Below are 111,943 nucleotides of genomic sequence, written 5' to 3'. Positions count from 1 at the left end.
GTGGAGGCTCTGGCGGCATCCACTCAAAGAACTGGTCGCTGGCATTGCGCAGCGCATCGGGCGTTTTGGCCTCGCCGACGATGTGCACCGTGGCACCGCGCTCGCGCAGCTTGCGGCAGAGGCCGGCGAAGTCGGAGTCGCTGGTCACCAGGCAGAACACATCGGCACGCTGGTCGAACAGGGCTTCGATGGCGTCCATGGCCAGAGCGATGTCCGAGGTGTTTTTGCCGGCGGCGTATTGGTACTGCAGGCAGGGCGTGAAGGCCAGGCGCACCAGCGCTTCCTGCCATTTGTTGGCCAAGGTGCTGTGGTTGCCATAGCCGCGCCGCAGCACCACGCGGCCGAACTTGGCCACCACACGGAGGGCGAATTCCAGAATGTCTGGGGTGGTGTTGTCGCAGTCGACCAGCACGGCCACGCGCGTGTCGGCCCCGAGCAGCGCTTGCTGTTGGGGGTGTTGTTGGAGCATTGTCATGGGCTGTTCCGCCTCTCTTCCGTCCCTGTGTCGGCGGGGATGATAGACGCAGTGAAGCCCTGTGCAGAGCGGTGCAGCGCGCTGCTCTCTTGCCCGCGGCTCAGCCGATGTACTCCTGCCGCCGGAACCTCAGCGCCGACCAGTCTTCGTCGATGGCGACCTGGCGCACGGTGTCGAAGCCGGCGGCGCGCAGCAGGGTCCAGTCGCTGTCGCGGTGGAACTCGCCGCGCAGGCGTTTCGAGCTTTGCTTGGGGTAGGCGATCCAGATCAGGGCGTCGCCCTCGGCCAGGGGCAGGAGCGCGCGGCAGGCGGCGTCCAGCTCGGCCTGGGTGATGGCAAAGGCCAGGGCAAAGTGCAGCGGCGCGGGGCCATGAGCCTCGCGCTGCAGCAGCAGGGTCGGGTCTTGCGCCACCAGGGCGGCCAGCTCGGGTTCGAAGCTGGCCGGGGCGTTCAGCACGGTGAGCTGGCGCTGGGCGCCCAGATTGAGCTTCTTGAACAAGGGCGTCATCGGGGGGCTCCGGCGGCAGCAAAGGGTCAACGGGCGCCGATGCGATCGAGCTCGCGCTGGGCCATGCTGTACTCGTTGAACTCGACCACGCCGGTGGCCAGGCTCTTCTTCAGGTAGTTGCGGGCCTTGGGCAGGTCCTGGTCGAGCAGGGCTTTCTGCGCGGCGTAGAAGTACAGCTCGCAGTCGCGGCCGCGGTCGGCCTGGCCCTCGGGCTTGCCGTCGCGGGCCATGGCCAGGGCGCCGTCCAGGTCCAGGCTGCCCTGCAGCATCTGCAGCACCGGGTAGGGCCAGGCCGGCTTGTCGGCGCTGGGGCGCAGATCGCGGATGGCAGCCAGCCCGTCCTGGCCCAGCTTGCGGCTGGTCAGGTAGAGCCAGATGCTGCCGTAGCTGCGCTCGACCTCGCTGCCCGATTGCAGGATGTCCTGCAGCTCTTTCTGCGCCTCTTGCAGCTGGCCACCGAAGTAGCGGGCATAGACCCGGGTGTAGCGCGCGCCGGTGTCATTGGGCGCCAGGGCCAGGGCGCGATCGGCGTGACTGACGGCCTGCTCGTCCTTGCGCTGCATCAGCGCGTTGACGGCCATGGCCGCGTGCACCTCGGAGGACTCGTCGTGCAGCTGGGCGGCGTCGTAGAGTGAGGTCTGGGCGCGGTCGGACTGGCCCAGGTGGTCGAGCTGGATGGCGCGCTCGACGAGCGCGGCCGCGCGCAGCTTGGGCGGCAGGCGGTCGGCGGCGAGGATGCGGTCCATCATCAGCAGGCGGGCATGGGCGCTGCCCTGGTTTTCGGTCAGCACCTTGAGCGAGCCATTGCGCATGCGATCGGTCAGGGCCGTCATGTCGCGGCGCAGGCTGACCAGGTCTTCGCTGCTGAGCACGGGCACGGTGAGGGTGTTGGCCAGGCGCGGCGCCACCTTGTTGAGCTGGTCGCGGTAGTTGCTCCATTTGCCGGCCGCCACCTGCTCGGCCTGCAGGCGCAGCTCGCCCTCGATCTGCTGCATCTTGGGCTCGCCGCGGTAGCGCAGGCGCAGCTCGAAATGCTCGTTACGTTCCTCGAAGCGGCTGTCGCTGGGCTGGCTGTACAGCGGCTCGGCAAACTCGTAGCGCACGGTGTGCAGGTAGCGGCCGTTCATGGCCAGGCGCATGGGCTGGGTGCGCGGGGTCTGGTCGGGCAGGCGCAGCTGGGCGATCAGGGTGGGCAGGGCGATGGGGCCGGCCAGCCAGCGTTTTTCGGGGAAGGTCCAGAAATCGCCGCTGCGGTACTTGATCTCCACGCGCAGGGCGTTGCGGCCTTCGGGGTCGCTGATCTCGGGCTCGCCGTCCACCGTCAGGCCGGGGTAGAAGCGCAGGGTTTCGGCCGCCAGCAGGTTGCGGAAATCGGCGGCCGGCAGGGCGGCGCGGGCCTCGCGCATCCACTCGGCCATGTCGCCGTGGAATGTGCTGACGCTGCGCAGCGTGCCGGGCTGGTCCAGGCGCGGGAAGCTGAAGGTGTCCACGGTCTCCAGGCGCAGGGCCTCGCGCGCAGGCGGCAGGCGGCTCAGCTCGGCGCTGCTGGCCTTGGCCAGCAGGCCCACACCCAGGCCCACCGATTGGCGCTCGGCCGGCGCGCCGCGCTGCTGGCTGCGGGTGGCGTCGAGCCAGAGCGTTTGCTCGCCCAGCTGCACGGCAGCAATGGCATGGTCAAAGGCCAGGGGGCTGGGCAGGCGCTGGGCGGCATCGCTGCGCAGGCTGGCTGGCACCAGGGCGGGCGTGGCCTCGATGCCCAGCTTCTTGAGCAGGGTCACCAGCAGGGCGGCCTTGTCCTTGCAGTCGCCGAAGCGCTGGCGCAGCACCTGCTCGGTGGGGGCGGGCTGGTGCGAGTTGGCGCCAATCTCGGTGCCGAAGTAGCGGATCTCTTTCTGCACAAAGTCCAGGGCCAGGCGCAGGCGTTCTTCAGGCGTTGCGGCCAGGGCCTCGATCTCGCGGGCGCGGGCGTCCAGCGCCTCGGCCGGCAGCATGGCCTTGGCAAACAGCTGCTCGGCCCAGCCGGCCACCTCGGCCCAGTTGGCGAACTCGCTGAGCTGCACCTGGTCCTTGACCATGACGCCGACCGGCACGGTCTCCTCGTAATGGAACTGCGGCACCAGGCGGCGCTTGAACAAGGTCTCGCGCCAAGCGCCGTCGACGCGGCTGCTGACCTCGACGCTGGGCTCGGCGATGCGGTGCTGGATCTGGCGCTCGGCCGGGCTCAGCAGGCGCAGCTGCACCAGGCCCACCGGGCCGCCGCTGGAGCTGGTCCATTCCTGATCGACGAACTTGCCGCCAAACACGGGGTTGTCGCCGATCAGGGAGACGGCCCATTCGACGCGGTCGCCCATGCGCAGGTCTTCCAGCACGATGGAGGCGGTCATGCGGCCGTCGATGATCTGGCGCTCCAGCTGGGGCTCGCGGTGCAGTAGCTTGATGCGCTTGCGCTCCAGCCGATCCAGGCGTTTGCCATCGCGCCAGACCTCGAGGCGGTGGAACTGCAGCTTCTGGAAGCTGGGGTCAAAGTCCAGCTCGATCTGCGCGCCTTTTTGCAGGCCCGAGGCCTCGTTGATCTGCCGCAGCACATGCTGGTAACGCACCGTGCCGCTGGGCTCGATGCGGGTTTGCTTGTCGATCAGCAGCAGCTGCAGCGGCGCGCTGGGCAGGCCGGTGCTGGCCTCGGGCTGCAGCGGCAACACCCAGGCGGGGGCGGGCGCGATGCTGAAGCCTTCGGCCTCCTTGGTGGCGGCGGCCGTGGCCGCGGCCTTCTTGGCCTTGGCTGCGGGCGCCTGGGCCCAGGCGATGGAGCTGGCGCTCAGCAGGGCCAGGGCGCTCAGGCCCAGCTGGAGGCCGCGGCGGCGCGCGAACGACATGAGGGTGAAACGGGGTGTGTTGCTGTGACGCATGAATGATCGAGCCTCTCCCTGGCCTGTGTCTGGCGCCGGCGCTTGGTTGAATCTCTGCCGGCTCGCTGTACTGGATGGCGATTATGTCGGCCCCCGCCCGCTGGTGCCGCCCGCGCTGGCGCACGGGCTTAGGGGTTCTCCCGCTGTGACCTGCGGCCGGCCCGGCCGCGCCGCGCACAATGCGGGCCTTCGCCAGCTCCCTTGCTCCCGGCGCGCCGGGACCGCCTCTCCGCCATGCAACGTACCGCTCTTGCCCTCGCCGCTGCCTTGCTGCTGCTGCAATCCACCGCGCCGACTCAGGCCGCCGCCAAGCCTGCGGCCCAGCAAGCACAGGCCGCCAACAGCGCCGCCGGCACCCAGGTCTGGGACCTGAGCCAGCTCTACCCCAGCGATGCCGCCTGGGAGGCTGAGCGCCTGGCCTTGCTGGCCGAGCTGCCCAAGGTCAATGTCTTGCAGGGCACGCTGGGCCAGAGCGCGCAAAGCCTGCGCGCCGGCCTGGACCAGATCTCCGCCCTGCGCTTGCGCCTGAATCGCCTGCAGGCCTATGCCTTCCAGAAGGCCGACGAGAACACCCAGCACAGCGACAACCAGGCGCGCCGCCAGCTGGCCGATGCCGTGGGCAACCAGCTGGGCGAGGCCGCATCCTTTGTCAGCGCCGAGGTCGGCGCCATCGGCCGCGCCAAGGTCGAGGCTTTCCTGGCCGCCGAGCCCGGCCTGGCCAAGCATGGCCAGGGCCTGCGCACCATGCTGCGCCTGGCCGAACACACGCTCAGCCCCAAGGAAGAAGCCCTGCTGGCCGCCGCCGCCGAGCCGCTGCAGCAACCCGGCGCCATCTACGGCCTGCTGAGCAATGCCGACCTGCCCTGGCCCAAGATCACGATCCGCGGCAAGACCGTGGTGCTCGATCAGGAGCAGTACACCGCCTACCGCTCGGATGCCGACCCGAAAGTGCGCGCGCAGGTGTTCAAGGCCTTCTGGCCCGTCTACAAGGCCTACGAGCGCACGCTGGGCGCCGTCTACGCCGCCAATCTGCGCGGCACCGTCTTCATGGCCCGGGCGCGCAACTACCCCAGCAGCGTGGCCATGGCCCAGGGCAGCGACAACATCCCCGAGGCCGTCTACCGCAGCCTGGTGCAAGAGGCCAACGCCGGCCTGCCCACCCTGCACCGCTATCTGAAGCTGCGCAGCCGCGTGCTGGGCCTGAAAGCTCCGGGCTACCAGGACATGTATGTGCCCCTGGCCAAGCCCTCGGGCCAGTACCCGCAGGCCGAGGCTGAAGCCCTGACCCTGGCCGCCCTGCAGCCCATGGGTGCTGAGTACACCACCAAGCTGGCTGCCGCCTTCAAGCAGAACTGGATGCACTCGGTGCCGCAGCGCGGCAAGGTCTCGGGCGCCTACATGAACGGCGCGGCCTACGATGTGCACCCCTATCTGCTGATGAGCTACAACGGCGATTACCTGGCCATGTCCACCCTGGCCCACGAGTGGGGTCACGCCATGCACTCGGTCTATTCGAACGCCAACCAGCCTTTCGAGACGGCCGACTACTCGACCTTCATCGCCGAGATCCCCTCCACCGCCAACGAGCTGCTGCTGGCTGACTACATGGTCGCCAATGCCAAGACGCGCGATGAAAAGATCTTCGCCCTGAGCCAGCAGCTGGAGAACATCCGCAGCACCTTCTTCCGCCAGGCCATGTTTGCAGAGTTCGAGCTGGCCTCGCACGAAGCGGTGGAAAAGGGTGAGGCCGTCACCGGCGAGCGCCTGAGCCAGATCTATCTGGACCTGCTCAAGCGCTACCACGGCGACGCGCAGAACGTGGTCAAGATCGACCCGCTCTACGGCATCGAGTGGGCCTACATCCCGCACTTCTACCGCGACTTCTACGTCTACCAGTACGCCACCTGCATCAGCGCCGCGGCCTACTTCGCCGAGGGCATCGGCCAGGGCGACAGCGCCCTGCGTGAGCGCTTTTTCACGCTGCTGAAATCGGGCAGCTCGGCCGATGCCTACGCCTTGACCCGCGCCGCCGGCGTGGACCTGGCCACGCCCGCGCCCTACCGCGCCTTGCTGCGCCGCATGGATCGCGCCATCGACCAGCTGGAGCAACTGCTGGCGCAGAAGAAAAAGTAAGCCGCGCCAGACGGGGCGAGCGCGTTTCAGCGCGCGGGCAGCAAAGCCTTTTGCATGAAGAAGCGCGCACCGCCCTGCGGGTAGTCCGCCAGCTCGCCGAAGCAGCGGTAGCCCAGCTTCTCGTAGAAACCGCGGGCCTGGAACTCGAAGGTGTCCAGCCAGGCGCCGTGGCAGCCGCGCGCCTGCGCGGCAGGTAGAGATGGCGTGCCATCCGGTCGGGGAACATCGCGCGGCGCAAGACCTGACCCTCGAGCCCCTGCATCAGCTGGCGCGCCGCGTGCGTGTCATCTTTGGTGCAGGTCTGGGCCTGCACCCAGTCGAATTGCTCCTCGGCATGGCGAGGCCGTGAAGGTCAGAGAGAGGTCCTCGTTGATTCTTTCAAGGTCGCTCGCAGTCCCAGTTCAGGCGGCTGGCTGCTACTTCCACGGGGCGTAGCGCTCTTCCGGTCCATGGGCCAGGCGCGAGGGCAGGGCTTCGCGTTCACCGCTGTACAGGCCGCGGAACTTCATCAGCAGCGGTTGCCACTTCGCAGGGGCTATGCGCTCTGACTGCGGGTCTTGCAGAATGGCCTCGTCCACATGGGCGCGCAGCAGGCGCAGCTCGACCATGCAGCTGGCGATGGGCAGGCGCGGGTCCTGCGTGCCGAAGGGGCGGATGTCCACGACCTGGGCCTCCAGCTGCACCTGGCATTCGCGCACGCGTGGCGGCGCCACCTGCTCCGAGGGCTGGGCGCTCAAGCCGGCCTCGCCGAACTTGTCCGCCACATGGCGGTAGCCCAGCCATTGCTTGTGCGGGGGCAGCTGGGGCGTGCCGGTGCACAAGGCCAGGCGGTTGACGGCCTCGGCATTGGCGGCGCTCGCCAGGTTCAGCACGCATTCGCGCTGGCGCTGCAGGTTCAGCAAGGTCTGCGAGCTGGCATCCAGGCCCAGCATGCAGCTCCAGCCCAACCACCAGGCCGAGGACATGGGTGCCAAGTTGGCGCTGCCGTCTTCGTTCAGGCTGCTGATCAGGACGACGGGCGTGCCCCAGTAGTGGATGGCAGGTTCGATCGTGCGGTGCATGGCTTTGGGCTCCGGGTGCTCGGTGGAGCCACCAGTCTTGCCTCGGCCAGGCGAGCCGTCAGCCCGCTTCTTGCGATCCGCTCAAATCCAGCGTCATGAAGCACCAGCCCGGGTGCATGTGCTCGGGCACTTCTGCGCCCGGGTAGGGCCCGGAGTCGCGGAAGCCGTGGCGGCGGTAGAGCTGGTGGGCCGAGCTCATGAAGGGCGCGGAGTCCAGGCAGAGCCGCTGCAAGCCCAGGCTGCGGGCATCGCCGATCAGCTGCCTGACCAGGACGTCGCCCAGGCCTTGGCCACGGTGGGTCGGGCGCAGGTAGATGCGCTTGAGGTCGCCCAGCTCCGGCGTCAAGGCGCGCAAGCCGCCCATGCCAGCCAGCTCGTCACCGATGTAGGCCAGGTAAAAGCGCCCGCCCCGTGGCTGACAGATTTCATCGAGATGCAGATCGATGTAGTCGTCCAGGGGCATGCCCAGGGCTTGCTCGGTGGACAAGGCCAGATGCTGCTGCAGCTGGCCCATCACCCAGCTCATGTACTCGCTGTTCAGCTGCCGCAGGGCCTCGCGGTCGCGGGCGAGCTCGGAGGGGCGCAGCGTGATGCGGGCCGGGCTCATGGCGAAGGGCTCTCCTGCCAGGCGTAGAGCAGCAGCTCGCGGCTGCCATCGGCGCTGCGGATCCGGCGCTCGAACTGCAGGCCCAGCTTGCTCAGCAGCTTCTGCGAAGCCTGGTTGTCCTCGCGCGTGGTGGCCAGGATGCGGCGCAGGCCCAGGGGGCCGTGCGCATGCGCCATCGCCGCGCTCGCGGCCTCGAAGGCCAGGCCGCGGCCGGCGTGTTCGGGCAGAAAGGCAAAGCCGATGTCGGGCGCGTCCAGATACTCGCGCTGGGCCAAGCCGCACAGGCCCACGGTCTCGCCGGTCTCGTGCAAGACCACGGCCTCGAAGCCGAAACCATGCTGGGCATAGCTGGCCAGTGGGCCTTGCTCCAGATAGCGTTCGGCCTCGGCCAGGGTGTGTACGCCCCGGTCGCCGATGTAGCGCAACCAGCTGGGCTCGTTGAGCAGGCGCAGCATGAAGCCAGCGTCTGCCGGGGTGAAAGGGCGCAGGGTCAAGCGTGCAGTGCTCAGCATGTCGTCATGATGCCTGAGCCGCTTGATGATGGGCGAGCTTCAGGTAGTGCGCCAGCTGCTTGGCCTCGATGTCGGCGAGGCGCTGCAGCTTGAGGTGGCGGCGCAGCTTGCCGCTGCCTTCGAGCAGACCGTGCTCATCCGGCATGGCCGCGCCCTGCCCGAATTCGACCGAGACATGCGCCTTGTAGACGAACAGGCCGCAGAAATGCTGCGATCCAGACGCAAACAAGATGCCGCCGTACTTGATCTCCTCCGCCAAAGGCTTGAACTCACGCTTCATCAGGGCGCGCACGGCCAGCGCGATGCTGTGGCCGTCTTCGTTCAGCAGGCGGATGTCATCGAGCCAATGTTCGATTGATCGAGCGGCCATGTCGGAGCTCCGGTGGTCTGTGGAGTTTGAATGCTAGTCAATGGCTCTTGCCAACGGGGTGGCAGCAGCCTGATGCCGCGGCGGCATGGTCGTTCAGATCGTCCCGAAATGCGGGGTGGCCGTCGAACTGCGGGCCGCCAAAACCTTGGATCGGTCATGCCGACAGATCATGCTGCGCATTCTCGCTGCGGTGTCTCGGCCCGCCGCCGGACTCATGGTTCGCGGGTCGGCTCTGCGAGCCGACTCCCCTCGGTGCTCGCTCCGCGGCTCAGCGGCGCCAAACTCCCTCCGTTCGCTGCGCTCACTGTGGTCAAACAGTGGCGCCGAGTCAGAGCTTGAAGCGCGCGGGTACGCGCGCCTGAGCCGCTCCGCTGCGCCCTCGGCCGCGCACAAATCGCCCGTCGGCGGGCCGAGCCGCCTCCGAAGATGGCGTTCTCCACCGACGAGGGGCAGATCGATCGCGATGCAAGCGCCCTGCAGCCCGTGCCGCTGCCGGGCGATTTGTGCAGGGCCGAGCAGCACAGCGCCTCGGGGCGCGCACGTACACGTGCGCTTCAAGTTCTGACTTGGCGCTTCTGTCTGAACGAAGCGAACGCAGGGAGCGGAGTGAGTTATGCGCCAGCCCCGAGGTGCGAGCAGCGCAGGGAAGTCGGCCCGTCAGGGCCGACCCCGGAACCATGAGCCCGGTGGCGGCACGGGCTGCAGGGCCTAGTCCATGGCATGCTGTGCGGCATGTTGGCGTCGCTGGATGCCCATGAGTCCGGCCAATCCACCCAGCAGCAGCCACACCGAAGCGGGTTCAGGCACCACGGCCACCGTTGAGAAGGCGATGCCGTCCAGGGTCACCGGTACTTGCGGACTCAGGGCCATGTTCTGGAAGCGCAGCTCGGCGATCTGTCCGGCATAGGCCGAGAGGTCGGCGGCCCAGGCGTGGGCTGTAGCGCCAGCCACGCCCGTGAGCGCTTGCCCGTTCACGAACAGCTGCAGCGGGCTTGTGCCCAGCCATTGCAGCGAGCGTGTGTCCAGCGGAATCAGGGCGGTCTGGCTCAGGTAGGCCGGCACCCAGGCGGAGTTCGGGTCCAGGCTCGAGGCATGGCCGCTGGCAAAGGACAGGCTGTAGCGCCCCTGCAGCACGTTCGAGCCCGCCTCGCGATCGAGCAAGGCGTACCAGGGGCTGATCCCGACATGGGGCAGGTCCTGGTAGACATAGTCGGCGTCACCATTGCCGCCGCTTCCCCCGATTCCGCCGTGGCTCCAGTCCGGTGCAGCGGCAGCCCAGCTCAGCAGGCCGGGGGCCGGACCCGGGCCTGCGGCCGGGTTCGCGGCCTCAAAGTCGAGGTTGCTGAAGCTCTGGGCCCACAGCCCGGTGCTGCACAACAGCAGGGCAGTCAGGCTCAGACATTGACGCAGCTGACGCATGGCGATACCTCCCGGGGTGGCGCTGTGAAGCAAGCAGACGCGGCATCATGGCACCGAGCGCGGCGACGACACTACGGAAAGACACCCAGAAAAAAGCGCCCCGGAGGGCGCTGGTGATCGGTGAAAGCCCGGGTGGCGGGCCTTGCACGGCGCGAGCGGTTCAGGCTCAGATGCGGCGCGCCAGCTCTTCGGCCTTGCCGGTGTAGCTGCCTGGGGTCATGGCCAGCAGGCGGGTCTTTTCGGCGTCCGGCAGTTCCAGGCCGGTGATGAACTCGCGGATCGATTCGGCCGTGATGGCCTTGCCGCGGGTCAGCTCCTTCAGGCGCTCGTAGGGGTTGGGCAGGGCATAGCGGCGCATCACGGTCTGGATGGGCTCGGCCAGCACTTCCCAGGCGCTGTCCAGGTCTTGCGCTAGGGCGGCTTCGTTCAGCTCCAGCTTGTCCAGGCCCTTGAGCAGGGATTCATAGCCCAGCACGGCATAGCCGATGGCCACGCCCATATTGCGCAGCACAGTGGAGTCGGTCAGGTCACGCTGCCAACGGCTGATGGGCAGCTTCTGGCTCAGGTGGGTCAGCAAGGCATTGGCCAGGCCGAAATTGCCCTCGGCGTTTTCGAAGTCGATCGGGTTGACCTTGTGCGGCATGGTCGAGGAACCGATTTCGCCGGCCTTGGTGCGCTGCTTGAAGTAACCCAGCGAGACATAACCCCAGACATCGCGTGACCAGTCGATCAGGATGGTGTTCAGGCGTGTGGTCGCGTCGAACAGCTCGGCCATGTAGTCGTGCGGCTCGATCTGGATGGTGTAGGGGTTGAAGCTCAGGCCCAGCTGGCCTTCGATCACGCGCTGGCTGAACGCTTCCCAGTCGAACTCGGGCCAGGCGCTCAGGTGGGCGTTGTAGTTGCCGACGGCGCCGTTCATCTTGGCCAGCAGTTTCACCTCGGCGATGCGGCTGCGCGCCGTGCGCAGGCGGGCCACGACGTTGGCGATCTCCTTGCCCACGGTGGTGGGGCTGGCGGTCTGGCCGTGCGTGCGGCTGAGCATGGGCGTGGCGGCGGTGGCATGGGCCATCTCGCCCAGCTTGGCGATGATGCGGTCCACCGTGGGCAGCAGCACGTCCTGGCGCGCTGCCTTGAGCATCAGGCCGTGGCTGGTGTTGTTGATGTCTTCGCTGGTGCAGGCGAAGTGCACGAACTCGCCGGCCGCCTTCAGCTCGGCGCTGGCGTCGAAGCGGGCTTTGAGCCAGTACTCGACCGCCTTGACGTCGTGGTTGGTGGTCTTCTCGATGTCCTTGATCGCTTGCGCATCAGCTTCCGAGAAGCGGGCCACCAGGCCGCGCAGCAGGCCGCGAGCGGCCTCGCTCAAGGGCTTGAACTCGGCAAAGCCGGCGTCGGACAGGGCGATGAACCACTCGACTTCGACCTGCACGCGGCGGTGCATCAGGCCGTACTCGGACAGCAGCGGGCGCAGCGGCGCCACGCGTGCGGCGTAGCGGCCATCCAGGGGCGAGAGGGCGCTGATCGAGGAGAGCGAGGCGTTGGACTGGGTGGTCATGGCAGTGGGCGGCTGCGGGCCGCCAGGGCTGATGAGGGGGAGGTGCAGAGGGCGCTGAGCTTCCGGCCGGCCAGACTGCTGCAGCGAAACGCGCTCACCCGTCGTCAAACAAAGAAGGGCGCGCGCCGCCACCGGCTCAGGAAAAACCCGCAGATTTTAACCGGCGATGACAGGGCGATGAAAACCGCGTGCCTGCCTCCCGCGTGGTGTCAAATCTCTGCAGCGACTCGCGCTTTTGATCTCGTACTTTGACTACAAATATTGTTTTCATCGTGAATAAATACCGGGAAATCACCAGCTATCGAATGTAGTTTTACTTCACTAGCATCGCGCTGCCTGAACCAGCCACGCTCGTGGCCCGGTGGTGGGCGCACGGTGCGAGGGCGAGTGAGCGGCCAGATGGCGCGCCCGATGCTCTGCGCGCGGCTCTCCTCGAACGCAAGGAAGAACAGACATGGGTATGCACCTGGATTGGGGCCGCGCGGCCCGGTGGTTGGCTCATCAGGCCCGCGGCGTTTGCGTGGGCCTGGCCTGCGTGGTCTTGAGCGCCTGTGGCGGCGGTCAGGCCGAGGAGGCCGGGCCCTCGTCCATGAGCCAGGCCGCGGCCGCTGCAACGGCCGCGGCCCCCGAGGGGCTGGCCGGTGCCGGCCCGCGGGTCATCGATGCCAACACCACGGTGCTGATTCCGGTGCCCTCGGTGCCCGCCACACCCGCCGTGCAGCCCAGCAGCCGTGTCAAGGCCGCTGCCGCCCGCGTGGCCACGGAAGCCGGCACCTCGCTGCGCGTGCACTACCGCCGAGCCGATGGCGACACCAGCGGCTGGCAGCTGCACAGCTGGGGCGCGGCGCAAAGCCCGGCCTGGAACAGCGGCTGGAACGCCAGCGGCAGCGACGACTTCGGCGCCATCTACGACGTGCCCCTTGCCGCCGACAGCGGCACGGTCGGCTACCTGCTGCACAAGGGCGATTGGAAGGACTGGGGTGGTGCCGACCAGAGCTATGTGCTCAAGCCCGGCGCCAACGAGATCTGGCGGGTCGAGGGCGACAACGTCACTTACACCAGCAACCCGCTGGGCCTGCCTGTGCCGAATCTGCACACCGTGCGCGTGCACTACCAGCGCTTCGACGGTGGCTACAGCAGCTGGGGCCTGCATCTCTGGAACGGCAGCGGCCTGAATGTCGCCGCGCTGCCCGCCGGCCTGCCCATCGACCAATGGGGCGCGCCCGTGGCCTTCAACGCCATGCCGGGCCATGCGGCCGGCGCGGGCGAGATCGTCTTCGACATCCCCGTGCTCAACCCGCGTGACGATGCCAGCCGCAAGGCCCTGGAATTCATCATCCATGGCATGGCGCCGAACCAGAACGACAAGGACGGCCGCGACAACAACATCCGCGTCGATTACGCCGGCCTGAAGATCCAGAACCAGGTCGGCGAGATCTGGCTGGTGCAGCAGGACGCCACCGTCTACACCGCACCGCCCGATCTGCGCTCGGTCTCCAGCAGCGACGCCCGCGCCGTCTGGCTCAACCGCCGCCTGCTGCAATGGCCGCGTGTGTTCGCAGCCTCCGCGCCGGCCGGCACGGTGGTCAAGCTCTATCACTCGGCCACCGGCCAGATCGTGGTGGCCAAGGATGCACCGGTCAGCGGTGCCGATGGCGCCATCACCCTCGATGCCTTCAGCGGCAATGTGCCGGCGGCCGAGGCCCTGCGCTTCAAGTACGTGGCCGCAGGCGGTGTGTTCCAGGTGCGCGAGGCCGATCTGCCGCGCCTGCCGCAGCTGCACACCCAGCAGCTGGTGCTGGTGCAGGAAAACGCAGCCGGCCAGGTGCAGAACGCCAGCACCGCGCAGATCGCCGGCGCGCTTGACGACCTCTACAGCGCTGCCGCCGAGGTGAACGACTACGGCGCGACGGTCAAGAACGGCCGCACCCAGTTCAAGCTCTGGGCGCCCACGGCCCAGGCCGTGCAAGTGATCGTCACCGCCCCGAGCAGCAACCCCTTCCTGAGCCGCAGCCAGACGGTGGACCTGCAGCGTGACCCGGCCACCGGCGCCTGGAGCGCCAGCCTGGCCGGCGAGCTGAATGGCCGCAGCTACCGCTATGCCGTGACGGTGTTTGTGCGCGGCGTCGGTCTGGTGCGCAGCCTGGTCACCGACCCCTATTCCCTGGCCCTGACCCTGGGCAGCCAGCAAAGCGTGGTGGCCGATCTGCAAAGCGCCGCCTTCAAGCCCGCCGGCTGGGACGCCAGCCAGCCGCCCACCACGGTGCAGGCCACGCCGGACATGAGCATCTACGAGCTGCATGTGCGCGACTTCTCGGTCAACGACCCGACCGTGCCGGCCGACAAGCGCGGCAAGTACCTGGCTTTTGCCGAGGGCAACTCAAACGGCATGAAGCATTTGCGCGCTCTGGCCCAGAGCGGGCTCACGGATGTCCATCTGCTGCCGGTCTTCGACATCGCCAGCGTGCCGGAGAAAGGCTGCGTGACGCCCAATCCCAGCGGCAGCGCCAACGGCGAGAGCCAGCAGGCCCTGGTCAGCGCCACGGCCGGCATCGACTGCTTCAACTGGGGCTACGACCCCTACCACTTCACCGCGCCGGAAGGCAGTTACGCCAGCAGCGTGGCCGACCCGGCCGCGCGCATCGTCGAGTTCCGCCGCATGGTGCAGGCGCTCAACGCCGCCGGCCTGCGCGTGGGCATGGACATGGTCTACAACCACACCAGTGCCTCGGGCCTGAACAGCGCCTCGGTGCTGGACAAAGTGGTGCCCGGCTACTACCACCGCCTGAATGCCAGCGGCGGCATCGAGCGCTCCACCTGCTGCGAAAACACCGCGGCCGAGAACCGCATGATGGCCAAGCTGATGATCGACTCGGCCATCGTCTGGGTGCGTGACTATCACATCAGCTCGCTGCGCTTCGACATCATGGGCCACCATCCGCGCTCGGTGATGGTGGACCTCAAGGCCGCGGTCGAACGCGCCAGCGGCCGCCCGGTGCAGATCCTCGGCGAGGGCTGGAACTTCGGCGAGGTGGCCAATGGCGCCCGCTTTGTGCAGGCCGATATGCTGGGCCTGAACGGCACCGGCATCGGCAGCTTCAACCCCTTCATCCGCGACGCCGTGCGCGGCGGCAGCTCCTTCGACAGCGGCAACAACCAGTTGGCCAACCAGGGCTTCATCAACGGCCTGTTCTACGACGCCAATGCCTTCGGCGGCGGCAAGACCCGGGGCGACCTGATGTGGCATGGCGACCAGATCAAGGCCTCGCTGGCCGGCTCCATCCGCAGCTACGAGCTGCAGACCAGCTGGGATGCCAATCTGCGCCTGGAGCAGATCAATGTCGGTGGCCTGCCGGCCGGCTATGTGCTGGAGCCCGGCGAGGTGGTCAATTATGTGGAGAACCACGACAACGCCAGCCTGTTTGATAACAACGTCTTCAAGCTGCCCGCCGGCACCAGCCGCGAGGACCGCGCCCGCGTGCAGGCGCTGGGCATGGCCATCAATGCCTTCAGCCAGGGTGTGGCCTACTTCCATGCCGGCGTGGACACCTTGCGCAGCAAGTCCATGGACCGCAACAGCTATGACTCGGGCGACTGGTTCAACCGCCTGGACTGGAGCTATGCCGACAACAACTTCGGCGTCGGCCTGCCGCCGCAGCGCGACAACGGCGACAACTGGCCGCTGCTGCGCCCGCTGCTGGCCGACCCGCTGATCAAGCCTGCCGCGGCCGACATCGCCTGGACGCGCGATGTCTTCCGCGACCTGCTGGCCATCCGCAAGAGTAGCAGCCTCTTGCGCCTGCGCACGGCGGCGGACATCAAGGCCCGGCTCAAGTTCCACAACACCGGCTCCGCCCAGGAGGCCACGGTGCTGATCGGTCAGATCGACGGCCAGGGCTATGCCGGCGCCGGCTTCCAGGAGCTGGTCTACGCCATCAATGTGGACAAGCAGGCCAAGCAGCTGACGGTGCCTGGCTTGCTCGGCCATGCCCTACAGCTGCACCCGGTGCATCTGGCAGCGGGTGCGGCCGATGCGCGCGCCCGCCAGGCCAGCTTTGATGCGGCCAGCGGTGTGCTGAGCCTGCCGGCGCGCACGGCGGTGGTGTTCGTGCGGCCTTGAGGGCGCCCTCAGCGCGGCGCTGTTTCGTCAAGGCGCCGCGTTGAAGAAGGCGATGCGTTCGGCGTTCGCTGGATGGCTGGCGAAGGCCATGGGCAAGGGCGACTTGTCCCGGCCCTGCTGCTTTTGATAAGCATCGAGGCGCTCGAAAAAGCGCACCATCACTCGCGGTGAGATGCCGGCTGCTTGCAGCATCTGGCGGGCGTGCAGATCGGCCTCGCGTTCGAACTCGCGCGAGTAATCGGCCTGCGCCAGCCAGGCCGGTAGCCCGGCCAGCAAGGCCGAAAAATCACCGACCAGCAGCCCGCTTACGCCGGCCACCATGCCGGCTTGCAGCACCAGGCGCATGCCGTGGCGGTGGCGCACATGGCCCAGTTCATGGGCCAGCACGCCGGTGATGATGTCGGGCTCGCCCTCGGCCAGCTCGACCAGGGCATCGGTCAGCACGATATCGCCGCCGGGCAGGGCAAAGGCATTGGGCCCCAGGGCCTTGGGGCCGGCACGGAAATGCAGGCGGTAGGCCGGCAAGGCGGCGGCCTGCGGCTCCAGCCCGGCACGCAGGATCTCGTCGCGGCGCACGGCCGCGGCCAGGCGCCGTGTGATCTCCTCCCGCCGCGCCTCGCTCAACGTGCTGGGCTTGAGCCACATGCGGTCGACATGGTCCAGCGCCTCACTGGCGATCTGCTGTTCTATGGCGGTTGGGACCAGGGCCGCAGTTTGTTGCGCGACCCAGGGAATGCCCCAGACCCAGGCCGATGCGAGCAGGCCCGCACTCAGCAGCACGCTCACGCCGACCAGGCGCCAGCTGCGCATGCTGCGCACGGTCAGGCTGTCGCGCAGGCCGGAGGCCTGCGCCCAGGCATCCCAGCGTTGGCGGCCCTCGTCGGCCGGGTCCTCGCAAAGCATGCTGCCGTCGGGCAGCAGGGCCTGGCGCTCGCCATGGCGCAGGCGTTCGGGCCAGACCACCTCGCGTGCGGCATGGCAGGCCAGCACGGCCGCTAGGGGCGCATGCGAAGGGTCTGCCGCCGCTTGCAGACACAGCCAGCGTCCGTCCTCGCCAAGCCAGGCCCAGACAGGCTGGGCCTGGGCGCTGCGGCCATCAAACCATTGCGCGCGCAGACGCGGCTCCCCGCGCCAGGACGGGGGTGAGAGGGGCGGACTCACCATCCCATGTCAAAGCCGAAGAAGTCACCGGCGGCCTCGCCGCTGGTATCGTTGTGGGCTTCTTGCGCCTGCGCGCGCCACGCTTCGATATCCCCATGCACTTCCAGGGACACGGCCTCGAGGCGCAGCCGTGCTGTGCGGATGGCGGCGAAGGGGCGGTACAGGCTCAGCGTCAGGGCGGTGAGCAGCCAGTTGACCAGGGTCAGCCAGAGCAGGCTGCGAAAGCTCAGTCGGCTGTGGAACTCCAGACGCTCGCTGCGTGTGCCCGACCAGACGAGGTTCTGCATGCGGGCGGAGAAGTAGGGTCCGATCATCATGAAATAAAGCAGATAGGCCAACAGCGCGATGCCCAGGCCGATGGCTGGATTCACCGCTCCGCTGGGCTTCAGCAGCATCACCAGGCCGACGGCTATCCCGATGGCCATGGCCAGGGGCAGCAGGGACAGCAGCAGGCCCTTGAGCACCAGGCCGTAGAACCTTCCCGTGCCCACTTGGAACTGCCCGCGCTGATCGGCGTAGCCGTAGCCCTCATGCTGGTAGCGCTTGATGCGGGCCATGAAGTAGGGGCTGAGCAGGACCATGCCGAGTAAACCCACCATACCGACCATGGCACCTGGCCCTGTTTGGTCCATGGGGTCATTCCAGGCCTGCCAGGCGCTGCCGGTCATCAACATCATGGCGGGGATGTAGAGCGGCGCCACCGCCTTGTAGGCGCCGGCCAGGTCGCCCTGAAAGCTCAGGCGCAGGCCGCGCCAGCGCGTGTTGCCCAGTCGGAACTGCAGGCCCGATCGCCAGAGTGCCGGCCAGAGCGCGCACAGCAGCAGATAAGCCAGCACGCCAGCGACCGGCGAAAAATGCCCGGCCAGACCGTAGGCGCCGCCCAGCAGGAGCAGCAGTACAAAGCCGCGGAACATCGGCCAGGGCCGGCCATGAAAGCTCAGGGCCTGGCCGCCGACACGGGTGTTGGCGTAGAAGTAGCGCAGGCGCCGCACTTTGGCGAAGGGCAGGTAGAGCCCCAGGGTCACCAAGGTCAGCAGCAGGTTGACGATCCAGATGCGGAAGTACTCACTGCCACTGCCGGTGAACTGGATCTTCAGGGTCTGCGGCCGGGCCGCCGCGTCGGCGGCGGGCGTGGGTGCGTAGACGCAGGCGGCGTCGGGCAGTTCAAGCATGGCGGGTCCTCTCCCTCGGTGCGGCCTTTCGAGCGAAGGCGCTTGTTCCTGGTTTGCATCCTCGCGCGCGCGAAGCGCCGGCAGTGTGCCCGCGCGCCTGTGGGGCGGCAAGCCACCCCCTCTTCAGAGGGACAGGGTCTGCCCGAGGGCGCGCGCCAGCTTCAGCTGCGGCGCGCCAGCCATTCCGGCCGCAGCAGGCCGAAGACCTCGCTGTCGAGGTAGAGGCCGTTGATGAAGATCACGCCGCGTAGCCGGCCCTCGAACTGCAAGCCCGCTTTCTCGGCCACCCGGCGCGAAGCCAGATTGCCCGGCGCCAGCGCGGCGCAGACACGGTGGACCTCGAAGTTATGAAACACATGGTCGATCAGGGCGCGCGCGGCGGCCGTGCCCCAGCCTTGGCCACGGCGGGCGGGGTCGTCGATCTTCCAGCCCAGCTCGCGGGCGCTGGAGTAGCGGTGGGCCAGGAAATGCGAGGCAGAGCCGATCGGCTCGCCGCTCTCGGCCTCGCAGATGACCAGGCGCTCGGCCTCGTTGCTGGAGAAGCCGTCTTCGGCAAAGCGCTTCTTGAAGAACTGCGGACTGCGCAGCATGGAGCCTTCGAACTCCGTGCGATCCCGCAGATCACCCGCCTGGGCCGCCAACCGTGGCAGGTCATCTTCGGTGACCGGGCGCAGCAGCACCCGGCGGGCGGGTGGTTGGCTGGAAGACGTGCTGGGGTTCATGCAGGGCTTTCGCTTTCGTCGGGGGTGCTCAACCGTTCTTGGGGCTTCGTTCCAAGGACTTGCGGATCTTGGCCGCGTCGGCCAGGCGCTCGGCCGAGCCATCGGCGTCCAGCAAGACCAGGGTCACATCGCGGCCCGCCTTATCCTTCATGCGCAAGGCCAGGCAGCGACCGGCTTCTTCGGTGTAGCCGGTCTTGGACAAGCGGATGTCCCAGCCCTTGCGGCCGACCAGGCGGTTGGTGTTGCGGAATTCGACCGGCCGGCCGTTGATCAGCACCTTTTCCTTCAGGTCGCTGCTGAGCTTGCTGATCTGCCGGTAACGCGCGGCGGCGGCGGTGATCTTGGCCATCTCGCTCGCCGTGGAGCGGTTGCGGGCGGACAGGCCGGTTGGCTCGGCAATCTCGGTGCGCGTCAGTCCCAGCGCGCGGATCTTGGCCTGCACTGCCTGCTCAAAAGCCGGCAGTCCGCCCGGCAGGGTGCGGGCCAGGGCGGCGGCAGCGCGGTTGTCCGAAGACATCAGGGCCAGGTGCAGCGCTGCGCCGCGTGTCATCTGTGCCCCCACCGGCACGCGTGATGGGCTGTACTTGAGGGTGTCCACGTCCTCGCGCTGGATGCGGATGCGCGCCTTCAGGTCGGCCTTGGCGTCCAGCACCACCATGGCCGTCATCAGCTTGGTCAGCGAGGCGATGGGCACCTGGGTGTCGGCATCCTTGGCCATCAAGACCTTGCCGCTGCCGTTCTCCAGCACCATGGCATGGCGGGCGTTGACGGGCAGCTGAAAGGCCGGCGCGCTATCAGCAGTGGCCGCTGGGCGGGCCGGCTTGGCCGCAGCGGGTGTGAGGAACAGGCCTGGGGCCGCCAGGGCAGAGAACCCCCAAAGCGTGAAGAGGCGGCGGCGGGCGAGGGACGAAGAGGACATGCGACAACAAATCAGAAAGGGGCGCAGAAAAGCAGCGCGTCAGCCCGCCATTCTGCGCGCGATCGCCCGCGCCGTTGGGGTTCAGCGCTCGCTGCGGCCCAGCATGCGCAGCAGGGTGGCATCGCGGTCCAGCAGATGGTGCTTGATCGCGCCCACGACATGGAGTAAGAGCAGGGCGATCAGCAGATAGCCCAGGGCGCTGTGAACGCTTTGCGCCAGTTGGCTCAGGCCCTCGTGCAAGGGCAAGACCTGACCCGGTCGCTGCGGATCCTCGTTGTGGTGCATCAGGGTCAGGCCGAAGATGCCGAAGCCGTGGCCACTGGCGCCCGAGAAGGTCATGCCGCTGATGGGCATGGCCAGGGTGCAGAGCAGCAGCAGGCCATGGACCGCTTTCGCGAGGGTTTGCTGCAGGGCGGTGGCCGGGCTGGCAGCGGGCGGCCAGCCTTCCTTGAGCCGCCAGGCCGCGCGCGCCAGCGCCAGGGGCAGCACCAGCAGACCGATGGATTTGTGGATGGGATACAGCGCCCAGGCCTCGAACTCGGCCATGTAGAGGCCCACGGCGGTGAGGCCGATCATGGCCAGCGCCAGAATCCAGTGCAGGGCGCGGGTGGGTGCGCTCAGAGGCGCTGAGTTGTGTTCGAGGATCGTTTGTGGGTTCATGGCACTTGGGTCGCAGGGAGGGAAGGGGGAACGTCAGGAGCGCGGTGATCTTGGCGCCGGCTTCAACCATGTGGCCGACCGATCACGGCCAGGCAGCGGTAGCTCATGGTCAGGCGGCCTTGCTGCGCAAAGCGCGCGAACAGCTCGCCCAGGCGCTGGGTCAAGACCTGACCCTCCGCGCTGTCTCGGGCTGGGATGTAGGAGCGAGAGAACGCCAGGCTCAGCAAGCCCGCTGGATCCAGCTGGTGCTCGTGGTCCCAGTGTCGGCTGGCGGGCACGGGGCCTGCAAAGAAGGCGGCCAGACCGGCGCGCTCATGGAGATCGCCCTGGCGGTTCATATGCTGCTTTTGCGCCTGTCGGCGCGCGCCACCAAATTCGTCAAACAAGGCATCGAGCGCTTCTTGCGTGGGGTCTTCGCTGCGGCGGTCGTTCCAGATCAAGGCCACTTCGGCCTTGGGTTTGAGCAGGCGCAGGCATTCCCGCCGGGCGGCTCCGATCTCGAACCAGTGGAATGCCTGGGCGGCCGTGATCAGGTCGGCACATCCGCTGGGCAGGCCGGTGGCTTCGGCCGTGCCTGCGCTCGCCGCGAATCCGGCCTGTTGGCCCAGGCGCTGTACGGCCAGAGCCCGCATGTCCGCGCTGGGCTCCACCGCTGTCACGCGCAAGCCCTGTTGCAACAAGCCGGCCGTCAACTGCCCGCTGCCCGCGCCCAGATCCACCACATGGGCCTGTTGTGGACCCAGGCCCGCGCTCGCTGCCGGCAGCCGGTCGTGCAGGTGCAGCAGCAGCTCGGCAGGGTAGTTGGGGCGGGCGGCCAGATAGTCGCCCGCCTTGCTCGAGAACACCGCAGCCACGCCGCCGGCCTGGCTGCCGAAGCTCTCTTGCAAGGCTTGCTGGCGCTCGTGCGCGGCGGTCTCGCCGGGCATGGGGTGGGGTGCGGCTGCTGCGCTCATGTCGCGCTCCCTCTCTGGTGTTGCGGCTTTTCTGGTGGCGGCATTTTTACCGTTATTTCCGAGGCTCGGTTCGCAGGCCGCGCGGCGATGCTGTGGGCCTCATGGCCTGCCTTGCCTGCCCGAGTCCAGCCGGTTTGTACAGGCTTTGCTGCAACAGTCCCATGGCTAGAATGAATCCGAGAGGCTTGTACACGCTATGAAATTGATCGGTTCACTCACCAGTCCCTACGTTCGCAAAGTGCGCATCGTGATGGCCGAGAAAAAGCTCGACTATCAGTTCCTGCTCGAAGACGTTTGGGCCAGTGACGCCATTCTGAAGATGAATCCCCTGGGCAAGGTGCCCTGCCTGGTCATGGAAGGCCAGGACTCGATCACCGGCGCGGTGTTCGACTCGCGTGTGATCGTCGAGTACGTGGACACCCTGTCTCCCGTGGGCAAGCTGATTCCCGAGCGCGGCCGCGAGCGCACCGAGGTGCGCACCTGGGAGGCCCTGGCCGATGGCGTGCTCGATGCCTGCGTGGCCGCCCGGCTGGAAGAGCACTGGGCCGGCCGCACGCCCGAGCAGCGCAGCGCCGCCTGGGTTGAGCGCCAGATGGGCAAGGTCCACGCCGCCCTGGTGGCCATGAACCAGGGCCTGGGCGAGCGCGCCTGGTGCTCGGGCACGCATTTCTCGCTGGCCGACATCGCCGTGGGCTGCGCCCTGGGCTATCTGGATTTCCGCTTTCCCGCCCTCGACTGGCGCAGCGAGCACGCCCACCTAGCTCGCCACTTCGACAAGCTCAGCACCCGCCCGAGCTTTGTCGACACAGCGCCACCGGCCGCCTGACCGGCGCATTCGATTCAGGAACAACAAGGGCCTTGCAGATGCAAGGCCCTTTTTTCTTGCCCTGAGCGGGCATGGCTGTGGCTGGTGGTACTGGTTTGAAGCGGGCATGAAAAAGCCCCGCTTGAAGACAGTGCGGGGCTGGCTGCCTTGAGGCGCCGCATGCCCGAGGGCTGCGGCGCTGAGCGAGGCGAAGGACTTACTTGTTGCAGGTCTCCGACTGGGGCACGTTCTTGGAAACGGCCACCATATCGCGGATGTCGACCACGCCGTCGCCGGTGATGTCGGCGCGCGGGTCGAAGCCGGGCTGACCGACGCGCTTGCCCAGGGAGGCGCGCACGATGGACAGGTCGGCGCAGCTGATGCTGCCGTCACCGTTGGCATCGCCGTACAGCTTGATGCTGAAGTCGGCGTTGGAGACGTCAAAGAAGACGTTGTCCACGGCTTCCACCTTGATGCGGGCCTTCTCTGCGGCCAGCACCGGCAGGGTGACCGAGCGGCTGCCGTTGTTGGGCACGGCAGCGGCCAGCACATGCGGGTAGGTGTAGCCGCCGTCGGTGGACAGGCTGATCTTCACCTGGCTGGCGTTGACCGGTGCCACATCGGTGTTGGCCACGCTCCAGGTCACGGTGTAGGCCGTGCCGCTGTTCAGCTGTTGCGCCGTGTTGGGCCAGGTCACCAGGAAGGGGCCAGCATTGGGTGCCAGCACCAGCTGGGTGTTGGCGCTGCTGACACCACCGCGACCGTCACGTGCTGTCAGGCGGAAGTTCAGCGAGGCCGGGCTGGCGTTGGTGCCTGCGAAGCCGACGTACGCTGCCGTCGGCAGATACTCCGAGTAGCAGTCGATCTGTGCGCCCGTGGCGGTGCCGGAGACCGTCGGGCAGGCGCCGGTTTCGGCATTGGTGTTGTTGGCCAGGATCTGCGCCAGATCCGGGAACACCCGGGTCGGGTTGCTCGACACCAGGTTCTCGCCAGGCGAGTTGTACTTGACCGTGTCGGCTTCGGTGACCTCGGCGCGCAGGCCGAACTGGCGGAACAGCGGGCCATTGGTCTTGCCATTGGTCAGCAGTCCGGTGCCGGTGGCGGCGCCGCGGTCGTTTTGTTCCCACAGATAGGTCAGGGTGTCGCCTTCGGCATCGCTGGCGCTGCCGGTCAGGGCAAAGGGCGTGCGCACCGGGATGGTGTAGGCCGCCGGGGCGCTGACGACCGGCGCACTGTTGCCAGTGGCGCTTTGGTTGCCGCGGCGGTTGGTTTGACCGCCCGCTGCGATTTCACCTACGTAACCCGTCACACCGGCGGAGGCATTGACCAGCTCCACGGTGGGCAGGTTGGTGCCGGCCAGGGTGCCGCCGAAACTCAGTGTGAAGGCGTTGTCGGTCAGCGAGCTGACGGTGACGGTGCCGCCGCTGGGCCAGCCCGGCATGGATTCCAGCGCCGATTTGATGCCGGAGGTGGTGAAGTTGGTACCGCGGACGATGGCGGCCGAGGTGTTGCCGGCATAGCGCAGTTGGAATTGCAGGCCGTTGGCGTTGAAGCCGCGCAGCACGGCCATCTGGCTTTCGCTGATCACGGTTTCGGCGCTGGTCGTGTAGGCCATGATTTCATCGAAGCTGCGCTGCGACCAGTAGGCGTCGCTGTGCGGCTGCAGATTGTCGGTGCTGCAGATGCCTGCGTAGGCCATGATGGAGGAGCCGGAACCCGGCTCCACCGAGGTGCCTGGGTTGCGGTTGCCGCCGGTGCAGCTGCCGCTCACGCCGTTGAAGGTGTGGTTGCCGGCGAACTGGTGGCCCATTTCGTGAGCCACGTAGTCCACGGCGAACACGTCACCCACGGGTGTTGGCAGGCCCGTGCAGCCCTGTGCCTTGGCGCTGCCGCCAACCACGCCGAGGCTGGCGATGCCGCCACCGCCGGCGCCGACGCCGATGTGGCCGATGTCGAAGTTGCTGGCGCCCACAAGCAGACCGATGACCTGGCGCGTGCGCGTCAGGGTGGCCGAGGTGCAGCTGACGCTGGTCGAGGGGAAGCAGGCCGTGCCGCCGCAAGGACCGTTGGGGTCGGAGAACTGCGCGGCAGTGTTCAGGTTCAGTGCATCGTTGTTGGCGACCAGCACCAGACGGATCGCTGTCTCGTCTTCGTAGACCTGCGTGACGCGGTTGATCAGCGTGACCTTGGCGGCCGTCACATTGGCGGCGCCGTGGAAGTTGGCATAGCCGGGGTCAGACAACAGGGCCAGGCGGTAGGTGCGCAGCTGAGTGCCCGAGGCGGCCGTGGGGCTCTTCGACTCATCCACCACATGGTAGGCGGCGGTGGCGGTGGTGTGGCCGTCACTGGCGCTGACTTCGTAGGCACCGAGGTTGCGCGAAGGATCGGCTTGCACCGAGGTGCTCACCGTGCCTTCTTGATCGGCCACGACGGTCAGGGTCTGGCGGGCGCTGCTGTCGGTCTCGGGGTTGCGCACGGTGATGGTCACGGTGGCGCCAGGAACGAAGCCGAAGCCGCGCACTTCCACGGCATCGCCCGCATGGTAGAAGCCGCGGGTCAGGTCAATGTGCGCTTCATTCAGCAGGGGCTCGCGCAGGCTGTTGCTGGGCTTGGGCAGATCGCGGCTGTGATAGCTGGCGTAGACGCTGTCGTCCTGGTGGAAGTAGGGATCGATGTACCAGTTGCCCTTGGGCGTGCGCACCGAGGCGTGCAGGCCATGAGGTGTCATGTCCATGCGCACGGTGGCCTTGGGGTCATCGATGCCGCGGCCGGCGTAGGTCTTGATCTCGGGGTGCTTGTCGGCTAGGGCCTGCTCCATCACCGGCGATTCGACCAGGGTGAAGCGTTGGAAGCCGCCGTCGGGGTGCGGCAGGGAGATGGTCAGCGGGCTCAGCTGGCCGGCGGTGGTGCGCTCCAGCGGCGCGCCGGCCGCGAAGGCGGCCATGCCGTTGCGGTCCAGCGTGGTGGCGCGGAACTTGGTGGGCTGGACATAGGGCACAGCGCCCTTGGCCGAGACCTTGGCCTTGCTGACCTTGGCTTCTTGCCAGAAGGCGCCGGTGGGTTGGTTGGCGCTGGCGGTCAGGCCGCTGCTGCGAGCTGCCGGGGCGGCCAAAGCGGCGGGGGCGGCAATGGTGCCGGCCAAGGCCATGCTCAAGGCCAGGATGCTGCCGCGTTGGCGGCGGAGCTGGGAAGACGGAGGCAGTTTCATGTGGTGTCCTTTTTCGGGGCAAACTGGCTGGGGTTCGTGGGGGTGATGCGCGGGTGCGATCCACCTCGAAAACTCAGTAACGCAAGATTTCCGAGGACCGGCCATGCGACAGCCCGTGAACAAGTGCACGAAGATAGATGACAAGCTCTTGAGCTGTATAGAGGGTCAATCCTCATGAGTGTGCGTATGCGCCGGCCGGGTATGCCCTGGCGTTTGTGTCTGCTGGCCCTGTGTTGCGGCGTGGTGGCCGAAGGGGCGGCCGGGGCGGGAGAAGCCCCGCGCGATGGGGCCTCCCCCCCGATTCAGGTGATCACGCTGGAACGTGATTGCATGACTTGTGCGAATAGCAGCCGCTTGAGCCTGCATCGCAATGGCACAGCCAGGTTGACGCTGATCGGCAAGGCACGCTTGGGCGGCGTGGATCGACATTCGCGTGCCACATTGGCACGGGCGGACTTCGAGGCTCTGGTTGCCATGCTCGAGGAGCAGGGCTATTTCGCTCTGTCGGACAGCTACGACGATCCTGACACCCGCGATGGCGCCTGGGTGAACTGGCAGGTGGAGCGTGGTGTCGAAGTGAAACAGGTGTTCTGCCGCAGCGGTCTGGAGCCCGCCGCCTTGCTGCGCCTGGAGGCCGCCGTGCAGGCCCTGCAAGCGCGCCTGAACTTCAACCCTGAGCCTTGAACAAGGGGTGTGCGCACAGGGGCTGGGGAATCCCCCCGTATCGAAGCCCTCGCGCTGATGAAAGACTTCGGATCACGAAGAACGTCACGTTCCGTTCATCCCAATACAGTTCCGCCAGGGAGCGGTCGTGCTAGGCGAAGCCCCACCCAAGGGTACGAGCTGGTCGAACCTGCCAGAACAGTGGGCCCCAGGTCCGAGGAGAAATTGATGCTGATGAAGAAGATGAATTTGAAGAAAAGCGCCGCTGCAGCCCTGGTGCTGAGCGCCCTGGCCTCGCAGGCCTGGGCCGATCCCAGCGTGTCCATCGTCGCCACGCCGGACCCGGCCGTGCAGGGCTCGACCGTCGGCATCGACATCCTGGTCTCCGGCATCAGCGATCTTTACGGCTACCAGTTCAGCCTGAATTTCAATCCGGCCATCCTGCAAGTGCTGGGTGTGACGGAAGGCAGTTTCCTGAGCACGGCCGGTAGCACCTTTGGTAGCACTGGCACCATCGACAACACCGCGGGCCAGATCAGCTACATCGCCAACACCCTGCTCAGCGCCGTGCCCGGCGCCAACGGCAGCGGTGTGCTGGCGCACATCGATTTCAATGTGACGGCCGTGGGCAGCAGCGCGCTGAGCTTCTCGGACGCTCTGTTCCTGAACTCCAATCTGGGTGACATCACCGTGCAGCTGAACGGCCGCACCCTGGACACCGTGGCCGCCGTGCCGGAACCCTCGACCTATCTGATGCTGGCCGCTGGCCTCGTGGGCCTGGTGGCTTGGCGCCGCCGCCAGCCGGCCTGAGCTCCACTCCGCCGAGTCCGTAATGCGCCTTCGGGCGCATTTCTTTTTTGGGGCGCAGTACAGGCCCGGCGGCAGCGGGCCGAACGGGCCTTGGCCTAAACTTGCAGGCTTCTCCGCCACAAGCAGCAGGAAACCACCATGAACGCTCGCGACCCCTCCTTGCCCCTGCAGCCCGATCAGGCCAGCGCCCTGGGCGAGTTCGCCTCGCGCGTCTGGGATGAAGAGATCGTCCCGGCGCTGACCCAGTACATCGCCATCCCGGCCAAGAGCCCCATGTTCGATGCCGATTGGGCCGCCAACGGTCACATCGACAAGGTGCTGCGCGATGCCGCCAGCTGGGTGGAGAGCAAGAAAGTGGCCGGCCTCAAGCTGGAGGTGATCCGCCTGGAAGGCCGCACGCCGGTGATCTTCTTTGAAGTGCCCGGCACCAAGGCCGACTGCCAGGACACCATCGTCCTCTACGGCCACCTGGACAAGCAGCCCGAGTTCAATGGCTGGCGCAACGACCTCGGCCCCTGGACCCCCAAGTACGAAGACGGCAAGCTCTACGGCCGCGGCGGCGCCGATGACGGCTATGCCGTCTACGCCTCGCTGACCGCCATCATGGCGCTGGACAAGCAGGGCATCCCGCGCCCGCGCTGCGTCGGCATCATCGAGACCTGCGAAGAGTCGGGCTCCTACGACCTGCCGGCTTATATCGACGTGCTCAAGGAGCGCCTGGGCAATGTCTCCCTGGTCGTCTGCCTGGACTCCGGCGCCGGCGACTACAACCAGCTCTGGCTGACCACCTCGCTGCGCGGTATGGTCAGCGGCGTGCTCAAGGTCGAGGTGCTCAGCGAGGGCATCCACTCGGGCGATGCCTCGGGCGTGGTGCCGTCGTCCTTCCGCATCCTGCGTCAGGTCCTGGACCGCCTGGAGGATTCCAAGACCGGCCGCCTGCTGCCCGAGAGCTTCCACTGCGAGATCCCCGCGGCCCGCGTCGAACAGGCCCAGGCCACGGCCGCCATCCTCAAGGATGAGGTCTACAAGCGCATGCCCTGGGCCTGCGGGGCCGACGGCGGCCCGGTGCTGCCGATGACGGCCGAGCCGGTCGAGGTGCTGCTCAACCGCACCTGGCGCCCGACCCTGTCGGTGACCGGCGTGGACGGCTTCCCCGAGATGAAGAGCGCCGGCAATGTGCTGCGTCCCTTCACCGCCTTCAAGCTCTCGCTGCGCCTGCCGCCCCTGGTTGATGGCAATGAGGCGGCGCTGCGCCTCAAGGCCTTGCTGGAAGACAACGCGCCCTACAACGCCAAGGTCACCTTCGTGCCCGATGGCCGCGCCGGGGCCTACGGTGCCACCGGCTGGAACACGCCAGACCTCTCGCCCTGGCTCAGCCAGGCGCTCAACGAGGCCAGCGGGGCGCATTTCGGCGCGCCGGTCGGCTACATCGGCCAGGGCGGCACCATCCCGCTGATGAGCATGCTGCAAAAAGGCTTCCCGGCCGCGCAGATGGTGGTCTGTGGCGTGCTCGGCCCCAAGAGCAATGCCCATGGCCCGAACGAGTTCCTGCACGTGCCCTATGGCAAGCGCCTGACGGCCGCGGTGGCGCAGGTGATGGCGGCGCATCCGTGACTGGAGAGTGAATAGGTGAACAAGTGAAGAGGTGAATGGGGCACCATCGAGGCGTTCACCCGTTCACCCGTTCACCCGTTCACCCGTTCACCGCAAAGTAAAACCCGTATCCACCATCCCGCCCTGCAAGTCCTGCAGCAGATGGGTCAGCGGTGACAGCTGCACGTAGCGGGTGCTGACCTTGATGGCATAGGCAAACAGGCGCGGCAGGTCTTCGGCATAGCGCGGCTTGCCGTCGCGGTGCTTGAGGCGGCAGAACAGGCCGAGGATCTTGAGGTGGCGCTGCAGGCCGCACCACTCGACCTGGCGCCAGAACTCGCCGAAATCCTCGTTCACCGGCAGGCCGGCCTTGCGCGCCTGCTCCCAGTAGCGGATGGCCCAGTCCAGTTCCTGCTCTTCATCCCAGGAGATGAAGGCGTCGCGCAGCAGGGAGGCGAGGTCGTAGGCGATGGGGCCGCGCACCGCGTCCTGGAAGTCCAGGATGCCGGGGCTTTGTTCGCCACAGACCATCAGGTTGCGCACCATGTAGTCGCGGTGCATGGCCACTTGCGGCTGTTCCAGCATGTTTTGCACCAGCACCTGGCAGCTGTGCTCCCACCACTTCAGCTGGATTTCATTCCACTGCTGGCCGTACTCCTTTTGCACGCACCACTCGGCAAAGATCTGCAGCTCGCGGCGCACAAAGGCCTCGTCGTACACGGGCAGCAGGCGGGCGTCCATCTGCAGCTGCCACTGCACCAGGGCCTGGCTGGCGGCGCGCATCAGGGGCTGGATGCGGGCGCTGTCGCCCTCGGCCTGGGCCTGCAGCAGCACCGGCAGGTAGGTGCTGGTGCCCAGATCGCTGAGCAGCAAAAAGCCCTGGGCCTCGTCGGCCGCGATGACTTGGGGCGCATGCAGGCCATGGCCCGCCATCTCGGCGGCGATGCGCACAAAAGGCCGGACGTCGTTGGACTCGGGCGGCGCGTCCATGACGATGTAGCTGCGCCCCGCCGCGTCGTCCAGGCGCAGGTAGCGGCGCGAGCTGGCATCGGCATTGGCCTCGCGCAGGCTGGTGGGCTGCAGGCCGAGCTCGGTGGGCAGCTGCTTCAGCCAGCTCTGGAATGCGTCGCGGCGCTGCGGGTTGGGCCAGGCAATGGTGGTCATGGGGAGGGCGGCGCGCAGGGCGCGGGTCGGCGGTTGAAGGGCAGGGAGCGGCAGGGTGTCCGAACAGGCTTGGGCGGCGATACGGACCCGGGGCCTGCCGACCGAGGCCTGCCGCGGCAGGTGGCAGGCGGCGGCCTCATGGATAATGGATTTTACAAACCGCGAGCGCTGGCTCGGCGCCGGGCTTGCGAGCCGCCGTGCGCTGCCGGCTGCGCCGCGCCCCGATTCAGATTTCCTGCCATCACCTAACGACGCCTGCCGACGCTGTGCCGCGCCCCCTGTCCCTGAACCCTTCGACCCTGGCGGTCGCCCGTTGCTGGCCGCGTTGGGCCTGGCTTTGCCTGCCTGCGAGCCTGTGCTTGGGGGCCGGCGCGCAAGCGCAGGCCATCGAGCCGCCCCTGGCAGCCTCTGCTCCCAAAGCGTCGGCTGCGGGCGTCAAGCTGCGCCCGACCATGGTGCTGGGCAAGCGAGGCGCAGAGGGCGCTGAAGACGCCAGCCACAAGCCGGCCCTGGTGATGAGCGCACGCAGTGTCAGCACCCGCATCGACCAGGAGTCGGTGGCCGAGGGCGAGGCCGAGCTGCGCTACGGCGAGCTGCTGCTGCGGGCCGAGCGCCTCAGCTATGCCCAGGTGGATGATCTGGCGCGGGCCACGGGCGGAGTGGAGGTCAGCCGGGCGGGCAGTGTGTTCCGCGGCCCCGAGCTCAGCCTGTATGTGAACCGTTTCGAGGGTGAGTTTCTCAACCCCAGCTATTTCTTCTCGCAAACCGGTGGCAGCGGCCAGGCCGAGCGCCTGCGCTTCATCGACGCCAAGCACATGGTGGCCGAGGGCGGCAGCTACAGCAGCTGCCCGGTCGAAGAGGGGCAGCCGCAGCGCGCCTGGGAGATCAGCGCGCGCAGCCTGAGCATGGATTTCGAGGCCAATGAGGGCATCGCCACCGGCGCGGTGCTGCGTTTCTACGGCGTGCCCATCCTGCCGGCGCCCACCTTGAGCTTCCCGCTGGCCGGTCAGCGCAAATCGGGCTGGTTGCCGCCCAAGATCAGCTGGGACAAGCGCAGCGGCATCGAGATCGGCGTGCCTTACTACTGGAATATCGCGCCGCAGCGAGATGCCACGCTGATGCCTTTTGTGATGACGCGGCGTGGCGCCGGCCTGGACAGCGAATTCCGCTATCTCGAACCTCAGCATGCCGGCGAGCTGAACCTGGCCCTGCTGCCTTCCGACCGCCTGGCCAAGCGCTCGCGCTGGGCCTTTCATGTGCTGCAGGACGGCGAGCTGGGCATGAACTGGCGCTACCGTGTGCGCGCCGAACATGTCTCCGACGACGATTACTGGAAAGACCTGCCCGAGCGCATCAAGAGCCAGACCCAGCGCCTGCTGCAGGCCGATGTGCAGGTGGACCGCCGCCGCGAGTGGTCCTGGGGCGAGGCCCATGCCTACGCCCGTGTCCAGCATTGGCAGACCCTGCAGGGCCTGGATCCGCTGACCCGATTTGATTCGCCTTACCAGCGTTCGCCGCAGATCGGCTTGCGCCTCAACACGGCGGCCGATGACTCCGTGCTCGACGGCTTCCGCCCCTGGGGGCGCAAGGCCCGGATCGAAGGCGCGGTGGAGTTTGAGTACAACCGCTTTGATTTGCCATCCTCGGCTCCCGCCAGCCAGGTGCGAGCCGGTGGCCAACGTGTCCATCTGCTGGCTCATGCCAGCGCGCCCATGGGCGGCGCGGCTTGGTGGTTGATCCCGCGTGTGGAGCTCAATGCGGCGCAGTACCTGCTCGACCAGCCCGGCACGAACGGCCTGCGCTCGACCGGCCGCTCGGTGCCCACCTTCAGCCTCGACCATGGCTGGATCTTTGAGCGCGAGACCCGTTTGTTCGGCCGTGCATTGACGCAGACCCTGGAGCCGCGCCTGCTCTACGTCAACACGCCGTACCGGGCACAGGACCATTTGCCGCGCTTCGACTCGGCCGCCAAGGATTTCAACTTCGATTCCATCTACACGGCCAATCAGTTCTCGGGCATCGACCGCGTATCGGACGCCCACCAGCTGACGGCCGGAGCGACCAGCCGCTGGGTCAACTCTAACGAGGGCGATGAAGTTTTGCGCCTGGGCCTGGTGCAGCGTTTCCAGTTCCGCGACCAGCGCATCACGCCGGACAACGTGCCGATCAAGCAGCGTTTCTCCGACCTGCTTTTGCTGGGTGCGGCCCACCTGAACCCGAAGTGGTGGCTGGATGGCGCCCTGCAGTTCAACTCCGACACCGGCCGCTCCGAGCGGGCCGTGCTGCGCGCCCGCTACTCGCCCGGCACCTTCCAGACCGTCAGCGTGGCCTACCGCTTGGCACGTCAGCAGAGTGAGCAGGTTGAGCTGGCCTGGCAATGGCCGCTGTTCGGCAAGGCCTCACGCGGCGCTGGCGGCAGCAGCTGCTCGGGAGCCTGGTACAGCGCCGGCCGCATCCAGTACAGCCTGCGCGACCGCCGTTTGACCGACTCGGTGCTGGGCTTTGAGTACGACGCCGGCTGCTGGGTCTTGCGCGTCGGCGCAGAGCGCCTGTCCACCGGACGCGCCGAAACGAACACGCGCTTGATGCTGCAGATGGAGCTGGTGGGCTTGTCCCAACTGGGCTCCAATGCGCTCAAGGTCTTGAGGGACAATATTCCCGGTTACCGACGACTGAGCTCTGAGCGCTCGGCAAGCACTGAAGCCACCTATGACTGAACTGTCGATTCGATCCATTTCTCTTGCGCTTGCTCTGCTGTCGGCGAGTCTGCCCGGCGTGGCGCAGAACCGCGCAGCCGATCTCAAGCCCGGCGACTACATCGCCGTGGTGGTGAACCAGGACGTGGTGGCGGCCAGCGAGGTCATCCAGCGCAAGGCCCGCTTGCGCGAGGAAGCACGCCAGCGTGGCGACCGCATGCCCGATATGGATGCCCTGCACAAGCAGGCGCTGGAGGCCATGATCGAAGACCGGGTGCTGGTCACTTTCGCGCGCGAAACCGGCGCCAGGGTTGATGAGGCGGAGCTGGACCGTGTGGTGGGCAATGTCGCGGCTCAGAACAAGCTGACCATGCCTCAGCTGTTGGAGCGACTCAAAGCTGACGGCCTGGATTTCCGCACTTTCCGCGAGAACCTGCGCGACCAGCTGATGACCGAGCGAGCCCGCGAGCGCGAGGTGCCGGCCCGCATCCGAATCACCGATGGGGACATCGATGCCTACCTTGACAAGCGGCGCGAGCAGCTGACCACCTCGGGCCAGCTCAATCTGGCCCAGATCCTGGTGTCCGTGCCCGAAGGCGCCCCTGAAGCCGTGGTGGCTGAGCGGCGGGCTCGTGCCGAGGCCGCCGCTGCCCGCGTGAAGGCCGGCGAGGACTTTGCCAAGGTGGCCAAGGAAATCTCTGAGGATGGCAACAAGCAACTCGGTGGTGAGATTGGCTTGCGTCCGGCCGACCGTCTGCCCGATGTTTTTGTACAGCAGGTCAAGGGTTTGAAGACCGGAGAGGTGTCCGACTCCCTGCTGCGCAGCGGCGCAGGCTTCCATTTGCTCAAGGTGGTGGAGCGCCAGGGTGCCGAGTCGCTCAACTCCATCGTGCAAACCCGGGTTCGCCATGTGCTGCTGCGCCCCTCGGCGCAGCTGACGCCCGAAGTGGCGGCCCGCCGTCTGGCTGAGTTCAAGCGCGCCATCGAATCCGGCCGCACCAGCTTTGAGCAGGTGGCCAAGGACAATTCGGAAGATGGCAGCGCTGCCGACGGTGGCGACCTGGGCTGGATGGCGCCGGGCGTGCTCGTGCCGGAGTTCGAGCAGGCCATGAATGCCCTGCCGTTGGGCGGCCTGTCTGAGCCGGTGCAGTCGCGTTTCGGCCTGCACCTGATCCAGGTGCAAGAGCGCCGCACCGTGCAGATCGAGCCCAAGCAGCTGCGCGAGCAGGCCAAGGCGGCCCTGCGTGAAAGCAAGTACGAAGAGGCCTACCAGGAGTGGATCAAGGAGCTGCGCGCCCGCGCCTACGTCGAAGTGCGCGAGTGGCTGGACTGATCGCCGGTCGCCCCTCCCTGACGACCGATTGATTGAACGATCACCGACGAAGGCGCTTCGAGAACTTCATGGCCCAACACATCGCCCGCAAGCGCTTTGGTCAGCATTTCCTGACTGACGTCCACATCATCGAGTCCATCTGCGACGCCATCGACCCACAGGCCGGGGAGGCCCTGGTCGAGATCGGCCCGGGCCTGGGCGCCATGACCCTGCCTTTGCTGGAGCGCATCCCGTCCTTCAGTGTGATCGAGCTGGACCGCGACCTGGCCGCCCGCCTGCGGCAGCGCCCCGGTCTGGATGTGATCGAGTCCGATGTGCTGAAGGTAGATTTCGCGGCCCTGGCGGCAGCCAAGGGCCAAAAGCTGCGCGTGGTCGGCAATCTGCCCTACAACATTTCCACGCCCATCCTGTTCCACCTGCTCGGCGCGGTCGACCATGTGGTCGACCACCACTTCATGCTGCAAAAAGAAGTGGTGGACCGCATGGCCGCCTCGCCCGGCTGCAAGGACTACGGCCGCCTGACGGTGATGCTGCAGTGGCGCTACGCCGTCGAGGCGGTGTTCGATGTGCCGCCCGAGGCCTTCGACCCGCCGCCGCGCGTGATGTCGGCCATCGTGCGCATGCAGCCCTACGCCCAGCCGCCTGCCATCGACACCGCTTTGATGGGCGAGATGGTGGCCGCTGCCTTCTCGCAGCGCCGCAAGCTGCTGCGCCACAGCCTGGGCGTCTGGCTGACGTCACGCGGCTTCAGCGGCCATTTCGACCTGCAGCGTCGGGCCGAAGAGGTGCCGGTGGCGGAGTATGTGGATCTGGCTCGCCAGCTGTCCAAGCCCGCCTGAGCTTTGGCCCACGGCGAGACGCCGACCATAAAAAAAAAGGAGCCCAGGGGCTCCTTTTTTGTGACCGGACGCTGCGTGAGCAAGTCCGGTCTTGCGTACTTTGATGTCGCTCAGGCGGCGCTCAGCCACATGGCGGTGTCGAAGGCGCTGCTCATCATCGGCATGTTCATTCCGAAGTTGGCATTGGCTGCCGCCTTGGAATTCTTCGCGGCCGGCTTGGCTGCAACGCTGGAGGCCTCTTCAGCAGCCCGCTCCCATGACCCGTTTTCTTGGGAGCGGGCTACTGAAAAGAATAGAAGCACCTGAACTGGACTTTTCGGTCGCCCCAGTAATCGGCGGCTTCTCGGAAGACATCGAGCAACTGCTCGCGCGCTTCGCGGTCGAATTTGGAGTTGTCGGGCAGCTGTTCCAGCACCACGACAAAGCCAGGCTGGGCGCCCGACTTGTGAACCAGATCGGTCATGCAGTCATGCAGCGCGTCCAGGTTCTTGCCGAAGTGGGCGGGGAACAGGAAGGCCTGGGCGATGGCTTCCAGCACATCCTGCTTGGACTGTGCCTCGCTCAGATTGGCGTACAGAAAATGCTGGCCAGCATCCTGTGCGGCGTGCATCAAGTCCTCTACGCGGTAGGCCCGTATGGCCTGCACGATATTGGGACGGACGGTCTGCAAAAGCATGGTCGCGATCCTCCTATATAGTCACAGAACTTTTTATCGCCGCCGGCTCGCTGCAGGGTTTCAAGGCTGGACGCGCTTGAAACTGCTGTAGTGGTCGTCGGTGTAGTAGCAAACATCAGGACGCGTTGGGGGCAAACCGCCACAGACCAGACGTCGGGCGCCGCGATTGCGGGCACCGGGCGTGCGGACGGTGTACTCGTGGTAGTAGCCCCGGGCCTGGCGCGGCAAGATGCGCTCGCGGTTGCCGAACACGGTGCCGTCTTTTTCGTAGGGGAAGGGGCCCCCGGCGAGTATCAGACGGTGCGTGGTTTGGGCTTCGCGGGGCAAGGCCGTCAAGGCCACCGATTCCAGTGACGGATTCGGCGAGGCGACCGGTTCTTTGGCCTGCACTTGAGAGCTGATCGACGCAGCAGCGAGCAAAATCGCTGCGAGGCCAGAGTTGCGCCAAGTGGGCCGCCGAGGCAGCCAAGAGAGCAAAGACACGGGTTTACCCTGTTCCTGAAAGCATGATGGTACCGAAACCGCCCGAAAACCTCAAGCGGGCAGCTCGGGGATGGCCGGGTTCAGAGCGTTTGTGAGTGTGTACACACAGCTGCGGAGCCCCGCAAATTTCCATCAGTTTGACGTGTCAAAAACCCCTGGTGAGTTCTCACAAACTTTTGTAAAAAGTCGCGTGACAGGGCGCTGAGCGGCGCGCGTTTCAGGGCTTTCCCCTGCCCGAGTTGGGCTGTGCGCGCCAATTTGGTGCGTGCTTGGTGTCGATTTCCGGCGCGTGCGCAGGTGCGCTCCGGCCCGGCGTCGCGCCGCAGTGCCTCGGAGGGTTCGCGCTGGGCCGGGCGTTGGCAGCCGCGGCCTGGCTTGGGTCTGCTCGGGTCGGCGCTCAGCGCGCCGCGTTGGCATCGGCCACGGTGAGCGCGGTCATGTTGACGATGCGGCGCACGGTGGCCGAAGGCGTCAGCACATGAACCGGCTTGGCCGCGCCCAGCAGCACCGGGCCGATGGCGATGCCGCCGCCGGCCGCAGTCTTCAGCAGGTTGTAAGCGATATTGGCTGCATCAATATTGGGCAGCACCAGAAGATTCGCTTCGCCGCTGAGCGTGCTGCGCGGCATGGTAGCGGCGCGGCTGACCGGGTCCAGGGCGGCGTCGCCATGCATCTCGCCGTCCACTTCCAGCCAGGGGGCTTGCTCGTGCAGCAGGGCCAGGGTCTGGCGCATCTTCAGCGCGCTGGGGTGGTCGCTGGTGCCGAAGTTGGAGTGTGAAAGCAAAGCCACCTTGGGCTGAATGCCGAATCGCACCATTTCCTCGGCGGCCATCACGGTGATTTCGGCCAGTTGCTCGGCCGTGGGGTCGTAGTTGACGTGGGTGTCGACCAGAAACACCTGGCGACCCGGCAGCATCAGACCGTTCATGCAGGCATAGACGGGCACGTCCTGCGGGGTGCGCGGGCAGCCGCCTACATGCTTGCCGATCACCTGATCGATGTAGTGCAGATGGTTGGCCGTCGTGCCCCAAGTGCCGCAGAGCATGCCGTCGACTTCACCCTTGTGCAGCAGCATGGCGCCGATCAAAGTCAGGCGGCGACGCATCTCGATCTTGGCCACTTGCACCGTCACGCCCTTGCGCTCGGTCATCTGGTGGTAGGTCTGCCAGAAGTCGCGGTAGCGGTGATCGTTCTCGACATTGACGACGTCGTAGTCGCGCCCCTCTTGCAGGCGCAGGCCGAAGCGCTCGCAGCGCTCGGCGATCACGGCCGGGCGACCGATCAGGGTGGGGCGGGCCAGGCCCTCGTCCACCACCACTTGCACCGCGCGCAGGATGCGCTCCTCTTCACCCTCGGCATAGGCCACGCGCTTGTTCAGCGCCCGCTTGGCCACATTGAAGATGGGCTTCATGGTGGTGCCGGAGGCGTAGACAAAGCTCTGCAGCTTCTCGCGGTAGGCGTCCATATCGGCGATGGGTCGCGAGGCCACACCCGAGGTCTGCGCCGCCAGGGCCACGGCCGGCGCGATCTTCATCATCAGGCGCGGGTCGAAGGGCTTGGGGATCAGGTATTCGGGGCCGAAGCTCAGATTGGCGCCGGCGTAGGCGGCCGCCACCACCTCGCTCTGCTCGGCCTGGGCCAGCTCGGCAATCGCGCGCACGGCAGCGATTTCCATCTCGTCATTGATGGTGGTCGCGCCGCAGTCCAGGGCGCCGCGGAAGATGTAGGGGAAGCACAGGACGTTGTTGACCTGGTTCGGGTAATCGGTGCGGCCGGTGGCCATGATGGCGTCGTCGCGCACCGCCTTCACTTCCTCGGGCAGGATCTCGGGCGTCGGGTTGGCCAGGGCGAAGATCATGGGCCGTGCGGCCATCTTGGCGACCATGGCGGGCTTGAGCACGCCGCCGGCCGACAGGCCCAGGAAGACATCGGCGCCTTCGATGGCGTCGCTGAGCGTTCGCTTGTCGGTCTTTTGGGCGAAGCCGGCCTTGTCCGGGTCCATCAGCTCCACGCGGCCCTCGTACACCAGGCCGGCCAGGTCGGTCACCCAGATGTTTTCCTTGGGCAGGCCCAGCTTGACCAGCAGGCCCAGGCAGGCCAGGGCCGCGGCACCGGCGCCCGAGGTCACCAGCTTGACCTGCTTGATGTCCTTGCCCAGCACCTGGAGGCCGTTCAGGAAGGCCGCGCCTACCACGATGGCCGTGCCGTGCTGGTCGTCGTGGAAGACGGGGATCTTCATGCGCTCGCGCAGCTTGCGCTCGACGTAGAAGCAGTCCGGCGCCTTGATGTCTTCGAGGTTGATGCCGCCGAAGGTGGGTTCCAGTGCAGCAATGATGTCGACGAGCTTGTCGAGGTCGTTCTCCTGGATTTCCAGATCGAAGACGTCGATGCCGGCGAACTTCTTGAACAGCACACCCTTGCCTTCCATCACCGGCTTGGAGGCCAGCGGGCCGATATTGCCCAGGCCCAGCACCGCGGTGCCGTTGGTGACCACGGCCACCAGATTGCCGCGCGAGGTGTAGCGGAAGGCATTGGCTGGGTCGGCCACGATCTCTTCGCAGGCAAAGGCCACGCCGGGCGAGTAGGCCAGGGCCAGGTCACGCTGATTGACCAACTGCTTGGTCGCGGCGATCGCCACTTTGCCCGGGGTCGGGAACTCGTGGTACTCCAGCGCCGCTTGACGCAGCTGTGCGGATTTCTGTTCGGTGGTGGGCATGGTGCTGGCTTTCTTGGGCATTCGCGAGGAATCCGCCCCTGCTGCTGCCGCGAGCCGCAGGCAAAACGGTCGGCGATTGTAGGAGTCTCGTCCGGGAGAAGTGTGCGGGCATTTGCGGGCCCCGGGATACGCGAAACTGCGCATCTCGACGGGCGGTGCAACCGGGATACTCCCGCAAGCCCATGCTTGTACGCATTTCTCGATGCCCGGACCACTTGTGCGGGCTTGGCCGATCCAGGAGCGGCAGCGCTTGAACGACACCCCCCACCTCCATCCTCCGCTCGCTGCTGCCGGCCGGCCGACCGCCGAAGCGTCCGCGGCGCGCGATGTGGCGGCTCGGCCCTGGAGCTGGCGCCGCGCGGTGCTCTGGGGGGCGCTGATCACCTTGGTGGTGGTGGCGCAAGGCCTCTTGGTCGCGCTGACCCTGAGCTACGAGGACGCGCGCGCGCAAGAGCATGTGGACCAGGTGGCGGCCGAGGTGGCGGCCCGGGTCAAGCAACTGGCCGGTCAGGATTTGCAAGGCCTGCAAGCCCTGCTCTGGCAGGAGCAGCAACCCCAGACCAGCGCGCCGCGCCGCCTCAACGACGCGGCCGAGCTGCTGCGCCGCACCCGCACCCTGCTGCGCATCGAGTTCCGTGACGCCAAGCTGCAGGTGCTGGACGCGGCCGAATCGCCCTACGTCTCGCCCCTGTTCCGCCAGCTGGCGCGCGGTCAGATGCAGCTGGAAACCGAGCTGGCCTGCGCCGCCGCTCAGCGCCAGGGCACCCAGCTCTACTCACGCAGCTATTTCGTCCCCTTGCCCGACGGCGAGGGCCTGGAGGTGGTGGATCTGTGCTTGCCGCTGATGCGCGCCGGCGTCTTGCAGTCGCATCTGGTGGCCACGCTGAGCCTGCGCCATCTGCTGGAAGAAGCCGTCACGCAAGACCTGGCACGCGGGCATGAGCTCAGCTTTGTCGAGGGTGACGGCACCCGGCTGGCGCGCACCGGCCTGGCGCGCGGTGCCGGCATCTATCTGGCCGAGCGCCTGGTCGATCTGCCGGGCCTGACCCTGCAGCTCAAGGTGGACGCCACCACCGGCCGGCCCAAGCTCATTCCCAACCTGGCCACCGCCTTGGTGCTGGGCCTGTCGCTGAGCCTGTTCGCCCTGCTGCTGCTGCTGGCGCGCGATGGCCGGCGGCGCGCGGTGGCCGAGTCGGCGCTGGCGGAATCGCTGGCCTTTCGTCATGCCATGGAGAACTCGCTGATCACCGGCCTGCGCGCCCGCACCATGGCCGGCAGCATCAGCTATGTGAACCCGGCGTTTTGCGCCATGGTGGGCTTCAAGGCCGAGGAGCTGCTGGGACGCGGTGCGCGGCCCGACCTGCCGGACGACACGCCGCCTTACTGGCCGCCCGAGTTTGTCGACGAGTACCGCCGCCGCCATGCCGACCGCAGCGCCCGCTGGAAGGCCGACAACAGCCCCGGCGGCCAGGACCCGCGCCAGGGCTTCGAAACCGTCTTCATGCGTCGCAATGGCGAGCGCTTCCCGGTGTTGATCTTCGAGGCGCCTCTGCTTGACGCTCAGGGCCAGCAGACCGGCTGGATGAGCGCCGTGCTCGATGTCTCCGACCAGCGCCGCATGGAAGAGCGCTCGCGCCAGCAGCAGGAGCGATTGCAGGCCACGGCCCGCCTGGCTACCGTGGGCGAAATGGCGTCCCTGCTCAGCCACGAGCTGAACCAACCCCTGGCCGCCATCGCCAGCTATGCCACGGCTTCGGTCAATTTGCTGGCCCAGGAGTCGGCCGACCCGCAGGCCCCGGATCTGGTGCGCCAGGCCGTCTTGCGCATTGCCGAGCAGGCCGAGCGTGCCGGCCGCGTGATCAAGAGCGTGCATGACTTTGTGCGCCGCCGCGAGCAGGCGCGCGAGGACATCGGCGTCGACCTGCTGTTCGAGGCCGTGCTCCCCCTGGTGCGCCTGCAGGCGCGCAAGAGCGGCACCCGCATCGAGCTGGACCTGCCCCAGCCCAGCCCGCGCGTGCGCTGCGACCGCACCATGGTCGAGCAGGTGCTGCTCAACCTCAGCCGCAATGCCATCCAGGCCATGGAAGACCGCACCGCGCCGGCCCTGCGGGTGCTGACCTTGCGCGCGGCCGTGGTGGACGCATCCTGGGTCAGCATTTCGGTGCTGGACCGCGGCCCGGGCATTCCGCCCGAAGTGGGCCGCCAGCTCTACACCCCGTTTTTCACCACCCGCGCTGAGGGCATGGGCCTGGGCCTGAGCCTCTGCCGCACCGTGGTGGAGCAACATGGCGGGGCCATGGACTATTTCAATCGCGAAGCCCCCGGGGGCACCGAGTTCCGTTTCAGCCTGCCCAATGCTGGCCATGCAAGCAAGGCGGCCCCAGCGCGCACGCCAGGAGAATCGACGCCATGAGCATGACAGCCCATCACAACAGCGGCCGCAAGCTGCCTGTGGTTTATCTGGTCGACGATGAAGAGGTGGTGCGCGACGCCCTGGGCTGGTTGCTGCGCTCGCGCCGCCTGCTGTCCGAGGGTTTCGGCAGCGCCGAGGCCTTCGAGGCCATGCTCGATGCCCGGCCCGACCAGGCGCGTGACTGGCCCGATGCGCCGTCCTGCCTGCTGCTCGATGTGCGCATGCCCGGCATGAGCGGCCTGGCCCTGTTCGAGCGTCTGCTGCAGCGCGGTCTGTGCGGCGGCCTGGATCAGGGCGTGGTGCAGCCGCCGCTGCTGCCGGTGATCTTCCTGACCGGCCACGGCGATGTGCCCACGGCCGTGGCTGCGGTCAAACGCGGTGCTTTTGATTTCGTGGAGAAGCCGTTTTCGGACAACGGCCTGGTCGACCGCATCGAGCAAGCCCTGGCCTTGAGCGGCCAGGCGATCGAGGCGCGTCAGCAGCGCGGCCAGATGGCCCAGCGCGTGGCCGAGCTGACCGAGCGCGAGCGCGAGGTGATGCAGCTGGTCATCCAGGCCCTGCCCAACAAGCTGATCGCCGACCAGCTGCACATCAGCGTGCGCACGGTCGAGGTGCACCGGGCGCGGGTGTTCGAGAAGATGAACGTCAAGTCAGCGGTGGAGCTGACCAATCTGCTGCGCGAACTCTGAGCCGCGCGATGCGCCTCAAGGCCGGGTGCTGCTGGGGCTCAGGCTGAGGCGATCCAGGCGCGGGCTGGTCTGGGTCAGGCCCGGCTGGCGCGCGCCGCCGATGGCGTAGAGCTGGCCGTTCAGGCTCAGCACGCCCAGGCCGTGGCGCGGCTCGGGCATCTCTCCCATCACCTGCCAGCGGCCCTCCTTGAGCGCGCGGCATTGCACCTGCCCCAGCATGCCGCCGCCGTTCTCGGCGGTCTCGCCGCCCACGCTGCAGATCAGCGGCTGGTCTGCACCGCCGAGCAGGCCCACGCCATGGGCGGCCTGGGCAAAGGCCAGCGGCGCCTCGGCCTGCCAGCGGCCGCTGGCCGCGTCGAGGCGGTGAACGCTGCGCAGATTGGCGCCGTTGTACTGGCGGCCGCCGATCAGCCAGGCCTGTTCGCCCGTCACCAGGGCGGCCGCACTGCTCTTGAGCTCGGGCCCGTCGGCCAGGGCGCGCCAGCGGTCCGCCTTGGCGTCGTAGACCCAATGCCAGGCCACATCGCCATGGTCACCCCACTGCGCATTGGCCTCGCCGCGCGGGCTGCGCCCGCTGACCAGATGGATCTGGCCTTGCTGCACAAAAGCGGTGGATTCGGTCAAGGCCTGCGGCAGGGCGCCCAGGCGCTGCCAGCGCGCGCTGCCATCGTCCAGGCGCAGCACCTCGCGGCTGGCGCACCAGTCGCTGCCCGCGCAGCGCACAAAGCCGCCGATCAGGTAGAGGCTCTGGCCCAGACTCAGCAGCTGCGCATGGTGGCGGCCCTCGGGCAGGCGGGGCCCCAGGCTCCAGCGGCCGCTGGCCGGGTCGTAGATCTGCAGCGCATCGCTGAGATGGCCTTGTGCGGCCGGCAGCTCGCTGCTCAAGCCGCCCGCCACAACCAGGCGCCCGCCATGCACCGCCGGGTAAATCTCCTGCACGCCGATGGGCATGGGCGCCAGGGTCTCCCAGCGCAAGCTGGGCGCCGCGGTGCCAGAGGCCTGGGCCAGGCCGCTGAGGATCAGCGTCAGCGCAGATCCGATGACACGCAAGCCGTGAGCACGCTGTGGTTTCATGGTGGGTCCCTCTCCTCGATGCACTGTCGTCCGTGGGAATGGGGCACTAGCTTTCCATGAACTGCAGCCCCGGGCGGGGCGCAGCATAGCGCAGCGTGGGGGCTGTGCGATCAGGAAAACAGCGCTTCGGCGCAGGCGCGTGCGCGCTGCGGAACGCTGCCCGCCAGGGCCACGGCCGGGCGCGGTCGGTTCGGCTGCAGCAGGCCTTCGAGCACCGCCTGCACCTGGGCCGGCGTGACCGCTTGCAGCTGGGCCATGGCCTCCGTGGCATCGCGCAGTTGGCCGAAGTGGAACAGCTCCTGGGCGGCGCCCTCCATGCGCCGCGCCGGCTGCTCCAGCGCGCGCAGGGCACGCATCTGCAGCTGCTTGCGGGCGCGCGCCAGGGCCACCGGGTCCAGCGGGCCATCGGCCTGGCGCTGCAGCAGTTGCTGCACGGCCTGCAAGAACTCTTCGGCCTGGGCCGGCGCGGTGGCGCCCTCGATCAGGAACTGGCCGTAGAGCGGCAGGATGTCGGCCGAGCAGGCCACGTGGTAGGCCAGGCCGCGGCGCTCGCGGATCTCATCCAGCAGGGGCGAGCTCATGCCCTCGCCCAGCAGTGAGGCGGCCAGCACATGGGGCAGGTGCTCGGCGCCGTCCAGGCGATCGCCCAGGCTGGGCGCGTCGAAGCCCAGCAAGACCTGGCACTGGCCGCTGCCAGCCAGGCGCCGGGCCTTGAGCCCGCCCTGCCAGGGGGGCGCCGTCAGGGCATTGGGCTGGCCGGTGGGCATGGCGCCGAAGGCGCGTTCCACCCGCCGGGTGAAGGCCTCGCCGTCCACCGGCCCGGCCACCGCCACCACCACATTGCAGGCGGTGTACTGGGCCTGGGCGTAGGCCAGCAAGTCCTCGCGGCTGAAGCGCAGGATGTTGGCGCGGCTGCCGATGATGGGGCGGCCGGCGGCATGGCGGGCGCCGTAGCAGGCGCGGTCCAGCAGCTGGAAGGCGACGCTGGTCGGGTCGTCCTCGAACTCGCTGAACTCCTGTTCGATCACGCGCCGCTCACGTTCCAGCTCCTCGGCCGGGAAGCTGCTGTTGAGCACGATGTCGGCCAGCCAGTCGACAAAGGCCGGCAGATCGCCCGGCAGGCCTTCGATGTGAAAGGCCGTGTGGTCCTTGTCGGTGTGGGCATTGACCTCGGCGCCCAGGGCCTCGGCATCGAGGTTGATGCGCTGGCAGTCGCGCGTGGCCGTGCCCTTGAAGGCCATGTGCTCGACCACATGGCTGATGCCGTTCAGGCGCGCGCTCTCGTGCAGGCTGCCGGTGCGGATGAACACGCTCAGGCTGACCGTTTGGCGCCAGGGCATGGGGATGGTGACCGTGCGCAGGCCGTTGGCCAGGGTGGCGAGGCGCGGTGCCTGCGCAGCGTGCAGGGCAAGGGGCGAGGAGGGCGAGACAGACATCCGTTGGCAAAAGGGGCAGGCAAAAACAAGCGGGACCCGTGGCGGGCAAGTCCGCAGTGTCGCCGACTTGCCCGGTTTCCGCTGGCCCCGGTCGCTTGGATTCAAGCCGCAGGCCGAAGTACGAGGATCTCGGCCAGGCTGGGCAGGGGCACCCGCTCGCACAGGCGCAGACCGGCCTGTTCGAACAGGGCCTGCCATTCACGCAGGCTGCGCTCGCGGCCCTCGGTGCAGACGGCCATCTGCAGGTCCATGCCGGCAATCGCCAGGCCCGGATGCTGCTCCGGCCGCACCACCTCCATCACCAGCACCGTGGCGCCGGCCGGGGCGGCGGCCTGGGCCACGCCGCGCAGCAGCTGCAGCGCGTCGGCGTCCGGCAGGCCGTGCAGCAGCGCACTCAGCCAGTAGACCTCGGCCGCGCTGCGGGCCGCGGGCGGCGGCTCCTGGCGCAGGTCGGCCGCGAGGAAGCGCAGGCGCTCGCGGGCGCGCAGGCGCTGCGGCTCGGTCTCTCCCGCGGCCAGCAGCTGCGCGGCGCGCACCGTGGCCGGGCGGTCCACCACGGTGGCATGCAGGCGCGGGTGCTGCATCAGCAGGGTCAGTGCCTTGTCGCCGACGCTGCCGCCAAGGTCGATCAGGTGCTCGAAGCGCTGCCAGTCCAGGGCGTGCACCCAGGGCGCGCCGGTCAGGCCCTCGACCTGGGCCATGGCACGGGCGAAGGCGTGCTCCAGCGCGGGCTGTCGCTCCATGTGCTCGAACAAGGGGCGGCCGTGGCTCAGGGCGTAGGCGCAACGCCCTTGCCGCAGGGCCGGGCCCAGGCTGTCGAACCAGGCGGCGCGCATCTCGGGCCGCTGGTGCAGCAAGACCAGCTCGCGCACGCTGTCGGGCCGGCCGGCACGCAGCGGCGCCGAGCCCTTGTTGTTGCGCCACTGGCCGGGGCGCGGTTCCTCGAACACGCCCAGGGCGGCCAGCACACGCAGCAGACGCTGCAGCAGCTCGGGCGCTGCCTGGCAGCGCGCGGCCAGGGCTTCGATGGGCAGGGTGGCCTCACCCAGCTGCTCGGCCACATCGAGCTCGGCCGCCAGGCCCAGGGCGCGCGATTGCCAGTAGGCCGAGCCAATCTGCACCAGGCGAAAAGGCGCGGGTGTCAGGCCGGCAGTCCAGGCTTGCAGGCCTTGCACAGCCCGCATGAGGCGGGCGAACAAGCGCGCGGCGCGCGCCGGGCCGGGGCGGGCCAGGCGGGACGCTTGCGCAGAGGTTGTGGCGGCGCTCATGGGCCGGCCTCCGTCGCGGCGGCCACACGGCCGGTGGACAGGCCGGCGCTGAGCAGGCGGCCATTGAAGGCGGCCAGGGCGTCCAGAAAGCTGGCGTCCATGGGGCGCTCCATCTGCTCCTCAAACAACTCGCGCAGCAGCAGCGGTGTCATGGCCAGGCTGACAAAGGCCATGCGCACCAGATCGGGGTCCAGGTCGGCCAGGGCCAGGCCTTGCTGCTTGAGGCCTTGCACGCGCTGGGCGCCGCGTTGCCGGCCGCGCTCCAGCAGCTGTTGCACAAAGCGCCGGCCCGGGCCCTGGCGCAAGGCCAGCACGCGCAGGATCAGGCGCGGAAACTCGGGCGCACGCAGCATGGTGTCGTAATAGAGCTTGAGGTAGGCGCCAAAGCCTTCGGGCGTGGCCAACAGGTCCTGATCCAGCACCTCCAGCAGCGGGTTCAGGGTGGCGCGGATCATCTCTTCGTACAGCCCCTCCTTGCTGCCGAAGTAGTAGCGGATCATGGAGACATTGGCCTGCGCCAGCTCGGCGATGCGGCGGGTGCTGACCTGGTGGTAGTCCTCGGTCAGAAAGCAGGTCTTGGCGGCGCGCAGCAGGCGCTCGCGCACGGGGCTGACCTCGGCTTCGGGCTTCTGGGCCTCAGGCGCGGCGGGGTGGGAAGAGGGGGGGTGTTTCATGCCTGCATTCTTGGTGCGGCCCGGGCTGCCGGGGCGCGCGTCTGTCAATCAGTTTCGCGGCTTTGATTGCCTGCGCGGGCCTGGCCCTTAGCCTGCGGCGCCAGGCTGGGTGAAGCAAAGGCCTGCTCGATGAAGCGCTCCAGCTCATCGGCTTGCAGCAGCTCAATGGAGAAATGACCGAAGCGACGCGGCAGCCAGAGGATGCGGGCACCGCTGGGGTTGTGCAGCTGTTCGCGGGCCAGCGGCCGGCCCAGTTCGTCCTCGGGTTGCACGCCGCGGGCCAGCAAGATGTCGTAGGCCGCCTCGATATCAGGCGTGCTGTAGCAGTGGCGGTAGATCGTGCCTTCGCCCTGGCGATCCAGCAGCTCGCGCAAGGGCCCGGCCTCCGGTTGCACCAGCATGAATCGCTCACCGCCCTCGCCCATGCGCACGATGGCGTAGCGCACCCGCAGGCCGTCGCGCGACCAGAGCTGGGTGTGCGAGACCTGAGCCGCGAAGAGATGGGCGTAGTAGGCGCAGGCGTGCTCCAGGTCGTGGACCAGGATGTCGATGTGGCTGAACTTCAGAGGCGGCATGGGCACAGCTTTTTTTTCTCTCTCATGCGGGAATGGTTCGGTGGCTGCTCCGCAGTGTCGCCACGGGGACTGCGGGGACGCAAGTGCGGACAGGCAGGGGGTGCGAAGGCGCAGCCGCCACAGCGCGCGGGTGTGTCATGCTGCATGCTCGATGGCGGGGCGTGGGCCGCCCGCAAGCATCGGATGCGCGGCCCCTGCTTACAATTTTCCCCACCATGCTGTTCACTTTCCGCGGCGCGTCCTGTGCGCGCCTGCTGCCCCCCTCGTTGGGCCAGGCGCTGTTCTTGCTGCTCTTGACGACCTTGACGACGCTGCTGCTTGCGCACGGGAGTGCCGGGGCCTGGGCGGGCAATTCGCCGCTGGAGGTGCAGTTCCGCAGCGTGGCCGTGCCGCAAAACACCGTGCCCAGCCTGGCCCAGGACCGTGCCGGCTTCATCTGGGTGGCCACCACCCAGGGCTTGACCCGCTACGACGGCTATCGCCTGCGCCCCATCGAACGCACTGGCGACACCAAGGCCCAGCGAAACCTCGGCTGGGTCCGTGCGCTCAGCCCCAGCCGCGATGGCCGCATGTGGATCGGCACCGAGTTTCTGGGCCTGATGGCCTTCGACCCTGCCCAAGACCGTGTCGAAGCCATGTCGCCGCCGGCGCCGGCCACCGGCCCGGCGCTGACCATCCGTTCACCGATACGGGCTTTGGCCGAAGACGCGCAGGGCCAGGTCTGGGTCGGCACCCTGGGTCAGGGTCTGCTGCGCTACCGCCCAGCCACGCGCCAGTTCGAAGCGCAGGATCTGCGGTGGCAGGGCGAGCCCGAGGCGCGCGTGCTGGCCCTGCGCGTGGCGCAGGACGGCGTGGTCTGGGTCGGCCACTGGCGAGGTCTGGCCCGACAGCAGCCGGGTGGCGGGTGGGAATCGGTGCCCCTGCCCGAGCTGCCCGCCGGCGCGCCGGTGCTGGCGCTGGCCGAAGACCGCGCCGGCCGGCTCTGGCTGGGCACGCAGGACGGTCGGCTCGGTGTGGTCGAGCAAGGCCGGCTGCGCTGGGTGCAGCGCCTGGGCAGCCCGGTGCAGGCCCTGGCCGTGGCCAGTGACGGCCGGCTCTGGGTGGGCAGCAAGACCGGCCTGCTCTGGGTGAACCCTGCCAGCGGTGAGATCGAAGCCCATCTGCGCCACGACCCGCGGCGCCTGAGCGGCCTGGCGGGCAATGACGTCAGTGCCTTGCTCCGCGATGCCAGCGGAGCGATGTGGGTCAGCGGCTACGGCCTGGGCCTGCAACGCCACCAGCACCACCCGGCCCTGGCCGTGCGCGGCCCCGATTCGCAGGCCAGCGGTTCGCTGACTGAACCCGATGTGCGCGCCCTGCTGCGTTTGCGCAATGGCGAGGTGCTGGCCCCCACCCAGCGCGGCCCAGTGGTGCGACTGGATGGCCGACCGGGCCGGGAGCTGGCCTCGCTGGGCGTCTGGCCGCGCGAGCGCGGCAGCGTGGTCGAATCCCTGGCCGAAGCGCCCGATGGCAGCCTCTGGATGGCCTCGGCGGGCCGGCTCGAGCACCGCTCCGCCCAGGGGCGGCTGCTGCGCGATTGGCCGCTCGATGGCGGCCGTGCCCAGCGCCTGCTGCTGCGCGCCAGCGGCGAGGTCTGGCTGGGCATGCAGGAGGGCTTGTACCGCCTGCCCGATGCCACGGCGCCGGCCCTGCAGCGCGTGGCCTTGGTGGGCGGCCAGGCCTTGCACGGGGGCGTCCATGCCTTGATCGAGGCACCGCCTGCAGCGGGCACTGACGCAGCGCAGCCGCATCTGTGGGTGGGCGGCCAGCAGGGCCTGTTCCGCGAGCCGGCCGGCGGCCCGCCGGGTCAGCTGGAGCCGGTGCCGCAGTCGCCCGGTGAATCCTTGGCCAGCCCCATCGTCATGGGCCTGCTGCAGGCCCGCGATGGCTCGCTGTGGCTGGACACGCCGGTGGCCGGCCTGCACCGCCTGTGCGGCTGGGATGCCGAGGGCCGGGCCCGCTTCGATCGCATTGGCGAACGCCTGGGCACCGAGGGCGTGTACGGCGGCAATCTGCACGAAGACTCGCGTGGCCGCATCTGGAGCCAGCTGGCCGTCTACGACCCCAAGACCGACCGCATCGACCACTTCGGTCTGGGCGAGGGTGCAGCCTTTGGCAGCTTCTGGTTCTTCGCCAGCACCGAGCTGCCGGGCGGCGCCCTGCTGTTCGGCGGCAGCCGTGGCCTGCTGCAGGTGCGGCCCGAGCTGTTCGAGCCTGCCACCGGCGCGCCGCCCCTGGTGATCAGTGCCTTGCGCGTCAATGGCCAGGCCTACTCGCCGCCGCCGGCCGATCCGGCGCGGCCCGGCGATGCATCAGCCAACCCGCTGGCCTTCAAAGATCCCCAGCGCGGCCTGCTCCAAGGCTTGCAGCTGCCCGCCGGCACGCGCACCTTCAGCGTCGAATTCGCCGGCCTGGACTATGCCGACCCCGGCCGTCTGCGCTACCAGTACCGCCTGCAGGGCCTGGACAGTGACTGGACCAGCGTCGACCCGGGCGCCCGCAGCCCCAGTTTCGGCCCCCTGCAGCCGGGGCGTTATGCCTTGCAAATGCGGGTCAGCGCCCATCCCACGCTCTGGGGCCCCACCCAGCTGGAGCTGCCCATCGAGCTGCTGCCGGCCTGGTGGCAGACCGTCTGGGCGCGCCTGGGCTTCGGGGCGGCGGTCTTGCTGGCGGTGTGGGGGTTTGTGCGCTGGCGCACCCGGCTGCTGCGCCAGCGTGAGGCCGAGCTGCAAGCCCTGGTGGACGAGCGCACGGCCAAGTTGCGCGAGGCCAGCCTCACCGATGCGCTGACGGGTTTGCGCAACCGCCGCTATCTGGAGCTGCGCCTGCAGGACGATTTGCGCCTGTGCCTGCGCCGCTTCGAGGCCGGCGACGCCAGCCTGCTGCCCGGCCCCGACAGCGACTTGGTGCTGATGCTGCTGGACCTCGATCATTTCAAGCGCATCAACGATGTGCATGGTCACGCCGCTGGCGACGCTGTGCTGGTGACCTTGGCCGCGCGCCTGCGCCGCGTCTTCCGCACCACCGACTCTCTGGTGCGCTGGGGGGGCGAAGAGGTGCTGGTGCTGGTGCGCGAAACCAGCCGCGAGGATGCGGCTGATCTGGCTGCGCGTGCGTGTGCCGCCGTTCGCGAGCAGCCCTTCGACATCGGCTTTGGCCAGACGGTGGCGGTCACCGTGTCCATCGGCTTTGCCGCCTTCCCGCTCGACCCGCAGCGCCCGCGCGCCTGGGACTGGCCGGCCACGCTGGGCCTGGCCGACTCGGCGCTGTACGCAGCCAAGGCGCAGGGCCGCGATGGCTATCTGGGCGCCGTCGAGGCGCAGGACCTGACGCCGGCCGAGGTGCCGCGCGACCTGAGCCTGTGGCGCGATGAACCGCGCTTGCGCCTGCGTGCAAGCGGCATGGCGCAACGTCCGCCCAGCCTGTAGGCAGACTGGCGTCCGCCCTTCCCGTCTTTGCCGTTGGAGGCGGCCGGCGCACCCTGCCGGGCGCAATTTCGTGATCCTGGGTGTATTGCGCAGCGAACATGATGTACGGTAAAGTTTACTTTGTGTCGGCTTTAACGGGCATTTCAGCCATGATCAAGATCCTGGTAGTTCTCTTGGGTTTTCTGGGTGTGGGCGCGGCCTTGGCGGCGGGTTGGAACCCGGTGCCCCTGCGCGACGGCTGGGTGGGCGGCTTGATCCTGTTGCTCTCGGCCTTGTGGGCCCGCTGGCGCTGGCAGCGCGATGCCGTGCAGGGGCGCGACCCTTCGGCGGCCGAGCGGCGCGCCTGGCTGTACATGGCGGGCAGCGCCCTGATTTGCGGTTTTGTCGCGGTGGTGCTGATGACGCCGGGTTCCGAAGTTCATCGCACCACCGGCGGGACGGGCGGCTATGACAGCTGGGTCATGTTCGCCTGCGGCGCCATCGCCTGGGCCTTGCTGCACGAGGGGCAGTCTCAGGCGCTGGACGAACGCGACCGCGCCATCGATGCCCTGGCCAACCGGGTCGGCTATTCCACCTTGATCGGGCTGCTGGCCGTTTTTCTGCTGGCCCTGGGCTTCGCGCCCAAGCCCTGGATGGAGCGCTTCACCCACTGGCTGATCGCCAACACCTTGCTCAATCTCATCATGTTTGCCGGCCTGGCCCAGTACGCGGCCCAGCTCTTGGCCTACTGGCGCGATGCGCGCGAGCTGCAAGGCGATGTGCAGTCGGGCGGGGCTTGAGCCATGGCCGTCGGTCAACCGTCCACCCAGCCCATCGTCAACCAGATCCGCCGCCTGCGTTTCGAGCATGGCGAGATGACGCAGGAAGCCCTGGCCAAGGCCGTGGGCATCACCCGCCAGACCGTGATTGCCCTGGAGGGCCTGCGTTATGCGCCCTCGCTGGAGCTGGCCATGAAGATCGCCGAGGTCTTCGGCAAGCGGGTGGATGAGGTGTTCTTCCGCCAAGCCGGGGATTGATCGCCCGGGCCCTGGCCAAGTTGTTCATCGGCGTACGGCCGCTGCGCGGCGTCGTGCGCTGCCGTCGGCTGTGCGCCGCAAGGCGCTCGAATCATGGAGATCGAATCATGGAGATGACGAGGATGTTGCTCAAGCCCTGGCGTGTGATGCTGCCGATGCTGCTGCTGGCACAGGGGCTCGGCGCTGTGTGGGCCGGAGCGGCCGAAGCGGCCTCGCCGCAGCCCGGCGCTGCACGAGCGCCCTGGCCCGCTCATCACGGCCAAGTGCAGAGCCAGCTCTACCTTGGCGAGGCCGAGTCCTCGCGAAAGCGCCCCTTGCTCGTGGCCCTGGGTGGCGCCGAGGGCGGCAATGCCTGGGCCGGCCCGCGCGCCGAGGCCATGCGCCAGCGATTCCTGGCCGACGGCTATGCCGTGCTGGCACTCGCCTATTTCGGTCTGCCAGGCATCCCGGCCCAGCTCGATCGCATCGATCTGCAAGGCGTGCGTGAAGCCATCTTCAAAGCCGCACACAGCAGCCCGCAGATCGAGCCGCGCTGCATCGCTGTGATCGGTGGCTCCAAGGGCGCGGAACTGGCCCTGCTGCTGGCCAGTCGCAGCCCCGAGATCAAGGCCGTGGCCGCCGTGGTGCCGGGCAGTGCCGTGTTTGTCGGCCACACCGAGACCTTTGACACCAGTTCCTTCAGCGATCGAGGCGAGGAGCTGCCTTTTGTGCCGCTGAGCGAGGCTGCGGTACCGGCCCTGATCGCCGGCGACAAGCGCAAGGTCTTCGATCTGATGATGCAGGACAGCGCCGCCATGGCCCGCGCGCGCATCCCGGTCGAGCGCATCAACGGCCCGGTCTTTTTCCTTTCCGCCACACAGGACGAACTCTGGGATTCCAAAGCCATGTCCGAGCAGATGATGGCCACCCTGCAGCGCAGCGGCTTTGCTCATGCGCATGCGCACACTGCTATCGAGGGCGGCCACAGCGCACCGATGCGGAAGTTGAACCTGGCGCGGGACTTTCTGAACACGCATTTTTTGCCGCAGGTGGCGGGGGGGTGTGCGCGCTGAGCGATCGCAGCCTGCTCTTGCTTCAGGGGGCCGTCCCTTGGGGCACGGGCTCCAGCATGCTGCGGCCGTTCTTGTCTCGCCAACGCTTGGACAGGGCGGCTCGATCCTGGCCGGCATGCTGCAACTGGGCCAAGGCCAGCTGCCAGGACTTGCGCCGTGCTTCATCCAGGGCCGTGGCGCGCAAGGAGGGAAGCACTCGCTGGCAAAGGGTTGCGGGGCCTTCGTTGAGGGCCATCAGATCATTCAGGGCGCGGTCGATACGTTCGTTGTCCAGGACTGTGACGGCTTCGGCTTCGCGGGCCCGGTCCTCCCAGCGCGCGCGTTGGGCCTGAGCGGGTGACAGCACGGCGCCGGCCAGGGCCAGGGCCATGCGCCGCTCCAGCCGATCGCCCTCGGCCCAGAGGGCGTCCGCGATCGCTTCGCAGGCCCGCGCATCAGCCGGCCTCGCAACAACAACAGCTGGTGGGTGGCGCTCGCGGCAGCGCTGGAGCAGCGGCCTGTAAGTGGGAAACGACCAGGTTCCGGCCAACTGGCCCAAGAGCATGGTTTCTGCCTCATGCATCAAATCAGGGGTTTCGGTTTGAAGGAGTTGAGACAGCATCTCGCCGGTTTCGCGCGCATAGCTGCGGCTGAACTTGGATTGACTGGCCATGCGTTCCATCAGATAGTCGCCCTGGCTGGGGCGCAGCTGGGGATCGCCGAAGAGCTGCAACCAGGCGTTCAGGTTCTCGGGCTCCAGGCGAGACCATTGCGTGCCCTCGACATTGCGGCACTGGCCGGCATCGCATGGTTTCTGCAAGGCCAGGGCGGTGAGCATGGGGTCGCTCGAAGCCAGTGCCATGGCTTGCAGCCGAGCCCGGCCGGCACGGTTGAGCTTGAGGTCGTCGGTCTGGCTGGCGGCGATGAACTCGGCCATTGCTGAGGCGCGTGGCTCGCCGCGGTGGCGTAAGGTTTGTTGCCAGCTTTGGATCACCTGGGCTTGGGCCTCTTTCATCAGCTGTTCGCGGATTTGCTGGTTTGCCGATCTGGCTCCGGGGCTGTGTTCGTCAGGCTCCTGCTGTGCGTCGCGCCAGGATTCCCCGGCGCCGAAGCCACACCAGTCCTCGCGCAAACGGCGGGCATAGGCCGTCCCTGCCGCACTGGAGGGCAGGGTGCCGTCTGCCTCGGGCGCGCCGCCTTCGGCTCGCGCGGTGGCGCTGGGGCGCTCCGCCGGCATCGGCAGCGTGGCGGGGGCCTCGTGTCTGGGTTCGACGACCTTCGGGCTGGTGTCGGAGTCCGCGCTGGGGTCGCCGAGGCCGCGGCGGATCAGCAAGAGCAGCAGGATCAGCAGCCCGGCCATCGCCAACCCGCGCAGCAGTGTTCGCATCGTGTGTCTTCTCCCTGGTGCCTGGCTCATGGCTGCGTCCTGGCCGCGCCATTCTTTCTTCTCGCGCTGGAGTCTAGGGCAGGGCCCGGTGCTGGGACTGAGACAATCCGCCCATGGGCGAATTCGATCTGATCCAGCGCTATTTCAAGAGCCAGAGCCACCCCTCGGCCGATGCGGTGCCGGTGGGCATTGGGGATGACTGCGCGGTCATCAACCCGACGCCGGGCATGCAGTGGCTGGTGTCCAGCGACATGCTGGTCGAGGGGCGGCATTTCCTGTCCACCGTGGCGCCGGAGCGCCTGGGGCACAAGGCGCTGGCGGTCAATCTCAGCGATCTGGCGGCCTGTGGCGCCACGCCGCGGGCCTTCACGCTGGCGCTGAGCCTGCCGCGGGTGGACGAAACGTTTCTGAGCGGTTTTGCCCGGGGCCTGTTCGCGCTGGCGCAGGCGCATGGCATTGCCCTGGTGGGCGGCGACACCACGGCCGGGCCGCTGAACCTCTGCATCACCGTGATGGGCGAGGTGCCGCGTGGCCAGGCCCTGCTGCGCCGTGGGGCGCGGGTGGGCGATGACATCTACGTCTCCGGTCAGACTTTGGGCGATGCGCGGCTGGCGCTGGAGGTGTTTCGCGGCCAGGCGAGTCTGGCTTCGGGCGCCGAGTTCGAGCAGGTGCGGCGCGCCATGGAATGCCCGCAGCCACGGGTGCAGCTGGGCCTGGCGCTACGCGGCCTGGCGCACAGCGCCATCGATGTGTCCGATGGTTTGCTGGGCGATCTCGGCCACATCCTCAAGGCCTCGGGCGTGGGCGCCCGGCTGGACGTGGACGCCCTGCCGCGCAGCGCCGTGCTGGCGGGGCAAGACCTGGCCCTGCAGCGCGAATGCGGTCTGGCGGGTGGCGATGATTACGAGCTGGTGTTCACTGCGCCCAGCGATGCGGCCGGGCGTGCGGCGGTGGCGGCTGCCGCGGCGGCCAGCGGCACGCCGGTGCAGCGCATCGGCGCCATCGAGGCCGAGCCGGGCCTGCGTTTGCACGATGCCGCTGGCCAGGCCTTGTCCGCGGCAGCCTTCAGCAGCTTTGACCATTTCAAGACCCCATGAGCGACCCTTCCGCCTCCCTCACCGCGCCCCTGGTGCCGCGCCGGGCCACGGCCCGTTTCATGTTCCCCAACCCGGCGCATTGGATCGCCCTGGGCTTCGGCAGCGGCCTCTCGCCCAAGGCGCCGGGCACGGTGGGCACGCTCTGGGCCTGGCTGGCCTTTCTGGCGCTGAACCCCTGGATGAGCGACCGCAGCTGGGCCTGGCTGCTGGCTGGAGGCACCCTGGTGGGCTGGTGGGCTTGCACCATGACGGCTCGCCATCTGGCAACACCTGACCCCGGCGCCATCGTCTGGGATGAGGTGCTGGCCTTCTGGCTGGTGCTGTGGCTGGTGATGCCGGCGGGTTTCTGGGGCCAGGCGGTGGCCTTCGGCCTGTTCCGCTACTTCGATGCCGCCAAGCCGGGGCCGGTTCGCTGGGCCGACCAGCTCTTCAAGGGCGAGCGTGGCAAAGCTGTCAGCTGGGCCCAGGGTTTCGGCATCTTGTTTGACGATTTCGTCGCCGCCGGATGTACGCTTGTCGTGATCGCGCTGTGGCGCGCATTCATGGCTTGATCCCATGCAGCAGAGCTGCTTGCTGCGAGTCGAAACTGTCGGAGGTGCCCCATGCTGTTTCCTGAAGAGCAAGAGCTGATCGACCGCATTGCCGTGGCTCTGATCCAGCGCCGCGAGCGCCTGGGCACGGCGGAGTCCTGCACCGGCGGCCTGATTGCCGCGGCTTGCACCAGCCTGTCGGGTTCCAGCCAGTGGTTCGAGCGCGGCGTGGTCAGCTACAGCAATGAATCCAAGACCGAGCTGCTGGGCGTGCCGGCGGCGCTGATCGGCCTGCATGGCTCGGTCAGCGGCGAGGTGGCCCTGCACATGGCGCGCGGCCTGCTGGCCCATGCGCCGATCGACTGGGCCCTGGCCGTCACCGGCATTGCCGGCCCCACCGGCGGCAGCGCCGACAAGCCCGTGGGCACGGTCTGGCTGGCCCTGGTCCACGGCTGCCAGGTCACCAAGGTCTGGCAGGAGCATTTCAGCGGCGACCGCCATGCCGTGCGCATCGCCACCTTGCGCGCCGGCTTGATGGCCTTGTGCGAGGCGCTGGAGGACAAGGATCAATGACCGTCTTGCTGAGCGGGCGCTGGTCGGCCGCCGAGGGTGAGCGCTGGGCGCAATTGCTGCGCGAGGCCATGCCCGAGGAGCAGTGGCTGCTCCATCCGCCGCGCAATGCCGCCGAGGCGGCGGCGGTGGAGGTGGCCGTGGTGGCCAACCCGGAGCCGGGCGCCCTGAGCGGGCTGCCGAATCTGCGCCTGATCCAATCGCTGTGGGCGGGCGTCGATCGCCTGCTGCAGGACCCCAGCCTGCCGCCTGGCGTGCCGCTGGCGCGCATGGTGGACCCGGCCATGAACGAGGCCATGGTGCACACGGCGCTGTGGGCGGTGCTGTCGCTGCACCGGCGTTTTTTCGAGCTGCAGGAGCAGCAGCGTCAGGCGCTCTGGCAGGCGCCGCCGCAGCTGCGCGCGGCCGAATGCACGGTGCTGATCCTGGGCCTGGGCGAGCTGGGCGGGCGCACGGCCCAGACCCTGGCCGGCCTGGGCTACGCCGTGCATGGCTGGAGCCGCCGCCCGCGTGAGCTGGCGGGGGTGCAGATCTGGCAGGGAGAGGCGAGCCTGGCCCAGGCCCTGGCTGCGGCCGATATCGTCATCAACCTGCTGCCGCTGACGCCGCAGACGCGTGGCTTCTTCTCGGCCGAGCGCTTGGCGCAGATGCGCCCGGGTGCCTGCCTGGTGAATCTGGCGCGCGGCGCCCATGTCGATGAAGCCGCGCTGGGTGCGGCGCTGGACCGCAGGCATCTGCGCCATGCCGTGCTGGATGTCTTTCAGCAAGAGCCCTTGCCGCCCGATCACCCCTTCTGGCCTCACCCCCAGGTGACCGTGCTGCCGCACTGCGCGGCGCAGACCGACCCACGCACCGCCGTACCGCAGGTGCGGGCCAATCTGGCCGCTCTGCGTGCCGGCCAACCCCTGGCCCACCTGGTGGATCGCGGCCAGGGCTACTGACACTTCATCCCTCCCTCACTCTCGATCGAACGCAGCGTCACACCATGGAATTCTTTGCCACTGACGCTGCGGTTGCCTCCCTGGAACAGGCCCTGGCCCAGGGCGCCGTGCTGGACACCTTGCAGGAGCGCCTGCTGCTGGCCTGGGCCTTGCGCCAGCGCGACACCCTGCGGGCGCTGGAGCTGGCGCAGGATGTCGAGGGCCTGCTCAGCGCCAGCGAGTGGCGCGAGCCCCAGCGCATGGCGGTGCGCGGCCGCCTGAGCCTGCTGCGCGCCGAGGCCCATCTGCTGTTCGCCGAGATGGACGAAGCCCAGCTGCACATGAACCAGGCCGGTCAGGTCTTCGCCGGCCTGGCCGATGCGGCGGGCCTGGCCGATCTGCACTGGCTGCGCCATTACTTTGCGGCCGATCGCGGCGATGCCGGGGGCCTGAAGGAAGAACTGCGGCGCGCCATCGCCTGCGCAGGCCAGGCTCGCGACCCGCACCGCATCGCCTTGCTGGAGGCGAATCTGGCCCGGGCCGAGGTGTTCGGCGATCCCATGCAGGCCGAGCGCGACTGGGGCGGGCGCCTGCCCCTCAGCAGTGCCGACATGCCCAGCATGGAAGGCGCCGCGCTGGAGGATTTCCGTGGCCTGCTGGCGGCCATGAGCGGCCATTACCTGCCCTCCATCCAGGCCCACTCCAAAGCCTTCGAGCTGGGCTTGCGCACCGGACAGATCCGCCGCGCCATCACCCTGGCCACCAATCTTGGACACACCTACACCAAGATGAGTGATTTCCAGACGGCCATGGAATGGCTGCGCCGCGGCCTGGACCTGGCGCGCGCCTCGCGCTGGCCGAACCTGATCGCCCTCTGCCTGGCCCACACCGGCGAGGCCTTGCGCCGCCTGGGCCAGCTGGGCGATGCACGCGAGCTGCTGCAAGAGTGCCTGCAGCTGCAGGCCCTGCCGCCGGAGTCGCGCACGCGTGCCCTGGCCCTGTCCTACCTGGGCCGCACCGAGCTCGATTCCAAGCAGGGCGCCGCGGCGCTGGCTGCGTTTTCCCAGCTCCGGCCTTTGGCCGAGGCCTCGGGTTCGGGCGATCTGCTCACCGATGCCAGCATCGGCCTGGCCCGGGCGGCTTTGTTGCAAGGCGATCTGCTCAGCGCGCGCCAGCAGGCCGAGCAAGGCCTGGCCATGGCTGAGCAGCAGCATGAGCCCGACAAAGAGGTGGACCTGCTCTGGGCTCTGGCCGAGGTGCATCAGGCCGAGGATCAGGTCGTGCAACGCTCGCCGCAGGACAGCAGGGCCCTGAGCTGGTACCAACGTGCCCTGCAACGCGCCGATGGCCTGGAGGCCTACACGCCTCAGGTGCGCCTGCTCGATGCCGCGGCCAAGGCAGCCGCCGCCCAAGGCAGCTTTGAGCAGGCCTACCACTGGGCGCAACGGGCCAATGAGCTGCGCCAGCGCAGCTTCAGCGAGGAAACCTCGCGCCGCTCGAGCGCCCTGCAGGTGCACCACCAGATAGAGCGTGCCCGCGCCGAGAGCGAGCATCTGCGCCGCCTGGCCGAATCCGAGGCGGCGCGCTTCCAGCTGCTGCGCGACTCGCACGAGGTGCTTCAGCATCTGGGCTTGATCGGCCAGGAGATCACCAACGAGCTGGAGACCGACCGCGTCTTCAATGTGATGGAGCGCCACATCCATGCGCTGCTGGATGCGCCCTGCATGTCGGTCTATCTGCTCGACGAGAGTGGCAGCCAGCTCTACTGCGCATTTGGCATGGAAGATGGTGAGCCCTTCATCGACCCGCCGATCCCGATGAGCTCGGAGCGCTCGCTGGCCGTGCGTTGCCTGAAGGAGCGCCGCGAGTACCTGCTCAACCGCCCCTCCGACGAAGGCTTGGGTGAGCAGGTGCCGGGCACCAGCGAGCTGCAAAGCCTGTTGTTCGCGCCGCTGGCGGTGGGCGACCGGGTGATCGGGGTGATGACCATCCAGTCGCCGCGCGCCGAGGCTTACGGGGAACGCCAGCAGGTGATCTTCCGCACTCTGTGCTCCTACATTGCCATCGCGCTCGACAATGCCGGCGCCTATCTGCGCGTCAGCGAGTTGCAGCGCCAGCTGATGGCGCAGGAAAAACTGGCCGCACTGGGCGCCATGGTGGCGGGCGTGGCCCATGAGCTGAACACTCCCATCGGCAACAGCCTCTTGATCGCCAGCACCTTGCTCGGCGCCACCGACGAGTTTGCCCAGCAGGTGGAGCAGAAAGTGCTCAAGCGCTCGGACTGGGAGCGCTATGCCGACCGCACGCGCGATGGCCTGGAGGTCATCAACCGCAGCATGCAGACGGCGGCCACCCTGGTCAGCAGCTTCAAGCAGGTGGCGGTGGACCGCAGCTCGGAGCAGCGCCGTGAGTTCGCCCTGCGCGAGCTGTGCGAGCAATGCCTGCAGACCCTGTCTCTGCAGCTGCGCCGAGCCAATGTGGAGTGGCAGCTGCATATCGATGCTCAGCTGCAGCTCGACAGCTACCCAGGCGCACTTGGTCAGGCCTTGATCATCCTGTTCAACAACGCCATGGCTCATGCCTTCGAGGGGCGCGAGGCGGGCCGCATCGACATCGGCGCGCAGGCGCTGGATGCCGAGCGCGTGCAGCTCTGGGTGCAGGACGATGGGGTCGGCATGGCAGCCGAGGTCTGCGAGCGCATCTTCGAGCCCTTCTTCACCACCAAGTTCGGCCGCGGCGGCAGCGGCCTGGGCCTGAGCATTGCGCACAACATCGTCACCGGCCTGCTCGGTGGCCGCATCAGCGTGCACAGCACGCCGGGGCAGGGCAGCCGCTTTGTGATGGAGTTGCAGCGCGTGGCGCCCTGAGCGCCGGGCCGGCGCTCAGTCGAGCTGGCTGAGCATGGTGTCGGCGCCGATGCTGCCGATTTCGGGGGCACGCCAGGCCCTGAGCCAATCCAGGAACTGCTCTTGAGGCATGGGCTTGGCGATGAAATAACCCTGACCCTCATCGCAGCCCAGTGCAGCCAGCAGGCGCCAGGCCTTGGCGCTTTCGACGCCTTCGGCCACCACGCTCAGGCCCAGGTTGTGGGCCAGCTCGATGGTCGAGCGCACGATCTTGGCATCGCCCAGATCGCTCTCCATGGCCATGACGAAGCTCTTGTCGATCTTGAGTTCATGGACGGGCAGGCGCTTCAGATAAGCCAGCGAGGAGTAGCCGGTGCCGAAGTCGTCGATGGACATCTTGAAACCGCGCTCCTGCAGTTGCTGCAAAGTGTGCAGGGCGCGTTGCGGGTCATCCATGATGGCGCTCTCGGTGATCTCCAGACACAGCGCATCGCTGCGCGCGCCGTGAGCATCGAGCATGGCCTGGATCTTGGCCGGCAGGTCCTGGTCCAGCAGGTCGCGGGTGGACAGGTTGACGCTGATGCGCAGGGCCAGGTCTTGCGCGCGCGCCTGCGCCCAGGCGGCGGCCGAGGCTTCGATCACCCAGGCCGTCAGGGCGCGGATGAAACCGGTCTGTTCGGCAAAGGGAATGAACTGCATGGGCGGCACCAGGCCGCGCTCGGGATGCTGCCAGCGCACCAGGGCTTCGGCACTGATGATGCGGCCGCTTTGCAGGTCGACCTTGGGCTGCAGGTAGAGGCGCAGCTCGCCGGCCTCCACGGCGTGGCGCAGCTCGCTCAGCAGGGACAGCGATTCCTGGCTGCCGGCGTCCAGGCTGGCGCTGTAGAACACGCTGCCGTTCTGCCGCTTCTTGGCCTCGAACATGGCCAGGGTGGCGCGGCTGAGCAGCTGCTTGGCCTCGCGGCCGTGGGCGGGCGCCAGGGCCAGACCGATGCCGGCGCTCAGATCCACGGTCTGGTCCTTGATGCGAAGCGGGCGTTCGAAATCGCGATGGATGGCATCGGCCAGGGCCAGGGCTGCGCTTTCATCGGCCAGGCTCAGCAGCAGGGCAAACTCGTCGCCGTTGAGCCGGGCCAGGGCGTCTTCGCTGGCCGGCAAGAGCGCTTGCAGGCGCTGTGCCACTTTCTGCAGCAGCAGGTCGCCGAAATCATGGCCTTGCACATCGTTGACATGCTTGAAGCGGTCCAGGCCCAGGGTCAGCACCGCGCAGGGTGCCTCGGGATGTTCGGCCAACCAGCGTTCGAGCACCTGCACAAAACCGGCGCGGTTGGGCAGGCGTGTCAGCTGGTCCTGAAAGGCCAGCTCGTTGAGGCTGGCGTCGCGCTGCTGGATGCCCTGGCGCATGGCTTCGAAGGCGCGGGCCAGATCGCCCACCTCGTCGGCGCTGCCATCCTGGGCCACCGGCGTGGCGTAGTCGCCGGCCCCCAGGCGCTCGGCCGAATCGGCGAGGGTCTTGATCGGCCGGCTGATGCGGCGCGCCGTCAGTACGCTGCCCAGGGCAAAGGCCAGGATGCCCAGCACGGTCAGCGTGCCCAGGGTCTGGCGCAGGGTGCGGTAGGACTCGAACGCCTGGTCGAAGGAGCGCAGCAGCAGGACTGCCAGCTGCTGATCACCCGAGCGCAGCAGGGGCACGTAGAGGCCGCGCATTTCTTCCTCGCCCAGTTGCAGGCTGAAGGTGGGCTCGGCGGCCTGTACCTGGCCCGCCACCTGGCCGGTGGTGGCTGCATCGAGCACGCTGCCCAGCGGTGCCCAGGCCTGGCCCTCGGCCGGGCGCAGCAGAAAGACGCTGCGCAGGCCCGAGAGGGTTTGCAGTTCGCGCAAGGGCTCGGCCTGCAGGTCCACGGCCATCATCAACCAGCCGCCCAGGCCGGCGGCCTTCACCGGCACAAACACCAGCTGATACGCCCGCCCGCCCACCAGGGCCAGGCTGGCGCGGCCGCTGGGCTCGTTGCCGGCGTCCTCGGCCTCCTTGGCCTGGATCAGGGCAGGCAGCAGGGCGACAAAGGCCTCGGCCTGCGGCCGGGTGGCGGTGACCAGGCGGAAATCGGCCGAGACGTAGGCAATCACACTGGCGTCGACCAGCTGGCTGTTTTTGGAATCGAGTGCGCTGAACAAGGTGTCGGCAAACTCCGTCTCCGGCATGCCGGCGGCTTCGGCCAGCACGCTGCGGATGCCGTGGTTGTTCTCCAGCTGGCGCAGCACGGCCACGCGCTGCTGTGCATCCTGAGCCAGCAGATGGCCGAGCATGCGCTGGCCGGTTTTCAGTTCCGCCTCCACTGCCACCTCGGTGCTGCGGCGGATGTTGGCGTAGGTGATCATCCAGCTGGTCAGCTGCACCAGCACCAGCAGGGCCAGGAAGAGGGCGACGATGCGGCCTTCAAGCCGACGCAGATGGAGGAAAGCAGGCAGCTTCATGGCGCTTCAGCGCAGCGGCAGTTGCAGGGGCGCTGGTTCCTGGCCGGGAACCAGGCGCAGCGGAAAGCTGCTCAGCAGCGGGCTGCCCAACCTCGGGTGCCAGACCTTGAGCACATGCTCGCCGGGCGGCAACTCCAGGCGCAGCTGGCCCTGGGCATTGCTCTTGCCGAAGAAGGGCGTGTCGACGATGACGATATGGGCGCTCATTTCATCGTGGATATTGCAGCCCAGGGTGGCGACGCCGGGCTTGTCGAACAGCACCGGATCGGTCGGGGTGCCGGTGTAGAGCTTGAGGTCGAACTTCTTGGCCGCCGAGAAGGAGTAGACATGGTGGCGCACGGTGTCGAAGTTCGGGAAGCTGACGGCCGTGCCCGTCTGCACCACCAGCACGAAAGGCTGGAACTGGCGCTGGCGCTGCTCCATCTGGGCCACGCTGCCCGCGCCGGCACGGCCGGTCTGGCCTTTCACTTCCACGGCCATGGCCACATCGCCCAATGGCTGGCCGCTGGCGTTCTGCACGCTGAGCGTCCAGCCGGCGGCTTGGGCCACGCCTGCGGTGCTCAAGCCAAGCAAACAGCCGATGAGCTGCAGTATGGAGGGCCGCAAGCCCGGCCAAGCCATCTGTGCCGCCGGGGCCGCAGGCGGGCGCGAGGGTGAGGGGCGGCGCCTGAGCCATGAATTCATCGTGGTGCCTGGTCTTGGGGGAGGGGCTGAGTCAGCGGCTCAACGCATCGGCGCAGGGCCAAGCCGCGCCGGATGCGCCGCTCAGCGACTGTATCGGCATTGCCCTGCGCGACTTGATGCCCCGGCGCGAATGACCGGGCGCTCTCAGCCCCGCAATGCCAGGCGAGGCGCGCGCGTGGCCGTGGTCTCCACCAGCATCAGGGCCAAGCGGCGCAGGCCGGCCCAGGGCTCCAGCGGCCAGTCGGGGTGGCGCAGGCCTTTGACCAGGCCGTCGCAGATCTGCGCGGCGGCCACCAGCCGGCTCAGGTCGCCGCTGTGCAGGCTGGGCACGATGCGCTCGAACAAGCGTTCCTTGGGCCCCCAGACGCGCGCTTCGCGCATGGCCATGGGCAGGGGCTTGCCGGCATCGACGGCGTCGCGCACGCGCTTGAGCGCGCGGATGTCCTCGGCCAGGCTCCAGTGCACCAGCACGGCAGCCTCGCCCTCGGCCTCCAGGCCTTCCAGCATGCGCAGCACGCGGGCGACTTGGCCGCCGAGCACCGCTTCGCTGAGCTTGAACACGTCGTAGCGGGCGACATTGAGCACGGCCGCCTCGATCTGCTCAAAGCTCAGCAGACCCGGCGGGTGCAGCAGGGCGAGCTTTTGCAATTCCTGGTGGGCGGCGAGCAGATTGCCCTCGACCCGGTCGGCAAAAAAGGCCAGGGTGCGCTGGCCGGCCTCGCCATCTTCGACGCGCTGGCCTTGCTGGACCAGACGCTGGGCGATCCACTGCGGCAGGGCGCGGCGTTCGATCGGGTCCACGCGCACGCAGACGCCGGCGCCGTCCAGGGCCTGGAACCAGGCGCTGTTCATCTGCGTCTTGTCCAGCTTGGGCAGGGTGACCAGGGTCACCACGTCCTCGGGCAGCTGGGCGCAGTAACGCTGCAGCGCCTCGGAGCCGTCCTTGCCGGGCTTGCCGCCGGGGATGCGGATCTCGATCAGCTGGCGCTCGGCAAACAAGCTCATGGCCTGCGCTGCACCCAGCACCGGGCCCCAGTCGAAATAGGCGCCGGCAACGGTGAAGACCTTGCGCTCGCCGTAGCCCTGGGCGCGCGCCGCCGCGCGGATGGCATCGGCCGCTTCCTGGGCGAGCAGGGGCTCGTCACCGTAGACGGTGTAGATGGGCCGCAGCGCCTTGGCGAGCTGGGGCTTGAGGGCGTCGGGGCGCAGTTGCATGCGTGCTGGCGCTTGATTCAGGCGGGCAGGCGCACGGCCGAGAGGCGGCGCATGATCTGCGCCACCGCGTCGGATTGCATGGCCCGGTAAAGCTGGGCTTCTTCCTGCTCCTTGGCCAGGGCCGCGCTTTCGGTGTAGTTCATTTCGCGCGTCATGCGCAGCTCGGTGCGCGGCAGCAGCAGCTCGCCGGAAGGCACGCGCAGCAGGTAGTCGAAATTGACCCGCAGCTGCCACTCACGCACCTGGCCGGCGCTGGTGGACACCACCACCGATTTCTCGCGCGCATCGCGCAGCACCTCCAGCACCACCTCGGCGCGGTTGGCGTCTTCCACCATCAGCAGCGCGGTGCGCGAGAGCTGCCGCTTCAGGTCGGCCGCCAGCGGCGAGCCCGGCTTGAAGCCGCTCAGCGCCAGGCTGCGGAACAGGAACTCCGGCTCGCGGCGCAGCTCGAAGCCGCAGCCCACCAGCGGGGCGGTGGCGGCGGCCAGGAGCAGGTGGCGGCGCTGCAGCAGGGGGCTCATCGTCAGACGACCAGATTGACCAGGCGGCCGGGCACGATGATGACCTTCTTGGGCGCCTTGCCTTCGCTGAACTTGGCGAAGTCTTCGCTGGCCAGGGCCACGGCTTCGATGGCGGCCTTGTCGGCGGTGGCCGGCACCTTGATGGCGCCACGCAGCTTGCCGTTGACCTGCAGCATCAGCTCGATCTCGTCCTGCACCAGGGCGGCTTCGTCCACGCTCGGCCAGGGCGCGTCGAGCAGGTCACCCAGCTCGGCGGCATAGCCCAGGTCTTGCCAGAGGGCGTGGGTCAGGTGCGGGCAGGCGGGGTAGAGCACGCGCAGCAGCACCGAGAAGCCTTCGCGCACGGCCGCATCCTGGCCCTGGGACTTGAAGCCTTCCAGCGCGTTCAGCAACTTCATGGCGCCCGAGACCACGGTGTTGTACTGCATGCGCTCGTAGTCGTAGCTGATCTGCTTGAGCACCAGATGCACTTCGCGGCGCAGGGCCTTGCCATCGCCGTTCAGGGCGGCGTAGTCGCGACCGCCGGCCTGGATGGCGGCCTCGTTCTTGGCGCCAAAGCCCCAGACGCGCTTGAGGAAGCGGTGGGCGCCTTCGACGCCGGCGTCGTTCCACTCCAGGGTCTGCTCCGGCGGCGACGCGAACATCACGAACAGACGGGCCGTGTCGGCGCCGTACTGGTTGATCAGCTCCTGCGGGTCGACGCCGTTGTTCTTCGACTTCGACATGGTCGTCATCTCGTACTCGAGCGCCGAGCCGTCGGCTTTCAGCGTGCCGCCGATGACCTGGCCATGCTCGTTGGTCTGGACGTTGACCTCGTGCTCCCAGAAGTAGTTCTTGCCGGCATCGGCCGGCTTCTGGAAGAACGCGCCCTTGAGCACCATGCCCTGGGTCAGCAGCTTGGTGAAGGGCTCGTCGATCTTGACCAGACCCAGGTCGCGCATGACCTTGGTCCAGAAGCGGGCGTAGAGCAGGTGCAGGATGGCGTGCTCGATGCCGCCGATGTACTGGTCCATGGCGGCGCCGGGGCGCATCCAGTACTCAGTGCCGGCGCCGACCATGGCGTCCTGGTTTTGCGCGTCGCAGTAACGCATGAAATACCAGGACGAATCCACGAAGGTGTCCATGGTGTCGGTCTCACGGCGGGCGGGCTTGCCGCAGACCGGGCAGGGCACGTTCAGGAAGGCGCTGTGCTTGTTCAGCGGATTGCCGCTGCCGTCCGGGATGCACTCCTCTGGCAGCACGACCGGCAGGTCCTTCTCGGGCACCGGCACGGCGCCATGCTCCTCGCAGTGGATGATGGGGATGGGCGTGCCCCAGTAGCGCTGGCGGCTCACGCCCCAGTCGCGCAGGCGCCAGGTGGTCTTCTTCTCGCCCAGGCCCTTGGCGCCAAGCAGCTCGGCCACCTTGTCGACCGCGGCCTTGTGGCTCAGGCCGTCGAGCACGCCGGAGTTGACGCAGACGCCTTGCGACTTGTCGCCGAACCAGTCGGCCCAGGTGCTGGTCGAGAAGGCTTGGCCTTCGACGGCCACCACCTGCTTGATCGCTATGCCGTACTTGTTGGCAAAGGCGAAATCGCGCTCGTCATGCGCCGGCACGCCCATGACGGCGCCGTCGCCATAGCTCATCAGCACATAGTTGCCGACCCAGACCGGCACCTGCGCGCCGGTCAGCGGGTGGGTGACCACGAGGCCGGTGGGCATGCCCTTCTTCTCTTGCGTGGCGAGTTCGGCCTCGGTCGTGCCGCCCTGCTTGCATTCCTCGATGAAGGCGGCCAGCTCGGCATGGCCGGCGGCGGCGTGCGCTGCCAGCGGGTGCTCCGGCGCGACGGCGCAGAAGGTCACGCCCATGATGGTGTCGGCACGGGTGGTGAAGACGTAGAGCTTGCCGTCCTGGATCAGGGCACCGTCGGCACCCTTGATTTCATGGGGGAAGGCGAAGCGCAGGCCCTGGCTCTTTCCGATCCAGTTCTCCTGCATCAGGCGCACACGCTCGGGCCAGCCGGACAGGTAGTTCTTGTCCTCGGGGTTGGCCACCGCGGCCAGCAGCTCTTCGGCGTAGTCGGTGATCTTGAGGTAGTAGCCGGGGATCTCGCGCTTCTCGACCAGGGCGCCGGAGCGCCAGCCGCGGCCGTCGATCACCTGCTCGTTGGCCAGCACGGTCTGGTCCACCGGGTCCCAGTTGACGACCTGGGTGCGGCGCTCGGCGATGCCTTTTTCGAGCATCTTCAGGAACAGCCACTGGTTCCACTTGTAGTACTCGGGCTGGCAGGTGGCGATTTCTCGAGACCAGTCGATGGCCAGGCCCATGGCCTGCATCTGGGTCTTCATGTAGGCGATGTTGGAGTAGGTCCACTGCGCCGGCGGCACCTTGCCCTTCATCGCGGCGTTCTCGGCCGGCAGGCCGAAGGCGTCCCAGCCCATGGGCATGAGCACGTTGTAGCCCTTCATGCGCAGCTGGCGCGTGAGCATGTCGTTGATCGTGTAGTTGCGCACATGGCCCATGTGCAGCTTGCCGCTGGGGTAGGGCAGCATGGAGCAGGCGTAGAACTTGGGCTTGCTCTGATCCTCGACCACGCGGTAAGCGTCACGGGCTTGCCAGTGGGAGCGTGCGGCCTGTTCGACCTCGGAAGGGGTGTACTTTTCGTTCATGGTGGGCTCGGTGCGAAGTGCGCCGATTGTAAAAGTCGTGGGCCGGGCTGCCGCTCAGGGCTGCTTCGGTAGGGGCGTGGGCGCGGTGTCAGCGTCGGTGACGAAGGCCATGCGGTGCAGGCCGGCGGCCTGGCACCAGCCGATCAGCTGGGCCACCGCGCCGTAGGGCGCAGCCTGATCGGCACGCAGCTGCACCTCCAGCTCGGGCCGGCCGGCGCCCAGGGTCTTGAGGCGTTGTTGCAAGGTGGCGGCGTCGAGCTTTTCTTCGCCCAGGTAGAGCGCGCCATCGGGTGCGACGGCCAGGGCGATGAACTGCGGCGTGTCGCCCGGTGTGGCGGCCTCACTCTTGGGCAGGTCCAGGCGCAGGGAGTTGCTCATCAGCGGTGCGGCGATCATGAAGATCACCAGCAGTACCAGCATGACGTCGATCAGCGGCGTCATGTTGATCTCGCCCATGGGCTTGGGGCTGTCGCGGCGTTCCAGGCGACCGAAGCTCATCTCAGGCTCCGGCGGCGCGCGGCCGGCGCTGCTCGCTCACGGTTGCGCCGGCGCATCGCTGAACATCTCGCGCAGGTCGTGCGCAAAGCCTTCCAGCTCGGCCTCGCAAGCGCCGAGCAGCTTGCCGAAGACGTTGTAGGCCAGCACAGCCGGGATCGCCACGGCCAGGCCGGCGGCGGTCATGATCAGCGCTTCGCCCACAGGGCCGGAGACGCGGTCCATGCTCAGATTGCCGCTGGCCGAGATGCTGACCAGAGCGTGGTAAATGCCCCAGACCGTGCCGAACAGGCCGACGAAGGGCGCAGTGCTGCCGATCGAAGCGAGCAGCACCTGGCCGAACTGCAGGCGCTGCAGAACGCCGTGCAGTGCGTCGCGCAGGCGGCGGGTCAGGCGGGAATGGGCATGGCCTGCGGCATCCAGGGTGCCGCTGCGGGTGTCGCTGGTGGCCGCGTCCAGCAGGGGCAGGAGCAGGCCTTCGGCATCAAAGTTCTGCAGGGCAGTGCGGCCCGAGTCGAGATCGTTCGCATCCCAAAAAGCCGGCACGGCGCGTGCCAGGCTGCGGCGCGCACGTTGCAGGGTCCAGCTTTTCCAAAGGATCAGCACCCAGGCGCTGACCGACATCAGCAGCATGAGCAGGGCCACGCCGCGCGTGACCGCATCGCCTTGGTCCCAGAAACCTTGGAAGCCGCCCATCATCCCTTGAACCCCAGGACATCATTCATGTCGTAGAGGCCCGGGCCCTGGCTGGCCAGGAAGCGCGCGGCGCGCAGGCTGCCCTGGGCGAAGGTGGCGCGGCTGCTGGCCTTGTGGCTGATCTCGATGCGCTCGCCGATGCCGGCAAACAGCACGGTGTGGTCGCCGATGATGTCGCCGCCACGCACGGTGGCAAAGCCGATGGTCGAGGGATCACGCTCGCCGGTGACGCCTTCGCGGCCGTAGACGGCGCAGGCCTTGAGGTCGCGGCCCAGGGCATGGGCCACGGCCTCGCCCAGAGCCAAGGCGGTGCCGCTGGGGGCATCGACCTTGTGGCGATGGTGGGCCTCGATGATCTCGATGTCATAGCCTTCGCTGAGCGCGCGCGCCGCGCGGTCCAGCAGGCCCAGCACCACATTGACGCCGACGCTCATATTGGGCGCCATCATCACGCCGGTGCGTGCGGCCAGGGCGCCGATCTGCGCCTTCTGCTGGGCATCGAAACCGGTGGTGCCGATCACCAGCTTGACGCCCAGCTCGGCGCAGAGGGCCAGATGGGCCAGGGTGCCCTCGGGGCGGGTGAAATCGATCATCACATCGCTGGCTTGCAGCGCAGCGCGCACATCGTCGCTGATGGCCACGCCGCAGATCTTGCCGAGGAAAGCGCCGGCATCCTGGCCCAGCGAGGGCGTGCCCGGCCGGTCAAGCGCCGCGCTGAGCTGGCAATCGGGTGCCTGCAGCACGGCTTCGATCAGCATGCGGCCCATGCGACCGGAACTGCCAGCGATGGCGATGCGCAGGGGTGGGGTCACGCTCGTCGTCATCTTCAGGACTTCTTTTCCAGCGGCGGGTAGGCGCGCACCGGGCCGACGGGCTCGGCGGCCGGCACGGCGGGCTTGGCGGGAATGGGCAGGGCTTTGCGCTCGGCTTCGCTCAGTTCCAGCTTGGGCGGCTCGCGACGCTCGGCCTTGGAGCTGATGGAGGCAACGAACTCGTTCTCGCCGGGCAAATCTTCCGGCGCCTCAATCGACTTCAGGACATCACCGTTGAACCAGACCACCACCTTGCGTTGCTGGTACAGCGTACCCTGGCGTTTGATGGTGAAGACATAGTCCCAGCGCTCGGCGTGGAAGGGGTCGGTCAGCAAGGGTGAACCCAGCAGATCGCGCACCTGGGCGCGCGGCATGCCCGGTTTGACGCGAGCCACCAGCTCCTTGGTCAACACATTGCCCTGCACGACTTCCAGCTTGTACGGTGTGATGCGTTCCAGCATGGTCTGGCCGCTCGACGAGCTGAGCATGTCCAGGCTCGGCATGCTGGAGCAGGCACTGAGGGCGCTGGCGCCGGCGACGACCAGCGCCAGAACTGCGGATCGGGCTGGAATTGCAAGTGTTTTGGGGCTGCGCATGGCGTGATTCTGTGGGGGCTTGGGCCGGTCGGCGCCCGTAGCTGGCTATGATCGGGCCATTCTAGCGGCAGGCCCATGGTGGGCCGCGCCGGCCCCAGCAGTGTCATGAACCGCACCGACGAGATCAAGAACAGTGGCCTGAAAGCCACCCTGCCGCGCATCAAGATTCTGGAGATTTTCCAGAAGACGGCGCAGCGCCACATGACGGCTGAAGACGTCTACAAAGCCTTGTTGGTGGAAGACGCCGACATCGGTCTGGCCACCGTGTACCGCGTGCTCACCCAGTTCGAGCAGGCAGGATTGCTTTCGCGCAATCATTTCGAATCCGGCAAGTCGGTGTTCGAACTGAACGAAGGCCATCACCACGACCATCTGGTCTGCCTGACCTGCGGCCGCGTGGAGGAGTTTTTCGATCCCGAGATCGAGGAGCGCCAGCACGCCATCGCCCGCGAGCGCGGTTTCAAGCTGCAAGACCATTCCCTGGCCCTGTACGCGGCCTGCGTGAAGACCGACTGCCCGCACCGCGGCAGCTGATCGCCAGGGCGATTCGCCCGGCGGCCGACGCGCTCAATCGTCGTTGTGCTGCCCTTGTTCGATCGCCCGCTGGTGGCGCTCGACAAACTCCCGGTAGGTGTCGATGCCGCGCAGCTGCAGCACGGTGTTGCGCACGGCCGCCTCGACCAGCACGGCCAGATTGCGGCCGGCATCCACGGCGATGATGGCCTTGCGCACCGGCATGCCCAGCACGTCTTCGTAAAGCGGCTCGTAGGGCAGGCGCTCGAAGTCGCGCTCCATGGTTTCCTTGCGCACCAGGTGCACGATGAGCTTGAGCCGCATCTTGCGGCGCACGGCCGTCTCGCCAAAGATCGCCTTGATGTCGAGCAGGCCGATGCCGCGCACTTCCAGCAGATTGAGCAGCAGCTCGGGGCAGCGGCCTTCGATGGCGGTTTGCGAGATGCGGAACAGATCGACCGCATCGTCGGCCACCAGGCCGTGGCCGCGGGAAATCAGCTCCAGGCCCAGCTCGCTCTTGCCCAGGCCGGACTCGCCGGTCAGCAGCACGCCCAGGCCCAGGATGTCCATGAAGACGCCGTGGCGGGTGGTGCGGTTGGCAAACAGCTGCGCCAGATAGGCCCGCACCACGTCGATGACATGGCCGGCCGACTCGCGGGTGACGAAGAGCGGGATCTCGGCGCGGTCGCACATGGCGACCAGACGGTCCGGCGGAGCCTGGTCGTCGGCGACGATGATGACCGGCGGCTCCAGCGTGACGATGCGTGAGATGCGGCGGTCCAGCACCTCGCCCGATGCCTGGCTCAGATACGCCACCTCGCGGCGGCCCACCAATTGCACCCGGTAGGGGTGGATGTAATTGAGGTAGCCGACCAGATCGGCCGACGATTGCGCGTCACGGACCGCGGTTTCGTCGAAGCGGCGCTCCGGATGCGCGTGGCCGGCAATCCACTCCCAGCGCAGGCGTTCACGATGTTCTTCGAAAAGCCGGTCGGCGCTGATGGAGGTGGGTTTCACTGATCGTTCGGCGGCGCGTTGCTGGGCGGGTGGGGGAGGGTGCCGTCGCCGTTCAGGCGACCGACTTCAGCGGTTCCCAGGCCGAAATCAGGCGGTGCAGATTGGCGGCCTCGGGGTCGGTCTTGAGCTGCTCGCGCAGGTCGCGGTCCGACAGCATTTCGGCGATCTCGGACAGGATTTCCAGATGCCGCTGCGTGGCTGCTTCGGGCACCAGCAGGAAGATCAAGAGGCTGACCGGTTCGTCATCGGGCGCGTCAAAACCGATCGGCTGCTGCACACGCAGCACGGCGGCCAGCGGGTTTTTCAGGCCCTTGATGCGGCCGTGCGGGATGGCCACGCCGTGACCGAGGCCGGTGGAGCCGAGGCGCTCACGCGCGAAAAGATTGTCCGCCACCACCGCGCGCGAGATGGCGTGATGGTTCTCAAACAGCAGGCCAGCCTGCTCGAAAACGCGTTTCTTGCTGGAGGCATCCACATTCACCAACACATTGTCGGCGGGAAGGATGGCGGCGAGACGGTTCATGGTGTCGAAGCGTCGCATACGGCTGGGTGGGCCTTGGGCGGGACGCTTGGTCGGTGTCGAATCGGCGAATTATAGAAAGCTCACCGGTTTCCCGGCCCCCCTGTATTCAGTGGCGGCGCACAAATACGTGAACTGCTGCGGTGCAGCAACGACTGTGCGAGGGGTGATTCAGGCCGACGAAATCGGCCACTTGATCTTTGGGCTCGGGCAATGAAAAGGCGACCCGAAGGTCGCCTTGCGTTGCGCTCACGGATGGAGCGTCTGGAGGATGCCTTGCCTGGAAGCTTTCAACAGACGGGCGATCTCCGAACAGTTCGGCTCAGGGCGCTGGCGTTTCCATCAGGCGCTTGGCCGAGGTGTGGTGATGGTCCTGCAGGCGGTCCTTGTGGCGCACCACCTGGCGGTCCAGTTTGTCCATCAGCTGATCAATGGCGGCGTAGAGGTCTTCGCTGGATTGCTCGACGAAGATGTCGCGTCCCTTGACGTGCAATGTCACTTCGGCCTTTTGCCGACGTTCCTTTTCCTTCTGCTTTTCCACGGTGAGCAAGACATTGATGTCAACGACTTGATCGAAATGGCGGGTCACTCGATCTAGCTTGGTGAGTACGTACTCACGCAGAGACGGTGTTACTTCCAAATGGTGGCCACTGATTGTCAGATTCATAAAACGGCCTTTCACGAAAAGAAAGTCGAGAGTTCGGAAATCAGGAAAAGAACGAAAAAAACGGATCGCTGGGTCTCTGTCTGGGGCTCTTCTGTAGTGAATCGGCGAATTCAGTTTGCACCTGAAGCGCCACTGTGACAAGTGCTTGACAGCCAGAACAAGGGCCTTAGTCCGTTTGACTTTGCGGCTTGGCAAAGAGCGTGATGGATTGGGCAAAAAGCGCCCCGCGGCGAGGTGATAATCATGGAATCCCAGCTACGGAGTCTTTCTTGGACAGCGATCACCCTCGGTGACCGTCCACTCCCTCGCCAAACGCGCCAGCGCCGCCAGCTTTCAATCTCGAGGCCGCGCCCGCGTCGCTTGTCCGGAGTGAGACGGGTCCCCACACACCCACACCCGGACGGCGCTCGGCCCGTCCTGCTCGATAAAAGAACAAGAGACGGCGCTCGCGCGCTGGAGGTTTTTGCATGCTGAATGTGTTCACGCTGGACAACGGCCGCCTGAAGGGCGGACTGTTCCAGGAAGAAATCGAAACCGCTGAAGACCTGGCCCTGTCGCGGCCGGTGTGGGTGGATCTGGAGAACCCCACGGCGGTGGAAAAGGGCTGGATTCGTGACCGCTTCGGCCTGGTGATCCCGGAAGACATCGTCGACGAAGACCTGGAAGAGTCGGCCCGTTTCTACGAAGAAGACAACGGCGAACTGCACATCCGCTCCGACTTCTTGATCGATGACGACGAGGCCCCGCGCAATGTGCGCGTCGCCTTCATCCTCTACAACAATGTGCTGTTCTCGGTGCACAACGAGGACTTGCCGGTGTTCCGCCTGCTGCGCCTGCGCGCGCGCCGCATCCCGGCCTTGATCGAAGACGCCAAGGATGTGCTGCTCAAGCTCTACGACGCCGATGCCGAGTACTCGGCCGATGTGCTTGAGGGCATTTACGACAATCTGGAGAAGGTCAGCGCCCGCGTCTTGAAGAAGGACGTGAACGACACCGAGGCCGGCGAAGTGCTGGCCGCGATCGCGCGCGAGGAAGACTTGAACGGCCGCATCCGCCGTAACGTCATGGACACACGGCGCGCACTCAGCTTCATGATGCGCAGCCGCATGCTCAGTGCCGAGCAGTTCGAGGAGTCACGCCAGATTCTGCGCGACATTGACTCGCTCGATTCGCACACGGCCTTCTTGTTCGACAAGGTCAACTTCCTGATGGATGCCACGGTTGGTTTCATCAACATCAACCAGAACAAGATCATCAAGATCTTCTCGGTGGCCAGCGTCGCCCTGCTGCCGCCGACCCTGATCGCCAGCGTCTACGGCATGAATTTCAAGGCCATGCCCGAGCTCGACTGGCAGTACGGCTATCCCTTCGCCTTGGGTCTGATGCTGGCTTCGGTGGCCGCGCCCTTCATCTACTTCCGCCGCAAGGGCTGGTTGAAGTAGGCAAAAAGGCCGGCGCAGCTCAATGCGCGCGCAAACGCCGCTTGAGCGCGCGCATCAAGGCCCCGAGCAGCGGCAGTTTTTCGTACAGCTCTTCGGCCGCGTCCCAGTAGTCACGGTGGTAGGCCACGCGGCCGTCGGGCGCGAAGCGCAAATGGCTGCTGCCGTGGATGCGCAGCGGTTCTGTCTGACCCTGGCGCTGGACGATGAAGTCCCAGGCGAGAAAGCACTGGTTCCCCTCGCACAGCGCCTCCAGCACCTCAAAGCGGGACTGGTTCAGGGTTTCGAACATGTGCGCGAAGATGCGCCGCACCCCAGCCAGGCTCTGGACTTCGTTGAACGGGTCTTTGAAGTAAGCGTCTTCGCAGTAAAGCTGGTCGAGTCGCGCCAGGTCGGCGGGTTGCAGCTGTTCGAAGAATTTGATCACCGCCTGCACGCGCGGGTCGGGGTTGCTTGTGCTCATAGTCCGGTGGCGCGCCGCACGGCGCGAAAGTAGAGGCTGTGGCCGAGGTGGCTGAGCAGCTTGAGCCAGAGCGTGAAGCGCTTGGGGAAATGGATCTCGAACTCGCCTTTGGACCAGCCCTTGAGGATCTCGCTGGCGGCCTGTTCGGCGCTGATCAGGGCCGGCATCGCAAAGTCGTTCTGCGCCGTCAACGGTGTGGCCACAAAGCCGGGGTTGATCACCGAGACGCCAATGTGCTCGGGCGACAGGTCCAGGTACAGCGCCTCGGCCAGGTGGCTGAGTGCCGCCTTGGACGGCCCGTAGGCCAGCGATTTGGGCAGGCCGCGGTAGCCAGCCACGCTGGACACCAGGCTCAGATGGCCGGGCTTGCCCTGCCGGGATTGCTCCAGCAATTGCGGCAGCAAGGCCTGCAGCAGCTTGAGCGCACCGATGTAGTTGATGTCCAGATGGCGCAGGGCGTCGCTGAGCGAGAACTGCTGCGCGCGCATGGGCTGGTAGTAGCCGGCGCAGTACATGCACAGGTCGATCTGGCCGTGGTGGCGCACGATCTGCTGCACCGCGGATTGCAAGGACTGCTCGTTCATCACATCCAGCGGCAGGGGTTGCGCGCCCGGATGCTGGGCGGCGAAGTCATTGAGCAGATCAGCCTGCCGCGCCGAGACGATGACCCGCGCACCGGCCGCATGCAGCTTGGCCGCCACCGCCCGGCCAATGCCGCTGGAGGCGCCGACCAGCCAGACCGTGCGGCCATGCCAGCTCTGGATCTTGGGGTTCAGGGACATGGACGCGTTCTGCTCAGAGTTTCTGGAAGGACAGGGTCACTTCCCCGAGCGTAAGGCCGAATTTGCTCATCCTGGCCTTGTTCAGCAAGGTGTGCTCGTCCACCAGGTACATCCAGTCGTCGAATTGCACCTCGTAGACGCTGCCATCGACCGGCAGCTTGAGCGTGTAGGCCCAGCGCAGGGCATTGCCGGCGGCCTGGCCCTGGGCCTCGCCCAGCACATCGGCCGCGGTGCCGCTGTAGCGGCCCTGGCCCAGATCTTTCAGGGTCCAGACGCGGCGTTCGCGCTTGCCGTCGCTGTACTCGAAGTCTTCTTCCAGCACCCCGGTGTCGCCGGTCCATGTGCCTTGCAGCTTGACGATGAAGCGGCGCTGCACCTTGCCGGCCCGGTCGGTGAAGATGCCGTGGGCGATCAGGGGCCCGTTGAAATAGCGGCGCAGATCCAGCGTGGGCGTTTCGCGGGCGTAGTCCTCCGGCTGGGGTGCCGAGGCGCAGCCGGCCAGCAGGCTCAGGGCGCCCGCAGCGGCGCCCGCCAGCAGCAGGCGGCGGTGGGATCGGGTCTTGGGGGTCGTGGTCATGGCAGGTCCTCCCCTTGCGGGCGTATCCAATGGCGGTAGAGAAGGGCTGCAGCCGCCAGCTTGAGCAGGCAGGGCAGCAGGCAGTAAGACAGGGTCAGGGCGTTCAGCGCCTGGGCGTCGCGGGCGCCCGGTGTGTAGCCCAGCAGCTGCAGCAGGGGCAGGGCCAGACCGGCGGCCAGCGCGAGATTGAGCTTGTTGGCAGCGTTCCACCAGCCGAAGAAGCTGCCCTCGGCGCGGGCATGCAGACCGGCGCGCTGGATCACGCCGGCCAGCATGGCGCCCGGAATAGCCAGGTCCGCTCCCAGCGCGGCCCCACTGGCCAGGCAGACCGCCACAAAGCCGATCTGGTCGCCTGCGCCCAGTACCGCCGCCCAGGCGAACGCCGCCACGGCCAGCACCATGCCCAGGCCCCAGCTGCGGGCCTGACCCCAGCGCGCCACCCCGCGCAGCCACAGCGGCAAGGAGGCCGCGGCGGCCAGGAAATAACTGGCCAAATACAGGCCTTCGGCCTGCGGCGTTTGCAGCCGGTCGCGCACAAAGAACAGCAGCAAGGTGGCCGGGATCGCCGCCGCAATGCCGTTCAGCAGGAACACCGCCAGCAGGCGGCGAAAGCCGCGGTAGGCCCACACCTGAATCGCCCGCGCGCGCACCGCCGGCCCGTTGGCCAGGGCGCGCGGTGCCCAGCGCAGGAGGAGCAGGCTCAGGCCCAGGGCGGCCGCCAGTACGGCGGCCGTGCCGGCCAGGCCGATCCAGCCGGGCAGCAGGCTGGCTGCGATCACGCCAGCCAGGGACAGCCCTTCACGCCAGGCCACCACCCGGGTTTGCTGGGCCGGGCTGCCGCCCAGGCGTGCCCCCCAGGTCTGGTGCATCACGCTGAGCAGGCTGTAGCCCCCATAGCAGACGAGCAAAAAGGCGCCGCACCAGAGCAGCAAGCCCTGGGGCTCGCGCAGCGGCGGGAAGAACAGGGCGTAGAAGCCCACGCCCAGGGCTGCCGCGGCCCCGGCCATCAGCGGCAGGACGCGGCGTGGGTGTTCGTTCAGCCAGCGGTCGCAAAGTCGGCCGATCCAGGGGTCGACCAAGGCATCGAGCAGGCGTGCCGCCAGCAGCAGAGCGCCCAGCCAGGCCAGCGGCATGCCGTAGTTCTGGGCGTAGTGAGCCGGCAGGCTGACGTACAGCGGCAGCGCGACAAAGGCGAGCGGGAAGCCCAGGCCGCCATAGCGCAGGCCGGCCGCGCGGCCGCGGCCCAGGCCGGCGCTTGGGGTTTCAGCCTTGGCTGCTTGGGCCACGGTGTTTGCCACGGGCCTGGCTGCTGTCGGCCGGGCGTTTCAAGAGTTGCTCGCGCATGCCGGGCTCCGAGCTTTGCGTCGCCAGCCAGATGCCGCTGAACAGGCGGGCGAACTCGGGGTCGGCGATTTGCCGGCGCGGCTGGCTGTTGACGAAGAACTGCACGCCGCGCCCCGGCTCGAACAGGCCGCTGATGCGGTCGCCGGCCTTGACGTCGGGGAAAGCAGCCTCCATCTCGGCCAGCCAGCGCTGGGCTTTTTCCTCGCTGATCTCGGCCTGGCGCCGCATCTCCACCAGCGAGCGCTTGGCGATCTCGCGGCCGCTCAGGCTGCGCGCGTACTCCAACTCGAGCGCCAGGGTCTGGCGCGACCAGTTGTCCGCGTTCACGTGCTCCGACACCCAAAGCCGGATGTCGTAGATGCGCAGGCCGAAGAAACGCATCTGCGCTTCCGACTGCAGGCGCAGCGCCTCCGGCACTTCGGCTGGACGCTTGCGCTGCGCGTGGGCCGGCAGGACCAGCAGGCCGGGCATCGCAAGAAGCAGGGGGCGGCGCCGCATGGTCTCAGCCCTCTCGCAGAAGGGTGAACTGCATCACATCGGTGTTGTCGGCGGCGAAGGCCGCTTCGCAGTAAGCCAGGTAGAACTCCCAGAGCCGCATGAAGCGGGTGTCAAAGCCGAGCTCGCGCACTGGGCCCTCCTGGTGGAGGAAGGCCTCGCGCCACTGGTGCAGGGTGCGGGCGTAATCCTGGCCGAAGGCCAGCTCGTTGACCACGCGCAGCCCGGCCTTGGCCGCGTGCGCGCGGAACTGGCTGGGGCTGGGTAGCATGCCGCCCGGGAAGATGTACTGCTGGATGAAATCGCTGGAGCGCGCATAACGCTCAAACAGATCGTCGCGGATGGTGATGGTCTGGATGCAGGCGCGGCCGCCGGGCTTGAGCTTGGCGGCCACGGTCTGGAAGTAGCCATCCCAGTATTCGCGGCCCACGGCCTCGAACATCTCGATGGACACCACCGCATCGAAGGCCGGATCGGCAATGTCGCGGTAGTCCTGGAAACGCAGGTCGGCCTGCGCGGCCAGGCCGGCCCCGGCCAGTCGCTCCTGTGCCCAGGCCAGCTGCTCGCTGGACAGGGTGACGCCGGTCAGGTGGGCGCCGAAGTCGCGCGTGGCTGTTTCCGCCACGGCGCCCCAGCCGCAGCCGATCTCCAGCACGCGGCTGCCCGGGCCGATCTGGCATTCCTCCAGCGCGCGGCGCATCTTGGCGGTCTGGGCCTCGGTGAGGCTGCGCTGCGAGTCGCCCGCGAACCAGGCACTGCTGTAGTTCATGCTCGGGTCGAGCCAGAGCCGGTAGAACGCATTGCCCAGGTCGTAGTGCGCGTGGATGTTCTTGCGGCTGCCGGCGCGGCTGTTGCGGTTGAGCAGGTGCTTGACCCGGTGCAGCAGGGCGCCCCACCAGGAGCCGAAGATCACCGCATCGAGCGCCTCGCGGTTGCGCACGAAGAGCTCGAGCAGGGCGCGCAGATCGGGCGTGCTCCAGTGGCCGGCCACAAAGCTCTCGGCAAAGCCGATATCGCCCGAGCGCAGGGCTGCGGCGCAAACCGCCCAGTCGCGGATGCGCAGGGCCGCGCGTGGGCCTTCGCTGCCGCCGAAATGGGCACTGCTGCCGTCGGGCAGCTGCACATCGAGGCTGCCGTGGCGCAGATGCCCGAGCAGGCGGAACACGGTGCGCGCGGCGGCCGGGGCGTCGCTGGGCAGGGTGGTTCTTTGCGTGAGCGTCGTGCTTGTGTTCATTGCAGGCTTGCAACCCTCAGCGGGTCACCAGAGTTTCAGGGGCGGCAGGTTTGCCGAAGAAAGGCACCCGCTTGAGTGCCAGGCGCAGGGCCTGCCAGTGGATGCGCCAGATCAGCATCAGGCTCATCGCCGGCATGGCGAAAAAGGCCGCGCGGGCGCTGGCCTCGGTCAGGGGCTGGAGCTGGCCGCTGACGCTGGTTTGCAGCAGCGGGCCGGCTTCATCCTCGTGGTCGATGCGGGCCACGGTGCGTGCGCCGCCGCGGCTGCTGTGCATGAAGCGAAAGCGGTAGCCGCCCGCCACGCGGCAGAACGGCGAGACATGGAAGACCTTGCGCGCTTGCAGCTCGCGGCCGTAGGCCAGGCCCTCGCCTTGCAGCAGGTAGCAGTGGCGCTCGCCGAAGGTGTTGTTGACCTCGACGACGATGGCCGCCAGGCTGCCATCGCGGCGCTGGCAATACCAAAAGCTCACCGGCTTGAAGGCATAGCCGAGCACGCGCGGGAAGCAGTGCAGCCAGATCTCGCCGTCGGCATCCTCCACCGCTTCACGGGCCAGCAGCGCCTCCAGCCAGGCCAGGGCGTCGGGGCCGCCATCGCCGTGGTCGGCATCGTGGAAGCTCAGCCAGCCGAAGCCGTTGCGGTGCAGGGCGCTGCAAGGCTCCTGGCGCAGCCGTCGCATCGGCAGCATCAGGAAATAGCTGCGGTAGGCAAAGGCATGGTCGCTGGGGCGCAGGCGGCGGTGGCGTACGCCGCCGCGGCCGATCAGCGCCTGCTGCGGCCAGGCCTGGGTGCCAGCGGCCGTTTCGCTCATGCCGCTTGCTCCGCCCAGCGCTGTGTCAGCGCCCGGGCCACGCCCAGGCCGGAGAGCAGGCCGTCCTCGTGGAAGCCATAGCGCGTCCAGGCGCCGCAGAACCAGACCTGCCCCTCGCCCTGCATCTGCGCCACGCGGCTCTGCGCGGCCACGGCGGCGCGGTCGAACACCGGGTGGGCGTAGTCGAATTCACCGAGCACCTGGCTGGCCTTGGGCTCGCGCACCGGGTTGAGCGACACGACGACCGGCTGTTGCCAAGGCAGGGGCTGCAGGCGGTTGAGCAAGTAGTGCAGGCACACCGCGCTTTGCTCGGCGCCGGGGCGGCTGCCGCCGTGCTCGTAATTCCAGGCGGCCCACGCACGCTGGCGCTGCGGCAGCAGCCCGGCATCGGTGTGCAGCACGGCGCGGTTGCGGTGGTAGGCGATAGCGCCCAGCACCTGGCGTTCGAGTGCGCTGGCCTGATCCAGCAGGCGCAGCGATTGGTCGCTGTGGCTGGCCATCACTACCGCGTCAAAGCGCTCGCTGCCCGCCTTGGAGTGCACCAGCACGCTGCCGTCGGCCTGGCGGCTGACGGCTTGCACGGGGCTGTTCAGGCGCGCATCGGCAATGCGCGGCAGCAGCTTGTCAACGTAATGGCGTGCGCCGCCGCGCACGGTGAACCACTGCGGCCGGTTCGTCACCTGCAGCAGGCCATGGTTGTGGCAGAAGCGGATCAAGGTGCTGATGGGGAAGCTCAGCATCTGCGCGGTCGGGCAGGACCAGATGCAGGCGACCATGGGCAGCAGGTACCAGTCGCGGAAGGCGGCGCTGAAGCGCTGCTCGTCGAGGAACTCGCCGATGGGCTGGGCCAGAGCACGCTCCTGGCCGCTGCGGGCCAGCTCGGTGCAGACGCGGTTGAAGCGCGTCAGATCGCTGAGCATGCGCCAGAAGTCGGGCCGCAGCAGATTGCGGCGCTGGGCGAACACGGTGTTGAGATTGCTGCCGCTCCACTCCAGCTGGCTGCCCGGCGCCTGCACCGAGAAAGACATATCGCTGGGCGCCACCTCCACGCCCAACTGCTCGAAGAGCTGGATCAGCAGCGGGTAGGTGCGTTCGTTGAAGACCAGAAAGCCGGTGTCCACACCGTGGCTCGTGCCCTGCAGCTCGACATCGACGGTGTGGGTGTGGCCGCCGAAATAGTCATTGGCCTCGAACAGGGTGACGCGGGCTTGCGAACTCAGCGCCCAGGCGGCCGACAGGCCGGCGACGCCGGAGCCGACCACGGCCACGCGGCGCGCGTTCGGGGGCAGGGCGTCGGGGAACTGTGGCGCGCCGAGTTGGCGCAACCACGGCAGCAAGTCAGTGGCGTGACTGTCGGCGGCGCCCGTAGCTTGGCGCAAAAGAGAAGGGCTTCCAGCGTGGCTGGAAGCCCTGGGAATAAAAGAAGTCGCAAGACGCCTCGGAGCCAACGAGGGAGGGAGGGAGGAGGAGGAAAACGGCTCCGAGATTTCAGCCCCTACACAGGGGAGATCTTGCGACTGGAATCGGTTGCATCCTACCGAAGTATTCGTTTGCGCGAAAGCCGCAGCGCTGGTTTGCAAAGCTTTACACAAGCCTGCGTCATCCTGGGGCAGGCGACTCAGGAGACCTGTAGTTTGGGTAAAAAAACCGATAGCGCTGTCGCCCAAAAGAGGGACATGCGATGGCTTGAAGGCGACAGAGTGGGGCATGGCGGTGCGGCAAAGAAACAAACGGTCAGACGGACGTCAGGGTTTGGCGAGCAGGCGCTCGAGTTCCTGGGTGAAGGTCTGACCCAGCGGGTCGGTCATGGAGCCGAAGCTCTTGATCTCGCTGCCGTCGCGCGAGACCAGGTATTTGTGGAAGTTCCACTTCGGTGTCTGGCCGGTGCGCTTGCCCAGATCGGCGTACAGCGGGTTCAGCCCGCTCTGGCCGGCCTTGACCACCGATTTGGCAAACATGGGGAACTTCACATTGAAGGTGTTCTCGCAGAACTCGGCGATTTCCTTGTTGCTGCCCGGCTCCTGGCCGCCGAAGTCATTCGAGGGGAAGCCCAGCACCACCAGGCCGCGCGGGGCGTAGCGGCTGGACAGGGTTTCCAGTGATTTGTACTGCGAGGTGAAGCCGCAAAAGCTGGCCGTGTTGACCACCAGCACCACCTTGCCGGCGTACTGACACAGGGCCTGCGGCTTCTCGTCCTGCAGGCGTGGGAATTCGCGTTGCAGCAGCTCGGGACAGCTGGCGCTGGCTGAAGCGGCCGGCGCCGCCGCTGGCGCTGCGCGGACGGGGGACACCCAGGCCGCCAGCGCCAGGGCGGTGGCCAGTGCGCCGCAGCTCAGCGCAGCAGCGCGGTAAGCCGGAGCAGGGCGGGCGATGGCGCGGTGCGAGCGGGAGATGTTGTCCATAGTTTGTCCTAGTCAAAACTTCGTTCTTTATCTATATTAGGGCATCTCAAGAAATTTGTCCTATGTTTGTCCAATACAAAAATCTACGCATGCGGATGAACCAGGAGCGCTTGCATGGCTGAGGTCCTGGGCCTTCCGGACCGCCCGCCCTCGGCGGCGACCGAGGCGGCGAGCGCTGGTGACGCCGCCGCTGGCTTGCCGGGCATTGCCGCGGTGGAACGTGACACCGGCATTGCCAAGGACACTTTGCGCATCTGGGAGCGGCGCTACGGTTTCCCGGCGCCTTTGCGCGATGCGCTGGGCGAACGCGTGTACCCGCCGGAGCAGGTGCAGCGCTTGCGCTTGCTCAAGCGCTTGCTGGACGCGGGCCATCGCCCCGGCCGGGTGGTGGGGGCCAGCGACGAAGCCTTGCAAGAGCTGCTGCAGCTGAGCAAGGACACCCGTTCGGATGGTGGCGCTGCCGCCGCCCTGGGCGTCGATCTGGACGAGTTCTTGCAGATGTTGCGTCGCCATGAGGTGCTGGACCTGCGCCGCCAGCTGGCTCAGACCCTGCTGCGCCTGGGCTTGGGCGCGTTTGTGCGCGAGGTCGCGGCGCCGTTGACTGTGCGTGTGGGCGAGGCCTGGATGCGTGGCGAGCTGGAGGTGTTCGAAGAGCACTGCTACAGCGAGGCCCTGCAGCAGGTGTTGCGCCAGGCGATTCAAGCCATCCCGCCCTTTGCCCTGGGCGAGCGGCCGCGGGTCTTGCTCAGCACCCTGCCGGGCGAGCCCCATGGCCTGGGCTTGCTGATGGTCGAGGCGCTGCTGGCGCTGGAAGGCTGCCAATGCCTGTCGCTGGGGGTGCAGACGCCGGCGGCCGAGCTGGTCAAGGCTGCGGCGGCGCATCAGTCCGATGTGCTGGCCCTGAGCTTCAGCGGCCTGCTCAACACCAGCCAGGTGCAGCGCCAGCTGCGCGATCTGCGCGCGGAGTTGCCCGTGGGCGTGGCGCTGTGGGCCGGCGGCCGTGCGGCGGCCCTGCAGCGGCGTTCCAGCCTGCCGGGCCTGCTGCACCTGACCGAGCTGGATCAGGTGGCGTCTGTCGTTTCCGAGTGGCGCGGCGGACAGACAGCGTCCTGATTTCCTGCGACAAGACCGTGAAGACCGGGGGTCTGTGCGGGGCATCCCTGCCGAGTGGATCATGGCTTGTCATACTCAGGCTTCACATCGAACGACACCCCGAGACCCTGTGCTGGCTGGCGACTGGATGGGCCCGCCCGCGCACCCACAAAGAAACCGACGAGGATTGACGATGCTGTACCCCGAACTTTTCAAGCAGCTGGAGGCGGTGCGCTGGAATATGGACAAGGACATCCCCTGGGATGCCTTCGACGCCACCCTGCTCAGCGAGGACCAGGCCCGCACCATCAAGATGAATGCCATCACCGAGTGGGCGGCGCTGCCGGCCACCGAGATGTTCCTGCGTGACAACAAGGACGACAGCGATTTCTCGGCCTTCATGAGCGTCTGGTTCTTCGAGGAACAGAAACACTCGCTGGTGCTGATGGAGTACCTGCGCCGTTTCCGCCCGGACATGGTGCCCACCGAAGATGAGCTGCACGAGGTGCGCTTCGAGTTCGACCCGGCGCCGCCGCTGGAAACCCTGATGCTGCATTTCTGCGGCGAAATCCGGCTCAACCACTGGTACCGCCGCGCGGCCGAGTGGCACACCGAGCCGGTGATCCGCGCCATCTACGAAACCCTGGCGCGCGACGAAGCCCGCCACGGCGGTGCCTACCTGCGCTACATGAAGCGGGCCATGCTCAAGTTTGGCGACGAGGCGCGTGCTGCTTTTGCGAAAGTGGGCGTGCTGATGGCCAGCGCGCGCCGCACGGCCCAGGCCTTGCACCCGACCAACCTCCATGTGAACGTGCAGCTATTCCCGCGCGACACCATCCAGAGCCGCCTGCCCGACCCCGAGTGGCTGGAGCACTGGCTGGACAAGCAGATCCAGTTTGACTCGGTCTGGGAGAACAAGGTCGTGGATCGCATCCTGCACAACATGAGCCTGCTGATGGAGCGCAGCTTCGCCAGCGTGCAGGAGCTGAACCGCTATCGCAAGGAGATGGCGGCGGCGGTGTTGAGCGGCGGGCTCAAGGACGAGGGCGCGCTGGGCGCCTCCGCGGCCGCCTGAGCCATCGCTTCGCCCATGAAAAAGCCCGCCAATCGGCGGGCTTTGTGCTTGGCGGGCGAAGCCCTCGTGTGAGCTTCGGAGCGCTTCAGTGAGAGTTGCGGCGATGCAGGATCAGCAGGCCGAAGCAAATCGCCGCCACCACCAGACCGCCGACAAAATGAGGCGAGGCGGTCTGCGCCAGCGCCGCGGCGGCGTCCTGGCCCGCCCAGTTCAGCACATCGGCAACGCCTCGAATTTCGATCTTGGCGGCCTCTTCCTCTCCGATCAGGTGCATGGCATCGAAGAAGGCCGAGCCTGCGCCCTGGACCTGCTCGCCCAGCAGCGTCCAGACGATAGGGTTGTGATAAACCTTTTGCAGGGTCACGCCTGTGGCCACCACGGCCGTGACGACCGCCGGCACCCCCCAGCGCTTGAGCCAGGCGGCGGCGACCATGAAGCTCATGAAGATCGGCGCCATCCAGAGCGTGAACAGCACGGTGCCCAGCACCATGCGGGCCAGCACGGCCAGCGCCGGCAGCACCAGCTGGTACCAGGACACCTGGGTCCAGACGACAAAGCCGCCGAGCTTGAGCGTGATTGCCAAGGCCATCACCACGCCGACACACAAGCCCACGCCCAGAGCCAGCACCAGCACAAAGATGGTGTGCATGAACAGGGTGGCGATCAGGCTTTCGCTGTGGCTGGCCGGCAGGGACAGCCAGAACTCGATCGAGCGGTCTTGATGGTCGCGCCGGGCCAGGCCGGGCAGTGAGAAGCCTGTCATCAGCAGCGTGATGCCCCAGACCGCCAGCATGGTCGTCGCCATGATGGCGCCGACGCCTTCCGTCGGTGGCAGATCGCGGGCCTCGCCGATCTGTACGCCACCGAAGGGCAGGGCCAGCAAGGCGATCACGGGCAGGGCCAGCATGGCGATCAGCCAGCCCTTGTGATGCTGCATCCATTCGCGTTGCAGCAGGGTCTTGAAGCGGGTTTGGAAGTGTTGGGTGGACATGGTGTGGGTTCTCCTGGGCTTGGCGGGCATGCAGCGTTCAGTCTTGACGGCCGCGCAGCTCGGGCTTGCGCGTCAGGGCCATGAACAGATCGACCAGGCTGGGTCGGAAGCGTTGGCCCAGGGCCTGCAGATGCTCGGGCGGCTCGCCATCAAACAGCGCGGCCGGGCGGCCTTGCTGGCGGTAGCGCAGCAGCGGGTGGGCCGAGGCCACCGCGTCCGCGGCCGAGGCGTCGTGGGACAGGGCGACAAAGCGCGAGTCCATGGCCTCCAGGCTGATGTTGAGCACCAGCTTGCCCTCGTCCAGCATCATCACGTCGCTGAGCAGGGTCTCGATCTCCTCGACCTGGTGGGTCGAGATGATCACGCTGCGTTCGCCGTCGCACCATTCGTCGATCAGCATCTCGTAAAAGCTCTTGCGCGACATCACGTCCAGGCCGAGCGTCGGTTCGTCCAGGATCATCAGCTTCGTGTCGATGGCGGCAATCAAGGCCAGGTGCAGCTGGGTCACCATGCCTTTCGAGAGGCTCTTGACCTTGTCCTGCGTGCCCACGCTGGTGCGCTTGAGCAGGGCGCGGGCTCGCTCGGCAGAGAACTTGGGCTGCAGGCCACCCATCAGCGTGATCAGCTCGTGCACGCGCGCCCAGCGCGGCAGCACCGCCACATCGGGGATGTAGGACAGCGATTCCAGCAGCTCACCACGCTGATTGCGCGGGTCCAGGCCTAGCACCTTCAGCTCACCCGTGCCGCCGATCAGGCCCACCATGGCCTTCATCAGCGAGGTCTTGCCGGCGCCGTTGTGGCCCAGCAGGCCCACCACCCGGCCCTTGGGGATGTTGAAGCTGATGTTGTCGACCGCGGTCTTGCGGCCGTAGCGGAGGCTGAAGTCGCGGGCTTCGATCAAGTGGCTCATGGTGGCGGAGGGTGCAAGTGTGGATGGTGCGGGGTGGGCGATTGTGGCGGCAGCGGTGCTCATGTGGCCTCCCAGTTCAGGTCTTGGGCGGTGAGGCCCAGGCGGCGCAGCTTGTCGCGCAGCTGCGGCCACTCGGTGTGCAGGAATTGCTCGCGCTTGGCTTTCAGCAAGCGCTCGCGGGCGCCGCTGCGCACATACATGCCCACGCCACGGCGGCTCTCGATCAGCTCGTTGTCCACCAGGGCCTGCAAGGCCCGGGTCACCGTCAGCGGGTTGATCAGGTACTGGCTCGCCAGATGGCGCACCGAAGGCAGGGCCTCGCCCTCAGGCGGCGAGCCATCCAGCAACTGCACGGCCAGGCGATCGGCCAGCTGCTGATAGATGGGGGCAGAGTCGTTCCAGGTTTGCATAACGGTCGAGGCCGAAGCCGGTGTGTTACTGATGTAGCACACCATAACAAGGCAAGCCGGGCCGCCCAAGGCGGGCGCGACAGACTGCAGAAAAGGGGGGATGAAGCGGAGGGCCGGCCGGTGCCCGCCCGCAAGCCCCGACTCTTGACCCGCCCTGATCTGTGTCGGTTTGCGCTGAACTTGGAACTGTTTGCGCTTAACTTGGAACTCGATGTCGAAAGAGCTTTCAGCCCCGAGTACTTCAGGCCCTGCTGACCAGACGGTGCTCTCTATCGCCTCGTCAGCTCATTTTTTTGGGCTTGGTAATCACGGACTTGCTTTGCGCCAAGGACGTGTCCTTCCGTCCACAAGGCTGCCCGAAAGATTGCTCGATTCGCGAAGCTGCGAGCTTTAACTGGCTCGTGCCACGAGCCAGGGCTCTGTGAAGATCGACTCCATCAGAATCGATCAATGACTGGCAGATTGCGGGTCAGTCTGGCGAAAGCTGAAACCTGCTCTGATGCCGTCACATTAACTGTTCGAGTGCGTCCACGAATGCCGTCGCAGCCTTGGAATGGCGAGTTGAGCGGTTGATGACGGCTGCAAATCTCTCGACTACCCCCAGCGTCATTGCGGATGGTGCGGCACTCTCGAGTTTTTGCAAAGTTTCAAGGAAAATTTGCAAATTTCCTCCGTCGCGCTTCATGAATCCGTTTTCAAGGCGCGAGAGCTGACCAACGTTCACGGAGCTGATTGCTGCTATGTCCGTGAGCGTCTTACCCAGGGCTTTTCGGCGTTTTCGAAGCTCTGCGCCAAGCGCCTTCGAATCCGCGAGGGGGTTGTGTTTTTGCATGATTTTGCATAGAATTATGCTAATAAATTTGCAAAAAGGCAAGCATGGCTGTCTACGTTGATGATGAGCTGATTCCCTGGCGCGGGAAGCTCTGGTGCCATCTCGTCGCGGACACGTTGCCGGAGCTCCATGCCTTCGCCCGGCGTCTGGGCTTGCGGGAGGCGTGGTTCCAGTCGAAGTCCGTGTATCCCCACTATGACGTGACTGTCAGCATGCGTGATCGTGCCCTGACCATGGGTGCGAGCATGGGTGACCGACAGACCATCATCAGTTGTGCAAAGTTGCTCAAGCGCGAGCTGAAATCTGAAGAGCTGGCTGTGCCACAGTCCTGACCAAATCAAGTAGGGAGGGACAACAACATGAAGAAGTCGGCAATCTCAAGCAACGGCGCGCCGCTGGTAACGCTGGAGGAATATCAGCAGCGAGCTGACGAGGCGAACCAGTTCAAGGGCAAGGATGAAGCGCTTTACCAACTCAGATTTGGTCTCATTGGTGAGGTGGGCGGACTTCTGGCTGCCGTCAAGAAGTCGTACCGCGACTACGGGATCGCGAAGCAGCAAGTCGTTCAGGAAGAGTTGGGTGACTGCCTTTGGTACCTGACAGAAGTCGCTGTTGGGTACGGCCACAGCCTTCCCGAGATCGGCGCAGCTGGCCTCTGTGAGTTGAAGCGCCGGTTTGAGGTTTCCAGTCCCCCACCGGCGGGCCAGTTCACGTTCCTACCCTTCGATGGCATCCACGCGATGTGCAGCGAGCAACTTCAGGCGATGGATCGCGTCCAGGTGCTCTCCGATCTGGGTCACCATGTTGGGCAGTTGATGGGCGTTCCCAGTTCGCCGGATCTTGTGAGTCCTACGCCGCCGGCCTTGCTGGCCGAGTTGTTGGCAGACCTTGTGACCGTCGCATGGCTGTTCGATCTCAAGTTCGTCGATGTGGTCTCCGAGAACTTGAAGAAGTTCGAATCGCGCTGGCCTCGCCAGGGCGCCAAATACCTTCCGCACTTCGACGAAACATCACCTGCTCACGAGCGATTTGAGCGCCAGTTCGAAGTGGCCTTCATCGAGCGCCTCTACAACAAGGGGCAAGCCAACGAGCGCCCCTACGTCATCCAGCAGATTCGGAACGTAAATGTTGGCGATCGGCTGACCGACAACCGATCAGTGCCCGATGGCTACAGGTTCCATGACGTCTTCCACCTGGCCTATGTGGCGCATCTGGGGTGGTCGCCAGTGATTCGAGCCTTGCTGAAAATCAAACGCAAGTCTGACCCGGAGAAGGACGAGAACGAAGATGGGGCACGGGCTGCGATCATTGAAGAAGGCATAGCGACGTGGATCTTCAACCATGCGGACCGCAATGCCTTTTACGTGAACACTGACGTTGGCAAGCTCGAATATGGTCTGCTGAAGCAAGTGAAGGACATGGTCGAAGGCTACGAGGTTGCTGACTGTCCGCTATGGCAATGGGAGCTTGCCATCCTAGATGGCTTCAAAGTCTTCCGCGACCTTAGTGCGGCTGGCAGCGGAATTGTCACTGTCGACATGGACGCACACAAGATCGCCTTCAGTCCTCTCGTTCTGCCACCTGAGCCCGCGCCGCCTCCAAAGCCGCGCCGGTCGCGAGAAGTTGGCTCTGTACTTCCGCCCCTACCTGAGTCAAGACCATGAACCCACGCGCATTCGTCGCCGCACTGGCAGGCGTTCAACTGCAAGGTGTGTTTAATCCCTATCGCGATCACTGCGAAGTCCACGATCTGGCGAACGCACCCGCCGTGCGACGCAAGAACCTGCGTGACTATCTGGCCGCAGTTCAAAGCCTCGGCACGGACACGATCTGGATGGGTCGAGACCTTGGCTATCGTGGTGGGCGTCGCACGGGATTGGCGCTGACCGACGAGGCGCGCCTGCCCCTGATCGCCGAGCACTACCCAGGTTCTTCGCCGAGCAAGGCGACGAAGGGGCCTTCGATCGCCGAACGCACCGCGACCGAGATCTGGGCTGTACTGGCGCGCCTGGAGCGGCCGCCACTGCTATGGAACGTGTTTCCGTTCCACCCGCATGATCCGGACGACCCCATGACCAACAGAAAGTTCGCCGCGCGTGAGCTTTCTGAGGTTACGGAGCTGAATCACACGCTGATCGATTGGTTGGGGATTCGACGTATTGTTTGCATCGGTCAGGACGCCGTCTCATATGCATCAACCTTCGGCGTCGAAGTCGAATGCGTACGTCATCCCAGCTACGGAGGCGTCACGGACTTTCGTCGGGGTATGCAGCGGATCTACGGAGCAGAGATGCGGCCGGCAGCGGCCTCACCACAGGCCGCGCTGTTCTAATCTGTCGTAGCGTCGTTACGCGGCCAATACGCTGTTTGACACTGCGACGTCGCCCCACTTGCCCACATCGAGTTCCGCGTGGGTAGACAGGCAGCTTAGCGTGCCAACTTCAAGTTCACTCTCCTTCGCAACGAAGGACAACAGTTGCGCCAGACCGAGTAGGTTGCCAAGAGCGCGAGCGCAGTAGTGATGCGAGCGATAAATCGCCGTCAAGTCAACGGCGTACGCCGATCCCTTTTGTACGCGCTTGAAGCTCAGATGCGAGAGGCATGGAAGGCCTAGCCATTGCTTCATGTCGAGAGCAGGGTTGTATGTCGGGATGTCCCCGCCAACGTCTGGCTCGAATTCGAAACTGCATTGGTACTCGGACTCGGACTCCTGTTGCGCCTGCAGGTCTGTTTCAGGATCGGCGACGCTCAGCTCGTAGGTCGCGATGAAGGAACTGGCTCTGCCGGTCTTTTTGTTCATCGGCTGGTTGGCCAGCTTTTGGATCAGGTGTTCGAGCGGATTGATCGTCGTTCCGGGCTTCTTGCCGGGTCGCTCGATCATGCGGTGCGCATAGGTGCCCCAGGTCTTGACCGCCTGGCCCCGTTTCAGCATCACTTTGTACTTGTCGTAATAACCAGGTCGGCCGAACTGCTTGTATAGCGCCAGCGGGAATATTGTCCCGGCGACCGTGTTCAACGTGAGATTGCAGTGCGCCAACGCCGTGTCAACCTTTGCCATAACCGCGCGGTCCTCTGCGGTGATGGTGAGCGGATCAGTGATCTCGAGCAGCAGGTTCTTGCCATGCCGGTCTTTCTGTGAATTCAGATGGCGGGCTACTGCCAGCCAAGTCGGCACGACGCGTACTTCGGTATCAAAGAGCTTGGCCATGGTCAGATCAGAAAGCCTTCCACAAGGAGAATGTCGAGAAGAGCTATGGAGAGCCAGGCATGGCCGGCGTTCCCCCATGATTCGCCCCAAGAATTCCGAATCAGCACGTACTTCTCGCCCGAGTCTTCGTCCACGCCCAAGCCGACACCGATCAGTGCGTGGAACTGATCCGGCAGTACAAGTGGATCGAACGCGATAACCCCGTCAACCGGTCCCATGAGCGACTGGGAAACCTGGACTACGAGACCGACTGGCTTCCCCGCCGCTATCAATTCCACGACATCAGGAACTTTCAGGTCCAGGTAATGCGCAGTCGGAGAACAGATCAGCTCCATAGCGGCGCCAGGCTCAGCTAGGGGCGTGTCGTGACCGTCAGGCTGATACGGATAGACCGACTCCAGCGGCTGACCAGGGCTGCGGATCGCGCCAAGGACATCGTCCAAACCGAAGCCGCGGCCTGGGCACCAGTTTCCGGCGAGCTTCGCTGCATGGTGGCAAAGGTACTCGACGCTTAGATGCCCTATGCCATTCGCCTCGGCGTTGAGGTCGGCTCCCGCAAATGCCAGGCACGTCGGCCGGCGGCCTTGGTCCCGTGCAACGCCCAGCCGGGCCGAGAGATCGATTTGAGTGGAGATCATCAGGCAGGCCGCATCCTAGCCAATCGTCGATCGATCTCAGGCTGCGGCAGGCCATCGTCGAGCCGTTCGAATTCCGCGAACATATTGAGATGTCCGGTGGGGGCTTGCTCCCGTTTCCAGGGCGCAATCTCGCTGAGTGCGATGGCCTTCTTTCTTGCCCCGAGCGTAGGCGCGGCGTCGGCGTCCCCGGCAGTAGACGAGGAGTCGGCGGGAGATTGATCCGCCACGACGGCCTCTTGCGGCCTGGTCAGCTCGTAACGGAGCCTCGCGCCATCACCGCCAACGACGACGTCGGCGCCCTTCGGCGCGGGTGCGTGGCGTGCATCGCGCACAAACGGCTTGAGCATGAAGCCCTCACTCACCGCTTCGTTCACTGACCAGAGGTGGCCTGAGCTAACGTGGTTAGGCAGGTCGAAGACCAGTTGGTCACCGAGTCCAGGCTCCAACACGCGATCCCGATCGGCCTCGGTCAGCATCCATACATCTTTGCGCGAGTCATCGGGCGCGGCGCCGCCGAGCAATGCGCGCTTGATGACGATAGGGGGGACCTCACCGAGCTCGCTCGCTTCGGCGGGAGTCAGATGACCCAGGCGAGCGAGCGACCAGGCCATGGCTGTGTAGCTCATGCCCAGCCGCAACGACATTTGGTACACGACGGCTGGATTACGCAAGCTGGCGCGTCCCCAGCGGTGATTGCGCATCGTCTGTGCGACCAACCACGCCGGGGCCAGTAGGGCGTATGCGAACTGATTGGCCGTACGCTCGACCAGGGCTGCGCTCTTTGGGACATCGACCGTGGTGTCTGAAGTGCTCTCGTGGCCCAGAGAGAAGTGGCCGAGCTCGTGTGCGCAAGTCATGTGGACCAGGCCACGGGGACGATCCCAGTTGACGATGATGCCCGGGTTGCCGGATTCGACTAAGAAGCCGCCAAGCAGCAGGTCGAATTTTCGAAACATGACGACGACGTCAGAAGCCGAGGCAATCTGCTCAGGGTCGATCCGGGTGTAGCCCGCCTCGATCCGCTTCTTTGCTTCGAACTCCTCCAGAACCTCGGCTGCTCGGCGCGCGGCAGCCAGCAGGGCGTCGTCGTCCGCATTCATGGTTTGCGCCTCTTTGATTTCGGGGAGTTCTTCAAGAATGCCGCGAAGCGGGCAAGCTCTTCCATATCACCGTCAGACAGCCCCTTCGTTGCCCGAGCAAGAAAGGCCACGCGTACATCTTCCGCCGGAGATTCGCCGGTCAACAGGTAATCCACTGTGCGACCGTACAGCTCACTTAACTTGTTCAACTCAAAAGCCTCGACCTTGCGCGAGCCCGCTTCGATGTTGCCCACAGCTGGCCGGGAAATGGACAGAGCGAACGCGACCTCTTCTTGCGAGAGGCCAACGTATTCCCGAGCTTCTCTGAGGCGCCGGCCCAGTTGCATCCGATCGGGATCCTCGGTGTTGTCGACAGCCGTGCTCATGACTTTGACTTCTTGGCTACGTGGTTGAGCACCGCGTCAGTCAGCTTGGTGACGAACTCCGCCTTCGTCTTATAGCCACCAGCCTGAATGACTGAATTCGGCAGCTTCAGTCCGGTGATCTTGTCCAATGCCACCAGTACGTCGACCGCGACCATGGACTCGACGGGCCCCACTAAGTCATCCACCGTGGCCGCCCCACCGTCATCCTCAGGAATCGCTCGTTCGTCCCAGAACTCTTCTAAGGCGGCTTGGACTTTGCCATAAAGCTCATTCATCGCGGCCTCCAAAAATCAAACATTAAATGTACGAAAATCGTACGTCAATGCGTTGGCAAATGCAAGTGCATCGCGGGGGCTCTATTGGTGGGGCGGCATAAACACTTGACTAGCTTGCCGTCGAGGTACGCTTGCTCGTGCCGGTTCGGCCAGTCGAGGCGATTCAGATTCAGCGTCCGAGAGATCTGCGCATGCGCTGCATGCCGCGGCCGGGCGTCTTTGTTTCGTGCAGATGTGCCCACAGTCGTTGCCGAACGTAGCGCGCCGGGGCAGGGCACCGCTACCGCGAGAATCCTCTCGACCGGTCGGCGCGCTCGCGGGAAGTTCTCTCCACGCCGTGCTGAATGGCTGCCTCAGCCGCCAACGACGGTGTATGTGCGATGCTTAGCTGAAGGCTGGGCTCGTTTCGCTCGAACTCTTCGATAGTCATCACCGAACATCCGTCCGAACTGACCCCAACGACCACCGTGCCGTTGGATTCCGAATCCACACCTCTTAGCTCGCGGAGTCGGGCCAAGTACTCGATCATTTCTGCATGTTTCCGGCGAGGCAGGACCTGCACTGTCGCCCGATCCAGCCAGTGGGCCTTGGTCGTCGAGTTCAAGGCGTCGGTGTATCGGACATGGGCCAGCCGCAATTGGCCGTTGTCCATGTCCCCGAATACCAGCTGATGAGCATCGCTCTGCGGAAGGGCACGCAGGGTCGCCAGCGATGCATCCAGCCTTGCTCTGCGCGCCAGGTGGGCTTGCTTGGCATTCGACGGCAGCGCCCGCTCGTACTTCTCGAGTTCATCGATCATCGCTTGGCGGTGAGCCTTGAACTCGACGAGCAAGTAGGCCTCATGAATGCGTAAGGTCGCATCACCGACACCTTGCTCGGCCACCCCTGATAGTGGCGCAATGGCGGCAGCTTCGGGTAGGCATTGCAAGACGAAGGCGTATTCCACCGTCTTCTCCCACCACCGGGGTTGTTGTTGCATGTCCTTTTTCATGAGCTGATTCTGGGGTCTATGAGTCGGGCATTGGCCATCGATGGGCAATGCAATGCTAACCCCTAACTTCATAGCTAACCGGCGTGTTCTGCTTCGGGTGGTGGACGGATGGCAGGATTTCCCAGTCGAATGAGACGAAATGGTAAGAATTACAGCTCCAATGAGAAAAGCGCCCTGAGTTCCGTGAAATGGGCGCTTGCAAGCCATTGATGGCAGGGGCCTGGTAGTTCCATGTGGGGGGGCTAGCTAGTTAGGCGCAGTCGACGCAGGCGGCCGTTGCTGCTTCAAATTAGCAGTGACAGTCCCGCTGAAGCTGTTTGATGGCGAAGTGCAAAATTGCGTTGCCATTTCTGAAGGCAGAGCACTTGTGCCCCGGATCGGATGTTCCTATGCCTTGAAATGCACTTGGTCGACGAATCAACCTGTAAACATTTCGGAGGAGGCTACTCAACGTTCAATTGCTCAACGTATGGGTGCCAACAGTCCACAGAGCGGCAACAAACGCGCCACGTTGAGGGCGTCCGATAGCGCGCGATGATGGGTTCCTTCGAGCGGCATCCCGGCAATCTTGAGCGCTGTCATCATTCCCACCTGTTTGATTCGCCGCGCCTTCGCAAATGCCGCCTTCAGATTCGTGTGGGGCAACTGGGCAAGTGGGTTGGCAACTGCATGTCGAGCGCATTCACGAGCAACCTGTAGTCGGTCGTAAGCGCCCCAGCTTGCCCAGCATGCGCCCTCATAACGTCTCGCGAAATCGGCTAAGTGAGTTGCAATGGCCGCCCAAGGCTGCGCGGCATCGACGTCTCCTTGATCAATCTTTGTGAGCGCCATGCAAAAGCCAGTCAGCTGTGGGCGCATCTTTGGCCGTACAAAGCACTGGAGGGTGTCTAGAACGTGGCCATCAGCGGAGACCCAGACAGCGCCAACTTCGATGATTTCCATTTCCTCGGGAGCAATGCTCCCGTCGTCAGCGCAAGTCGCTTCGAGGTCAAGGATCAGGATGGGATGGGTTCCAGGCATAGCGATGTGCAAGTGGTGGATGTCGCCCTTGGAGTCGCTCTAGCCCGGCGCCTGTCCGGCCCTCGTTAAGTGACCGTGTAACTCTGCCCGCAGCCGTGGCAGTAGAACGAGGCCATCCAGCGTTCTTTGTCGGCGGAGTAGAGCCGAGCAGCTGCTCGCCACGCTCGCCAGAGCGCCCAACCGACCAACAGCGCTCCACCGGCGATAGGCAGCTGCTTCCAGGCGACGTGCTTCGACACGATGAACGTGTCGTAGAAGACGAAGCCGGCAAAAGCATACGCCAACACAAAGGCGACTGGGGACGGTGGCTTAGGTGGCGCACAGTGTTGAGCCAAGTTTGATTGGACCGAACCGTACGATGCTCCCCCAAGTCCGGGTACTGCATCGTGGCGTACGTGCAGGTGGGCCGTTCCTGAACTGTATGCCGCAGGATAGGCCTGGGTGTGGGGACTTCCGCAATACGGACACTGCATCTTTTCTCCAGCTCAACGTCTCATGTGACAGGTGTGTGCCGAACACTGCCCGTCGAGTAGTCCATCCTCGCCTTCTGGCGAGGACGAGAGGCGCGTGTGTCGGTCATGGGCGGTAGTTCGATAGTTGTGACCCCGCGCCATACTCAAAATAACCTCTATGAGTGACATATGGTGCCACGTTAGTTGGCCGTTGTCACTCATAGAGCGTGGCCCAATAGTGACCATATTCCTAGCATCCTGCCTGATCAATTCAGTTGGGACCACATGCAGGAGGACGATCCGCGCAGGCTTTTCGGGCGACGACTGGCACAGCTTCGTAAGGCGAAGGGCTGGTCGCAAGAGCGGCTTTCGCTTGAGAGTGGCATCGCCCGTTCATACCTAGGCGGTATTGAACGAGGGCAGCGGAACGTGGCATTGCTGAACATCTGCAAATTGGCCGAGACGCTAGAAATCCCTGCCGGCGAACTATTCGTCTTTCAAAATTCCAGCCCTGGTGCTGCCGCTGGATCTTGAGGTCGCGAACACCATTACTCACATGGGTGTTTTGGGGTGGGATAACCTCACGCTGAAACACTCACACATCAACTGCGCGTGCTGGTTGCAACGACCAGGGTCCATATTGATGGATGTGGATCACCCAGAGTCCAGTAGGCATCTTTTGTGAAAGTGCCAGAAAGACGCAATTGCGCTAATCGCAGCAGCGAGCCGTTTCCTGATTCGATACTCGCGCCGACAACGAAGTGGCGCACAGCAAAGTCTTGGCCTATCGTGATCGCCAACTAGGATTGGACTGCCGCCAACGCAGCCTTTACCTTTTGGATGCGCAATGAAGCCTACGATCGCTTTGGACGTCGACGGAGTCCTGCTTGACTACCACGCTGCTTACGCAGGGGCTTGGGAGCGGGCGTTTGGCATTCGGCCGCGCCTAAAGAACGCGAACGCCTACTGGCCCTTGGATCGGTGGGACGTGGAGCGGCTGGTCGATAAACGCAAGGAGCAACTCCGGCGGGCATTTGACGATGTGCACTGGGCCACCATGCCGGCGCTGCCGGGCGCGTTGGAGGCCTGTCAAACGTTGGTTGACGCCGGTTTTGACCTAGTCTGCGTGACAGCGATCCGCGATGAATTCGCGGAGGCTCGGCGCCGCAACATCTTCGAGCTGGGTTTTCCAGTCCGACAAGTGATCGCCACCGGCAATGCTTCGTCAAGCACCAGTCCTAAGGCAGCTGTCATTGCTCAGCTGTCGCCCGCTGCCTTCGTCGATGACTACCTGCCGTATCACCGCGGGATGCCGGCACACGTGCACAAGGCACTGATTCTGCGGGAACCAGACGGCTCACCGAATGTGGGCGACGAGCTGAGCTTGGTGGACTCCATGCATTCAAATCTCGCGGCTTTCGCCCATGAGTGGCTGCGAGGACTTGGCTCGCATTGAATTAGCCAAACCGCAGTATGAAAATCGATCAATCGAGTTTCGTACAAGACGAAGGAGGACTGAGTTTGGAAAATATTTATACGGCGTTTAAGCTATTGATTGCACTTGAGTTTTTCAAATTCAGTATTTGACTTCTGCATCTCGACCCTAAAAACATTCTGGACGATGCGCGGGTAATTGCCCAAAATTCACTGGGTCCAAAGGCATTTGCCAGTGAACTGTGAATTCACAACAGACTTTTACTGTTCCGTCATCACCAGACCTCGTAGCTTGCACGGGCGACTTCGGCGTACGTGTTCGAGCCGCGCGGATCGCGAGTGGACGGAGCCAAGCAGAGATCGCAGAGTTGGCTGGCATTGCGCCGTCCTATCTGTGCGGCATTGAACGGTCGCTTCGACCCGCACCGGCGGAACAGATCGTTGACCGTTTGGCGGCAGCGCTGGCGTTATGTGCCGATGACGCTGTACTGCTTGCACTGGCAGCTGAGCAATCGCGAACAGCTTGGCGCGGTCGCGCGCGATCAAGAAGAGCCGGCCACTCCGCACAGGACCAAGTCTCCGGGTGCTTGACTCAGGCGATCGATGCCATGCGCCAGGGATGGTGCTCACGTGTTGAAGTCATCGCCCCGGGTGAGGGCCTACCCGTTCGCCTCGTGATTTGGGGCGTCGCTGACGAGTCGATGGAGGCAGCCATGTAAAGAAAAACGCCGACCACCCTTTCGAATGACCGGCGTTTCCGCCGGGAGATACCCGACGGTTTGGCGACTTAAGTATCTCCCTGTGGATCGCATTGGTCAAGCTCGCCCCTATGCATCACGTAGGCGCCAATGACCCACAAGGAGATCTATGGACACCCCTGTTCGTCGGCTGATCAAGCCGACTACGCCTCGAACCGTCCACCTCCTGAACCTGAAGGGCGTGCTGCCCGCACCGGTTCAGGCCGAAGCCACCACCGAGAGTGACTTCATACAACTCGCTGCGCTTTGTCCGGCGACGTGGAACCTCATCTCGCAGCCTGAGACCTTGCAGCTGGCAGGTCGGACCTACACCCCCGACTTCCGGGTCGAAACCTTGGATGGCCGCAAGTCGTTCTGGGAGGTCAAGCTTGAGGCAAACATTCCCAAGTACAGGCCGCTGTTCGACCTGGCGGCGAAGTACTTGGCCGACCGCGGCGAACCATTCTTCGTCGTTTCAGAGCAGGCCCTCCGCCGCCGTCGACAGGACAAGACAGTCCGTCTGATGCTCCGATACGCAAAGGGGGCGTTTGACTCCGCAGACGCAGAAAAAGTCACTCAGCACCTCAGGGCCCGTCCAAAGGGGGCGTCACTTGAGTCTCTAACGACTTACCTGGGCGTCACGCGAGAACTGATCTTCCACCTTGTCGCTACACGCGTACTCGCCCTTTCAAGATCGGCGACCGCAGTGCCGAGCAGCCACCTAATTCACTCCGACTATCTGGAGGCCAAAGATGTCGTTTACCTTGCGCGCTGGCTTGGTGTTTCGCCGTGGCGCACAAACGCTTGAGTTGACCCGCGAGCTTCCCGACGGAAGCTGGTGCTACGAAGTTTGCTGCACGCGCAGGCCTGGCACCTTGGCGAAGCACAAGCTGCTCAAGGCCATTTGGACGGGTGACATTGTTTTGCTTGGTCATGACGCTGCAGCCCCACCGCTAGCAAGCAATGCTCAAGCAGTGCCGCTGGTGTCCTATGAAGACCTCAAGGGGGCCCACGCTGAAGATCTCAAGCGCAAGATGGCCTATGTGGTTGCCGTCAGGCAGGCCCATGTCAGCCGCGGTATGCGGCGACCCATCGAACGACTGATACCCCAAGTCGCCGAGCGCATCAAGGATCCCAGTCCTCCATCTGGTAGCACGGTGATGCGATGGCTGCGCATGTATGAGACGTCGATGCAAGCGCCGCAGGCATTGGTGACGGGCAACGCACAGAGAGTACGCCGCAGCAAGTTGCATCCTGAAATGGATCGACTGATTGGAGAAACCATTCGCAAGGCGTACCTTACGCGTGACCGGCATTCTCTTCGGCATGCTTTGACAATGATTCGGGCTCAAGCCAGGTCGCTGGTCGCATCAGGAAAAGTCAATGAAGCTGAGACGCGGATCAGTCTGAGCACGCTGTCGCGCCGCGTCAATGCGCTCGACCGATACCGCGTCATCGAAGCGCGAGAGGGTGCGTCGCGAGCGCGAATGGTCACACGCACCGCCATGGATGGGACGGTTGCGCAGTACCCGTTCGATGTGGTGGAGGTTGACCATACGCCACTGAACTGGGTCGTCATTTGCGATCGGACTGGACTGCCGCTTGGCAGGCCCATGCTCACGGTAATGATCGATGCCTATTCCGGCTACGTCGTCGGCTTCTACGTCAGCTTTTATGGGGCAGGCCTGAGCAGTGTGAGTGGGGTAGTTCGATGCGCTTTGATGCCAAAGGAGGACATGGTGGCAGGCATCAAGCTGGAGCATCAGTGGCTTGCCAACGGAATTCCAGATTCGGTGCGGCTGGACAATGGTTTGGAGTTTCATTCGCCAATGTTCCAGCGAATGGGCTGGGAGCTCGGAACCAACTTCACTTACTGCCGAGTTCGAACACCTTGGCTCAAGCCGCATGTTGAACGCTTCTTTGGTTCGCTCGACACCTTGACGTTGACACGGGGCCGCGTGCACAAGCGGTTAGCCAACGTTGTTCAACTTGATCCTGACGAAGACGCCGCGATCATGTTCTCGGCTTTCGTCCGCGGGCTGGTGATGTACGTTGTTGACTACCACCCGTTCCAAGTGAATGAGCGCAAGTTGGCCCGGCCCTACGACCTGATGCAGGAAGGCTTGACACGCGTGCCGCCCGCGCGGTTTCCCCATGACTTGGAGCGGCTTCGCATGGTGTCGGCAATGTCGAAGCAGCTGACGGTGCATCAGGGCGGGGTCGAACTGCATGGTCTGCCGTATGGTGGTCCAGAGCTCCTCTCCATGCGGCGAGCGCTCGGAACTCGATTCAAGACCTGGGTGAAGTGGGACCCAGACGACATGTCTCAGGTGTGGATTCAAGATCCCAAGAGCCAGAGTTGGGTAGCCAGCTCTTGCCGTTGGGCCGAGTACGCCAATGGCCTGAGCTGGAACCAGCATCTGCAAATCCGCAAGTTTGCCCGGCTCGAATTGAAGAGCTCAGGGGCTTATGAGTACCTTGAGCGCGCCCGGCTTCGCCTGCATGAGCACTGGCAGGAATCTGTGAGCTGGAAGTCGCGCGCTGACCAACGGCTGGCGGCCCGCTATTCAGGCGCGACATCAGCACGCGTTCTCAGCGCAGCACCCAGTGAACGACCAAAGCCAGTGGCCGTTTGTGCAGAGCCAATCAGCGCTGAACAGGTTAAGGCGTACTCCTTTGTCGACCCCGACGATTTTCAGGCAATTGACCTCTAAGCCATGCACGATTTCGACATCATTGATACCGGCGACTCTGACGAAGAGGAGGCTCGGCAGGTCGCTGAGCGCCGCATGTTCATGTACTCGCCTGATGCAATCCTCGCATCCGATGAGGTGGCCAGGAAGTATGTGCTGTTCGCAGACCTGCATATGGTTCTGGCCGCTTTTGACCGAGCCTACCAACTGGCGTTGCGCCCCAATTGCCCACAAGGCATTGTGGTGTCAGGCCCGCCGGGCACGTCCAAGACCAGCGTCTCCGAGTACTTCCGAAAGAGCCTTCCGACAGCCACTGACATCGTCGAGGGCTATGGGGCAATCAGCATACGGCTTCGATCGAATCCATGTGCAGGCAGCATCGTGTCGCTCTTGCTAAGGGCGGTGCATCACCCTTTCACGGCGGTCAGACGGGGGCGTTTTGACAGCATGCGCGACATTGCTTTCGAGGCGCTTCAGCAGCAGCGCACACGCATGATCTTCATTGACCAGGCGCATGTGCTCGAGCAATCTGTCCGCAAGTCCAAGGCCCCGAAAACAATCGAGACGACGGCCTCGGAGGTGCTGCGCGATCTGATGGACGAGACCGGCATTGCCCTGGTCTTCCTCGCAAGCAACAGCTTTGGTGGTTTGGAGAATGTGGACGAGTCCTTGGCCGACCGGGTGTCCGTTCGACTGAGTCTTCGACACTTTGATGACGATGAGCCTTGGGCCAAATTCCTGGGGGAGATCGGGAAGCGCACGCGCTGCATAGATTTCTCAATCTTGGCCGACAAGGAAATGGCCAAGCGCACGCACAAAGCCGTTTTGGGCAACCGTCGGCGAGTGAAGCTGTTGCTGACGGAGGCGGTGCTGGTCGCCTTTGATGCGAAAGCGAAGGCTGTTGATCTCAGCCACTTCCAGACTGCCTTTCAGCGCATCAGCGGTTCGTCCAGCCAAGTGGTGAATCCGTATGCCTCCGCGTGAGCAGAGTCGGCTTGGGATCGTCGTGCCTCCGATGCTGGAGGAGTCGACCATGAGTTGGCTCCTCCGTGCATTTCAGGCCAATGGCGTCCAGTACGAGGAGGGCATGCGTTGGCTGGGGCTGGATCGGCGTACCGGGCTTAGCGACAGCGACGTCGTGGCCGTGGCGTGGGCGCTGCATGCCGACGCTGACGAGGTGCGTGGCCGGATGTCCTTGCTTGAAAGCAGAGCCGGTGGACGGTGGGTGCACCTGGCTGGCCATCGCCTGTGTCGCTGGGTCGCCCCGACGACCATGATGGCAAAGCTGTGTCCGCTCTGTCTTCGTGAAACCGGCTTTGCTCGCATCGGCTGGCTCACGAGGGCAGTACCCGCATGTTGGCGGCACGGCTGCAGCTTGGTGCAGGCATGCGCTGTCTGTAGCCGAAAGATCCAGTGGGCCAGGCCGGGCCTGCGCATCTGTCGCTGTGGGCGTTTCTTCAAGCCGCTTGATGAGGTCGGATCACTTGAGCCCGAGCTGATTGCCTGGTTGGAATGGGTCGAGGCAGTCCTCTGTGGAGATGCGGGCGTGGCCAGAAGTGCATCTCTCCGGCTGCCTCCGCTGCTTCAGGATATGACCGTAGACGGTGCCTATCGCTTGGTGGAGGCGTTCGGCCTGTTAGAGAGGCCAGATGCGCCGGTGCGTGCCGTGCGGCACAGCTCAGTGAGGCTGTCCGTTGTAGGTGCCGTGCTCACACGCGGTTTGCGGCGTCTTTCTGAGGTAGACCGCGCGGAAGGTATTACGCCGCAGGCGTTCGAAAACGTCCACCTGCCGGTACTCACTGAATTGGCGGAAGAGCCCGCAGCTGATGTTGATGGCCGCCGCGCGGCCTGGTTGCTGGATGTCCATCGCGCGATGCGCCCCTCAGGGATGCGTCGTGTAGGCTCGCGTCCGCGCCGTCAGATGCCGTTGTTTCTATGAGTGCTGCTCAAGGCGCTTCGTTGAAATATGGTGTGCCGCAGCCCTTTCAGTTCGAAGCGCCTAGCGCGTGGCTAACAAGGCTGGCCTTTGCACAAGGCATCGGCGATTTCGGTGAACTCAGGCAATTTCTTGGCCTTCCTGCTCAAGGGGATCTGGACTGGCATCTGCAAGGCAAGGCGTTGGACGACCTGCGGCAGCGCTGCCACCTGCCGCCGAGCAGTTTTTCGATCTCCAACCGATTGATGCAAGGCGTGGCGCTGTCGCGTGTAGGGTCAAACAGGATTCTTCTGGTTGGCAAGGACCGTGAGGCGCGATTCCGTTTCTGTCCCTGCTGCCTTGCCGAGCGAAGTTTGCCCTACCTCGACATTCACTGGCGTTTCGCTTGTTGGCGTTGGTGCCCGATCCATGACGCCATCCTGCAAGACGCCTGCGCGGATTGCGAAGCGTTTGTTCAACATCCTTATCTGATCGAGTCGACGCGTGCTGGTCGAGCAGGGCACGCGTCTCTGAGTCGCTGCACTTCTTGCTGTGGTCGCCTCGCAGGGCTGCCGGTGCAACACCTAGCGCGCGAAAGCCTGCAAGCGTTGGGTGGCGTTGATCTGCTTTGGTTGACGAACGGGCAGGCAACCATGGCCGCGCTCTATCAGCAGTATTTCAACCTGCGCGGCAAGTGGCACCTCATTCAGCGCCTGGGCGGCGAGTATGAATTGCTTGTGGGCGAAGGGAGTCGGCACGTCGATCGGAAGCTAGAGGCCTGGCGTTCCGCGCGAGAGTCGCATGTAGCAGTCGCAGATCCTGCAAGTCGATGACGAGATGGAGGTTGGGTTGCAGCTTTGACTCGACGTTAGATGCGAACCATCGGAGACAAGCTGAATGAGCCGTGAGAGGGAAACTGGACCATGCGCGCATTGACAATGCCGATCGAGGAGGAAAAGAAATGACGGAAGAACCAGTTGCCAAGCTAGTAGATCGCTTGCGCCCGCTGTGGTTGCTACTGACCGGCGGCGCCTTCGTGAGTTTCGCGGGCACCGCGCTGACTCTCTTCTATTTCTGGGGCATCGGCGGCGTTCCCATTGGCCAGGCCGCCAGCACCGGCGCTATGGCCAAGATCGTTCTTTCATCAGCGCTGTTTGTGGCCGTACTGTTCCTTATGGCCTGGCTAGCACCAGCCATCATGGCGAACACGGTGTCTGACGAGAGTCCTTTTGCAGTGCGCGTGCGCCAGTGGTTCTCCCCGCTTCGATCTTCCCGCGCCGACGTAGATGTAGCGACTGGCTTGTCCATGGGTGACGGGCTCGATGCTATGGGGTCAGTTAGCTGGAAGCGCATCTCCGGGTTCGCCCTGTCCACGGTCGGCGCTGGCTGCCTGGGGTTGACGTTGATGGCGACCGGGGTTGGTCGCGACAAGCCCGACGAATGGTCGCATCTAGCGCTGCTCATCAGCGTGGGCTTTCCTGCAGGAGTCATGGGAGCGCTGCTGATCTGGCAATACATGAAGTTCAGCGAGGCGACGCGTGATGCAACAAGGGGTGACCATCAGGGAGCGGCGCCGAACGAGAGGCATCAGTATTGGCTGGCCTGGGGTTTCTTCGGAGTCGGCTCTGCAGTCCTCTCGCTTTTTCCGCTGTTGATCTTGCTCGTCGTATTTACCAAGACCGACTTTCTGCAGGAGCAGAAGTCCTCTTTGGCATTCTGGATAGGCGCGATTGTCATTTCGCTTGGCATCGTCGCGGCCTTCAGCGTGAGCCTTGCCGTGTTGGTGCGACGAAAACAGGGGGCCGCTGTTAGGTGGGCCGCGGTGCTCAGCTTTAACGCGCTGATTTTGCTGACCGTGGTGATCGCCCTGGGGATGTCTTCGCGCGTTCTTGAGGCAGTGATGGTGCTGGCATCGGTCCGGGTTGAGAACGCAGTGTTAGTTTTAGAGCCTGGCGGTTGCGAGCTACTGCAGTCTATGGATGCGCAGGGATGGGGCCGAGCCCAAGGTGCGTCAGACAGAGCTTGTCTGCTCTACGATGTGACGATTCAGTCCACGCTGGAGCCTTCGATGCAGGTGGCGTGCTGGCGTGGCATCCTCTCGAAGAAAGATATGGTGCCGCCGGTATCTGCTGTTTCCAGCTCCGCCTCAGCAGCTGATGCTACTGCAGCTTCGGCCACGGCCCTTCCGGTTTCTGCTGCTAGTAGGGCGATGGCAGACGTGCCAGCCTCCGCAGCAAGTGTGCCGCCGGCGGCCGTTGCTTCGCAGACGAGTTTCCAATTCATCGAGGTTTCTGGCCGTAATGGTGCGTTCACCATACCCACGAAGCTTGTGCGCTCGGTCTGGAAGACCGGGGGCATCAAGCTCGAAGGTCAAGCGCTTGTTTGTCCTCGCGTTTTGCTAGTTAGCATGACACCATCAGCGTCGGCATCGAACGGTACGCGGTAGGCAGGCTGGGCGTCCATCAACAGTCAACGTGTTGGGGCGCCGGCACCATAGCGCTCAGAGAGTCAAGCAAGATGAGTGGGCTGCTGCACCGTCCTCACGGCGCGCTCGCGCACCTCGGATGAGAGCCAACTCGGCTTGCTCATGGCTCATCCTCTCAGAGTCTCGAACCTCCTCGAAACTGAACTGCCCCCCAGAAGTTGGACAAACTTCAAAGGGTCCCATGGGGAAGTACGAAACAAAGTTCAAGCTCAAGGTTGTTGAGAGCTTTCTGGCTGGAGAAGGCGGCGCGAAGCTGCTTGCCCGGCGCTGGTCAGTGCCCGAGGAGAAGATTCGGACCTGGGTCAGTCACTACCGACTGCATGGAGTTGCCGCCCTGCAGCCGAAACGCGGTGCGTACACTGCTGATTTCAAGCTGCAGGTGCTGACGCATCAAGATCGTGAACGGCTCTCGAGTCGGCAGGTTGCTGCGATTTACGATATTCGCAACCCGAACCAGGTTGTCGTCTGGCGGCGCGCCTTCGACGGCGGCGGTGTCGCGGCATTGGAAGGCAGAAGACCAGCGCATCCTATGAAGGCAAATAAGCCGAATCCAGAGCCGCCGGACACGGACGACACCAGCTCGAACCGTGCTTTGCGTGAAGAGGTTGAAAGACTGCGCGCGGAGGTGGCCTACCTAAAAAAATTGGAGGCCTTGGTTCGAGCCAATCGGCAAGCCGCGCAGAAAGAGCGCAAGCCGTCCTCGAGCTGAGGCCAGACTACCCGTTGCCGATGCTGCTGACCGTCGCGGGCTTGTCGCGAAGCACGTTCTACTATCAAACCAAGGTCTTGGAGACCAGCGACAAGTACGCGGGCTTGAAGTCAACGATCAAGGCCGTCTATGAGCGCCACAAAGGTCGCTACGGCTATCGGCGTATCACCGCCGAGCTACGTCAGGCCGGCCAGGCCGTGAATCACAAGACCGTGCAGCGGCTGATGAGCGGTCTCGGTCTGAAGTCGCTGGTTCGGCCGAAAAAATACCGCTCCTACCGGAGTGAGTCCGTGCCATCGCCGAACGTGCTCGATCGCCAGTTTGACGCAGCGCGGCCGAACGAGAAATGGGTGACTGACGTGACCGAGTTCAATGTCCGCGGCGCAAAGCTTTACCTGTCACCTGTCATGGACCTCTACAACGGCGAAATCGTGACCTTCGAGATGCAGGAGCGCCCCCTGTATTCCCTCGTAGGAAACATGCTCAAAAAGGCGTTCTCGAAGCTGAAGGGACGCAGCGCTGCGCCGCTTCTGCACTCCGATCAGGGATGGCACTATCAGATGCCCGCCTACCGCAAACAACTCAGCGCTCACGGGCTGACGCAAAGCATGTCGCGCAAAGGCAATTGCCTGGACAACGCCGCCATGGAGAGCTTCTTCGGCACGCTCAAGTCCGAGTTCTTCTACCTCAGCAAATTCGCTGACATCGCAGAATTGAAGACGGGCCTACGCCGCTACATTCACTACGATAACCATCAACGCATCAAGCTCAAACTCAATGGCTTGAGCCCGGTCCAGTACCGGACTCAGGCATCGAGCTGCTAGCTTCCAGCCGTCCAACTTCTGGGGGGCAGTTCAAACCCGGGGCGATTCAAGTGAGTGCTCTTATACTGAAGGGGGCATACTGGTATCGGTAGCCGCCATTCGTCTGAAGGCGGCGGGACGACTCGATACCGGGAGCACTAGTAGTAAGACGACTCCGGATTCGATGGGTTAGTCAAGCCAATAAGGCGCTCAAGAGCGCTTATGAGGGCTGTACACAACAGAGTGTGCGGTGCACGTCACGACGAGTGACGTGTAGGGAGGATCAAGAAAATTTGCATAGTGCACAAGTGTGCACAGCCTCATCGGCACGTTCCTAAGCCAGCTGCGCTTATCTCTTCGCCAATAGATCGTTCCGTGCGGCTCGCCGGGTGCTGACCTGCCGGCCGTTAGGTTGCGCGCCCCGAATGATCCTGTTCCCGACCAAAGTTGGTTCTTATTCAAAGTCAAGGACCTGATGCAGGAGCCGAATTTCAGCCTGACAGCAGCGCCGAGGCTCCCTGGTTGTTCCTGATGTGCCAAGTCCAGAACAGAGAGCGAAGAACGTCCCTGAATCGCGCCGAGATTCGAATGTCCGAACTGGGTGAAGCGGAGTTGGTAGATCGCTGCAGCATCAGCCGCGTCTGGAGATCACGTAAGGATGTCTAGGATTGTTCGCGTTGCCTTCGCAAGCGGTCACGATACTCAGCGAATGGCGGGACGCCTGCATGTTTGGAATGCAGAATTCTCCGGGTTTTGTCTAGCGGGGGCGAGAGTCTCAGTAAGCAATTGAAGTGCGCGTATCCGCTATGGACTGCCACTCCCAAGTCATTGAATAGTTTGAAGGCTGTGAGGCGCTGTTAATCGCTACTTTGAGTGTTTTCTAATTGATCCACGAGTCCCAGAGATTGCATGTAAGGGCGCATCGTGTGTTGTTGAGGTATTGGTGCAGTCACTTGAAGAGGTGAAATCGAAGTGATCTGTTGCGGAGGATTTATTGTCCCAAGCGGCTAAGGCGTGCAGTCGAGGTTGATGAGTTTGGATTATTTTGAACTTCGGGGCGCTCACATTCGCGAGCGCAAATTAATATGTTAAAACGTAAACAACGTCGTGTGCGGCGTTGTCTTCTGGTGTCGGGGTGAATTATTTTCTTGGCTGGCTGGGTGGTGAATCCGAGATCGCCTTTGGCCCGTCCGATAACAAGCGCTGTTGGGAGTGTTGATGCGATTTGCTGAATGGACATTTTTAGGGGGCTTTTACCTTGGTCATGAGGACTTGGCTCTTCCGAAGGGTATTTAGGTGCGTAAAATTTGCTCTACTAATGGAGGTTCCAGTGAGAGCTTCAGGCCCAGCTCGGTCGCTGAAACTCCAGGTGGTGTATGACTTGAATCAAATAAATCGGATTGGCTCCACTAAAGCTTTGACGCTATTTTTGTGCGAATGCCTAAATGACAGCGCATCGGCTCTGCGCCAACTTTTCACTGCTGAAGATCAACACTTATTGGCCACGCTAAAGATGACCCGCCAAGCTATTGCAAAAACCATATTCCTATGTGCATCAATCGCCCTAATCCCCTGTGCACTCGCCATGAGCGTAGACAAGGGCAGCCAGAATCCTGAGACCGTAGCATCTAAGCCGATAAAGGTGGACCCTTACTCGGGAACGCTGATCTCTGTTGCTGTCGACTTCCGGTTGGGTGGTGTAATCCCTTTGGAGATTGCACGCATTTATCGAACAGATATCCTGTCTACAGCCCCGCACAATCTTTCAGGGCAATTTACAGCCGTGGATACGCCAAGGCAGGGCGCGATCCTGTCTCCAGTTTCGGATGGGTATTGGCTGTTTGATCAAGGGAAAGGCGTTGCAACGCAAGAATGGGTTGGACTTGGGTATGGATGGCGAATGTTTGTGGGCCCAAGAATTGTAATGTCTGACAAGCAAAGTGAAAGTGGATTTGATTTCGATTCGAACTCTTCCATTCCACCGAAGCAAAAGTGGACATTCTGTGAGGGAATAAAAGCCGAGCCCACTTGGTCTGGTACCAGTGGCGCTGCTTTGAAACTAACTGAGACACCAAAAATTGAGCTACCTGACGGCTCCGTGGAGTTCTTTGAATGGGCGCAGGAATACCCTAAGACCAGTACGCTTCGAACAGCGTCGGGCTGGCGTCTGGTTTGTACGGCCCGAGTACAGAATGGAGAGATCCCGCAGCCGATGAGGTTGATTGCGCACAGTCCTGATGGAATGCAGTATGAAATGGGGCGGCGAGATCGAGGTATCAGATACACGAATACGATGTACAGGCCGACGCGAGTAAGTGATCAGCGCGGTAACTGGGTTTCAATTGAGTACTCAACAGTCGGCCGTGATGACGGTCTGCATGGGATCCACTACAGGGAAATTGACCCGGCTTATAAGGCCTATTCTGTAGATCGAGTGTCGAACAATGCGCGCAAGCTCAGTGTGCCAACGAAGATTTCAAGGAGTGATGGGGTCGTTCTTACGCTTGAATATGACGCGGGCGAACCGGCGTTGAAGACCGTTGACTCTGGCCGCCAACCTCAGTTGACGAGTATTTCGCTGGGGCAGCGAAAAGTTGTAGAGTATTTTTATAATCCGCCAAATATATTCTACTCAACACTAAGCCGAGTATCCTATTCATGGGGAGGCCATTATGATTACGAGTACATTCCGCGCACTGAAGCGGATCACGCGTACCTACTGAAAGCGATCGTGCATCCCGCCGGTTTGCGGGAGGAATTCGACTATCAGGTCGTCTCTTTCCCGCTAGCGATGACATGGAACGAGTGCTGGAGTGCCGTTGGGCGACCCCAGGCACGAGATCCTTTTGTCTTGTCGGAGATCCCTATAGATCCGGCAGGCTTTCGCAATCCATACAATCTGTTGCTCTCAAGCGCGCCGCCCCACGTTTGGGCTCCGCGGCGCGCAATACGATTGACGGAGATCAAGCACAACGATGTTGTCTTCGAGAGATACCAATTGGCAAAGGCTACGCTCGGCGGAAGTCACGATGTGGTGACGGTAAGCAATGCCGACGGGGATACCAAATACTACTATGCGGGCGGCGCATATCAGTCCGCGGGTGATTCGACTGTTGAGTTGTACACCAAGGCCGCCTGGACTGGGTGGGGTAACAGTGATAATTGGGTCACACACACCGATCGACTTGATCGTGTTGCTCAGTGCGTGAAGAAGGTCGGTGAAGAGGCCTGGATGATTGGGGCTCTTGTACGAAAGGAAACTGGAGATCTCCAGCGGGAGGACTTTTATTATGAGGCCTTCCCTACTGTTGGAAATATTGAGGATAATCACCCAAACAAAATATATGGCGAACCTTTTGTTAGGACGCAGTACGGGGTATTGAGGAATCCTGGCGGCCGACCCCATCGGCGCGTACTCTCTCGCCATGATGTTTTGCGTGACGGTGTGAAGTACTCAACCGCATATAGCGACTTTGACTGGTTTGGAAGGCCTGCGGTTGTCGAGGAGCGTGGTCCTGGCGGGGTGCGTCGTACAAAGACCACTTATCGAAATGACTTCGAGCGGAACTTTATTGGACTGTCAGAAGGTGAAACTGTCGAAGTGAGTCCAGCAGGAGCGCAGGTTTCCATTCCACCCAATCCTTGTGTTGCAAATCCTGCCGCATGCAGTTAACAGCTATGAATAGCTTCGAATCCAGACGAAATGAACCTTGCGGTGCTGATATCAGTTTCAGATTGAGAGCATTGAGCTATGGCGCCCTATTTGTTTCGCTAAGCGCTGCGGTGCACGCTCAGTCGACTACAGCGGTAGTGCGTGTGTATGTGCCCGACACAAACTTGGTCCAGTCGGAGGATCGCGATGGTGTAACGACGTTTTTTACCTACCATGCCAATGGTGACTTGGAAACTCGGAAAGACGCTCGGGGTTCTATCACTCGTTACAGCGACTACAAGCTCGGCATACCTCAGAAAGAAGTGCGAGCCGAGGGCAAGCCAGAGCAAGTCACGATATTTCGGGAGGTGGATGATCTAGGCTGCTTGAAGTCCGAAACCGATGGCGAGGGGCATAAATCCCTCTTTGAAAGCGACGAACTTTGCCGCATCAAGTTCATCACGCCGGCAAAGACCGGGAGCGAGGAGACGAGGGTCGTGTATTCGCGGTATACGAGTTCAACTCCAGAAACTCGGACTCTGTCACGCGGGGCCTTCAGCGAAGTAAAGAAGTTTGACGGCTTCGGTGGCTTGGTGGAACAAACGGCGGGTGGTATCAAGCGAACATGGACTTATGACGCGTTGGGGCGCAAGACGTTTGAGTCCTATCCGGTTGCATCGACCGAAACTCCCGCGAGCGGCACGACCTTTGCTTATGATGCGTTGAATCGCCCAACACGTGTGACTCATGCGGACGGCAGCTTTGTCAAGTATGAATACCAAGCCAGTGCAGCAAGTGAACCGCAGACCAAGGTCACTGATGAGCGCAGCAATGTGATCACGCATACGTTCCGCGCGTTCGGCAGTCCCGACAATGCCGAGTTGATGGTGATTAGCACGCCTGTGGCTGATGCGAACATCACGCTCAAACGCAATGTGAAGGGTCAGGTGACGGAAGTGAAGCAAGGGGGGCTCACACGTAGCTATGGGTATGACAGCCGCTATTACTTGACCTCGGTTGTCAATCCGGAAACCGGCACGACCACCTATGGGCGTGATGAGCTGGGTAACATGACTTCGGTCAAAGTTGGGGCGGCGCAGACGACCTATTTCGACCTGGATAGTTTGGGGCAACTCACCGCGATTCGTTACCCTGATGCGACCAAGAACGTTAGCCGGACCTGGACCAAGACTGGGCTGCCCAAGACGGCCAGCAATGCGGCCGGCTCCTGGGCTTGGGAGTACGACGCCAACAAGAATCTGACCCAGGAGAAGCTGGAGGTCGGAGGGCACAGCTTTGCAACCGACTATGCCTATGATGGCAACGATCACCTCAAGCAGATCAGCTATCCAAAAAGGGGAAGCGTCCTAGACCTTGCCCCTGATGTGCTGGGCCGCCCGACCAAGGTGGGTGGTTACGTCAGCGCAGTCAGCTACGACCCGTCAGGACTGATGCAGTCCGTGACCTATGCCAATGGCGTGGTTACCGCGATTTCGCCTGACAGCCGCCAAAGGCCAGCGACCATCAAGGTAGGCAAGGGTGGAGGCGAAGCGTACGCCGGCTTGACGGTGGGTTATGACAAGGCCAACAACGTCAGCACCGTGGCCGATTCGGCGAACGCCAGCAACAATCGCAGTTATGGCTACGACGGCATTGACCGGATGACCAGGGTGGATTACGCCGGGCAGTCGTATCCGATCAGCTATGACGGTGCCGGGAACATCACAAGACAAAGTTTCGGCGGCGTGCTCGACTATGTCTATGACAAGACGAGCAATCGCTTAGCCAGCACGACCGGCGTGAAGGCTGGCAGCTATAGCTACGATGCTCGCGGCAATATCACGTCCAATGGCAGTATTGCCTTTCAGTACGACGACAACTCCCGGCTCATCTGCGCCAAATGTGGCGCGCCAGATCAGATCACGTATGACTATGACGCCCTGGGCATGCGCTTGAGTCGGACAAAGGGCGGGCAAACGACATACCAAATCTACCGCGGGAATGGTGACTTGTTGATGGAGTTCAATGCCGCCACCAATCAGCGTCAAGAGCACATCTACCTGAACGGGCAGAAGATAGCGACAAGCACGCAGTCGGCCTACTTTGCGACGGCGGTGAATCTGAGCGTGTCGTCCGCCGCGATTCAGCCAGGTCAGGCGGTCACTTTGACGGCCGCTGTCAGTGGGGGGCGCACGCCGGACGGTGTGGTGAACTTCTACGACAACGGCGTGTTCATTGGCTCCGGCACCATCGCCAATGGCAAGGCCACATTGAGCACCTCGGCCTTGCCGTTTGGGTATCACAACTTCACGGCCACTTACGTGAACGATGGCTCCAATGCATCGAGCAGTACGGCGGTCGCCACCCGGGTGGAGTCCGGGCAGGTCACCGCGGCGATCATGAGCATCATCAACTCACTACTTCTGGATGACTGAGGCCATGCAGCGCATGAAACATCAAGTACATAGCGGTATTGCTGTGCCATCAATAGGCCAACGAGTGAGTCGCTGGGCCATGGGGCTGT

General features: G+C 65.3%; 99 protein-coding genes (2 of these 99 cut by a window edge). 41 read left to right on the top strand and 58 right to left on the bottom strand.

The window, feature by feature from the left end:
• The 3 genes from AC1Q6P_RS12015 to AC1Q6P_RS12005 all read right to left on the bottom strand — a co-directional run.
• Positions 1 to 475: the 5' portion of an NYN domain-containing protein gene (locus AC1Q6P_RS12015; protein ID WP_492666018.1), read on the bottom strand. The gene continues 359 nt to the left of window position 1, outside the view; 475 of the gene's 834 nt are visible here — the first part of the coding sequence; its start codon is at positions 473 to 475; its stop codon lies off the left edge, out of view.
• Between the two features lie 100 nt (positions 476 to 575).
• Positions 576 to 983 (bottom strand): hypothetical protein, encoded by a 408-nt coding sequence (locus tag AC1Q6P_RS12010; RefSeq protein ID WP_102768475.1) that lies wholly within the window; start codon positions 981 to 983, stop codon positions 576 to 578.
• A gap of 26 nt (positions 984 to 1,009) precedes the next feature.
• A complete protein-coding gene (locus tag AC1Q6P_RS12005; protein WP_492666019.1) occupies positions 1,010 to 3,856 on the bottom strand; it encodes a DUF3857 domain-containing protein in 2,847 nt (948 codons plus the stop codon).
• 267 nt (positions 3,857 to 4,123) lie between these two features.
• Between AC1Q6P_RS12005 and pepF the strand changes: the two genes are divergently transcribed.
• Positions 4,124 to 6,022, top strand: a complete 1,899-nt coding sequence (pepF, locus tag AC1Q6P_RS12000) for an oligoendopeptidase F (protein ID WP_492666020.1) — start codon at positions 4,124 to 4,126, stop codon at positions 6,020 to 6,022.
• Between the two features lie 416 nt (positions 6,023 to 6,438).
• Here the strand turns inward: pepF and AC1Q6P_RS11995 are convergent, their stop codons facing one another.
• The 6 genes from AC1Q6P_RS11995 to purB all read right to left on the bottom strand — a co-directional run bounded on the left by AC1Q6P_RS11995 (position 6,439) and on the right by purB (position 11,543).
• Positions 6,439 to 7,083: a flavin reductase family protein gene (locus tag AC1Q6P_RS11995; protein ID WP_492666021.1), complete on the bottom strand. Its 645-nt coding sequence runs from the start codon at positions 7,081 to 7,083 to the stop codon at positions 6,439 to 6,441.
• A gap of 58 nt (positions 7,084 to 7,141) precedes the next feature.
• Complete coding sequence (locus tag AC1Q6P_RS11990; RefSeq protein ID WP_492666022.1) at positions 7,142 to 7,690, bottom strand: GNAT family N-acetyltransferase; 549 nt, start codon at positions 7,688 to 7,690, stop codon at positions 7,142 to 7,144.
• The gene (locus AC1Q6P_RS11985) at positions 7,687 to 8,202 is read right to left on the bottom strand and encodes a GNAT family N-acetyltransferase (protein WP_492666023.1); all 516 of its coding nucleotides are present in this window, start codon (positions 8,200 to 8,202) and stop codon (positions 7,687 to 7,689) included. Before AC1Q6P_RS11985 ends, AC1Q6P_RS11990 begins: the two co-directional genes overlap by 4 nt.
• Before the next feature lie 4 nt (positions 8,203 to 8,206).
• A complete protein-coding gene (locus AC1Q6P_RS11980; RefSeq protein WP_492666024.1) occupies positions 8,207 to 8,572 on the bottom strand; it encodes a DUF1801 domain-containing protein in 366 nt (121 codons plus the stop codon).
• A 708-nt stretch (positions 8,573 to 9,280) separates the two neighbouring features.
• The gene (locus tag AC1Q6P_RS11975) at positions 9,281 to 9,991 is read right to left on the bottom strand and encodes a VPLPA-CTERM sorting domain-containing protein (RefSeq protein WP_492664752.1); all 711 of its coding nucleotides are present in this window, start codon (positions 9,989 to 9,991) and stop codon (positions 9,281 to 9,283) included.
• 166 nt (positions 9,992 to 10,157) lie between these two features.
• Entirely contained in the window at positions 10,158 to 11,543 is a 1,386-nt protein-coding gene (purB, locus tag AC1Q6P_RS11970; protein WP_492664753.1) for an adenylosuccinate lyase, read from the bottom strand.
• A 454-nt stretch (positions 11,544 to 11,997) separates the two neighbouring features.
• Here purB and AC1Q6P_RS11965 point away from each other — a divergent pair, with 454 nt between their 5' ends.
• Entirely contained in the window at positions 11,998 to 15,663 is a 3,666-nt protein-coding gene (locus tag AC1Q6P_RS11965) for an alpha-1,6-glucosidase domain-containing protein (RefSeq protein WP_492664754.1), read from the top strand.
• Positions 15,664 to 15,690: 27 nt separating this feature from the next.
• Here AC1Q6P_RS11965 and AC1Q6P_RS11960 read toward each other — a convergent pair whose 3' ends face one another.
• The 6 genes from AC1Q6P_RS11960 to AC1Q6P_RS11935 all read right to left on the bottom strand — a co-directional run bounded on the left by AC1Q6P_RS11960 (position 15,691) and on the right by AC1Q6P_RS11935 (position 21,250).
• Positions 15,691 to 16,824 (bottom strand): M48 family metallopeptidase, encoded by a 1,134-nt coding sequence (locus AC1Q6P_RS11960; protein WP_492664755.1) that lies wholly within the window; start codon positions 16,822 to 16,824, stop codon positions 15,691 to 15,693.
• Complete coding sequence (locus AC1Q6P_RS11955; RefSeq protein WP_492664756.1) at positions 16,821 to 17,996, bottom strand: YjgN family protein; 1,176 nt, start codon at positions 17,994 to 17,996, stop codon at positions 16,821 to 16,823. Before AC1Q6P_RS11955 ends, AC1Q6P_RS11960 begins: the two co-directional genes overlap by 4 nt.
• Before the next feature lie 161 nt (positions 17,997 to 18,157).
• Positions 18,158 to 18,718, bottom strand: a complete 561-nt coding sequence (locus AC1Q6P_RS11950; protein ID WP_492664757.1) for a GNAT family N-acetyltransferase — start codon at positions 18,716 to 18,718, stop codon at positions 18,158 to 18,160.
• 28 nt (positions 18,719 to 18,746) lie between these two features.
• On the bottom strand, positions 18,747 to 19,637 hold the full coding sequence (locus AC1Q6P_RS11945) for a serine hydrolase (RefSeq protein ID WP_492664758.1): 891 nt from the start codon (positions 19,635 to 19,637) through the stop codon (positions 18,747 to 18,749).
• An 81-nt stretch (positions 19,638 to 19,718) separates the two neighbouring features.
• Entirely contained in the window at positions 19,719 to 20,297 is a 579-nt protein-coding gene (locus AC1Q6P_RS11940; RefSeq protein WP_492664759.1) for a cytochrome b, read from the bottom strand.
• Between the two features lie 62 nt (positions 20,298 to 20,359).
• A complete protein-coding gene (locus tag AC1Q6P_RS11935; protein WP_171827161.1) occupies positions 20,360 to 21,250 on the bottom strand; it encodes a class I SAM-dependent methyltransferase in 891 nt (296 codons plus the stop codon).
• 196 nt (positions 21,251 to 21,446) lie between these two features.
• Between AC1Q6P_RS11935 and AC1Q6P_RS11930 the strand changes: the two genes are divergently transcribed.
• Positions 21,447 to 22,076 carry a glutathione S-transferase family protein gene (locus AC1Q6P_RS11930; protein ID WP_102768460.1) on the top strand — a complete coding sequence of 210 codons (630 nt, stop codon included), beginning with the start codon at positions 21,447 to 21,449 and terminating at the stop codon, positions 22,074 to 22,076.
• A gap of 196 nt (positions 22,077 to 22,272) precedes the next feature.
• On the opposite strand, the gene AC1Q6P_RS11925 is transcribed toward AC1Q6P_RS11930, so the two are convergent.
• Positions 22,273 to 25,263 carry a reprolysin-like metallopeptidase gene (locus AC1Q6P_RS11925; protein WP_492664760.1) on the bottom strand — a complete coding sequence of 997 codons (2,991 nt, stop codon included), beginning with the start codon at positions 25,261 to 25,263 and terminating at the stop codon, positions 22,273 to 22,275.
• A 330-nt stretch (positions 25,264 to 25,593) separates the two neighbouring features.
• On the opposite strand from AC1Q6P_RS11925, the gene AC1Q6P_RS11920 reads away from it, so the two are divergent.
• The 3 genes from AC1Q6P_RS11920 (at position 25,594) to AC1Q6P_RS11910 (ending at position 28,350) form a co-directional block, all read left to right on the top strand.
• A complete protein-coding gene (locus tag AC1Q6P_RS11920) occupies positions 25,594 to 25,947 on the top strand; it encodes a hypothetical protein (protein WP_171827159.1) in 354 nt (117 codons plus the stop codon).
• A gap of 207 nt (positions 25,948 to 26,154) precedes the next feature.
• Positions 26,155 to 26,736, top strand: coding sequence for a cohesin domain-containing protein (locus AC1Q6P_RS11915; RefSeq protein ID WP_492664761.1), 582 nt, complete (start codon positions 26,155 to 26,157; stop codon positions 26,734 to 26,736).
• A 138-nt stretch (positions 26,737 to 26,874) separates the two neighbouring features.
• A complete protein-coding gene (locus AC1Q6P_RS11910) occupies positions 26,875 to 28,350 on the top strand; it encodes a M20 family metallopeptidase (RefSeq protein ID WP_492664762.1) in 1,476 nt (491 codons plus the stop codon).
• A gap of 87 nt (positions 28,351 to 28,437) precedes the next feature.
• Here the strand turns inward: AC1Q6P_RS11910 and AC1Q6P_RS11905 are convergent, their stop codons facing one another.
• On the bottom strand, positions 28,438 to 29,493 hold the full coding sequence (locus AC1Q6P_RS11905; RefSeq protein ID WP_492664763.1) for an aminoglycoside phosphotransferase family protein: 1,056 nt from the start codon (positions 29,491 to 29,493) through the stop codon (positions 28,438 to 28,440).
• A 266-nt stretch (positions 29,494 to 29,759) separates the two neighbouring features.
• On the opposite strand from AC1Q6P_RS11905, the gene AC1Q6P_RS11900 reads away from it, so the two are divergent.
• From AC1Q6P_RS11900 to AC1Q6P_RS11885, 4 genes are all read left to right on the top strand, one after another.
• Complete coding sequence (locus tag AC1Q6P_RS11900) at positions 29,760 to 32,210, top strand: LPS-assembly protein LptD (protein ID WP_492664764.1); 2,451 nt, start codon at positions 29,760 to 29,762, stop codon at positions 32,208 to 32,210.
• Complete coding sequence (locus tag AC1Q6P_RS11895) at positions 32,203 to 33,522, top strand: peptidylprolyl isomerase (RefSeq protein ID WP_492664765.1); 1,320 nt, start codon at positions 32,203 to 32,205, stop codon at positions 33,520 to 33,522. Before AC1Q6P_RS11900 ends, AC1Q6P_RS11895 begins: the two co-directional genes overlap by 8 nt.
• A 68-nt stretch (positions 33,523 to 33,590) precedes the next feature.
• Positions 33,591 to 34,361: a 16S rRNA (adenine(1518)-N(6)/adenine(1519)-N(6))-dimethyltransferase RsmA gene (gene rsmA, locus AC1Q6P_RS11890; protein WP_492664766.1), complete on the top strand. Its 771-nt coding sequence runs from the start codon at positions 33,591 to 33,593 to the stop codon at positions 34,359 to 34,361.
• A 75-nt stretch (positions 34,362 to 34,436) separates the two neighbouring features.
• Entirely contained in the window at positions 34,437 to 34,667 is a 231-nt protein-coding gene (locus AC1Q6P_RS11885) for a hypothetical protein (RefSeq protein ID WP_492664767.1), read from the top strand.
• On the opposite strand, the gene AC1Q6P_RS11880 is transcribed toward AC1Q6P_RS11885, so the two are convergent.
• From AC1Q6P_RS11880 to AC1Q6P_RS11870, 3 genes are all read right to left on the bottom strand, one after another.
• Entirely contained in the window at positions 34,642 to 35,037 is a 396-nt protein-coding gene (locus AC1Q6P_RS11880; RefSeq protein ID WP_102768452.1) for a barstar family protein, read from the bottom strand. The genes AC1Q6P_RS11885 and AC1Q6P_RS11880 overlap by 26 nt on opposite strands.
• A 60-nt stretch (positions 35,038 to 35,097) precedes the next feature.
• A complete protein-coding gene (locus AC1Q6P_RS11875; protein ID WP_492664768.1) occupies positions 35,098 to 35,427 on the bottom strand; it encodes a guanyl-specific ribonuclease in 330 nt (109 codons plus the stop codon).
• Positions 35,428 to 35,917: 490 nt separating this feature from the next.
• Entirely contained in the window at positions 35,918 to 38,236 is a 2,319-nt protein-coding gene (locus AC1Q6P_RS11870; protein WP_171827155.1) for an NADP-dependent malic enzyme, read from the bottom strand.
• A 328-nt stretch (positions 38,237 to 38,564) separates the two neighbouring features.
• Here AC1Q6P_RS11870 and AC1Q6P_RS11865 point away from each other — a divergent pair, with 328 nt between their 5' ends.
• Both AC1Q6P_RS11865 and AC1Q6P_RS11860 read left to right on the top strand, forming a co-directional pair.
• Complete coding sequence (locus AC1Q6P_RS11865) at positions 38,565 to 40,649, top strand: sensor histidine kinase (RefSeq protein ID WP_492664868.1); 2,085 nt, start codon at positions 38,565 to 38,567, stop codon at positions 40,647 to 40,649.
• 2 nt (positions 40,650 to 40,651) lie between these two features.
• Positions 40,652 to 41,338: a response regulator transcription factor gene (locus AC1Q6P_RS11860; protein WP_102768449.1), complete on the top strand. Its 687-nt coding sequence runs from the start codon at positions 40,652 to 40,654 to the stop codon at positions 41,336 to 41,338.
• Between the two features lie 15 nt (positions 41,339 to 41,353).
• On the opposite strand, the gene AC1Q6P_RS11855 is transcribed toward AC1Q6P_RS11860, so the two are convergent.
• The 5 genes from AC1Q6P_RS11855 to AC1Q6P_RS11835 all read right to left on the bottom strand — a co-directional run bounded on the left by AC1Q6P_RS11855 (position 41,354) and on the right by AC1Q6P_RS11835 (position 46,365).
• Positions 41,354 to 42,412: a Kelch repeat-containing protein gene (locus AC1Q6P_RS11855; protein WP_492664769.1), complete on the bottom strand. Its 1,059-nt coding sequence runs from the start codon at positions 42,410 to 42,412 to the stop codon at positions 41,354 to 41,356.
• 110 nt (positions 42,413 to 42,522) lie between these two features.
• Positions 42,523 to 43,848 carry a M16 family metallopeptidase gene (locus AC1Q6P_RS11850; protein WP_492664770.1) on the bottom strand — a complete coding sequence of 442 codons (1,326 nt, stop codon included), beginning with the start codon at positions 43,846 to 43,848 and terminating at the stop codon, positions 42,523 to 42,525.
• 101 nt (positions 43,849 to 43,949) lie between these two features.
• Entirely contained in the window at positions 43,950 to 45,116 is a 1,167-nt protein-coding gene (locus tag AC1Q6P_RS11845; protein WP_492664771.1) for a methyltransferase, read from the bottom strand.
• On the bottom strand, positions 45,113 to 45,790 hold the full coding sequence (locus AC1Q6P_RS11840; protein WP_102769648.1) for a TetR/AcrR family transcriptional regulator: 678 nt from the start codon (positions 45,788 to 45,790) through the stop codon (positions 45,113 to 45,115). Before AC1Q6P_RS11840 ends, AC1Q6P_RS11845 begins: the two co-directional genes overlap by 4 nt.
• Before the next feature lie 44 nt (positions 45,791 to 45,834).
• Positions 45,835 to 46,365 carry a VOC family protein gene (locus tag AC1Q6P_RS11835; RefSeq protein WP_492664772.1) on the bottom strand — a complete coding sequence of 177 codons (531 nt, stop codon included), beginning with the start codon at positions 46,363 to 46,365 and terminating at the stop codon, positions 45,835 to 45,837.
• Between the two features lie 215 nt (positions 46,366 to 46,580).
• On the opposite strand from AC1Q6P_RS11835, the gene AC1Q6P_RS11830 reads away from it, so the two are divergent.
• The 4 genes from AC1Q6P_RS11830 (at position 46,581) to AC1Q6P_RS11815 (ending at position 51,900) form a co-directional block, all read left to right on the top strand.
• Positions 46,581 to 49,832 (top strand): two-component regulator propeller domain-containing protein, encoded by a 3,252-nt coding sequence (locus tag AC1Q6P_RS11830; protein ID WP_492664773.1) that lies wholly within the window; start codon positions 46,581 to 46,583, stop codon positions 49,830 to 49,832.
• 149 nt (positions 49,833 to 49,981) lie between these two features.
• Positions 49,982 to 50,611, top strand: coding sequence for a hypothetical protein (locus AC1Q6P_RS11825; protein WP_492664774.1), 630 nt, complete (start codon positions 49,982 to 49,984; stop codon positions 50,609 to 50,611).
• Between the two features lie 3 nt (positions 50,612 to 50,614).
• The gene (locus tag AC1Q6P_RS11820) at positions 50,615 to 50,848 is read left to right on the top strand and encodes a helix-turn-helix transcriptional regulator (RefSeq protein ID WP_171827147.1); all 234 of its coding nucleotides are present in this window, start codon (positions 50,615 to 50,617) and stop codon (positions 50,846 to 50,848) included.
• Between the two features lie 107 nt (positions 50,849 to 50,955).
• A complete protein-coding gene (locus AC1Q6P_RS11815) occupies positions 50,956 to 51,900 on the top strand; it encodes an acyl-CoA thioester hydrolase/BAAT C-terminal domain-containing protein (protein WP_492664775.1) in 945 nt (314 codons plus the stop codon).
• A gap of 22 nt (positions 51,901 to 51,922) precedes the next feature.
• On the opposite strand, the gene AC1Q6P_RS11810 is transcribed toward AC1Q6P_RS11815, so the two are convergent.
• Positions 51,923 to 53,266, bottom strand: coding sequence for a hypothetical protein (locus AC1Q6P_RS11810; protein WP_492664776.1), 1,344 nt, complete (start codon positions 53,264 to 53,266; stop codon positions 51,923 to 51,925).
• Between the two features lie 113 nt (positions 53,267 to 53,379).
• Here AC1Q6P_RS11810 and thiL point away from each other — a divergent pair, with 113 nt between their 5' ends.
• The 5 genes from thiL to AC1Q6P_RS11785 are packed head-to-tail and all read left to right on the top strand — an operon-like array spanning position 53,380 to position 59,250.
• Positions 53,380 to 54,363 carry a thiamine-phosphate kinase gene (gene thiL, locus AC1Q6P_RS11805; RefSeq protein WP_492664777.1) on the top strand — a complete coding sequence of 328 codons (984 nt, stop codon included), beginning with the start codon at positions 53,380 to 53,382 and terminating at the stop codon, positions 54,361 to 54,363.
• A complete protein-coding gene (locus tag AC1Q6P_RS11800) occupies positions 54,360 to 54,914 on the top strand; it encodes a phosphatidylglycerophosphatase A family protein (protein ID WP_271008057.1) in 555 nt (184 codons plus the stop codon). The genes thiL and AC1Q6P_RS11800 overlap by 4 nt, the downstream gene beginning before the upstream one ends.
• A gap of 51 nt (positions 54,915 to 54,965) precedes the next feature.
• Positions 54,966 to 55,466, top strand: a complete 501-nt coding sequence (locus AC1Q6P_RS11795; RefSeq protein WP_102768438.1) for a CinA family protein — start codon at positions 54,966 to 54,968, stop codon at positions 55,464 to 55,466.
• Positions 55,463 to 56,404: a 2-hydroxyacid dehydrogenase gene (locus tag AC1Q6P_RS11790; RefSeq protein ID WP_492664778.1), complete on the top strand. Its 942-nt coding sequence runs from the start codon at positions 55,463 to 55,465 to the stop codon at positions 56,402 to 56,404. Before AC1Q6P_RS11795 ends, AC1Q6P_RS11790 begins: the two co-directional genes overlap by 4 nt.
• Positions 56,405 to 56,448: 44 nt before the next feature.
• On the top strand, positions 56,449 to 59,250 hold the full coding sequence (locus tag AC1Q6P_RS11785; protein WP_492664779.1) for an ATP-binding protein: 2,802 nt from the start codon (positions 56,449 to 56,451) through the stop codon (positions 59,248 to 59,250).
• Between the two features lie 15 nt (positions 59,251 to 59,265).
• Here the strand turns inward: AC1Q6P_RS11785 and AC1Q6P_RS11780 are convergent, their stop codons facing one another.
• From AC1Q6P_RS11780 to AC1Q6P_RS11740, 9 genes are all read right to left on the bottom strand, one after another.
• The gene (locus tag AC1Q6P_RS11780; protein WP_492664780.1) at positions 59,266 to 61,704 is read right to left on the bottom strand and encodes a putative bifunctional diguanylate cyclase/phosphodiesterase; all 2,439 of its coding nucleotides are present in this window, start codon (positions 61,702 to 61,704) and stop codon (positions 59,266 to 59,268) included.
• Positions 61,705 to 61,710: 6 nt separating this feature from the next.
• Positions 61,711 to 62,268 (bottom strand): methylamine utilization protein, encoded by a 558-nt coding sequence (locus AC1Q6P_RS11775; RefSeq protein WP_492664781.1) that lies wholly within the window; start codon positions 62,266 to 62,268, stop codon positions 61,711 to 61,713.
• Positions 62,269 to 62,532: 264 nt separating this feature from the next.
• Complete coding sequence (gene holA, locus AC1Q6P_RS11770; protein WP_171827140.1) at positions 62,533 to 63,603, bottom strand: DNA polymerase III subunit delta; 1,071 nt, start codon at positions 63,601 to 63,603, stop codon at positions 62,533 to 62,535.
• Positions 63,604 to 63,620: 17 nt separating this feature from the next.
• Positions 63,621 to 64,124 (bottom strand): LPS-assembly lipoprotein LptE, encoded by a 504-nt coding sequence (locus AC1Q6P_RS11765; RefSeq protein ID WP_102768432.1) that lies wholly within the window; start codon positions 64,122 to 64,124, stop codon positions 63,621 to 63,623.
• Positions 64,125 to 64,126: 2 nt separating this feature from the next.
• The gene (leuS, locus tag AC1Q6P_RS11760) at positions 64,127 to 66,772 is read right to left on the bottom strand and encodes a leucine--tRNA ligase (protein WP_492664782.1); all 2,646 of its coding nucleotides are present in this window, start codon (positions 66,770 to 66,772) and stop codon (positions 64,127 to 64,129) included.
• A gap of 54 nt (positions 66,773 to 66,826) precedes the next feature.
• On the bottom strand, positions 66,827 to 67,270 hold the full coding sequence (locus AC1Q6P_RS11755; protein WP_102768430.1) for an ExbD/TolR family protein: 444 nt from the start codon (positions 67,268 to 67,270) through the stop codon (positions 66,827 to 66,829).
• Between the two features lie 36 nt (positions 67,271 to 67,306).
• Positions 67,307 to 67,963: a MotA/TolQ/ExbB proton channel family protein gene (locus tag AC1Q6P_RS11750; RefSeq protein ID WP_102768429.1), complete on the bottom strand. Its 657-nt coding sequence runs from the start codon at positions 67,961 to 67,963 to the stop codon at positions 67,307 to 67,309.
• Positions 67,963 to 68,787, bottom strand: a complete 825-nt coding sequence (gene dapB / locus AC1Q6P_RS11745) for a 4-hydroxy-tetrahydrodipicolinate reductase (protein ID WP_492664783.1) — start codon at positions 68,785 to 68,787, stop codon at positions 67,963 to 67,965. The genes AC1Q6P_RS11750 and dapB overlap by 1 nt, the downstream gene beginning before the upstream one ends.
• Positions 68,788 to 68,789: 2 nt before the next feature.
• Entirely contained in the window at positions 68,790 to 69,371 is a 582-nt protein-coding gene (locus AC1Q6P_RS11740) for an outer membrane protein assembly factor BamE (RefSeq protein ID WP_102768427.1), read from the bottom strand.
• A 105-nt stretch (positions 69,372 to 69,476) separates the two neighbouring features.
• Here AC1Q6P_RS11740 and fur point away from each other — a divergent pair, with 105 nt between their 5' ends.
• The gene (fur, locus tag AC1Q6P_RS11735) at positions 69,477 to 69,905 is read left to right on the top strand and encodes a ferric iron uptake transcriptional regulator (protein ID WP_171827135.1); all 429 of its coding nucleotides are present in this window, start codon (positions 69,477 to 69,479) and stop codon (positions 69,903 to 69,905) included.
• Positions 69,906 to 69,938: 33 nt separating this feature from the next.
• On the opposite strand, the gene hprK is transcribed toward fur, so the two are convergent.
• From hprK to hpf, 3 genes are all read right to left on the bottom strand, one after another.
• The gene (hprK, locus tag AC1Q6P_RS11730; protein ID WP_102768426.1) at positions 69,939 to 70,901 is read right to left on the bottom strand and encodes an HPr(Ser) kinase/phosphatase; all 963 of its coding nucleotides are present in this window, start codon (positions 70,899 to 70,901) and stop codon (positions 69,939 to 69,941) included.
• 52 nt (positions 70,902 to 70,953) lie between these two features.
• The gene (gene ptsN / locus AC1Q6P_RS11725) at positions 70,954 to 71,424 is read right to left on the bottom strand and encodes a PTS IIA-like nitrogen regulatory protein PtsN (RefSeq protein ID WP_102768425.1); all 471 of its coding nucleotides are present in this window, start codon (positions 71,422 to 71,424) and stop codon (positions 70,954 to 70,956) included.
• Positions 71,425 to 71,743: 319 nt separating this feature from the next.
• Positions 71,744 to 72,088, bottom strand: coding sequence for a ribosome hibernation-promoting factor, HPF/YfiA family (gene hpf / locus AC1Q6P_RS11720; protein ID WP_102768423.1), 345 nt, complete (start codon positions 72,086 to 72,088; stop codon positions 71,744 to 71,746).
• A 467-nt stretch (positions 72,089 to 72,555) separates the two neighbouring features.
• Between hpf and corA the strand changes: the two genes are divergently transcribed.
• Positions 72,556 to 73,530 (top strand): magnesium/cobalt transporter CorA, encoded by a 975-nt coding sequence (gene corA / locus AC1Q6P_RS11715; RefSeq protein ID WP_102768422.1) that lies wholly within the window; start codon positions 72,556 to 72,558, stop codon positions 73,528 to 73,530.
• Between the two features lie 19 nt (positions 73,531 to 73,549).
• On the opposite strand, the gene AC1Q6P_RS11710 is transcribed toward corA, so the two are convergent.
• The 9 genes from AC1Q6P_RS11710 to AC1Q6P_RS11670 all read right to left on the bottom strand — a co-directional run bounded on the left by AC1Q6P_RS11710 (position 73,550) and on the right by AC1Q6P_RS11670 (position 81,632).
• Entirely contained in the window at positions 73,550 to 73,990 is a 441-nt protein-coding gene (locus AC1Q6P_RS11710; RefSeq protein ID WP_492664784.1) for a nuclear transport factor 2 family protein, read from the bottom strand.
• Positions 73,987 to 74,772, bottom strand: a complete 786-nt coding sequence (locus AC1Q6P_RS11705; RefSeq protein WP_492664785.1) for an SDR family NAD(P)-dependent oxidoreductase — start codon at positions 74,770 to 74,772, stop codon at positions 73,987 to 73,989. Before AC1Q6P_RS11705 ends, AC1Q6P_RS11710 begins: the two co-directional genes overlap by 4 nt.
• Before the next feature lie 13 nt (positions 74,773 to 74,785).
• Positions 74,786 to 75,349 carry a DUF3833 domain-containing protein gene (locus AC1Q6P_RS11700; RefSeq protein ID WP_492664786.1) on the bottom strand — a complete coding sequence of 188 codons (564 nt, stop codon included), beginning with the start codon at positions 75,347 to 75,349 and terminating at the stop codon, positions 74,786 to 74,788.
• On the bottom strand, positions 75,346 to 76,647 hold the full coding sequence (locus AC1Q6P_RS11695; RefSeq protein ID WP_492664787.1) for an MFS transporter: 1,302 nt from the start codon (positions 76,645 to 76,647) through the stop codon (positions 75,346 to 75,348). The genes AC1Q6P_RS11700 and AC1Q6P_RS11695 overlap by 4 nt, the downstream gene beginning before the upstream one ends.
• The gene (locus tag AC1Q6P_RS11690; RefSeq protein WP_492664788.1) at positions 76,613 to 77,191 is read right to left on the bottom strand and encodes a chalcone isomerase family protein; all 579 of its coding nucleotides are present in this window, start codon (positions 77,189 to 77,191) and stop codon (positions 76,613 to 76,615) included. The genes AC1Q6P_RS11695 and AC1Q6P_RS11690 overlap by 35 nt, the downstream gene beginning before the upstream one ends.
• A 4-nt stretch (positions 77,192 to 77,195) precedes the next feature.
• Positions 77,196 to 78,422 (bottom strand): SAM-dependent methyltransferase, encoded by a 1,227-nt coding sequence (locus tag AC1Q6P_RS11685; RefSeq protein ID WP_102768417.1) that lies wholly within the window; start codon positions 78,420 to 78,422, stop codon positions 77,196 to 77,198.
• 16 nt (positions 78,423 to 78,438) lie between these two features.
• On the bottom strand, positions 78,439 to 79,230 hold the full coding sequence (locus AC1Q6P_RS11680) for a DUF1365 domain-containing protein (protein ID WP_492664789.1): 792 nt from the start codon (positions 79,228 to 79,230) through the stop codon (positions 78,439 to 78,441).
• A complete protein-coding gene (locus AC1Q6P_RS11675) occupies positions 79,227 to 80,519 on the bottom strand; it encodes an NAD(P)/FAD-dependent oxidoreductase (protein WP_492664869.1) in 1,293 nt (430 codons plus the stop codon). The genes AC1Q6P_RS11680 and AC1Q6P_RS11675 overlap by 4 nt, the downstream gene beginning before the upstream one ends.
• Positions 80,520 to 80,975: 456 nt before the next feature.
• Complete coding sequence (locus tag AC1Q6P_RS11670) at positions 80,976 to 81,632, bottom strand: glutathione peroxidase (RefSeq protein ID WP_492664790.1); 657 nt, start codon at positions 81,630 to 81,632, stop codon at positions 80,976 to 80,978.
• A gap of 114 nt (positions 81,633 to 81,746) precedes the next feature.
• On the opposite strand from AC1Q6P_RS11670, the gene AC1Q6P_RS11665 reads away from it, so the two are divergent.
• Positions 81,747 to 82,745 carry a MerR family transcriptional regulator gene (locus tag AC1Q6P_RS11665; RefSeq protein ID WP_492664791.1) on the top strand — a complete coding sequence of 333 codons (999 nt, stop codon included), beginning with the start codon at positions 81,747 to 81,749 and terminating at the stop codon, positions 82,743 to 82,745.
• Between the two features lie 172 nt (positions 82,746 to 82,917).
• Positions 82,918 to 83,799: an acyl-ACP desaturase gene (locus AC1Q6P_RS11660; protein WP_492664792.1), complete on the top strand. Its 882-nt coding sequence runs from the start codon at positions 82,918 to 82,920 to the stop codon at positions 83,797 to 83,799.
• An 85-nt stretch (positions 83,800 to 83,884) separates the two neighbouring features.
• Here the strand turns inward: AC1Q6P_RS11660 and AC1Q6P_RS11655 are convergent, their stop codons facing one another.
• The 4 genes from AC1Q6P_RS11655 to AC1Q6P_RS11640 form a co-directional block, all read right to left on the bottom strand.
• Positions 83,885 to 84,790, bottom strand: a complete 906-nt coding sequence (locus AC1Q6P_RS11655) for a hypothetical protein (protein ID WP_492664793.1) — start codon at positions 84,788 to 84,790, stop codon at positions 83,885 to 83,887.
• A 37-nt stretch (positions 84,791 to 84,827) separates the two neighbouring features.
• Positions 84,828 to 85,700 carry an ABC transporter ATP-binding protein gene (locus AC1Q6P_RS11650; RefSeq protein WP_492664794.1) on the bottom strand — a complete coding sequence of 291 codons (873 nt, stop codon included), beginning with the start codon at positions 85,698 to 85,700 and terminating at the stop codon, positions 84,828 to 84,830.
• A 59-nt stretch (positions 85,701 to 85,759) separates the two neighbouring features.
• The gene (locus AC1Q6P_RS11645) at positions 85,760 to 86,110 is read right to left on the bottom strand and encodes a GntR family transcriptional regulator (RefSeq protein WP_492664795.1); all 351 of its coding nucleotides are present in this window, start codon (positions 86,108 to 86,110) and stop codon (positions 85,760 to 85,762) included.
• A 505-nt stretch (positions 86,111 to 86,615) separates the two neighbouring features.
• Entirely contained in the window at positions 86,616 to 86,942 is a 327-nt protein-coding gene (locus AC1Q6P_RS11640; protein WP_492664796.1) for a helix-turn-helix domain-containing protein, read from the bottom strand.
• Between the two features lie 44 nt (positions 86,943 to 86,986).
• Between AC1Q6P_RS11640 and AC1Q6P_RS11635 the strand changes: the two genes are divergently transcribed.
• From AC1Q6P_RS11635 to AC1Q6P_RS11625, 3 genes are read left to right on the top strand one after another with little or no spacing between them, the layout of a single operon-like run.
• On the top strand, positions 86,987 to 87,274 hold the full coding sequence (locus AC1Q6P_RS11635; protein ID WP_492664797.1) for a DUF4031 domain-containing protein: 288 nt from the start codon (positions 86,987 to 86,989) through the stop codon (positions 87,272 to 87,274).
• Positions 87,275 to 87,301: 27 nt separating this feature from the next.
• Entirely contained in the window at positions 87,302 to 88,606 is a 1,305-nt protein-coding gene (locus AC1Q6P_RS11630) for a nucleoside triphosphate pyrophosphohydrolase family protein (protein ID WP_492664798.1), read from the top strand.
• Entirely contained in the window at positions 88,603 to 89,274 is a 672-nt protein-coding gene (locus tag AC1Q6P_RS11625) for a uracil-DNA glycosylase (protein ID WP_492664799.1), read from the top strand. The genes AC1Q6P_RS11630 and AC1Q6P_RS11625 overlap by 4 nt, the downstream gene beginning before the upstream one ends.
• A 15-nt stretch (positions 89,275 to 89,289) precedes the next feature.
• Here the strand turns inward: AC1Q6P_RS11625 and AC1Q6P_RS11620 are convergent, their stop codons facing one another.
• The 7 genes from AC1Q6P_RS11620 to AC1Q6P_RS11590 form a co-directional block, all read right to left on the bottom strand.
• Complete coding sequence (locus AC1Q6P_RS11620) at positions 89,290 to 90,150, bottom strand: thymidylate synthase family protein (RefSeq protein WP_492664800.1); 861 nt, start codon at positions 90,148 to 90,150, stop codon at positions 89,290 to 89,292.
• Positions 90,151 to 90,152: 2 nt separating this feature from the next.
• Positions 90,153 to 90,788, bottom strand: coding sequence for a C1 family peptidase (locus AC1Q6P_RS11615; RefSeq protein ID WP_492664801.1), 636 nt, complete (start codon positions 90,786 to 90,788; stop codon positions 90,153 to 90,155).
• Positions 90,788 to 91,888 (bottom strand): ImmA/IrrE family metallo-endopeptidase, encoded by a 1,101-nt coding sequence (locus AC1Q6P_RS11610; RefSeq protein ID WP_492664802.1) that lies wholly within the window; start codon positions 91,886 to 91,888, stop codon positions 90,788 to 90,790. Before AC1Q6P_RS11610 ends, AC1Q6P_RS11615 begins: the two co-directional genes overlap by 1 nt.
• The gene (locus AC1Q6P_RS11605) at positions 91,885 to 92,253 is read right to left on the bottom strand and encodes a helix-turn-helix domain-containing protein (RefSeq protein ID WP_492664803.1); all 369 of its coding nucleotides are present in this window, start codon (positions 92,251 to 92,253) and stop codon (positions 91,885 to 91,887) included. Before AC1Q6P_RS11605 ends, AC1Q6P_RS11610 begins: the two co-directional genes overlap by 4 nt.
• Positions 92,250 to 92,528: a hypothetical protein gene (locus tag AC1Q6P_RS11600; RefSeq protein ID WP_492664804.1), complete on the bottom strand. Its 279-nt coding sequence runs from the start codon at positions 92,526 to 92,528 to the stop codon at positions 92,250 to 92,252. Before AC1Q6P_RS11600 ends, AC1Q6P_RS11605 begins: the two co-directional genes overlap by 4 nt.
• Positions 92,529 to 92,808: 280 nt before the next feature.
• Positions 92,809 to 93,519 (bottom strand): hypothetical protein, encoded by a 711-nt coding sequence (locus AC1Q6P_RS11595; RefSeq protein ID WP_492664805.1) that lies wholly within the window; start codon positions 93,517 to 93,519, stop codon positions 92,809 to 92,811.
• A 462-nt stretch (positions 93,520 to 93,981) separates the two neighbouring features.
• Complete coding sequence (locus AC1Q6P_RS11590; RefSeq protein ID WP_492664806.1) at positions 93,982 to 94,539, bottom strand: 3'-5' exonuclease; 558 nt, start codon at positions 94,537 to 94,539, stop codon at positions 93,982 to 93,984.
• 737 nt (positions 94,540 to 95,276) lie between these two features.
• On the opposite strand from AC1Q6P_RS11590, the gene AC1Q6P_RS11585 reads away from it, so the two are divergent.
• From AC1Q6P_RS11585 to AC1Q6P_RS11525, 13 genes are all read left to right on the top strand, one after another.
• Complete coding sequence (locus AC1Q6P_RS11585) at positions 95,277 to 95,525, top strand: helix-turn-helix domain-containing protein (protein WP_492664807.1); 249 nt, start codon at positions 95,277 to 95,279, stop codon at positions 95,523 to 95,525.
• A 313-nt stretch (positions 95,526 to 95,838) separates the two neighbouring features.
• Entirely contained in the window at positions 95,839 to 96,447 is a 609-nt protein-coding gene (locus AC1Q6P_RS11580) for an HAD family hydrolase (RefSeq protein WP_492664808.1), read from the top strand.
• A 220-nt stretch (positions 96,448 to 96,667) separates the two neighbouring features.
• Complete coding sequence (locus AC1Q6P_RS11575; protein WP_171827112.1) at positions 96,668 to 97,144, top strand: helix-turn-helix domain-containing protein; 477 nt, start codon at positions 96,668 to 96,670, stop codon at positions 97,142 to 97,144.
• Positions 97,145 to 97,292: 148 nt separating this feature from the next.
• Entirely contained in the window at positions 97,293 to 97,970 is a 678-nt protein-coding gene (locus AC1Q6P_RS11570) for a Tn7 transposase TnsA N-terminal domain-containing protein (protein WP_492664809.1), read from the top strand.
• Between the two features lie 67 nt (positions 97,971 to 98,037).
• Entirely contained in the window at positions 98,038 to 99,876 is a 1,839-nt protein-coding gene (locus AC1Q6P_RS11565) for a TnsB C-terminal domain-containing protein (protein WP_492703189.1), read from the top strand.
• Positions 99,877 to 99,879: 3 nt separating this feature from the next.
• On the top strand, positions 99,880 to 100,839 hold the full coding sequence (locus tag AC1Q6P_RS11560; protein ID WP_492664811.1) for a TniB family NTP-binding protein: 960 nt from the start codon (positions 99,880 to 99,882) through the stop codon (positions 100,837 to 100,839).
• A complete protein-coding gene (locus tag AC1Q6P_RS11555; protein WP_492703187.1) occupies positions 100,826 to 101,794 on the top strand; it encodes a TniQ family protein in 969 nt (322 codons plus the stop codon). The genes AC1Q6P_RS11560 and AC1Q6P_RS11555 overlap by 14 nt, the downstream gene beginning before the upstream one ends.
• Positions 101,791 to 102,603: a TniQ family protein gene (locus AC1Q6P_RS11550; RefSeq protein WP_492664813.1), complete on the top strand. Its 813-nt coding sequence runs from the start codon at positions 101,791 to 101,793 to the stop codon at positions 102,601 to 102,603. Before AC1Q6P_RS11555 ends, AC1Q6P_RS11550 begins: the two co-directional genes overlap by 4 nt.
• Before the next feature lie 71 nt (positions 102,604 to 102,674).
• Positions 102,675 to 104,216 (top strand): hypothetical protein, encoded by a 1,542-nt coding sequence (locus AC1Q6P_RS11545; protein ID WP_492664814.1) that lies wholly within the window; start codon positions 102,675 to 102,677, stop codon positions 104,214 to 104,216.
• A 220-nt stretch (positions 104,217 to 104,436) separates the two neighbouring features.
• Positions 104,437 to 105,788, top strand: a protein-coding gene (locus tag AC1Q6P_RS11540; protein WP_492664815.1) for an IS3 family transposase whose coding sequence is annotated in 2 segments (ribosomal slippage) — positions 104,437 to 104,902 and positions 104,902 to 105,788 — 1,353 coding nt in all. Because the reading frame shifts where the segments join, the coding sequence is not laid out codon by codon here.
• A 1,564-nt stretch (positions 105,789 to 107,352) separates the two neighbouring features.
• Positions 107,353 to 109,440 (top strand): hypothetical protein, encoded by a 2,088-nt coding sequence (locus tag AC1Q6P_RS11535; protein ID WP_492664816.1) that lies wholly within the window; start codon positions 107,353 to 107,355, stop codon positions 109,438 to 109,440.
• Between the two features lie 5 nt (positions 109,441 to 109,445).
• Entirely contained in the window at positions 109,446 to 111,854 is a 2,409-nt protein-coding gene (locus tag AC1Q6P_RS11530) for an Ig-like domain repeat protein (protein ID WP_492664817.1), read from the top strand.
• 13 nt (positions 111,855 to 111,867) lie between these two features.
• Positions 111,868 to 111,943, top strand: partial view of an RHS repeat domain-containing protein gene (locus tag AC1Q6P_RS11525; protein WP_492664818.1) — the beginning only. It continues 890 nt past the right edge of the window; the window shows 76 of its 966 coding nt (coding positions 1–76); it begins with the start codon at positions 111,868 to 111,870; the stop codon falls past the right edge of the window.

This window comes from Roseateles sp. GW835-FHT13E02, assembly GCF_058794035.1.
This window is presented reverse-complemented; position numbering and strand designations above follow the sequence as displayed.

Excerpts from the sequence above, each read along its gene's own strand:
- AC1Q6P_RS12010 (WP_102768475.1), bottom strand. The coding sequence starts at position 983 with ATGACGCCCTTGTTCAAGAAGCTCAATCTGGGCGCCCAGCGCCAGCTC.
- AC1Q6P_RS12005 (WP_492666019.1), bottom strand. The coding sequence starts at position 3,856 with ATGTCGTTCGCGCGCCGCCGCGGCCTCCAGCTGGGCCTGAGCGCCCTG.
- pepF (WP_492666020.1), top strand. The coding sequence starts at position 4,124 with ATGCAACGTACCGCTCTTGCCCTCGCCGCTGCCTTGCTGCTGCTGCAA.
- AC1Q6P_RS11995 (WP_492666021.1), bottom strand. The coding sequence starts at position 7,083 with ATGCACCGCACGATCGAACCTGCCATCCACTACTGGGGCACGCCCGTC.
- AC1Q6P_RS11990 (WP_492666022.1), bottom strand. The coding sequence starts at position 7,690 with ATGAGCCCGGCCCGCATCACGCTGCGCCCCTCCGAGCTCGCCCGCGAC.
- AC1Q6P_RS11985 (WP_492666023.1), bottom strand. The coding sequence starts at position 8,202 with ATGCTGAGCACTGCACGCTTGACCCTGCGCCCTTTCACCCCGGCAGAC.
- AC1Q6P_RS11980 (WP_492666024.1), bottom strand. The coding sequence starts at position 8,572 with ATGGCCGCTCGATCAATCGAACATTGGCTCGATGACATCCGCCTGCTG.
- AC1Q6P_RS11975 (WP_492664752.1), bottom strand. The coding sequence starts at position 9,991 with ATGCGTCAGCTGCGTCAATGTCTGAGCCTGACTGCCCTGCTGTTGTGC.
- purB (WP_492664753.1), bottom strand. The coding sequence starts at position 11,543 with ATGACCACCCAGTCCAACGCCTCGCTCTCCTCGATCAGCGCCCTCTCG.
- AC1Q6P_RS11965 (WP_492664754.1), top strand. The coding sequence starts at position 11,998 with ATGGGTATGCACCTGGATTGGGGCCGCGCGGCCCGGTGGTTGGCTCAT.
- AC1Q6P_RS11955 (WP_492664756.1), bottom strand. The coding sequence starts at position 17,996 with ATGCTTGAACTGCCCGACGCCGCCTGCGTCTACGCACCCACGCCCGCC.
- AC1Q6P_RS11950 (WP_492664757.1), bottom strand. The coding sequence starts at position 18,718 with ATGAACCCCAGCACGTCTTCCAGCCAACCACCCGCCCGCCGGGTGCTG.
- AC1Q6P_RS11945 (WP_492664758.1), bottom strand. The coding sequence starts at position 19,637 with ATGTCCTCTTCGTCCCTCGCCCGCCGCCGCCTCTTCACGCTTTGGGGG.
- AC1Q6P_RS11940 (WP_492664759.1), bottom strand. The coding sequence starts at position 20,297 with ATGAACCCACAAACGATCCTCGAACACAACTCAGCGCCTCTGAGCGCA.
- AC1Q6P_RS11935 (WP_171827161.1), bottom strand. The coding sequence starts at position 21,250 with ATGAGCGCAGCAGCCGCACCCCACCCCATGCCCGGCGAGACCGCCGCG.
- AC1Q6P_RS11930 (WP_102768460.1), top strand. The coding sequence starts at position 21,447 with ATGAAATTGATCGGTTCACTCACCAGTCCCTACGTTCGCAAAGTGCGC.
- AC1Q6P_RS11925 (WP_492664760.1), bottom strand. The coding sequence starts at position 25,263 with ATGAAACTGCCTCCGTCTTCCCAGCTCCGCCGCCAACGCGGCAGCATC.
- AC1Q6P_RS11920 (WP_171827159.1), top strand. The coding sequence starts at position 25,594 with ATGACTTGTGCGAATAGCAGCCGCTTGAGCCTGCATCGCAATGGCACA.
- AC1Q6P_RS11915 (WP_492664761.1), top strand. The coding sequence starts at position 26,155 with ATGCTGATGAAGAAGATGAATTTGAAGAAAAGCGCCGCTGCAGCCCTG.
- AC1Q6P_RS11910 (WP_492664762.1), top strand. The coding sequence starts at position 26,875 with ATGAACGCTCGCGACCCCTCCTTGCCCCTGCAGCCCGATCAGGCCAGC.
- AC1Q6P_RS11905 (WP_492664763.1), bottom strand. The coding sequence starts at position 29,493 with ATGACCACCATTGCCTGGCCCAACCCGCAGCGCCGCGACGCATTCCAG.
- AC1Q6P_RS11895 (WP_492664765.1), top strand. The coding sequence starts at position 32,203 with ATGACTGAACTGTCGATTCGATCCATTTCTCTTGCGCTTGCTCTGCTG.
- rsmA (WP_492664766.1), top strand. The coding sequence starts at position 33,591 with ATGGCCCAACACATCGCCCGCAAGCGCTTTGGTCAGCATTTCCTGACT.
- AC1Q6P_RS11880 (WP_102768452.1), bottom strand. The coding sequence starts at position 35,037 with ATGCTTTTGCAGACCGTCCGTCCCAATATCGTGCAGGCCATACGGGCC.
- AC1Q6P_RS11870 (WP_171827155.1), bottom strand. The coding sequence starts at position 38,236 with ATGCCCACCACCGAACAGAAATCCGCACAGCTGCGTCAAGCGGCGCTG.
- AC1Q6P_RS11860 (WP_102768449.1), top strand. The coding sequence starts at position 40,652 with ATGACAGCCCATCACAACAGCGGCCGCAAGCTGCCTGTGGTTTATCTG.
- AC1Q6P_RS11855 (WP_492664769.1), bottom strand. The coding sequence starts at position 42,412 with ATGAAACCACAGCGTGCTCACGGCTTGCGTGTCATCGGATCTGCGCTG.
- AC1Q6P_RS11850 (WP_492664770.1), bottom strand. The coding sequence starts at position 43,848 with ATGTCTGTCTCGCCCTCCTCGCCCCTTGCCCTGCACGCTGCGCAGGCA.
- AC1Q6P_RS11845 (WP_492664771.1), bottom strand. The coding sequence starts at position 45,116 with ATGAGCGCCGCCACAACCTCTGCGCAAGCGTCCCGCCTGGCCCGCCCC.
- AC1Q6P_RS11840 (WP_102769648.1), bottom strand. The coding sequence starts at position 45,790 with ATGAAACACCCCCCCTCTTCCCACCCCGCCGCGCCTGAGGCCCAGAAG.
- AC1Q6P_RS11835 (WP_492664772.1), bottom strand. The coding sequence starts at position 46,365 with ATGCCGCCTCTGAAGTTCAGCCACATCGACATCCTGGTCCACGACCTG.
- AC1Q6P_RS11830 (WP_492664773.1), top strand. The coding sequence starts at position 46,581 with ATGCTGTTCACTTTCCGCGGCGCGTCCTGTGCGCGCCTGCTGCCCCCC.
- AC1Q6P_RS11825 (WP_492664774.1), top strand. The coding sequence starts at position 49,982 with ATGATCAAGATCCTGGTAGTTCTCTTGGGTTTTCTGGGTGTGGGCGCG.
- AC1Q6P_RS11820 (WP_171827147.1), top strand. The coding sequence starts at position 50,615 with ATGGCCGTCGGTCAACCGTCCACCCAGCCCATCGTCAACCAGATCCGC.
- AC1Q6P_RS11815 (WP_492664775.1), top strand. The coding sequence starts at position 50,956 with ATGGAGATGACGAGGATGTTGCTCAAGCCCTGGCGTGTGATGCTGCCG.
- AC1Q6P_RS11810 (WP_492664776.1), bottom strand. The coding sequence starts at position 53,266 with ATGCGAACACTGCTGCGCGGGTTGGCGATGGCCGGGCTGCTGATCCTG.
- thiL (WP_492664777.1), top strand. The coding sequence starts at position 53,380 with ATGGGCGAATTCGATCTGATCCAGCGCTATTTCAAGAGCCAGAGCCAC.
- AC1Q6P_RS11800 (WP_271008057.1), top strand. The coding sequence starts at position 54,360 with ATGAGCGACCCTTCCGCCTCCCTCACCGCGCCCCTGGTGCCGCGCCGG.
- AC1Q6P_RS11795 (WP_102768438.1), top strand. The coding sequence starts at position 54,966 with ATGCTGTTTCCTGAAGAGCAAGAGCTGATCGACCGCATTGCCGTGGCT.
- AC1Q6P_RS11790 (WP_492664778.1), top strand. The coding sequence starts at position 55,463 with ATGACCGTCTTGCTGAGCGGGCGCTGGTCGGCCGCCGAGGGTGAGCGC.
- AC1Q6P_RS11785 (WP_492664779.1), top strand. The coding sequence starts at position 56,449 with ATGGAATTCTTTGCCACTGACGCTGCGGTTGCCTCCCTGGAACAGGCC.
- AC1Q6P_RS11780 (WP_492664780.1), bottom strand. The coding sequence starts at position 61,704 with ATGAAGCTGCCTGCTTTCCTCCATCTGCGTCGGCTTGAAGGCCGCATC.
- holA (WP_171827140.1), bottom strand. The coding sequence starts at position 63,603 with ATGCAACTGCGCCCCGACGCCCTCAAGCCCCAGCTCGCCAAGGCGCTG.
- AC1Q6P_RS11765 (WP_102768432.1), bottom strand. The coding sequence starts at position 64,124 with ATGAGCCCCCTGCTGCAGCGCCGCCACCTGCTCCTGGCCGCCGCCACC.
- leuS (WP_492664782.1), bottom strand. The coding sequence starts at position 66,772 with ATGAACGAAAAGTACACCCCTTCCGAGGTCGAACAGGCCGCACGCTCC.
- AC1Q6P_RS11755 (WP_102768430.1), bottom strand. The coding sequence starts at position 67,270 with ATGAGCTTCGGTCGCCTGGAACGCCGCGACAGCCCCAAGCCCATGGGC.
- AC1Q6P_RS11750 (WP_102768429.1), bottom strand. The coding sequence starts at position 67,963 with ATGGGCGGCTTCCAAGGTTTCTGGGACCAAGGCGATGCGGTCACGCGC.
- dapB (WP_492664783.1), bottom strand. The coding sequence starts at position 68,787 with ATGACGACGAGCGTGACCCCACCCCTGCGCATCGCCATCGCTGGCAGT.
- AC1Q6P_RS11740 (WP_102768427.1), bottom strand. The coding sequence starts at position 69,371 with ATGCGCAGCCCCAAAACACTTGCAATTCCAGCCCGATCCGCAGTTCTG.
- fur (WP_171827135.1), top strand. The coding sequence starts at position 69,477 with ATGAACCGCACCGACGAGATCAAGAACAGTGGCCTGAAAGCCACCCTG.
- ptsN (WP_102768425.1), bottom strand. The coding sequence starts at position 71,424 with ATGAACCGTCTCGCCGCCATCCTTCCCGCCGACAATGTGTTGGTGAAT.
- hpf (WP_102768423.1), bottom strand. The coding sequence starts at position 72,088 with ATGAATCTGACAATCAGTGGCCACCATTTGGAAGTAACACCGTCTCTG.
- corA (WP_102768422.1), top strand. The coding sequence starts at position 72,556 with ATGCTGAATGTGTTCACGCTGGACAACGGCCGCCTGAAGGGCGGACTG.
- AC1Q6P_RS11710 (WP_492664784.1), bottom strand. The coding sequence starts at position 73,990 with ATGAGCACAAGCAACCCCGACCCGCGCGTGCAGGCGGTGATCAAATTC.
- AC1Q6P_RS11705 (WP_492664785.1), bottom strand. The coding sequence starts at position 74,772 with ATGTCCCTGAACCCCAAGATCCAGAGCTGGCATGGCCGCACGGTCTGG.
- AC1Q6P_RS11700 (WP_492664786.1), bottom strand. The coding sequence starts at position 75,349 with ATGACCACGACCCCCAAGACCCGATCCCACCGCCGCCTGCTGCTGGCG.
- AC1Q6P_RS11690 (WP_492664788.1), bottom strand. The coding sequence starts at position 77,191 with ATGCGGCGCCGCCCCCTGCTTCTTGCGATGCCCGGCCTGCTGGTCCTG.
- AC1Q6P_RS11685 (WP_102768417.1), bottom strand. The coding sequence starts at position 78,422 with ATGAACACAAGCACGACGCTCACGCAAAGAACCACCCTGCCCAGCGAC.
- AC1Q6P_RS11680 (WP_492664789.1), bottom strand. The coding sequence starts at position 79,230 with ATGAGCGAAACGGCCGCTGGCACCCAGGCCTGGCCGCAGCAGGCGCTG.
- AC1Q6P_RS11670 (WP_492664790.1), bottom strand. The coding sequence starts at position 81,632 with ATGGACAACATCTCCCGCTCGCACCGCGCCATCGCCCGCCCTGCTCCG.
- AC1Q6P_RS11665 (WP_492664791.1), top strand. The coding sequence starts at position 81,747 with ATGGCTGAGGTCCTGGGCCTTCCGGACCGCCCGCCCTCGGCGGCGACC.
- AC1Q6P_RS11660 (WP_492664792.1), top strand. The coding sequence starts at position 82,918 with ATGCTGTACCCCGAACTTTTCAAGCAGCTGGAGGCGGTGCGCTGGAAT.
- AC1Q6P_RS11655 (WP_492664793.1), bottom strand. The coding sequence starts at position 84,790 with ATGTCCACCCAACACTTCCAAACCCGCTTCAAGACCCTGCTGCAACGC.
- AC1Q6P_RS11650 (WP_492664794.1), bottom strand. The coding sequence starts at position 85,700 with ATGAGCCACTTGATCGAAGCCCGCGACTTCAGCCTCCGCTACGGCCGC.
- AC1Q6P_RS11645 (WP_492664795.1), bottom strand. The coding sequence starts at position 86,110 with ATGCAAACCTGGAACGACTCTGCCCCCATCTATCAGCAGCTGGCCGAT.
- AC1Q6P_RS11640 (WP_492664796.1), bottom strand. The coding sequence starts at position 86,942 with ATGCAAAAACACAACCCCCTCGCGGATTCGAAGGCGCTTGGCGCAGAG.
- AC1Q6P_RS11635 (WP_492664797.1), top strand. The coding sequence starts at position 86,987 with ATGGCTGTCTACGTTGATGATGAGCTGATTCCCTGGCGCGGGAAGCTC.
- AC1Q6P_RS11630 (WP_492664798.1), top strand. The coding sequence starts at position 87,302 with ATGAAGAAGTCGGCAATCTCAAGCAACGGCGCGCCGCTGGTAACGCTG.
- AC1Q6P_RS11625 (WP_492664799.1), top strand. The coding sequence starts at position 88,603 with ATGAACCCACGCGCATTCGTCGCCGCACTGGCAGGCGTTCAACTGCAA.
- AC1Q6P_RS11620 (WP_492664800.1), bottom strand. The coding sequence starts at position 90,150 with ATGGCCAAGCTCTTTGATACCGAAGTACGCGTCGTGCCGACTTGGCTG.
- AC1Q6P_RS11615 (WP_492664801.1), bottom strand. The coding sequence starts at position 90,788 with ATGATCTCCACTCAAATCGATCTCTCGGCCCGGCTGGGCGTTGCACGG.
- AC1Q6P_RS11610 (WP_492664802.1), bottom strand. The coding sequence starts at position 91,888 with ATGAATGCGGACGACGACGCCCTGCTGGCTGCCGCGCGCCGAGCAGCC.
- AC1Q6P_RS11605 (WP_492664803.1), bottom strand. The coding sequence starts at position 92,253 with ATGAGCACGGCTGTCGACAACACCGAGGATCCCGATCGGATGCAACTG.
- AC1Q6P_RS11600 (WP_492664804.1), bottom strand. The coding sequence starts at position 92,528 with ATGAATGAGCTTTATGGCAAAGTCCAAGCCGCCTTAGAAGAGTTCTGG.
- AC1Q6P_RS11595 (WP_492664805.1), bottom strand. The coding sequence starts at position 93,519 with ATGAAAAAGGACATGCAACAACAACCCCGGTGGTGGGAGAAGACGGTG.
- AC1Q6P_RS11590 (WP_492664806.1), bottom strand. The coding sequence starts at position 94,539 with ATGCCTGGAACCCATCCCATCCTGATCCTTGACCTCGAAGCGACTTGC.
- AC1Q6P_RS11585 (WP_492664807.1), top strand. The coding sequence starts at position 95,277 with ATGCAGGAGGACGATCCGCGCAGGCTTTTCGGGCGACGACTGGCACAG.
- AC1Q6P_RS11580 (WP_492664808.1), top strand. The coding sequence starts at position 95,839 with ATGAAGCCTACGATCGCTTTGGACGTCGACGGAGTCCTGCTTGACTAC.
- AC1Q6P_RS11570 (WP_492664809.1), top strand. The coding sequence starts at position 97,293 with ATGGACACCCCTGTTCGTCGGCTGATCAAGCCGACTACGCCTCGAACC.
- AC1Q6P_RS11560 (WP_492664811.1), top strand. The coding sequence starts at position 99,880 with ATGCACGATTTCGACATCATTGATACCGGCGACTCTGACGAAGAGGAG.
- AC1Q6P_RS11555 (WP_492703187.1), top strand. The coding sequence starts at position 100,826 with ATGCCTCCGCGTGAGCAGAGTCGGCTTGGGATCGTCGTGCCTCCGATG.
- AC1Q6P_RS11550 (WP_492664813.1), top strand. The coding sequence starts at position 101,791 with ATGAGTGCTGCTCAAGGCGCTTCGTTGAAATATGGTGTGCCGCAGCCC.
- AC1Q6P_RS11535 (WP_492664816.1), top strand. The coding sequence starts at position 107,353 with ATGAGCGTAGACAAGGGCAGCCAGAATCCTGAGACCGTAGCATCTAAG.
- AC1Q6P_RS11530 (WP_492664817.1), top strand. The coding sequence starts at position 109,446 with ATGAATAGCTTCGAATCCAGACGAAATGAACCTTGCGGTGCTGATATC.